We start from the raw sequence: 109,649 nt of genomic DNA, 5'->3' as shown, positions 1-109,649 counted from the left end.
CCACGATCAGCCGGCGCACATGGGTCGGGAAGAGCGTCGCGTAGACGCCCCCGATGTACGTTCCGTAGGACACGCCCAGGTAGTTGAGCTTCTTGTCGCCGAGCGCGGCCCGGATGACGTCGATGTCACGGGCGGTGTTGGGCGTCGTCATCTGCGGCAGCATCCAGCCGCTGCGCTCCTTGCAGCCCTCGGCGTACTCCCGGGCCAGCTTGCGCTGGACGCGCTTGTCCGCCTCGCTGCCCGGCACCGGGTCCAGCTTCGGGGCCTTGACGTACTCCTGCGGGTCCACGCAGGAGATCGCCGTGGAGTGGCCCACCCCGCGCGGGTCGAAGCCGACGAAGTCGTACGCCTTCGAAGGCTTCGTCCACAGCGGGTTCTTGGTGGTGACCCGGGTCGGGAAGCGAAGCCCGGAGCCGCCGGGCCCGCCCGGGTTGTAGATCAGCGAACCCTGCCGCTCGGAGGCGGACCCGGTGTTGCCGATCCGGTCCACCGCGAGCTTGATGGTGCGGCCGTTCGGCTTGGCGTAGTCGAGCGGGACGGTGACATAGCCGCACTGGATGGGCTTGGCCAGCCCCCAGTCGGCCGGGCAGTCCGCCCAGTCGATGCCCTTCTTAGCGGCCTTGGCCGCGGCCACGGCCACGCCACGCGCCTCGGCGGCCCCACCGGGCGTCCGCTCCGAGGCCCCAGCCGTGGGGGCGGCCAGCGCACCGGTTATCAGCGCCCCGGTGATCACACCACCGGCCACGCCGAAGAGTGCTGTGCGTCTCACGTAGTAATCCCCCTGCTTAGTTGCGCCGCCTGGAGCGGCGATGATCACAGAGTGTCAGGCAGGATTCTTCTGTCTTGCTTACCGCCGAGTACAGGGCAAACCGCCGTTTCTTTATCAAGACGTGAACATCAGCCCACGGCCGCGACCGCCTCATCGAGGGCGCGACGGAGGTGGAGCGCGTCCGGGGCCACGGCGGTGGCCAGGGCGGCGGGGCCGGTCAGCGGCGTGAGGACGGCGGTCCCGGTGAGGGCGCGGGGGGCGAGCGGGCCGGTGGCGCAGGACGGGTCGACGACGAGGAGCTGGCCCACCGCGCGGTGGCCGCCGAGTACCGCGCCGCCGTCCCAGCCCAGGGCGCCGGGGCCGTACGAGAGCTCCTGGTCGAGGAGGGGGCGCCCGGCGCGGTGGACGGTGAGGCGGGCCGTCAGATGGCCCGGGGATTCGCCGGTACGGCCCAGGATCTGCTCCTCGCGGAGCACCAGGCGGGCGGTGGGGGCGAGTTCGACACGGGTGGTCATGCGCAGATCGCTGCCCTGGGCGCAGATCAGGGGCTCGGGCAGCCAGTGGAGGGTCGCGCCGTCGGCGACGGTCAGCCGGATCTCGTAGTGGGCGGGCCGACCTGTCCGCCCGGGCAGGGCGATGGTGGCCGCGGCGGAACCGATGTGGAGCCGGGCGCCCGGTCCGGCCGTCACCTCCAGAGCGATCCGGTCCCCACCGAGGGGCGCGCTCATGGCCCCGACCACGGTGACGCGCGCCTCCCCGCCCACGGCCCGGGTACGGCGCAGCGCGAGCGGCCCGTCCCCCGCGAGGACGGGCAGCGCGGTACCGCCACGCCCATCCGCCTCGGCGAGGATGCGGGCGGTGGCCTGTAGGGCGGTGCTTGGGGTGGCGGGGGCGGCCGGGGTGCCGGACGCGGCCGGGGTAGCGGGGGTGCCCTTCGTGCCGAGGGTGCCCGGCGTGGGGGCGCCCGGCGTGAGGGTGCCCGGCGTACCGGACGTGCCCGGTGCACCGGGGACGCCCTTCGTACCTGAGGTGCCCGGCGTACCGGAGGCGCCCGGCGTACCGGGGGCGGCCTTCGTACCGGGGGCGGCCTTCGTACCTGAGGTGCCGCCCGGCATACCGGAAGTGCCCGAAGTGCCGGGGATGCCCTTCGTATCTGAGGTGGCCGATGTACCGGAGGCGCCCAACGTACCGGGGACAGCCTTCGTACCGAGGGCGGCCTTCGTACCTGAGGTGCCCGGGGCGCGCCCCTTGTCCGGGGTTTCCCGCGCCGAGCCGCACCCGGACGTCCGCGGCGTGGGATGCGGCCATGCCCCGCCCGATGCGGCCGGACCGCCCGCCCACGGCGGCTCCGCGCGGGCCGCCGCGTCCTGGGCGGGCGTCATGCCGCCGCCGTCCAGGCGGCCAGGCGTGCGCGGACCCAGTCGGCGATGGTGCGGACGCCGTCCTCGGCGACCAGGGAGGTGAAGGCGACGGGGAGTTCACCGCGCTGGGCCTTGGCGTCGCGGGCCATGCGCTCCAAGTCGGAGCCGACGTACGGGGCGAGGTCGGTCTTGTTGACGACGAGCAGATCGGCGGTGGTCACGCCGGGGCCGCCCTTACGGGGGATGTCGTCGCCGCCCGCGACATCGATGACGAACACCTGCGCGTCGACCAGGCCCTTGGAGAAGGTCGCGGTGAGGTTGTCGCCGCCGGACTCGACGAGGATCAGATCGAGCGGGCCCACGGTCTCCTCGAGCTCCTCGACCGCCTCCAGGTTGGCGGAGATGTCGTCGCGGATGGCGGTGTGCGGGCAGGCGCCGGTCTCCACGGCGGTGATGCGCTCGGCCGGCAGGACGGCGTTGCGGAGCAGGAACTCGGCGTCCTCGCGCGTGTAGATGTCATTGGTGACGACGGCGACGGAGAGCTGGTCGCGCAGCGCCCGGCACAGCGCCGCGACGGTCGCGGTCTTGCCCGAGCCCACCGGTCCGCCGAGGCCGATCCGCAGCGCCCGGCGGGTGCCGTCGGGGCGGTGGGGTTCGGCGGCGCCGTAGGTGTGGCGCGGGGGGTAGGTGTCCGCGTGGTCGAGATGCATGACGGCTCCGGTGTTCCAACGGGGTGCGGGGGGATACGGGTCGCTGCCTCGGTCATGAGGCGAAGAGACGTACGGACCAGGTGGCGTGCTGTTCGGCGGCGATGTCGAGCAGGGGCGCGGAGGCGGCGGGCAACGCGCCCGGGCCCTCGTCGAGGGCGCGCCGCGCCGCGTCGGCGGCCCGCGCCGCGACCTGGTCGAGCTCGGGGGCAAGGCGGGCGAGGACGGCGGTGGCGTCGAAGGGGTCCAGGCTCAGCAGCCGTACGGCGGCGGTCGCGGGCCCGCTCACCGCCTCGTACCCGGCGGCGTACGCGGCGTCCTGCGGCCCGAGTCCGGCGGCGCGCGCGACGAGTCCCAACACCACGGGCTGATGCGCCCCACGCGGCCGGGCGGCGGCCAGGGCGTCCAGCTCGGGCGACGGCCAGGTGGCGCGGGCGGCGCGCATCAACTGGCGGCCGAGTCGCCGGGCGGTGGTGCGCAGCGCGGGGACGGGGGTACGGGCGTCCGCCGCCTCGTCCAGCGCGAGCGGGTCGAGCCCGGCGGCGGCCGCGGCGGCGAGTCCGGCCGCGGTGAGCCCGGCGGTGTGCAACCGGCCCCGGCAGAACGCCTCCAGGGAGGCCGCGTCGCGGATCCGACCCGCCGCGACGGCGGCCTCGGCCCCACCGGAGTGGGCATGGCCTCCGGCCGGGAACCGACCATCGGCAAGGACAAGCAGCGCGGCGACCCCACCCCGCGCTCCGCCCCGAACCCCACCGGGCACCTCACCCCGAACCCCACCAGGGGCTTCGCCCTGAGCCCCACCACCGGCTTCACCCCGGACTCCACCGGTGGCCTCATCCCCGGCCCCGGGATCCCCTTGCGTGGCCCGTGGCCCGGACTTCGCCGCTCGCGCGGCAGGTATGCCTTCCGCCGCCTGACGGGCCTGATGCGGGCTGTCCGGGGGCGGGTTGCCGGGGGGCCAGGGGGCGACGCCCCCTGGTTGCGGGAAGGGGCGGGGTTGGGGAAAGTCCGCCGGCGGCCCACCCGTGGCCGGACCGCGGCCGTCCCGGGGCGTGGGCGGCGGGATCTCGTTCGTGGTCATGACGGGCCGGTCAGAAGAGGAAGTACCGCTGGGCCATGGGGAGTTCCGCCGCCGGGGCGGGTTCCACGGGCTCGCCGTCGATCGTCACCGTGAACGTGTCGGGGTCGACCTCGACCCGCGGCAGAGCGTCGTTCTCCCGCATGTCCGCCTTGGTGACCCCTCGGGTGGAGCGGATCGGGGCGAACCGCTTACCGAGCGCCAGCCGGTCCACCAGCCCGTCCTCCAGCGCCGTCTGGGTCACGAAGTTGACCGAGCCCGTGGCCGCCGCGCGGCCGAGCGCGCCGAACATGGGGCGCGGCAGGACCGGCTGCGGGGTCGGGATGGAGGCGTTGGCGTCGCCCATCTGCGCGTAGGCTATCTGTCCACCCTTGATCACCAGTTGCGGTTTGACGCCGAAGAACGCGGGGTCCCACAGCACGAGATCGGCCAGCTTCCCGGTCTCGATGGAGCCGATCTCCCCGTCGAGGCCCTGGGCCACCGCCGGGTTGATGGTGTATTTGGCGACATAGCGACGTGCCCGGTGGTTGTCGGCGCGGCCGTCGCCGGGGAGGGCTCCGCGCCGCCGCTTCATCACATGCGCGGTCTGCCAGGTGCGCAGCACCACCTCGCCGATCCGTCCCATGGCCTGGGAGTCGGAGGAGATGATCGAGATGGCGCCGAGGTCGTGCAGTATGTCCTCGGCGGCTATGGTGCTGGGCCGGATGCGGGACTCGGCGAAGGCGAGATCCTCGGGGACGGCCGGGTTGAGGTGGTGGCAGACCATCAGCATGTCGAGGTGTTCCTCGACGGTGTTGATGGTGTGCGGGCGGGTCGGATTGGTGGAGCTGGGCAGCACATTCGGCTGGGAGACCACGGTGATGATGTCGGGTGCGTGCCCACCGCCCGCACCCTCGGTGTGATACGCGTGGACGGAGCGCCCGGCGATGGCGGCGAGGGTGTCGCCGACGAAGCCCGCCTCGTTGAGGGTGTCGGTGTGGATGGCGAGCTGGGCGCCGCTCTCCTCGCAGACACCGAGGCAGGCGTCGATGGCGGCGGGGGTCGCCCCCCAGTCCTCATGGATCTTGAATCCGAGGGCTCCGCCGCGCAGTTGGGACCACATCGCCTCGTGCGAGACGGTGTTGCCCTTGCCGAGCAGTCCGATGTTGACCGGATATCCCTCCAACGCCTCGAACATCCGGGCGAGATGCCAGGGGCCGGGGGTGATGGTGGTCGCCTTGGTGCCCTCGGCGGGGCCGGTGCCGCCGCCGACGAGGGTGGTGATCCCGGAGCAGAGCGCCTGGTCGACGAGGGTCGGTGAGATGAAGTGGACATGGGCGTCGATGGCGCCCGCGGTGAGGATCTTGCCGTTGCCCGCGATGACCTCGGTCTCGGGCCCGATGACGAGGTCGGGGTGGACACCGTCCATGGTGTCGGGGTTCCCGGCCTTGCCGATGCCGGTGATACGGCCGTCACGCAGGCCGATATCCGCCTTGACGACGCCCCAGTGGTCGAGTACGACGGCGCCGGTGATCACGGTGTCGGGGGTGCCCTCGGCGCGGCTGGCGCGGGACTGGCCCATGGATTCGCGGATCACCTTGCCGCCGCCGAAGACCGCCTCGCCCCCGGCCCGGCCGGGTCCGCCACTGCGGTCCTCCTCGATCTCGATGAACAGGTCGGTGTCGGCGAGCCGGATACGGTCCCCGGTGGTGGGGCCGAAGAGATCGGCGTACGCCGCGCGGTTGAGCTCAGCCATCGAGCCGTCCTCCCGTCTCCCCGCGCAGCCCCGGCACGATCCGCTCCCCCGCGATCGGGATCAGGACGACCTCGACGGGGATGCCCGGTTCGAAGCGCACGGCGGTGCCCGCGGCGATATTCAGCCGCTTGCCGCGGGCGGCGGCGCGGTCGAAGTCGAGGCCGGGGTTGGCCTCGGCGAAGTGGTAGTGGGAGCCGACCTGGACGGGCCGGTCGGCGGCGTTGAGCACGGTGAGACGGGTGATGGGCCGCCACTCGTTGAGGGTCACCGGCTCATCGGCGTGGAGGATCTCTCCGGGGATCACGGATACGCCCTCCCGTCAGGCGATCGGCTGATGGACGGTGACGAGCTTGGTGCCGTCGGGGAAGGTGGCCTCGACCTGGACGTCGTGGAGCATCTCGGGGACGCCCTCCATGACCTCGTCGCGGGTGAGCACCTGGCGGCCGGAGGCCATCAGCTCGGCGACGCCGCGGCCGTCGCGGGCCCCCTCCAGGATGTGGGCGGTGATCAGCGCCGTCGCCTCGGGGTGGTTGAGGAGCACGCCCCGGGCCCGTCGCTTCTCGGCCACGTCGGCGGCCACATGAATGAGCAGACGTTCCTGCTCATGTGGGGTCAATTGCATGCTTCCCACCTCATCCCCTCATCTTCGTACCGCCCGGCGGAAACCACCCGCCCAGCACGCCCGGGGCGGCTCGCACCCGGCCTCCGCAGGCTAGTTCCGTGGCGTTTCGTCAGCGTTAACTGATCGGTCCCCATCGCCGCTGGTCAAGCCGGTCGGGCGGGCCTCGGACACACTCCGGCCCCGCACCCGATTTCCGCTCGGCGGACCCCTGTGTCCGCCTATCGCACTTGACGGCCCCGCCGCGTACCCCCGATTCTCATGACCGCACCACCATGATTCACCTGCTCCGCTCCAACCCCCCACATCACAACGGAGCCCAACTGTGAAGCGAATAGTGTCATTTCGCCGCGGAACCCTCGCGGCGGCAACCGGTGCCGCGCTCACCGCGGCCCTGCTGACCGGCGCCTCCGGCGCCGAGGCCACCATCAACAAGCAGGCCGCGGCCCCCGACGTGGACGTCGCGGCGGTCAAGGCCGATCTGGGCGAACTGCAGTCCATCGCGGACGCCAACGGCGGCAACCGCGCCCATGGCCAGCCCGGCTACCAGAAGTCCGTGGACTTCATCAAGGGCAAGCTGGACGCGGCCGGATTCACCACCTCCGTCCAGGAGTTCACCTCCGGCGGCACAAAGGGCTACAACCTCATCGCCGACTGGAAGGGCGGCTCCGAGGACAAGGTCGTGATGGCCGGATCGCATCTCGACTCGGTCGAGGCCGGCCCCGGCATCAACGACAACGGTTCCGGCTCGGCCGCGATCCTCGAGGTCGCGCTGGCCGTGGCCAAGGCCGACCTCCAGCCCACCAAGCACCTGCGGTTCGCCTGGTGGGGCGACGAGGAGGACGGCATGGTCGGCTCGACGCACTACGTCGACAGCCTGGCCGACGACGACAAGTCGAAGATCGACTCCTACCTCAACTTCGACATGCTCGGCTCCCCCAACCCGGGCTACTTCGTCTATGACGACGACCCCGAGCTGGAGAAGGTCTTCACCGACTGGTACGCCGCGAAGGACATCTCCACCGACCCGGAGACCGAGGGCGACGGCCGCTCGGACCACGCCCCGTTCAAGGACGCGGGAGTGCGGGTCGGCGGTCTGTTCACCGGCGCCGAGGCCACCATGAGCCAGGAGCAGGCCGACAAGTGGGGCGGCAAGGCGGGCGAGGCGTTCGACCCGTGCTACCACTCCGCCTGCGACAAGACGTCGAACATCGACGACAAGGCGCTGGACCTGAACACCGACGCCATCGCCAACGCGATCTGGACGCTCAGCTCCTGACGAGCGTCCCAGCACCCGACCGGCACTGAGCCGGTCCTGTCCCGTCCGTCACTCCTCGCGGCCCGGACGCCGATCCCCGGCGTCCGGGCCGTTGTGTTCCGCCGCGATGCCGAAGCGCCGCCGTTCGCCCGGAGCGGACGAGGTGGGGCGCGTCGATGACACGGTACTGATCACCTGCTCCTCCGCGCGCTCCGCCGCGTCCGCCTCGATCTCCTCCAGCCGCCGCAGGTCAGCGGCGGAGACCAGGGCGACAAGCGGCTTCCCGTGGCGCGTGACGACCACCCTCTCGCCGCCGTACACCACGCGGTTGATCAGCTCCGCGAGCTCTGCACGGGCTTGCGTCACCGGAATCTCGTAGGCCATGCTCCCATCATATCGGGATGTACATCCTGTACATTTTTTACGGAGCCAAGCCAACGACGCCCGACGACGCCGAGAGGTGACGCGATGGAACGATCGACCGCGCGCTATGTCCTGCCCGAGTTGACCGAGCGCACCAGCTCGGGGACGCACACCATGGACCCGTACTCCAAGCTGCTCTCCGAGCGCATCGTCTTCCTCGGCACCCCCATCGACGACACCGCCGCCAACGATGTGATCGCGCAGCTGATCCATCTCGAGCACGCCGCGCCCGACCAGGACATCTCGCTCTACATCAACTCGCCCGGCGGCTCGTTCGGGGCCATGACGGCGGTCTACGACACCCTGCACTTCATCTCCTGCGACATCGAGACAATCTGCCTGGGCCAGGCCGCCTCGGCGGCCGCCGTGCTGCTGGCCGCCGGCACCCCGGGCAAGCGGCTGGCCCTGCCGGGGGCGCGGATCCTCATCCACCAGGCCGCGTTCGCCGAGCCGGTCGAGGGCACCACCTCCGATCTCCAGATCCAGGCCAATGAGCTGCGGCGCACCCAGGAGACGCTCGAGCAGATGCTGGTGCGGCACACCGGCCAGAGCGCCGAGCGGATCCGGGCCGATATCGACCGCGACAAGATCTTCGACGCCCTGGGCGCGGTGGCGTACGGGCTGGTGGACAAGGTCACTCAGAGCCGTAAGCGGCCGGGCGCGCCGCTGCGGGCGAGGTGAGCGCGGTGCTGCCACCGGAGCTGCCCCCGCTGCCCGCGCTCACCCGCGCCGAGGGGAGCGTCGTGGACGGCTATCTGGACGTGGTCGATCTGCTGGGCCGGATCAATCCGGCGCGCGGCCGCGACACCTACGGCGGTCTGCGGGCCGCCCAGGCCCTGGTAGGGAAGGCCACCGCGCTGCGGGACGCGCTGGCGCTGATGCATGAGCGCGGGGAGAGCGAGCTGCACACCGCGACCCTGGCCCGGGCGCTGCGGGTGCTGGACGGGGAGCGGCGCGCGGAGCGGGTCACGCTGCCCCCGGCGCTGCGCGCCTGAGACTCGCCCGCCGGGAGCGCGGGAGTGTCGTCCGTCGGGGGCACGGAGCCGTCGCCCGAACGGCGGAGCGGGATTCCGGCGGCCCGGGCGGGGCCGGCTTGCGGCCCGGGTCCCTGCCCCCGTCCGCCCCACCGCGCCTCGGCACGGCCGTTCGCGCAGGTCACGAACGTGGGGCGGGGCGGCCGACACCACCCGAACGGCCCTGCCGTGACCACCGTCACACCGCGCCCTCTCGACTCGGAACCGGCGGCGCGGCTGCGTGACCATCCCAGGGGAGGACAGGACTCCGCCACCGCACCGGGGCGGGGTCGGCCCACGAAGGGTGGCGCGTGATGTCTGCGCACATACATATCCCCAGGATGTTCTCGCGAGCCGGCGCCGTCTCGGCCCTCACCGTCGCCGCCGTGGGGGGCACCGTGGCGACGCCGGGGTATCCACCGGAGGCCGAGGCCGCGACCGTCGCGGCCAAGGCGCTGCGGATCGCGGCGTCGAAGAAGGGCGCGCCGTACAAGTACGGCGCGCAGGGGCCGAAGCGCTTCGACTGCTCCGGGCTGACGCAGTACGCCTACAAGCGGGCCGGGAAGCGGCTGCCGCGCACCGCGGGCGCGCAGTACAACCGGACCCGCCACATCAAGGCCGGTTCCCGCAAGGGCGGGGACCTGGTGTTCTTCCACTCCGGCAGCGGGGTCTACCACGTCGGCGTGTACGCGGGCGGCGGCCGGATCTGGCACGCCCCCAAGACCGGCACGGTGGTGCGGCTGGAGCGGATCTGGACCAAGAAGGTCTGGTACGGACATGTGCGCTGACCCGCCGTAGGTGTCAGTGACCGTGGGTAGGTTGACGGGGCCGGGCCACACCGCTGTGGCCCGGCCCTGTCGACCATCGGAGGCATCGCATGGCGTATCTCAACCCGGTCCGGCACATCACCTTCGACGCCCGTGACCCCCACGCCCTCGCGCGGTTCTGGTCCCAGCTGACCGGCTACTCCCTGGAGGACTCAGAGCCGGACGACGACGAGGTGCTGATCAGCTCGGGGCAACCCGGGGTGCCGGGGCTGCTCTTCATCCGGGTCCCGGACTCCAAGACCGTCAAGAACCGCGTGCACCTCGACATCCAGCCCCCGTCGGGCACCCGGGACGCCGAGGTGGAGCGGCTGATCGGGCTCGGCGCGTCCGTAGTGGACGACCGGCGCACGGAGGACGGGCTGGGATGGGTGGTGATGTCCGACATCGAGGGCAATGAGTTCTGCGTGGAGCGCAGCGCCGTCGAGCGCGGCCTGGAGCCGGTATGAGCGAGCCCTTCCACAGCGAGCCCTTCCAGGCCGACCGGACCTACGACCAGGTGTATCTCCTCTTCGTCGACACCTCCGGGTATTCGACGATCGTCCGCTCGAACCCCAGGGACCGCGCCGCGCACGCCTTCGATCTGCTGCGCGAGCGGATGCGCGCCCGGATCGGGCAGCTCTCGGCGCAGCGGCGCTGTGCCCGCAGCGACTTATGGAGCTGGCGCGGCGACGGGGGCTTCTTCGCGGTCCACGACGACAGCGAGAGCGTGGCCCGCGATGTCGCGCTGGAGGCGGCCCGCACCTTTCTCACCCTGGATCTGCGCCATCTGCGCGACGAGTTCGCCCAGGCGGGGGTGGACGGGGAGCTGCATGTGCGGATGGCGTTGCACAAGGGGGCGATACGGCACACCGGCGAGGGCCGGACCGGCACCATCCACTCCCCCGACATCAATCTGGCCGCGCATCTGGAGAAGGCGACTCCGGCGGACTGCCTGGCGGTTTCGGAGGATGTGTACCGCACCGCGGGACCGTATGCGGAGCTGTTCGCCCATGTGGGAAGCCATGAGGGCAAGGACGTCTATCTGATGGCGGGCGACGGCGGTCCGGGCGGGGCGGCCAAGGCGTGGCTCGCGGGCCGGGGGCTTTCGGACGGCTCCCCGGTGCACGCGTATCCGGAGCGGCCGAGCCCCCAGGAGAAGGCGCGGCTGCTGGACGCGGCGGGCGAGGAGGTCCTCGACATGGGGACGGCGCTGCGCACCTCCTCCGGCCGGCTGGTCACCACCGAGCGTCCGGCCCGCTTTCGCGACGCGATCCTCGGGCTGCTGCGCCGGGGCGGCACCTACCGCTGCTATCTGCTGGACCCGTCCTCGGACGCGGCGGCCACGCTCTCCCGCCAGTACCAGGAGGACATGGCGCGGAAGATCAAGGATTCGCTGGAGCGGTTCGGCCGTTTCAAGGAGCGCTATGGAGCGGAGGCGGACGGCTTGCACGTCTATCAGACCGACGAGTTCCCCGGCTTCTCGGCGCTCACCGTCGATATGCACCGGCCGAGCGGGCTGATCCTGTACTCCTCGTACCTGATGGGCACGAGCCGGTACGGGGTGATCGAGCGCGGCGACATGCCGCACTATCTGATCGGCCCGGCGGCCGGGCGGGTCTTCACCCGGATCCGTCGGCTGGCCGAGGCGCGGGCCTCGGAGGGGCAGGTCCAGCGCGTGCTGTGAGTGGGTTCAGCGGACCGGCACGGTCCACGGCAGGGCGATCCAGACGGTCTTGCCGCCGTCGGCGGTCGGGGTGACGAACACCTCGCCGCCCGACTCCGCGGCCAGACAGCGCACGATGACCATGCCGCGCCCGCTGTCCTGCTGGGTGGCCAGCGGCAGCCATCGGGGCCATTGGGGGTGGCTGTCGGTGACCCCGATCTCCAGCCGCTGCTCGCGGTCGAGCCGTAGGTCCACGGTGAAGGTGGGCGACTGGCCCACGGTGTGCTCCACGGCGTTGGTGGCGAGCTCAGAGACGATCAGCCGCACGGTGTCGGCGGCCTCCCCTCCCTGCCCGAGCCCCCATTCGGCGAGCACGTCCGTGACATAGGCGCGTGCCGCGGGAACCGACGCCGGTGCGCTCGGCAGGGTGACGGATACTTCCTGATGGTCTGCCATGACGGCCTGTCCCTTTCCCGCCGGGGCGCCTGCGGACGCGTTGGAAGGTGGAGCTGCGAAGCCGGTGTCGTGGGCTGCCCTGACGGCTCTACGCGTCAGAGTGCCACCGATGGCCGCCGCAACGGGCGCGATCCACCGAGTTATGCATATATCTGTCGCCCAAAGCGGTGAACTCTGCTACGGAAAACCGGATTTGGAAGGCACACTGGGCCACTGGTGCGACGCGCGCTGTGGGTGACGCACCGGCAAGGGAAAAGGCGGGAGGGAGAACTCATGCGGTACGGCCCGGCGGTGCGCCGTCGCAAGCTCGGCGCGGAACTCCGCCGCCAGCGCGATCTGGCCGGACTCACCAGTGGTGAGGTCGCCCTCCGGCTGGGCTGGCATCAGTCGAAGGTGAGCCGGATCGAGACCGGCCGGAGCGGGGCCAAGCCCTCGGATGTGGCGCGGCTGCTGGAGGTCTACGAGGTCGCCGACCCGGAGCTGCGCGCCCTGCTGGAGGCGCTGTGCCGCGGGGGCGCCTCGGATCCGGAGGGGTCACGGCGCGGCTGGTGGTACGCGTACCGCGATCTACTGCCGCCCGCCTACCGGGACTTCATCAGCCTGGAGGCGGAGGCGTCGGACGCGTACACCCTGGAGACCACGGTGGTGCCGGGTCTGCTGCAGACCCCGGACTACGCCCGGGCGGTGACCCTCGCGGCGCTCCCGGATCTGCCGCGGCCCCAGGTGGACTCGCTGGTGGAGGTGCGGATCGCACGGCAGTCGGTGCTGCACGGCGAGCGGCCGCTGCGGCTGCACGCGGTGCTGGACGAGGCGGCGCTGCGGCGCGAGGTGGGCGGACCCGGAGTGATGGCGGCGCAATTGAGCCATCTGGCCAATCTTTGCGCATTGCCTCAGGTGCAACTGCAGGTGCTGCCATTCTCTATCGGAATGCCCATTGGCATGACAGGCCCTTTCATTATTTTCTCTTTTCCGCACATTAGTGACCTGGATGTAGTAGTTCTCGACCACCTGACGAGTAGCCTCTATCTGGAGCGGAAAGAAGACCTCCGGGCGTACAGCGCCGCGTTCGAAGTACTGCGGACCCGCGCCCTGACACCTGAGGAATCGTTGTCCTTCATCAACAAAATCGGGGGCGGCGCCTGAGGGGGCACCATGTCCAGTATGTCCGCCAAGTCCGTCCACTGGCTGCGCAGCAGCTACAGCGTCGGCATGAACAACTGCGTCGAGACGGCCCTGCTGGGGTCTGACCAGCTCGGCGTGCGCGATTCGAAGAACATGGCAGGCCCCGTCCTGCTGTTCACCCCGTCGACCTGGGTCTCCTTCCTCGAGGGGCTCAAGGACGACGGCCTCGGCTCCGGCACCTCCCGCTCGACCGGAACCGGAAGCTGATCCGTCAGTGAAGTATCTGTTCCACCTGTGAACCGCTGATCCGTTCACCCTCCCGTCAGCGAGCCATCAGGCGGTCGGCGCGGTCTTCACGATCACGTCGACCGCCCTCTCGACCTGCTCTTCCGTCAGATCCCCACGCGCCGTCAGCCGCAGCCGCGAGATGCCGTCGGGGACGGACGGCGGGCGGAAGCACCCCACCAGCAGCCCGGCCGCGCGGCAGTCCGCGGCCCAGCGCACCGCCTGCTCCGGCGAGGGGGCCCGCACCGACACCACCGACGCGTCCGGCCGCACCGCGGTCAGCCCGGCGGCGGTCAGCCGTCCGTACAGCCCCATGGCGACCGTACGGACGCGGGCGGCGCGCTCCGGCTCCCGGCGCAGCAGCCGCAGGCTCGCCAGGGCGGCGCCCACGGCCGCCGGGTTGAGCCCGGTGTCGAAGATGAACGTGCGTGCGGTGTTCACCAGGTGCTCGATCACCCGGGCGGGCCCCAGCACCACCCCGCCCTGGCTGCCCAGCGACTTGGAGAGGGTGGCCGTGACCACCACATCCGGCGCGCCCGCGAGCCCGGCCCCGTGCACCGCGCCGCGCCCGCCCTCGCCGAGCACCCCCAGGCCATGCGCCTCATCCACCACCAGCGCCGCGCCGTACGCACGGCAGGCCCCGGCGAGGGCGGCCAGCGGGGCGGCGTCGCCGTCGACGGAGAAGACCGAGTCGCTGACGGCGAGAGCGCGCCGGGGCGCCGAGACCGCTCCGGTCCCCTCGGCGGCCTCCTCCCGCGCGTCCTCCTCAGCCGCGCCCAGCGCCTTGCGCACGGCCTCCGGGTCGGCGTGCGGGACGACGGCGACCTCGGCGCGGGAGAGCCGGCAGCCGTCGATGAGCGAGGCGTGATTGCCCGCGTCGGAGACGATCAGGGCGTCCCGGCCGCTCAGCGCGGAGACGGCGGCCAGATTGGCGGCGTAGCCGGAGGAGAACACCAGGGCCGCCTCGAAACCGCAGAAGTCGGCGAGTTCCCGCTCCAGTGTGGTGTGCAGCTCGGTCGAGCCGGTGACCAGGCGCGATCCGGTGGACCCCGCACCCCAGCGCTCTGCCGCCGCGGCCGCGGCGGCCGTCACCTCCGGGTGGCGGGCCAGCCCCAGATAGTCGTTGCTCGCCAGATCGAGCAGCGGGGAGTCGGCGGGCCGGGGGCTGAGCCGGCGCACCAGCCCGGCCCGGTCGCGCCGCTCCCGCTGTGCGTCGATCCATGCGAACGCGTCGTCCGGGCGGTCGTGGGGCATCGGCTGCCTCGCCTTCCGTGGCCTCGTCAAGGGCACCGACTGTCGGGTCCGGATAGAACGTAGCTCCCTGCATGCCCGGTCATGGTGTGGCAATACCCACACCCCGATCCGCGCGTCTTGTACGGTCCCTCCTTGGCCGGGAGCGGTGGGGTAGGAAAGGATCGTCGCCATGGACCTGCTGAACACGCTGGTGGACAAGGGGTTGCGGCGCGAATCGCCGACCCGCGAAGAAGCGCTCGCCGTCCTGGCGACCTCCGATGACGAGGTGCTCGATGTGGTGGCCGCGGCGGGCAAGGTGCGCCGCGCCTGGTTCGGGCGGCGGGTGAAGCTCAACTATCTGGTGAACCTGAAGTCGGGGCTGTGCCCCGAGGACTGCTCCTACTGCTCGCAGCGGCTGGGCTCGAAGTCCGAGATCCTCAAGTACACCTGGCTCAAGCCGGAGCAGGCGGCCGCCGCGGCGGGCGCCGGGGTCGCGGGCGGCGCCAAGCGGGTGTGCCTGGTGGCCAGCGGACGCGGTCCCACCGACCGCGACGTGGACCGGGTCTCCCAGACCATCGCCGCCATCAAGGAGGAGCACCAGGACGTCGAGATCTGCGCCTGTCTGGGGCTGCTGTCCGACGGCCAGGCGGAGCGGCTGAAGGACGCGGGGGCGAACGCGTACAACCACAACCTCAACACCTCCGAGGCGACCTACGGCGACATCACGACCACCCACACCTACGCCGACCGGGTCTCGACCGTGCAGCAGGCCCAGGCGGCGGGGATGTCCGCCTGCTCCGGGCTGATCGCGGGCATGGGCGAGTCGGACGAGGACCTGGTGGACGTGGTCTTCTCGCTGCGCGACCTGGACCCGGACTCGGTGCCGGTCAACTTCCTCATCCCGATCGAGGGCACCCCGCTGGCCGGGGACTGGAACCTCACCCCGCAGCGCTGTCTGCGGATCCTGGCGATGGTGCGGTTCGTCTGCCCGGACGTGGAGGTGCGGCTCGCGGGCGGCCGCGAGATCCATCTGCGGACGCTGCAGCCGCTGGCCCTGAACCTGGCGAACTCGATCTTCCTCGGCGACTATCTGACCACCGAGGGCCAGGCGGGCGAGGACGATCTGGCGATGATCGCCGACGCGGGCTTCGAGGTGGAGGGCACCGATACGACGACGCTGCCCAAGCACCGCGCGGACGCGCTCGCCGCCGCCGGTTCCGGCTGCGGCGGCCACGGCGGCGAGGGCGGTGGCTGCGGCCCGTGCGGTGACGCGGCGCCCGCCGACGCCGTACCCGCCCAGGCGGCGGCCGGCGCCACGGTCTCCACCCCGGCGGCCACGGAGGGGTCCCACGCCGATCTGGTCGCGGTGCGCCGCCGCGGCGCGGGCACGGATCTGCCGCCCAATGCCTGAGCCGCTGACCCCGGCCGAGCTGCGGGCGCTGGACCGCGAGCACGTCTGGCATCCGTACGGCCCGATGCCCGGCCGCCAGGACCCCCTGGTCGTGGAGTCCGCGGCCGGGGTCCGGCTGCGGCTGGCCGAGCCGGTGGAGGGCGTCCGCGAGCTGGTGGACGGCATGTCGTCGTGGTGGTCCGCCATCCACGGCTACAACCACCCGGCGCTCAACGACGCCGCGCGGGGCCAGCTGGACCGGATGAGCCATGTGATGTTCGGCGGGCTCACCCATGAGCCCGCCGTCCGGCTGGCCACCCGTCTGGTGGAGATCACCCCGGAGCCGCTGCGCCATGTGTTCCTGGCCGACTCCGGTTCGGTGTCGGTCGAGGTCGCGGTGAAGATGTGCCTGCAGTACTGGCGCTCCCTCGGCCGCCCCGCCAAGCGGCGGCTGCTGACCTGGCGCGGCGGCTACCACGGCGACACCTGGCAGCCGATGGCGGTGTGCGACCCGGACGGCGGAATGCACCGGCTGTGGTCCGGTGTGCTGCCCGAGCAGATCTTCGCGGACGCGCCGCCGCCCGGTTTCGACGCGGACCCCGACCCGGCGTACGAGGCACACATACGTGAGCTGGTGGCCCGTCACGCCCATGAGCTGGCCGCGGTGATCGTGGAGCCGGTGGTGCAGGGCGCGGGCGGGATGCGCTTCCACTCCCCCGCGCTGCTGCGGGTGCTGCGCGAGGCGTGCGACGAGCACGATGTGCTGCTGGTGTTCGACGAGATCGCCACGGGCTTCGGCCGCTCGGGCACGCTCTTCGCGGCCGAGCACGCGGGGGTTTGCCCCGATGTGATGTGTCTGGGCAAGGCGCTGACCGGGGGTTATCTGACCCTCGCCGCCACGCTGTGCACCCCGCGGGTGGCGGACGGCATCTCGCGCGGCGAGGTGCCGGTGCTCGCGCACGGCCCGACGTTCATGGGCAATCCGCTGGCCACGGCCGTCGCCTGCGCCTCGATCGATCTGCTGCTCTCCTACGACTGGCGGCAGGAGGTCAAGCGGATCGAGACCGGGCTGCGGGACGGGCTCGCGGAGGCGGCCGAGCTGCCGGGCGTCCGGGAGGTGCGGGTGCTCGGCGCGATCGGCGTCGTCCAGCTGGACCGTCCGCTGGACGACGCGGGGATGGCGGCGGCGACGCGGGCCGCGGTACGCGAGGGCGTATGGCTGCGCCCGTTCCGCGATCTGCTGTACACCATGCCGCCGTACATCACGGGCGACCACGATCTGGCCCGGATCTGCACGGCGGTACGGACGGCCGCGGCCGCGGCCGGCTGACCCGCCTGCTCCGCTCGCGGTCGGCCTCCCACCCACAGGAAGGGACCGGCCGCACACCGGGGCAGACCGGGGCAGACCGGGGCAGACCGGGGCAGACCGGGAGCATGAACGAAAGCGAAAGGCAATGGAAACGAAGATGTCAGTACTGGTCGTCACCGGCACGGGCACCGAAATCGGAAAGACCGTCAGCACGGCGGCCGTCGCCGCCGCGGCGCTCGCACGTGGCCGCTCGGTGGCGGTGCTCAAACCCGCCCAGACCGGTCTCGCGGAGGGCGAACCGGGCGACGCCGCGGAGGCGGCCCGGCTCGCCGGTGCGGTGACCCTGCTCGAACTCGCCCGCTACCCCGAGCCGCTGGCCCCCGCCACCGCCGCCCGCCGCGCCGGACGGCCGCCGGTGCGGCCGCACGAGGTGGCGGAGGCGGCCGAGAAGCTCGCCGCCGAGCACGATCTGGTGCTGGTCGAGGGCGCGGGCGGGCTGCTCGTACGGTTCGACGAGACGGGGGCGACGCTCGCCGACGCGGCCCGGCTGCTCGGCGCGCCCGTCCTCGTCGTCGCCCACGCGGGCCTCGGCACGCTCAACGCGACCACCCTGACCACCGAGGCGCTGCGCGCCCGCGGGCTGGAGTGCCCCGGCGTCGTCATCGGCAGCTGGCCCGCCGCCGCGGATCTCGCCTCCCGCTGCAATGTGGCCGATCTGCCGGAGTCGTCCGGTGTCCCGCTGCTGGGCGCCATCCCCCAGGGCGCCCCGGCCCTTCCGCCGGCCGACTTCCGGGCCGAGGCGCCCGGTTGGCTGGCGCCCCGACTGGACGGGAGCTGGGACGCGGCGCGGCTGGCCGCGTAGCGACGCCCTCCGCGTGGGCAGAATCCAGGTACCGGTTCCATCGTCCGTACCTGGGACAAGGGGGAGCTCCCATGCCCGTATGCCGTCGCACACCCCCGCGTGACGCCGTCCACCACCCGCTCTTCGCCCGCTGCTACGCCAGAATGAGCCCGCTGGCCGACGAGCGGGCGGGGGTCGGTGCGCTGCGCGGCGAGCTGCTGGCCGGGCTGTCCGGCCGGGTCATCGAGATCGGCGCGGGCAACGGGCTGAACTTCCCCCACTACCCCGAAGCCGTCTCCGAGGTGGTCGCCATCGAACCCGAGCGCCATCTGCGGCGGCTGGCCACCCGGGCGGGGCTGCGGGCCGGAGTGCCGGTGGACGTGGTGCCGGGCGTCGCCGAGGCGCTGCCGGTCAAGAGCGAGGCGTTCGACGCGGCGGTGGCCTGTCTGGTGCTGTGCTCGGTGCGCGATGTGCGGCGCGCGCTCGCCGAGCTGCTGCGGGTGCTGCGGCCCGGCGGTGAGCTGCGCTTCCTCGAGCACGGCCGCGCCGAGGGGCGAGTCCTGGCGACGACCCAGCGGGCGCTGGACCGCACGGTATGGCCGCTGATGTTCGGCGGCTGCCATACGGCGCGTGAGGTGCGATCGGAGATCGTGGCCGCGGGCTTCGAGCCGATGGGCCATCGTCGGCTGCGCATCCCCGAGCGGGGCCCGACGCTGCCGACGTCCCCGTGCGTGCTGGGCGCCGCGCGCCGCCCGGTACCGCCTTCGCGTCCGTGACCGCGGGCGCGCCGGGTACCGCCTTCCCATCCGTAACCGGGTGCGCGCCCCGCATCGCGTTCGCGCCCCGGCGTCGCCCTCCCGTTCGTCATCGCATTCGTGTACGCCCGCGTCCACGGGTGGGCGCATCGGCGGCCGGGTCCCTACCATCGAGGGCACGACGTTCCGATACGGGGAGGCATCGTGTCCACACCGGCGGCAACGAAGACGGACGGGGTCGCGGAGGGCGGCGCCCATGCGGCGGCCCGCGCCCGGTCCCTGACCAAGGCGTACGGCAGCGGCGAGACGGCCGTGCTCGCGCTGGACGCGGTGGACGTGGAGATCGAACGGGGCAGGTTCACCGCGGTGATGGGCCCGTCCGGATCCGGCAAGTCCACCCTGATGCACTGTCTGGCGGGTCTCGACACGGTCTCGTCGGGCCAGGCATGGCTGGGCGACACCGAGATCACCGGCCTGGGCGACAAGGAGCTGACCCAGCTCCGGCGCGACCGGATCGGCTTCATGTTCCAGTCGTTCAATCTGCTGCCCACGCTCAACGCGGCCGAGAACATCACCCTGCCCATGGACATCGCGGGTCACAAGCCCGATCGGGAGTGGGTGGACCGGGTCATCGACACCCTCGGGCTGCGGGACCGGCTCCGGCACCGGCCCGCCCAGCTGTCCGGCGGACAGCAGCAGCGGGTGGCGTGCGCCCGGGCGCTCGCCTCCCGCCCCGAGCTGATCTTCGCGGACGAGCCCACCGGCAACCTGGACTCACGGTCGGGCCTGGAGGTGCTGCGCTTTCTGCGGGAGGCCGTCGACGAGCTGGGCCAGACGGTCGTCATGGTCACCCACGACCCGAGCGCCGCCGCCCACTCCGATCTGGTGCTCTTCCTCGCCGACGGCCGGATCGTGGACCGGATGGAGCGGCCCACGGCCGAGGCGGTGCTGGAGCGGATGCATATCTTCCGGGACACGTCCGGGGCCGAGCCGGAACCCGACCCGCTGAGCTGAGCCCCGGGCACCGGCCCCGGCCGGTGCCCGATCGGCCGGACCGGTGAATGAGGTCGAGTGAGGGCGAGTGGGGACGAGCAATCCCGAACGGCGCCGATCTCCGATACGTTCGCCGTATCCGCGCTCAAGGAGGGCTCATGGCAAGGCCGTTCCGCTTCGGAGTCAATCTGCTCACCCTTGAATCGGCCGAGGCATGGCGGGCGAAGTGCCGCCACGCCGAGCAACTCGGCTATGACGTGCTGCTCACCCCCGACCACCTCGGCAACCCCGCCCCGTTCCCGGCGCTGGCCACCGCCGCCGAGGCGACCGAGCGCCCACGGCTGGGCACCTTCGTGCTCAACGCCGGCTTCTGGAACCCCGCGCTGCTCGCCCGGGAGGTGGCCACCTGCGACACGCTCACCGACGGCCGGCTGGAGCTCGGCCTGGGCGCCGGCTATGTCAAGGCCGAGCACGACAGCGCCGGGCTGCCCTTCGGTGCACCACGGGAACGGGTGGACCACCTCGTACATACCGTGGCCGAGTTGGAGCGTCTGCTGACCGATTCCGAGCACCGGCCGCGGCCCGTCCAGTCCCCGCGCCCGCCACTGCTGCTCGGCGGCAACGGCGACCGGCTGCTGCGGCTGGCCGCGCGCCATGCGGACATCGCGGCCTTCACCGGGGCGGTGCAGGCACCCGGCAAGCCCCAGGGCGCCCTGGAGCTGATCAGCCCCGAGGCGCTGGAGGAGCGGGTAGGCGCCTTCCGCCGCTTCGCCGCCGAAGCGGGGCGGGCGGAGGGGGCCGATGAGCCGGGTGAGGCGATCGAGCTGAACTACCTCATCCAGATGGCCGGGCCCGGCGCCGACCGGCGCGCTAAGGTGCGCGAGCTGTCCGGATACGCACCGGGCCTCACCGAGGACCAGCTGCTGGAGCACCCGGCGCTGCTGCTGGGCGACGCCAAGGAGATGGCGGAGCAGTTGCGGGCCCACCGCAAGCGGTTCGGCTTCTCGTACTTCACCGTGCTGGAGCACAACATGGAGGCACTCGCCCCGGTGATCGAGGAGCTGCACGGAAGTTGACCGGGCGGAATTCCCGTCGACGCCGCGGCCCGCCCGATGATGGGATGCGGCCATGAACGATCTTCGGATACGGGCCGCGGCCCCCGCCGACCTCGACACCGTGCTCGCCTTCTGGAAGGAGGCGGCGGAGGGCACCAGCATCAGCGACGACCGGGACGGGGTGGCCCGGCTGCTCGACCGCGACCCGGAGTCGCTGCTGCTGGCCGAGCGGGACGGGGAACTCGCCGGAACCGTGATCGCCGGTTTCGACGGCTGGCGCTGCCATCTGTACCGGCTGGCCGTCCACCCCGGGCACCGCCGCCGGGGCGTGGCGACGGCCCTGCTGGGGGCGGCCGAGGAGCGGTTCACGGCCCTGGGCGGGCGGCGCGGGGACGCGATGGTGCTCAACGAGAACGGGCCGGCCCACCATGCGTGGAGCGCGGCGGGCTATGAGCGCCAGCCGCAGTGGAGCCGCTGGGTCAAGCCGCTGGCCTCCTGACCCGGCGCGGCCGTCCCCGGCACGGCCGCGCGGGGGCTGCGTTCCTCCGGTCCCTGGCGGATCATGTGACGGAGGTGAACCGATGACCGAAGTCCTCCTCCTGGCCGTGGCGCTTCTCCTGGCGGTGACCTGTGGCGCCTTCGTCGCGGCGGAGTTCTCGCTGACCACGGTCGAGCGCAGCGAGCTGGAACGGGCGGCCGAACGCGGGGAGCGCGGTGCGGCCGGTGCGCTGAAGGCCGTGCGCAGCCTCACCTACCAGCTCTCCGGCGCGCAGCTCGGCATCACCGTGACCAATCTGGTCGTCGGCATGCTGGCCGAGCCGTCCGTCGCGGCCCTGCTGGCCGGACCGCTCACCGCGATCGGCGTACCCCAGTCGGCCGTCCGTTCGGCCGCGCTGGTGCTCGGCACCTTTCTGTCGACCGTCGTGCTGATGGTCGTCGGCGAGCTGGTGCCCAAGAACTGGGCCATCTCCCGGCCACTGCCGGTCGCCAAGGCCGTGGCGACCCCGCAGCGCGTCTTCAGCTCCGTCTTCCGCCCGCTGATCAGCCATCTCAACAACACCGCCAACCGCACCGTGCGCCGGATGGGCCTGGAGCCCGCCGAGGAGCTGGCCTCCGCGCGCGGCCCGCAGGAGCTGATCGCCCTCGCCCGCCACTCCGCCAAGGAGGGCGCGTTGGAGGAGGACACCGCCGAGCTGTTCGTGCGCACCCTGAACCTCGCCGAGCTCACCGCGCAGAACGTGATGACCCCGAGAGTGCGGGTGGTGGCGCTGGACATACGGGCCACCGCCGAGGACGTCGCCAACGCCACCCGCGCCACCGGGCTGTCCCGCTTCCCCGTCTACCAGAGCAGCCTGGACACGGTGACCGGCCTCGTCCACATCAAGGACGTCCTGGCGGTCCCCGCCGAGGAGCGGCCCCGCCGCCCGGTCTCCGATCTGATGCGCGAGGCACTGTTCGTCCCGGAGTCGCTGACCGTGGACCGGCTGCTGGACCGGCTCTCGGCACAGCGCAGCATGGCCGTGGTCATCGACGAGTACGGCGGCACGGCCGGGGTCGTCACGCTGGAGGACATCGTCGAGGAGGTGGTCGGCGAGGTCCGCGACGAGCACGATCCGAAGGAGACCCCCCATCTGATGCCGATGGGCCGGGACGCGGAGGGCCATGCGCTGTACGACGCGGACGGCGCGGCCCGCATGGATCAGCTCAAGCGCATCGGGCTGCGGGTGCCGCCGGGCCCGTACGACACCCTGGCCGGGCTGATCGCCACCGAGCTGGGCCGGATCCCCGCCGTCGGCGACACCGTCGAGCTGGCGGGCTGGTCCGTGGAGGTGCGCAAGGTGACGAGCCACCGCGCGGCCCGGGTCCGGCTGCGGGCGCCGCTGCGCGGTGCCGGGAGCGACGGCGGCGTGCCCGGTGCCGAGGGGGCGACGGGCCGATGACCGTCCTCCAGCTCCTGATCGGCCTGCTGACGCTGGTCCTCAACGCCTTCTTCGTGGGCGCGGAGTTCGCCCTGATCTCGGTGCGCCGCAGCCAGATCGATCCGCACGCCCAGCAGGGCGACCGGCGGGCCCGGTCCGTGCTGTGGGCCCTGGAGCACCTCTCCGCGCTGCTGGCCGCGGCCCAGCTCGGGATCACGCTGTGCACGCTGGTGCTGGGCGCCGTCGCGGAACCCGCCATCGCGCATCTGCTGGAGCCGTTCTTCCATGTGGTGGGGCTGCCGCTGGGTCTGGTGCACCCGGTCTCGTTCGTGATCGCGCTGGCGGTGGCCACCTATCTGCACATGCTGTTCGGCGAGATGGTGCCCAAGAACGTGGCGCTGGCCGAGCCGGTGCGCACCGTGCTGTTGCTCGGCCCGCCCCTGGTCACCCTCGCCCGCACCCTGCGCCCGGTGATCTTCGGCGTGAACTCCTTGGCGAACGGGCTGCTGAAGCTGATGCGAGTGGAGCCCAAGGGCGAGGTCGCGGCGACCTTCTCGGACGATGAGCTGGCCCGGATGGTCTCGGACTCCAGCGAGGCCGGGCTGCTGGACGACCGCGCCACCGTGCGGCTGCGGGACGTGCTGGAGCTGGGCCGGCGACGGGTGCGGGATGTCGTGCTGCCCATGGATCAGGTGGTCAAGGCGCAGCTCGGGGTGACCCCCGAGGAGCTGGAACAACTGGCGGCGCGGACCGGCTTCTCACGGTTCCCGGTGGTCGACGACTCCGGGCGGATCCTGGGCTATCTGCATGTGAAGGACGCGCTGGACGCACGGCCCCGGGATGTACCGTTCCGCCCCGATCAGCTGCGCCCGATCCCCCGGGTGCGGTCCCATACGCCGCTGGACGACGTGCTCACCGCGATGCGCGACAGCCGTACCCACCTCGCGGCGGTCATCGCCGCGGACGGACGGCTGGAGGGGCTGGTGACCATGGAGGACGTGCTGCGCGAGCTGGTCGCCTGAATCACCTATGTGGCCGCTATGTGGCCGCGCGCCTCATTCCTCGTCGCGTCCGGTCACTCCTCGGTGCGTCTGGACTCATGGGCGATGATGCACTCCTGCCAGTGGGCCAGCGCTTCCTCCCGTCCGCCGCCGCCCTCCTCGGCCACCGCCACCAGCGCATGGGCGGCCATCGCGGCGAGCCGCACCGCGACCCGGCACGCATCGCGCATCTCGAGCGGCTCCAGGAGGGCGGCGGCGCCCTCCCCGTCGTCGGCGAGCGCGGCGGCGACGATGGCCATGGTCGTGCGGTCGCATTCGAAGGCATCCACGTCGACCAGACTGCCCCGCCACGCGGCGCGCGGAACCCCGCGCGGTCCAAGCGGGCCAACCGGAGGGCATCGGCCGGCGGCCGCGCGAGGCTCAGCGGCGGGGGCCGGGGGCGCTGCCGGGGCCGGTACCGGGCCGGGTGCCCATCGGGTCGTAGCGGAAGATCACGTACTCGACCCGGCCGATGACCTTGGTGCGGTTCGTCCGCCGGTACAGCTCCGGTGGCCGGAAGATGTTGTCGTCGTAGATGTCCGCGCCGGGCTCCACATTCCAGCTGGCGGTCGTCCCGTTCCGCGCTCCGCCCTCGAAGTAGATGTGGGTCATCGCCATGCGGCTCATCATGCTCGCGGTCGGCGGTCAACGCAGCCCGCACACCGGGATAGGATCGCCTGCGCCATGCAGACGAACATCACCTACAGCAGCTTTGTCGCGGTCGGCGACTCCTTCACCGAGGGCATGTCGGACCGGCTCCCCGACGGTACTTACCGAGGCTGGGCGGATCTGCTCGCCGGTCGGCTCGCGGCCCACAGCCCCGGCTTCCGATACGCCAACCTCGCGGTCCGCGGCAAGCTGATCGGGCAGATCGTCGAGGAGCAGACGGGACCGGCGGCGGCCATGGGCGCCGATCTGGTGACCCTGGTCGGCGGGCTGAACGATGTACTGCGGCCGAAATGCGATGTGGGCCGGGTGTGCGCCCTGCTGGAGGAGGCCGTCGAGCGGCTGGCGCCCACCTGCAAGCGGCTGGTGCTGATGCGCAGCCCGGGGCGGCGCGGGCCGGTGTTCGAGCGGTTCCAGCCACGGATGGAGCAGCTGTTCTCGGTCATCGACGAGCTGGGCGCACGGCATGACGCGACCGTCGTGGACCTGTTCGCCTCCCAGGCCGTCGGGGACCCCCGGATGTGGGACGAGGACCGGCTGCATCTGAACGCCGAGGGGCACCGGCGAGTCGCCGAGGCCATCTGGCAGGCGCTGGGCCATGAGCCGGAGGCCGACTGGAACGCGCCCCTGCCGCCCGCGGTGCCCGTCGGCTGGATAGCCCGCCGCACCTCGGACGTGCGGTTCGCCCGCCAGCACCTCGGGCCGTGGATCGGCAGGCGGCTGACCGGCCGCTCCTCGGGCGACGGTCGCGCCCCCAAGCGCACCGAGCTGCTGCCGTACGAGGGCTGATCCTCAGCTCTTCCGCAGCCCTTTCGCAGCTCATCCGTGGCTGATTCGCAGGGCCCGCGCCCGCCCGCGCCCCGGGCCCTTCGGAGGGGTCCCTCGGCCACCGATCTGGCCTGCGAGGACGGCCAGTAGACTCTGTGCACGTGACTGGTAAGCCGCGCATTCCGAACGTCCTGGCCAACCGCTACGCCTCCGCGGAGCTGGCCGTCCTGTGGTCCCCCGAGTACAAGGTGACGCTGGAGCGGCGGCTGTGGCTCGCCGTGCTGCGCGCCCAGAAGGACCTCGGAATCGAGGTGCCGGACGCCGCCCTCGCCGACTACGAGCGGGTCCTGGATTCCGTCGACCTGGCCTCGATCGCCGAGCGCGAGAAGGTCACCCGCCACGATGTGAAGGCCCGGATCGAGGAGTTCAACGCCCTCGCCGGCCATGAGCACGTCCACAAGGGCATGACTTCCCGCGATCTCACCGAGAACGTGGAGCAGCTCCAGATCCGGCTCTCCCTGGAGCTGGTACGGGACCGTACGGTCGCGGTGCTGGCCCGGCTCGGCAAGCTGGCCGCCGAGCACGCCGAGCTGGTGATGGCCGGCCGGTCGCACAATGTGGCGGCGCAGGCCACCACGCTCGGCAAGCGGTTCGCCACCGCGGCGGACGAGCTGCTGGTGGCGTACGGGCGGCTGGAGGACCTGCTGGGCCGCTATCCGCTGCGGGGCGTCAAGGGCCCGGTCGGCACCGCGCAGGACATGCTGGACCTGCTCGGTGGCGACGCGGAGAAGCTGGCCGAGCTGGAGCGCCGGGTCGCCGCCCACCTCGGCTTCGCGCAGGCGTTCACCTCCGTCGGCCAGGTCTATCCGCGCTCGCTGGACTACGACGTCGTCACCGCGCTGGTGCAGCTCGCCGCGGCCCCGTCCTCGCTGGCCAAGACCATCCGGCTGATGGCCGGACACGAGCTGGTGACCGAGGGCTTCAAGCCCGGCCAGGTCGGCTCGTCCGCGATGCCGCACAAGATGAACACCCGCTCCTGCGAGCGCGTCAACGGCCTCGCCGTGATCCTGCGCGGCTATGCCTCGATGACCGGGGAGCTGGCGGGCGACCAGTGGAACGAGGGCGATGTCTCCTGCTCGGTGGTGCGCCGGGTCGCGCTGCCGGACGCGTTCTTCGCCTTCGACGGGCTGCTGGAGACCTTCCTGACCGTGCTCGACGAATTCGGCGCCTTCCCCGCCGTCGTCGCCCGTGAGCTGGACCGCTACCTGCCCTTCCTCGCCACGACGAAGGTGCTGATGGGTGCCGTCCGGGCCGGGGTGGGCCGCGAGGTCGCCCATGAGGCCATCAAGGAGAACGCGGTGGCCGCGGCGCTGGCGATGCGCGAGCAGGGCGCCGAGCGCAATGAGCTGCTCGACTCGCTCGCCGCCGATGAGCGCATCCCGCTGGACCGGGCCGGTCTCGACGCGCTGATGGACGACAAGCTCTCCTTCACGGGCGCGGCCGCGAACCAGGTCGGCGCGGTGGTCGCCCGGATCGAGGAGATCGTCAAGGAGCGCCCGGCGGCCGCCGCCTACACTCCCGGCTCGATCCTCTGACGTCGGCGATGACCCCCGCCGAACTGGAGGCCGCCCGCGACCGCCTCGTCCCCGATGTGGTCGCGGACGGCCTGCGGGTCCTCTTCTGCGGTATCAACCCCGGGCTGATGACGGCCGCCACCGGCCACCATTTCGCCCGCCCCGGCAACCGCTTCTGGCCCACGCTGCACGCTTCGGGCTTCACCCCGCGGCAGTTGCACCCGTCCGAGCAGTCGGAGCTGGTGCACTATGGCCTGGGCATCACCAATGTGGTGGCGCGCGCCAGTGCGCGGGCCGATGAGCTGAGCGACGAGGAGTACCGGGAGGGCGGCCGGATCCTGGAGGAGAAGGTGCTCCGGCTGCGGCCACGCTGGCTGGCGGTGGCGGGGGTCACCGCCTACCGCGTCGCGTTCGGCGACAAGAAGGCCAAGATCGGCCCGCAGACGCGCACGATAGGGGACACCCGCATCTGGGCCCTGCCGAATCCCAGCGGCCTGAACGCGCACTGGACACTGGCGACGATGGCGGAGGAGTACGGCCGCCTGCGCGCCACCGCCGAGGCGGACGGCTAGAAGCGGACGGCCAGGCGGAGGCCGGGGCCGGAGGGATGGGCCGGAGGCGGGGGCGTCATATCGCCCCCTCCTCCCCTATCCCCACCAGGAGCTGGAACGGCAGCTCGCGGTCGCCCTGCCCCACGCCCAACCCGACCCAGCGGCCGTCTACGCGCCAGATGCTCAGCTCGGGCACGTAACCACACAGGGTGTCCAGCGGGGGCGGAACGGGCTCGCCCATCGCCGAGCGCTCCAGGGAGTCGGTGAGATCGAGGACATCGGGGGCACCCCACCGTAAGGTCAGCACCTGGACCAGCACACTCAGCTCGGCCTCGAACTCCTCCAGCACTTCCTCGACCCGGGTCAGATCGGCGTCCCAGAAGTCCTCGCTGACGCGGAGGTCGGCGACATGGAAGCCGGGGCCGCTCGCCACCCGCCCGTCGGCGGCCCGCTGCGCGGGGAAGTCCCGCGCGCGCAGCTGATCGATCGTGGCCACATGGTCCGCCGTACTGGTCATGGTGTCAGTAAACCCTGCGAGTCGGACATCTGGCCGCCCGTCAGATGACCATCTCGGTGGCCGGGCGGTCCGGGTGGGAGGAGGCACTCGCCGCCTCCCCGTCCAGCGGATACGATCCGGCAGATACGCACTGGGAGGGAGGCCGACGTTGGCGCGGCTCACCGGCGGGGATCCGTCTCTGCTGCGACGCATCAACTCCGCCGTGGTACTGCACGCGTTGCGCGCGGCGACCGCGTCCGGCACGGCCACCGAGGGTGGCCCGGACGACGCGGGTGGCCCGGACGACGCGGGCGGCTGTGCCGGTAGCGCGAGCCTCACCGATCTCACGCGGGTGACCGGGCTGTCCCGGCCCACCGTCGAGGGCGTGATCGACGGACTGGCCGACAGCGGTCTGGTGGTCGAGGTGCCCGCCGAGGAGGGCGGCGTCCGCCGCCAGGGCCGCCCCGCGCGCCGCTTCCGCTTCCGGGCCGAGGCCGGGCATCTGCTGGGCATAGAGATAGGGGCACACCGGGTCGCCGCGCTCCTGTCGGACCTCGACGGACACGCGCTCGGCTCGATCGTGCGCGAGGTCTCGGAGAAGGCGTCGGCGGACGAGCGGCTGGAGCGAGTACGCACCGCCGTGGCGGATCTGCTGCGGCGCGCGGGGGTGGCCCGGTTCTCGCTGCGCGCGGTCGGGGTGGGCAGCCCCGGCATCGTCGAGGCCGACGGCACCGTCCATCTGTGCACCGCGCTCCCCGGCTGGACCGGACTGCCTCTGGGCGAGCGGCTGCGGCGGTCCTTCCGCTGTCCGGTACTGGTGGAGAACGATGCGAACACGGCGGCGGTGGCCGAGCACTGGAAGGGCGCGGCGGTCGGCTCGGACGATGTGGTCTTCGTGCTGGCCGGGTTGAGCCCGGGGGCCGGGTCGTTGATCGGCGGCCGGCTCCACCGTGGCTTCGGCGGCGCCGCCGGGGAGATCGGGGCGCTGCATCTGCTGGGCCGCGAGGCCGCCCCGGAGGAGGTGCTCTCCACGACCGGGGAGCCGCTGAACCCGCTGGACGAGGCGCAGGTCGCGCATGTCTTCGCGCTGGCCCGCGACGGCGACGTACGCGCCCGCGCGGCCGTGGACCGCTTCGTCCGCAGGCTGGTGCACGACACGGCGGCCCTGGTGCTGGCGCTGGACCCCGAGGTCGTCGTGGTCGGCGGCTGGGCCGCCGGGCTGGACGGTGTGCTGGCCCCGCTGCGCGATGAGCTGTCCCGCTACTGTCTGCGGGCCCCGGAGGTCACGCTCTCGCTGCTGGGCGAGGCGGCGGTGACCACGGGGGCACTGCGGCTGGCCCTCGACCATGTGGAGCAGGAGCTTTTCGCGGTCGACAGCACGGTGACGACCCGCCGCGCGAGCCGCTGACGCGGGACGCGGGGCGGGCCGGACGTTTCGGGTTTTGCGATGCGTACGCGGCGGCGCGACGCGGGCACACGACATGCGCCGAACCCACGACACAGATCGGGCCCGGATCAGCCCGCCAGAAGCTCCTCGCCCGCCGCGTCACCGAAGGTGAGCCGGCAGGTGTCGGCCCGGTAGGTGGCCACGGCGACGGCCGCGGTGCGCCCCGCGGTCACATAGCGGGTGGTCACGAGGAGGACGGGGGCGCCGGGCAGCCGGTCGAGCTCCTTGGCGTCGTCCGCGCGGGCCGAGCCGAGCTCCACGGTCTGCTCACGGCCCTCCAGCTCCAGCCGGCGCAGCTCGCGCAGCACCGCGCGGGCGCGGGCCAGCCCGCTGGGGGTGTCGATGGCGGCGAGGCCGGGGACGGACACAGCCGGTACGTACAGCAGCTCGGCGGCGAGCGGCTGGCCGTGGGTCATCCGGGTGCGGCGCACCCGGTGGACCGGGGTGTCGGGGTCGAGCTCCAGCAGCCGGGCGACCTCGGCGGGCGGCACGACCTCGGTGCTGTCCACGGTCTGCCAGGTGTCCTCACCGGAGGTGTCGGTCCAGCCGTGGGCGTAGTCCCCGACGGCCACGCCGACGCGGGGCGGGGCGACGGTGGTGCCGACGCCGCGGCGGCGCTGCAGCCTGCCCTCCAGCTCCAGCTGCTCGAGGGCCTGTCGGAGGGTGGCGCGGGCGACGCCGAAGCGGGCTGCCAGCTCACGCTCGTTGGGCAGGATCTCGCCGACCGCGAACTCCGAGTCGAGTGCGTCGCTGAGCACGGTCTTCAGATGCCAGTACTTGGGCTCAGGCACCGATTCCAGCTGAGTGGTCCCCACGCTGTCCCCCTTGATTCCGACGGCCGGCAGTCCTGCGCGCCTTCACAGTTATGCGCGCTTCTTTATTAAAGGTTGTTGCAGTATCAATGTGACCATAAGGCGGCGTGCGAACTTGGTCAAGACCAATCCTTTGACCGGTTATCGTCGGTGACCGTCGGAACGAAATGCGTTATGGGGCGGGAGCTGAGCACGGGGATGGGCATGGACCAGGTCACGGTGGTCACCGGGGGCAGTCGCGGTATCGGAGCGGCGGTGGCGGTGCGGCTCGCCCACGCCGGGCACAGCGTCGCCATCGGCTACGAGAGCGCCCAGGACGCGGCGGAGCGGTGGGCGGCGGCGGTGCGCGCGGAGGGTGTGCGGTCGGTGGTCGTCCAGGCCGACACCAGCGACGCGGAGCAGGTCGAGGCGATGTTCGACCGGGTGCGGGAGGAGCTGGGCCCGATCACCGGTCTGGTCAACAACGCCGGGATCACCGGGCCGTTGGGCCGCTTCACCGAGACCTCACCCGAGGTGATGCGCCGCGTCGTGGACGTCAATGTGACCGGGGCCCTGCTGTGCGCCCGGCGCGCGGCGCGCGAGATGTCCACGCGCCACGGCGGACAGGGCGGCGCCATCGTCAACATCTCCTCGGGTGCGGCGACGACCGGCAGCCCCGGGGAGTATGTGCACTACGCCGCCAGCAAGGCGGCGGTCGACACGATGACCGTCGGACTGTCGAAGGAGCTGGCGGCGGAGGGGATTCGGGTCAACTCCGTCCAGCCCGGGATGACGCTGACCGACATCCACGCGCGGATGGGCGACCCCGAGCGGCCGTGGCGCAACCCCGGGCGGGTGCCGATGGGGCGCCCGGGCGAGCCGGAGGAGATCGCGGGTGCGGTGGCGTGGCTGCTGTCGCCGGAGGCGTCGTACACGACGGGCGCGGTGCTGCGGGTCGCGGGCGGGCTGTAACCGCGCCGACCGGATCGCGCACCGCTCACGGTCGGCGCCGGCGTAGGCACGGGCACAGGCACTACCCCCCGGTAACTCTTGCTGACATGCTGTCTCATACGCCGCATGCGCGCCTGCCCGAACGCCGATCGCGAGGAGCCATCCCATGCCCGCGTCCCTCTCCTTTTCCGTCGCCGCCCCCGGCGGCCCCCGCACCGCCCGGGTCGTCCACGAACGGCGCGGCGCGGGGCGGCCGTTGGTACTGCTGCACGGCATCGGCCATCACTGGCAGGCATGGGAGCCGGTGCTGGACATCCTCGCGGTCGACCGCGAGGTGATCGCCGTGGATCTGCCCGGCTTCGGGGCGTCGGACGCGCTGCCGGACGGCATCCCCTATGACCTCGACGGCGTCATACGGGTGCTCGGCGCGCTCTTCGAAACCCTTGGCGTCAAGCGCCCCGACGCGGCCGGGAACTCGCTGGGCGGGCTGTTCGCCCTGGAGCTGGGCCGACTCGGACTCGTACGGTCCGTCACCGCGCTGTCCCCGGCCCAGTTCTGGAACGAGACCGAGCGCCGCTACGCCTTCGGCGTGCTGTCCGCCATGCGGGCCGGCGCGCGGGTGCTGCCGCCGCCGCTGGTGGCCCGGCTGGCCCGCGGCGCCGCCGGACGGGCCGCGCTGACCGGCGCCATCTACGCCCGGCCCACGCGGCGTTCACCGGCCGCGGTCGTCGCCGAGACGCGGGCGATGCGTGAGGCGGTCGGCTTCGACGCCACGCTGGCCGCCGGAAACTCCGAGCTGTTCAGGCATGACATCCCCGATGTCCCGGTCACCATCGCCTGGGGCTCGCGCGACCGGGTGCTGCCGCGCCGCCAGGGCGTCCGCGCCAAGCGGGTCATCCCCGGCGCCCGGCTGGTCCGCCTCCCCGGCTGCGGCCACGTGCCCATGAACGACGACCCGGCGCTGGTCGCCCGCGTCATCCTGGACGGCAGCCGCTGACGACCGGCTTTCCGCCCGGCACCCCGGATCTCCCGCTGTTCCCGCGCGCCGCCCGGTCCGCGGCCCCGTGGGTGTTCCGTACGGGGCCGCGCACCGCGCCGCATACGGCTACTGGCCGACCAGACCAGGACGCAGGACCTTGGTGAAGAGCACCTTGCCGCCGTCCTCGCGCAGCCGGACCGTCATCTCGGCGCTGTCGCCGTCGATGTCCACCTCGCCGTAGAACTGGAAGCCCTCGGCGGGCGAGACGTTCGCCACGGTCGGCGCCTTGACGAAGGGCTGCTCGGGGCCGAACGTGCCGTCCAGCTTCACCGAGGGGAAGGCACCCGCGTTCAGCGGACCGGAGACGAACTCCCAGAACGGCGCGAAGTCCTTGAACGCCGCCCGCGAGGGGTCGTAGTGCTGCGCCGAGGTGTAGTGGACGTCCGCCGTCAGCCACACCGTGCCGGTGATCTTCCGGTGCTTGATGTGCCGGAGCAGGTCGGCCATCTGCAGCTCACGGCCGAGCGGGGCGCCCGGGTCGCCCTGCGCGACGGCCTCGAAGTCGGTGTCCCCGTCCGGGACCACCAGACCCAGTGGCATATCGCAGGCGATGACCTTCCACACCGCGCGCGACCGCGACAGCTCGCGCTTGAGCCACTCCAGCTGCTCGGCGCCGAGGATGCCCTGGGCGTCCTCCGGCTGACGGCCGGGCGAGTTGGGGTCGCGGTACGTGCGGCAGTCCAGCACGAAGACGTCCAGCAGCGGGCCGTGGTGCTGGACCCGGTAGACCCGGCCGCTCGCGTCCGGCCGCAGCGTGCTGATCGGGAAGTACTCGGCGAACGCCTGGCGCGCGCGGGCGGCCAGCACGTCGACGTTCTTCTCGGTGTAGCGGTCGTCGACCAGGATCTCGCCCGGGTACCAGTTGTTGAGCACCTCGTGGTCGTCCCACTGGGTGATGGTCGGCACCTCGGCGTGGAAGCGGCGCAGCGCGGAGTCGAGCAGGTTGTACCGGAAGTTGCCGCGGTACTCGTCGAGCGTCTCGGCGACCTTGGTCTTCTCCGGGGTGATGAGATTGCGCCAGGTGGAACCGTCGGGCAGCTTGACGGTCTCGGTCATCGGGCCGTCGGCGTAGATGTTGTCGCCGCTGCACAGGAAGAAGTCCGGCTCGCGGCGGCGCATCTCCTCGAAGATGCGGTAGCCGCCGTGGTCCGGGTTGATGCCCCAGCCCTGCCCCGCCAGATCGCCCGACCAGACGAAACGCACGTCCTTACGGCGCTCGGGAACCGTGCGGAACGTGCCGTGCACCGGCTCACTGGTGCGGCGCGGGTCCTCCGGGTCGGCCAGCAGCACCCGGTAGTGCACCTGGCTCCCGGCGGGCAGGCCGTGCAGCGCGGTGCGGCCGGTGAAGTCGGTGCCGGGGCCGACCAGCGGGCCCCGCCACCGCTTGGCCCGCGTGAAGGACTCGGTCGCGGACGTCTCCACGATCATGCGGGCCGGACGGTCGGAGCGGACCCACACCAGCCCCGAAGACGTTGTCACATCGCCCACCTGAACGCCCCACTGGGCGCTCGGCCGCCCCGACAGCGCCTGAGCGGGCGCGCCGGACGCGGCCGACGCGGCCGATGCCACGGCGGGCACCGCGAGCGCCGCCGACGCGGCCGCCGATCCCTGCAGTACCGTGCGCCGTCCGATCCCTCTGCCGGATTCCCGCCCCATGGTGCCCTCCAGTTGCTCCTAGAACTGCTGTGCTGTTGTGTTTGTTATCGGTGCAAGATGCCGCGCTTACGAACGCCCAGTGAATAACCGTGCGCCCGCACCGGGGAAGTGCCCCGCGCGGCGCCCCCGAGAAGGCACCGTAAGGACGCCACGTTCCCGCGCTGGGCACCGTAAGGGCACCGCGTTCCGGCGCCGCTCGCCGTAAGGCCGCCGCGTACCGTACGGGCATGGGATCCACCGACGCCCCCGGCCCGGCCTCCCGTCTCACCTATCCGGAGGTGGGCGCCACCCGGCGGTGGCCGCTGCCCGCCGGCTATCGCCATCTGCGGGTGCGGACCCATATCGGCCACGGGCGGGGCACGTTCGAGGCGGCCGGGCGGGCGGTCATGGACTGGCGGATGCACCGGGCGGTGGGGGTGTCGATCCGCGCCACGGATCCGGTCGCCACCCCGGGCCGGCCGGTCGTGGTGGGCCTGGGGGTCGGGCGGCTGCGGCTGCGCGCGCCGTGCGAGGTGGTGTGGACGGTCGCGGAGGAGACGCGGACCGGCTTCGCGTACGGCACGCTGCCCGGCCATCCGGAGCGCGGCGAGGAGTCGTTCCTGGTGGATCTGGAGCCGGATGGCTCGGTGGTGCTGACGGTGACGGCGTTCAGCCGCCCGGACTCCTGGTTCAGCCGGGCCGGCGGGCCGCTGGTGCCGCTCTTCCAGCGGGCGTACGCACGGCGTTGCGGCAGGGTACTGCGCAGGTGGGCGGTAGGGTGACGGAACCTCGGACTTCAACCTTTTGATTTCGGACAAAATAAGCTTCTGTTATCAGATGCGCCCTTAACCCATAGGTCACAGTCCGTTCGTGATCACGCAACACCTGTGCGCGAGGGTGTTTGCATGACATTTCGAGCGACCCCCGAGACCCCTTCCCGGCACCGCCCCCGCTGGCGGCACGAGCTGGTCGCATGGTGGTCACGGCGCCAGGACCACGCGCCGCCGGGCAGCTCACCCTCGCCCGCGGCCGACGCGCACAACGCCCACGCCGCGGGCGCCCCGGAGACCACGGCCCCCGAGGCCACCACGCTGTGGCGGATGCGCACGACCGTAAGAGACGAGCCGGGTACCCTCGCCGCGCTGTGCGCGGCGCTGGCCGGGCACCGGGTCGACATCCTGGCCCTGCAGACCCATCCGCTGACCGACGGCACGGTGGACGAGTTCCTGCTGCGCGCGCCCGAGGCCCTGCCGTCCACCGAGCTGACCGACGCCGTCGCGGCCGCGGGTGGCAGCGACACCTGGGTCGAGCGGGCCGACGCCCACGACCTGGTGGACGCGCCGACCCGGGCGCTGACCCTGGCCACCCGTACCGCCCTGGACGCCGCCGAACTCCCGCTCGCCCTGCGCCATTTGTTCGGCCGCTGCACCATCCGCTCAGTTCCCGCCAAGTCCTTCAGCGGCCGCTCCCTGGAGAGCACACCGCCCGCCGAAGGTGTCCTGGAGGAGACCGTGATGCGGCTGCGCGATCCGTCCGGCGGCGCGATCGTCATCGAGCGGCCGTATCTGCCGTTCACCCCGACCGAGTTCGCCCGGGCCCGCGCGCTGGTCGAGCTGGACGCCCGGCTCGGCCCGCGGATCCCGCACGACGGTGATGTGCTGACGCTGCCCGAGGGCAACGCCATCACCGTGCGCCGCGCCGGCACCGGCGACCTGGCCGCGGCCCGCGAGATGCACGCCCGCTGCTCCCCCGCGACGCTCGGGCTGCGCTACCACGGACCGGTCGGCGACGCCGACCGCTACCTCGCCCATCTGCTGAGTCCGCGCTTCGGCCGCACCCTGGCCGCGTACACCGCCTCCGGGCGGCTGGTCGCCCTCGGCCATCTGCTGTGGGACGGGGACGAGGCCGAGGTCGCGCTGATCGTCGAGGACGAGTGGCAGCGGCGCGGCGTCGGCGGGGAGCTGCTGCGGCGGCTGGTCGCGATGGCCGCCGAGACCGGCTACGAGAGCGTCTACGCCGTCACCCAGTCGGCCAACACCGGCATGGTGACCGCGATGCGCTCCCTCGAACTGCCGCTGGACTACCAGATCGAGCAGGGCACGCTGGTGATCAGCGCCCGCCTGGACTCGGCACCGGCACCGGCACCGGTCCCGCCGCTGCCGCACTCGCGCTGAGACCGGCCGGGACATCGCTGTAGGCCGCGCGCTCCGCCCGGTGGGCGCCGCGCCCCGCCGGGCCGCCGTCGAGCGCCTGGTCCAGATCGCGCCACACATCCTCGACGTCCTCGAGCCCGACCGACATCCGCAGCAGCCGGTCGCCGATCCCCGAGGAGTGGCGGTCCCCCTCGGCCACGATCCGGTGGCTGATGGAGGCCGGGTGCTGGATGAGGGTGTCCACGCTGCCCAGGCTGACCGCCGGGGTGATCAGCCGCACCCCGGAGATCACCGCATGCGGGTCGCCGCGGGTCTCGAAGGCGACCATCGCCCCGCCGATCCGCGGATAGTGGACGCGGGCCACCCGGGGATCGGCGGCCAGCCGCCGGGCCAGCTCGGCCGCGGTCGCCGAGGCGGCCCGCATCCGTACGGGCAGCGTGGACAGTCCGCGCAGCAGCAGATATCCGGCGAGCGGATGCAGCACCCCGCCGGTGGCGAACCGCACCTGCCGCAGCGCCCGGGCGAACTCCTCGTCGCAGGCCACCACGCCGCCCATCACATCGCCGTGTCCGCCGAGGTACTTGGTGGCGCTGTGCAGGACGGCGCTCGCGCCCCGCTCGGCCGGGCGCTGCAGCACAGGTGTGGCGAAGGTGTTGTCCGCGAGCAGCGGGACCGTGCCGCAGGAGTGGGCGACGGCCCGCAGATCGACTTCGGCGAGCGTCGGATTGGCCGGGGTCTCCACCATGACGAGGCCGGTGTCGGGGCGTATCGCCTCCGCGATCCCGGCCGGATCCACCCAGGTGACCTCGGTGCCCAGCAGCCCGGCGTCCAGCAGATGGTCGCTGCATCCGTACAGCGGGCGGACCGCGACCACATGCCGCAGCCCCTGGGCCCCGCGCGCCAGCAGACACGCGCTGAGCGCCGCCATACCGCTGGCGAACGCGACGGCGCTCTCGGTGCCCTCCAGCCGGGCCAGGGCGGTCTCGAAGCGGGCCACGGTGGGATTGTCCAGGCGGGCGTAGACGGGCGGGCCGTCCGGCCGGGCGCCGGTGGCGGCGAACGCGTCGATCCTGGCGGCCTCCTGGCGGCTGTCGTACGACGGGTAGGTCGTCGACAGGTCCAGGGGTACGGCGTGCAGTCCCATGGCCGGAAGGTCCTCGCGCCCGGCATGGACGGCCTCGGTGGCGAACGCGTGCCGTCCGGCCTCGCCGCGCGAGCCGTGGCTGCCCGGCGCGACCCCCATACCCTCCGTGCTCTCCATGCTCTCCGTGCTCTCCCTGATGTCCATGCGTGAAGGGTGAACAACCACCGGACTCTCGCGGCTGACGTCCGTGCTACGTTCGGCCGATGGCCGAAACCATCGCTCTCGATCCGGTGGACCTCCAGATTCTGCGGCTGCTGCAGAACGACGCCCGGACCACCTACCGCGATCTGGCCGCCCAGGTCGGCGTGGCGCCCTCGACCTGTCTGGACCGGGTGGCCCGGCTGCGCCGCTCCGGCGTGATTCTCGGCCATGAACTCCGCCTGGACCCCACCAAACTGGGACGCGGTCTCGAGGCCCTGCTCTCGGTCCAGCTACGGCCCCACCGCCGGGAGCTGGTCGGCCCGTTCGTGGAGCGGATCCGGGCGCTGCCCGAGTCCCGGGCGCTGTTCCATCTGGCCGGGCCGGACGACTATCTGGTGCATGTCGCGGTGGCCGACACCGCCGATCTGCAGCGGCTGGTGCTGGACGAGTTCACCTCGCGCCGGGAGGTGGCCCGGGTCGAGACCCGGCTGATCTTCCAGCAGTGGAGCTGCGGCCCGCTGCTGCCGCCCGCCCGGGACGGCTCAGCAATCTCGTAGCACACCTCTGTTCCCGCTCGTCACACTCCCGTGGTGCTGACGCCGCACCCCGGAACGTACGAGGATGGGCCGCATGTCCGATACCAAGAACGCTCCGCTGCCCCGTCAGGTCGCCGACAGCTATGTCGACGCCCTCATCGAACTCGACCCGATCACCGGCACCTACCTGGGCGTTCCCGAGAGCTCCCGGCGCCTCCCGGACTTCTCGCCCGACGGGGCCGAGGCCGTCGCCGACCTCTCCCGCACCACCCTGGCGCGGCTGGCCGAGGCCGAGGCGCGCCCCGGGGCGGACAGCGACGCCGAGCGCCGCTGCGCCCGGCTGCTGCGGGAGCGGCTGACCGCCGAGCTCGCCGTGCACGACGCCCATGAGGGGCTGCGCGCGGTCAGCAACCTGAGTTCCCCGCTGCACTCGGTGCGCGGCATCTTCACGGTGATGCCCAGCGAGACCGAGGAGGACTGGTCGGCCGTCGCGGCCCGGCTACGCGCCGTACCGGCCGCGCTGGAGGGATACCGCGCCTCGCTCGCCGAGGGGCTGCGGCGGAGTCTGCCGGCCGGTCCCCGGCAGGTGGCCACGGTCCTCGATCAGTTGACGGAGTGGATCGGCACGGACGGCGGCTGGTTCGCCGACTTCACCGCCGAGGGCCCCGACGCGCTGCGCGGTGAGCTGGACGAGGCCGCCGCCACGGCGACGGGCGCGCTGGTCGCGCTCCGCGACTGGCTGCGCGAGACATACGCCCCGGCCATCGAGGGCGCAGCCGATGTGGTGGGGCGCGAGCGCTACCGCCGCTGGGCCCGGATGTGGAACGGCACCGATCTCGACCTGGACGAGGCGTATGCGTACGGCTGGTCGGAATTCCACCGTATCCACGCCGAGATGCGCACCGAGGCCGAGAAGATCCTGCCCGGTGCCAACCCGTGGGAGGCGCTGCGCCACCTCGACACCCACGGTGCGCATATCGAGGGCGTCGAGGAGACGCGGGTGTGGCTGCAGGAGCTGATGGACGAGGCCATCGAGGAGCTGAACGGCACCCACTTCGACCTGGCCGAGCGGGTCAAGCGGGTCGAGTCGATGATCGCCCCGCCGGGCAGCGCGGCGGCGCCGTACTACACCCAGCCGTCGGTGGACTTCTCCCGCCCCGGCCGGACCTGGCTGCCCACGATGGGCGAGACCCGCTTCCCCGTCTACGACCTGGTCTCCACCTGGTACCACGAGGGCGTCCCCGGCCACCATCTGCAGCTCGCCCAGTGGGCGCACGTCTCCGACCAGCTCTCCCGCTACCAGGCCACGGTCGGCATGGTCAGCGCCAACGCCGAGGGCTGGGCGCTGTACGCGGAGCGGCTCATGGACGAGCTGGGCTTCCTGTCGGACCCGGAGCGGCGGCTGGGCTATCTGGACGCGCAGATGATGCGGGCGCTGCGGGTGATCGTCGACATCGGGATGCATCTGGAGCTGGAGATCCCCGCCGATTCGCCCTTCCACCCCGGTGAGCGGTGGACTCCGGAGCTGGCGCGCGAGTTCTTCGGGCTGCACTGCGGCCGTCCGGCGGAGTTCCTCGACAGTGAGCTGGTGCGCTATCTGGGCATGCCGGGCCAGGCAATCGGCTACAAGCTGGGCGAGCGGGCCTGGCTGACGGGGCGGGAGGCGGCCCGTAAGGCGCACGGCGACGCCTTCGACGCCAAGAAGTGGCATATGGCGGCGCTGTCGCAGGGTTCGCTGGGTCTTGACGACCTGGTGGAGGAGCTGTCGGCGCTCTGAGCTTTTACTGAGCGCCGACGGGCGGGCCGCAATCCTTACGGCGTGCGGCCCGCCCACCCGCTGGAGCGCAGGCCCGCCCTGGAGCGCAGGCCCGCGTTCCCGCTGGAGCGCAGGCCCGCCCACCCGCTAGAGCTTGGACCCGCCCACCCGCTAGAGCGCGGCGGCCGTACGGTGGCGTACGGCCGAGCCCTCGCGGCCCTTGACGACCTCCAGCTGGGCGGGGATCCGCCGGCGCAGATCGGCGACATGGCTGACGATGCCGACCGTACGGTCCCGCTCGCGCAGCGAGTCGAGCACGTCCATGACCTCGTCCAGGGTCTGCTCGTCGAGGCTGCCGAACCCCTCGTCGATGAAGAGGGTGTCCAGGCGGACCCCGCCCGCCTCGTCGGTGACCACGTCCGCCAGGCCCAGCGCGAGGGCGAGCGAGGCGGAGAAGGTCTCGCCGCCGGAGAGGGTGGCGGTGTCGCGTTCGCTGCCGGTCCAGGCGTCGATGACATGCAGTCCGAGACCGGAACGGCCGCGTCCGCCGGAGCGGGCGTCGGAGTGCACCAGGGTGTAGCGCCCGGAGGACATGTGGCGCAGCCGGGCGCTCGCCGCCGCCGCGACCTGCTCCAGCCGGGCCGCCAGCACATACGCCTCCAGCCGCATCCTGCGCTCGTTGTCCGTGGAGGTGCCCGCGGCGAGCGAGGCGAGGCGGGCGATCCGGTCGTGCTCCGCGCGCAGCGGGGCGAGCCCGCGGGCGTCGGCGACCGCTTGCGCGGAGAGCGCGTCGAGGTCCTCGCAGCGGGTGCGGGCCGCCGCGTCCGCGGCCGAGACCTCGCGCAGCGCGCGGGTGGCCGCGTCGGCCGCCGTCTGCGCCGCCGCGGGGTCGGCGGGCGGCGCCTGCGCGGCGGCGAGCACCCTGGCGTCGGACAGCTCGGCCTCGGCCGCCGCCAACTCCGTCTGCCATGCGTCGAGACGGCGGCGCGCCCCGCGCTGCCGGTCCGGGGGCAGCACGGCCTCGGCGGCCTGCTCCGGGGTCTCGAACCCGGCCCGGTACGCGGCGTCGGCGAGCCGGGCGTCCGCCTCCTTCAGCCGGCTCGCGGCCGCGTCGGCGGCCCGCGCCGCCTCGGCGGCGCGGGCCAGCAGCCCCGCCTGCCGCTCGAGCCGCGCCGCGCGCTCGGCGACGGTGGCGTCCGCACCGCGCGCCTGCTCCAGTTCCGCCAGCAGCGCGGCCCGCTCCCGGGCCAGGGTTTCGCGGCGCGAGGTGCGGGCGGCCGCCCGCCGCTCGGCCTCCTGCCGCTGCGCCGTACGCCGTGCGTGCTCGGCCTCGGCCCGGTCCAGGGCCTCGCGGGCGGCGTGCCCGTCGGACGCCGCGTCACGGGCCTCGGCGTACGTGGCCCGCAACTCGGCCAGAGTCCGGTCGAGTTCGGCCGCGTCCTCGCCCTCCGCCGTGGCCTCGGCGCCCGCGTGGGCCTCCCGCAGTGCGTTCCGCGTGCGCTCGGCCTCCTCGCGGACCTCCTCGGCGCGCTGGTAGTCCGCCAGCGCGGCCTCCTCCGCCGTACGGTCCACATGCCCGGCCCCGGGCCGCGCCGGGCCCGGGTGCTCGGTCGCCCCGCACACCGCGCAGGGCTCCCCCGCGCGCAGCCCGGCCGCCAGCTCGGCGGCGATGCCACGCAGCCGTGCCTCCTTGAGGTCGAGCCAGTTCTGGCGCGCGGCGGTGGCCCCCTCCCGCGCCCGCCACAGCTCCTCCCGCGCCTGCCGCTCCTGCCCGGCGAGCCGGTCCCGCCGCCGGGCGGCCTCGAGGCGCCGCTCGGCGGGCTCGATCCGCCCGCCGAGCTGCTCGGCCCGGTTGACGGCCTCCTGCGCGGCCTCGACCCGCCGCTGATGGGCCCGGTGGGTCTCCTCCCACCCGGCGAGCCACTCGGCGGCCTCCTCGATCGCCTCGTCGTCGGCACGGGCCTCCCGGTCGAGCGCGCCGATCTCGCCAACCACGGCCTCCGCCCGCGCCTCCCCCCGCCGCGCGGCCCCCAACGCTCCAAGCTCCTCCCGCACCCGCCGCTCAACCCGCCCCAACCACTCGGCATCGGCCTCGCCGAGCACCGCGGACGGACCCGAGACGTACGGGTCGGCTCGACGGTCCCGCTCGCCATACGGCGCGTCAGACGCACCGGTCGGGCCCGCGGCAGCCTTGCCGCGACCCGCCCGGGGCCCGATCAACCCCGCCGCGCCCGAGTGCGGCGCGCCGTGGCCGCAGGACGTGGGTCCGGATGCCCACGACGACGCACCGCACGCCTCGGTGACGGCGTCTCCGTCGCCGGTAGGCCCTGTCCGTGACACACCGCGCCCCCGCGCACCAGGCCCGCCCGAGCCCGCACCCCGCGACGGCACACCCGAAGTGGCCGCCTCGCCAGACGGCGCGGGGACCGTCCCGGGCGTGCCGGTCCCGGAACCCGCCTGCCCATCTCCGGCACGCTCATCTGCCGCCCCATTCCCGGCGGCGGTGACCCGGCCGATGACGCGGGCACCCGACGCGCCCCCACCTGCGGAGGGGACGGCCCCCGGCGCCTGCGGCGGCACGCCCGGCGCTCCCGCCACCAGGGGCAGCTCCTGATCCGGCGTGCCCGCGGCGGTGCCCTCGCCTCCTGTGCCGCTCTCCGCGGCGGCCTGCCCTGACCCACCGGGCCCATCGGTCACTGGCCCCGTCCGTGCGACGGTGTCCTGCGCCAGGCCGGGCGCGTCCAGCCCCGGCTCGCCCGTTCCGGTACGCCCGGCCCTGACCGACTGCGCATCGACGGGACCCGGCGGCTCGGAGGCTCCCGCTTCACCGGACGACATCCGGCCCTGCGCGTCGTATGCGGTGTCCTCGTCGGGAGCCGCCCCGGCCCGGGCACCTTGCGCGCCCGCGTTCGGGGCGGCCTCCTCCGGGGACGCGGCGACCTGCGCGGGCAGGGGCGCCTCGGACGTAGCGGCCGGGCCGGCATGGGTGCGTTGGTCGGGGATGTCCGGGATCGCCGCGAGGGCAGTGGCCGCCAGGCCGGGTTCGGCGGTAAGGCGGGCGCGGGCCTGGCGTTCGGTGGTTTCGGCGGTGTGGTGGTCGCGGGCGGCTGCGGTGCGCAGGTCGAGCGCGGGGACCACCGCGTCGGCCGCGCGGGCTCGTTCCAGCAGCTCGCGCAGCCGGTCGTGGTCGGGCCGCTGCCGTTCGAGGTCGTCCGCCCGGCGGCGGGCCTCGGCGTGGCGGCGCTGCAGCTCGGCCCGTTCGCGTGTCGCGTCGGCGGCCCGCTGGGCGGCGTCGTGGGCCGCCTCGGCGGCCCGTACGGCAAAGAGCGCGATGTCCCGCCGTTCGCGCGCGCCGGTGCGGGCGACAGCGGCCCACTCCAGGACCGCGTCGGCCAGCCCCGGTTCACCGGGGGTCGGCTCGGGCAGCGGATGCCCGTCGAGCTCCGTGGTGCGGCCCGCCGCCTGCGCCATCCGGTGGGCGAGCGCGAGCAGCCGCTCGTCCCCGGTCGCGACCCGCTTCTCCACCGACCGCCGCAGCTCCGCCAGCCGTTCCTCGACGGCGGCGAAGCGGCCGGTGTCGAACAACTTGCCCAGCAGCTTGCCGCGCGCCAGTTCATCCGCGCGCAGAAAGCGGGCGAAGTCGCCCTGCGGCAACAGCACCACCTGGCAGAACTGCTCCCGGCTCATGCCGAGCAGCTGCCCCATCTCCTCGCCGATCTCCTGGTGGGAGCGGCTGAGTGCCTTCCACTGCCCCGGCTCGGATGCCGAAGCGGGCGCCGCTGCCGGGGCGTACTCACGCAGCAGGGTCTGCGCCTTCTCCCGGGTCATCCCCGTGCCCCGCTTCTTGGGGCGCGGCTGCTCGGGGCGCCGGGTGATCTCCAGGCGACGCTCCCCGACGGTGAATTCGAGAACGACCTCGGTCGGGGTCAGCGGTTCGGCGTGGTCGCTGCGCAGCGAGAGCCCATTGCCCTGGCGGGCGCCGGGCACCTGGCCGTACAGCGCGTAGCAGACCGCGTCCAGGACGGACGTCTTACCGGCGCCGGTCGGCCCGTGCAGGAGGAAAAGCCCGGCGGCGGACAGCTCATCGAAGTCGATCTTCTGGGTGGCGCCGAATGGGCCGAAGGCCGTGACGGCGAGCCGGTGCAGCCTCATCGCTCCACCTCCCCCGCCGTCGCCCCGGCCCTCGCCGTCGCGGTCGCGGTCGCCGCGGCGCCGTGCTCCTCGCCGGGCACAACCCCCTCGTGCGCCTCGTTCCGTACGGCCTCCAGCGCGTCGCCGAGCAGCGCGCGCTCCGCCTCGTCCGGGCCACGGCCGCCCCGTACATGGGCCACGAAGTCCTCGGCGATCTGCCGGTCCGAGCGGCCGCGCAGCCGCTGTGCGTACGAGGCGAGCGGATCCTCGGGGGGCCGCTCGGGGTCGAAGACCAGCGTGAGGACGTGGGGGAAGCGCCGTGCCAGCCGGGCCATCGGCTCATGCGGCCGCACCGCGTCGGTCAGGGTGGCCTCGACCCACGACTCCTCGTGGCGGTCGAGGTCCGGGTCGGCCAGCAGCTCCTCGATCCGGCCGCGGATCCGGGCCAGCGGGCGCGGCACCGGGCAGTCCACCCGTTCGCACGACGGCGCCTCGCCCGGCGCCCCCAGCTCCACCACCCACATGGACTTGCGGTGCGCCGCCTCGGAGAAGGAGTACGCGAGCGGGGAGCCCGAGTAGCGGATGCGCTCGGTGATGGTCTGGCAGCCGTGGAGATGGCCGAGCGCGGCGTAGTCGACGCCGTCGAAGACCTCGGCGGGTACGGAGGCGACGCCGCCGACCGTGATGTCCCGCTCGCTGTCGCTGACCGCGCCACCGGTGACGAAGGCGTGCGCGAGGACGACGGAGCGGGTGCCGGACGGCCGGGTGGCGAGGTCGGTGCGCACCCGGTCCATGGCGGCACCCAGCACCGCCGTATGACCGGCCGCGGAGGCGCCCAACTCCTCGCGCACCAGGCCGGGTTCGAGATACGGCAGACCGTAGAAGGCCACCTCGCCGTGGTCGTCGGAGAGGACGACGGGGGTGGCGCATCCGGCGGGGTCGGTGCGCAGGTGGATCCCGGCCCGGTCGATCAGCCCGGCGCCGACGCCGAGACGGCGGGCCGAGTCATGGTTGCCGGAGATCATGACCGTGGGCACGCCGAGGCCCGCGAGCCGGTGCAGGGCGTCGTCGAAGAGCTCGACGGCGGCGAGCGGCGGCACGGCCCGGTCGTAGATGTCACCCGCGACGGCCACCGCGTCGATGTGCCGCTCGCGCACGGTGGTGACGAGGTGGTCGATGAACTCCCGCTGCGCGGCAAGGAGACTGACCCGGTGAAAGGATCGTCCGAGGTGCCAGTCGGAGGTGTGCAGCATTCTCACAAGCGGTCTCCGACCTGCACTTCTGTCCTTCCTCCACCCCAGTGGCCAGCATCACACCCGCGGCGTGCGCACGGCGCGGGCACCGACCACGTTAGCCGTGGTCGGTGCCCGGTCTCTCACGGACCTCGTATTTCCCACCCGTGTCTTCGGCCGGTGTCCCGGCCCGTGCCCCGGCGGGTCTAGCCGCGGTAGTCCCTCCACCGCGCTTCCTCGGAGTCCTGGAGCCCCTCGAACGGGCGAGTGTCCAGGTAGTACCACTCCGCGGACGGGCCCGGCTGGGAAGGGCCGTAGAACGCGTCGTACAGCGCACCCGACGACGACCGCTCGTGCGGCTGCGGCGGCGGCCACGACGGGGACACGGGCTGCCGCCGGAGCCCGGACCAGGACTCGGACCGAGACTCGGGCGAGGGCGTAGGCCGCGACTCGGGCGAGGGCGTGGACCGCGACTCGGGCGAGGAGTCAGGTGTGGACTCTGGCCGGGGCTTCCGCTTCGGCTTCTGCTTCGCCGCCGGGAGGTCGGGCAGCAGCAGTTCCACGCGTACGGTCTGCGACGCCCGCTTCTGCTCCACGAACTCCTCGATCTGGCTGCGGCACGCATGGTCCAGATGGGTCACCCCCATCAGGTCCAGCCGGATCCGTGGAGTCCCCGCCGACCCCACGGCCTCCAGTGCGTCGATGACCTTGGGCAGCCGCAGGAAGGTGGCGTTGCCGGTCATGACCAGCTTGGCGGTATCGCCCTCCACCCGGTGCTCGACGGAGGTCTGCGACATCCGCAGCGCCGCCAGGACGATCCCGGCCGCGAGCCCGACCAGCACCCCCTCCAGCAGCGCGGTGGCGACGATCACGCCCGTGGTGATGGTCATCACGACGAACTCGCCGCGGTCCTGGCGCCACATCTTCGGGAACTGCTCGGGTCCGAGCAGCTTCCAGCCGCTGTGCACCAGCACACCCGCCAGCACCGAGATCGGGATCAGGGCGAGGACGCTCGGCAGCAGCAGCGCGAAGCCGAGCAGCCACAGGCCGTGCAGGGTGCGGGAGAGCCGGGTCTTGGCCCCGGCCTGCACATTGGCCGAACTACGGGCGACGACGGCGGTCATGGGCAGCGCGCCGAGGATGCCGCAGACGGTGTTGCCCGCGCCCTGGGCGATCAGCTCGGAGTTGTAGCGGGTACGCGGACCGTCGTGCATCCGGTCCACGGCGGCGGCCGTGAACAGGCTCTCCGCCGAGGCGATGACGGTGAAGGTGAAGACGGCGGTGAGCACCGCGGGATCGGCGAGGCCCGCGAACTGCTCCGGCCCGGGGAACTGGACGGAGGCCAGCAGATCGCCGACCTGAAGGGTCTTCACCTCCACGCCGGGCAGCGCGGCGACCAGGATGCCGATGGCGACGGCGACCAGCGCGGCGGGGATCCTCCTGACCGGCCCCGGCACCTTCTTCCAGACGAAGCTGAGGACGACCGTGGCGATGCCGAGCAGCGCGGCGATCGCCGTCTGTGCGTTGGAGAAGGTGTCGAGGACGTGCGCGGGGAAGCCGAGGATGTTCTCGATGGCCGTGCCGGGGGCCGCGGCATCGGCCAGCGGATAGGACTGGCTGAACATCAGCGGCAGCCCGATTCCGGCGAGCATGCCCTGGACGACGGCGATGGAGATGGCCTGGAACATACGGCCCAGCCGGATCATCCCCAGGCCGATCTGGAGCAGCCCGGACATGAGCACGATCACACCGAGCATGGCGATGCCATGGGCCTCGACGGTCTCCGCGACGAGTGCGGTGAGCCCCGCGGCGGGGCCGCTGACCTGGAGGGTGCTGCCCCGGGTCATCCCGACCACCAGCCCGCCGACGACACCGGAGATGATGCCGAGTTCGGCCGGGGTGCCGGAGGCGACGGCGACACCGATGCACAGGGGCAGGGCCACGAGGAAGACGACCAGTGAGGCGGTGATCTCGGTGCCGAGGTCGACGCCCTGACCGGTTCCGCCTGCCTTTCTCTTTCCCCTCCCCTTGAACATGGCCTCGACCCGTGCTGTGCCACCCGCCCCGCCGTCGGCCTCATGGACGCCGGGAGCGTCGGCCTTACGGAAGCCGGGGGCGTCGGCCGTTCCCCTTACGGTTCCACCGGCGGGCGCATATGCGGGCATCGGTTGCGTCGACTGGGCGTCGCGTCCGCCTTCCGGCGGGAACACCTCGTCGATGTCGTAGGACGGCGATGGATCCGACTGAATCCGGCCACGGGCATGTCGTCCGCCCGTCATGAATGCGCCCGGATGTCACCGTCGGTATCGAGTTCCCAGAGCTCGGCGCTGTCCACTTGGTAGAACCAGCCGTGCAGACGCAGCCGCCCCGTCTCCAGTCGGCGCCGCGCCGCCGGGTATTCCTCCGGTGCGGCCAGCTGATTCCGGACATTGAGCTGCGCCAATTCCCGTAGGGACGGATCGGCGGAGGCCGTGTCGAGGGCGGACTCCAGCCCCGGCCGGGCGACCGACAGCCAGGCGCCCACACCGGGCAGCCGGGACAGATCCGCACCGGAGGCCAGCGCACCCATCGCGCCGCAGTGGGAATGGCCACAGATGACGATGTCGTGAACGCCGAGCACCTCCAGTGCGTACTCGATGGTGGCAGCCTCGCCGGAGACCGGACGCATCCCGTGCGGAGGAACGATGTTGCCCGCGTTGCGCAGCTCGAATATCTCGCCGGGCCGGGCGCCGGTGATCAGTGCGGGAATCACCCGGGAATCCGAGCAGGTAATGAAGAGCGCCTCGGGAAATTGCCCGTCGGCCAGTTTCCGGTATTCGCCGTGGTCGAAATCGGCCCGGCGCCGGAACGAGCGGGCGTGTTCGAGCAGAGCCCTCATCATGCCTCCCTGACGGGTGGTTGGACCAGATGCGAATCACCGTAGGGAGGGCTGTGCCAGGCGAAGGCTAAACGAACACTAGAGCATGACAAGTTCTTCTCCAATATTCGGACCCGCACTCGCAACATTACAAAAACCAGAAATCCATTCCGGCATTGCGGTACACAGGTCCCCATGACCGTACGAGCGCTGCTCATCGAGGATGACGAGACGATCGCCGAGCCCCTCGTCGAGGGACTGGGGCGGTATGGACTGATGGTCGGTCATGTCGGCACGGGGGCTGCCGGGCTGGAGGGGCCGTACGGGGACATCGTTCTGCTCGACCTGGGACTGCCGGACATGGACGGCATCGACGTCTGCCGCGGTATCCGGCAGGTGTCGGACGTGCCGATCATCATGCTCACCGCGCGGGGTGAGGAGGCCGACCGTGTCCTGGGGCTGGAGCTGGGCGCGGACGACTACTTGGCGAAACCGTTCAGCATGCGGGAGCTGATCGCCCGGATCCGCGCGGTGACCCGGCGCTCCCAGCGCACCGCCACGGCGACCGCCACCGACCCAGCCCTCACCGCCACCGCCCCGGCCGCTCCCACCGCACCGGCCGCCGCACCAGCCGCCACCGCACCGGCCACCGCCCAACCGCCGCCCTGGGAGCAGGAGCCGCTGGTCGTGGACCGCCGGACCCGTCAGGTGTGGGTGGGCGGCGCACCCGTCACCCTCACCCCCAAGGAGTTCGAGCTGCTGGCCCTGCTCACCGAGGATCCCGGCGCCGTGTACTCGCGACAGCAGATCCTCGACCGCGTCTGGGACCCCCACTTCCACGGGCCGACCAAGACCCTGGATGTGCATGTGGCCACGCTGCGCCGCAAGCTGGGCGATCCGGCCTGGATCCAGACCCTGCGCGGGGTCGGCTTCCGTCTCGCCGTCCACTCGGGAGCCCCGTCGGGGGTTCCGTCCGGGGTGCCGGGAGTACCGGAGGCCGCCCGGCCGTGACCCGACGTCTGCTGCTCGGATATCTGAGCCTCGCCGTTCTGATCCTGCTGAGCCTGGGGATACCGCTCGGCTACGTCTACAGCAGAGCCGAGAGAGAGCAGATCATCTCCTCGGCGGAGGACGAGGCCGAGTCGGTGTCCGCGTTCGCCTCGCTGTCGATCATGGCGGGCCAGGAGCGGCGCGAACTGCCGGACCGGGCACGGCACTGTGCCGAGCGCATCCGCGGCAGGGTGGTCATCGTCGGCGACGACGGTCGGCTCCTGGCGACCTCGCATGCGCTGTCCGCCACGGAGTCGCGAACCCTGGCGTCGCGCCCCGAGATCGCCGCCGCGCTGCGCGGCCGGGACGCGATCGACGTCCGGACCTCCACCATCGGCGGCGTCCGCTATCTCTCGGTCGCCGCCCCCGTCGTCCACGGCAACGATCTGCAGGGCGCGGTGCGCCTGACCGTGCCCACCGACGCGGTGGAGTCCCGGGTCCACCGGATCTGGCTGCTGCTGGCCGTGGGCGGGCTCGCGGTCCTTACGGCCATCGCCGCCGTGGGGTTGGTGTTCGCCCGCTGGACCAGCCGCCCCATCCTGGAGTTGGAGCGGTTCGCGCACCGTCTGGCCGACGGGCAGTTCACCACGCCCGCCCCCGTGACCTCCGGCCCGCCGGAGGTGCGCAGCCTCGCCGCAACGTTCAACCAGACCGCGGCCCGGCTGGAACATCTGCTGGCCTCCCAGCGCGCCTTCGCCGCCGAGGCGTCCCACCAGCTCAAGACGCCGCTGGCGGCGCTGCGACTGCGGCTGGACAACCTGGAGGCGGAGATGACCGGACACGCCCGGGACAGTCTCAACGCCGCGATGACCGAGACCGACCGGCTGGCCCGGATGGTCGAGGGGCTGCTGGCGATGGCGCGGATGGAGGAGAGCGCCGTCACTCCCGAACCGGTCGACCTGGACCAGGTGTGCGCCGAGCGCCTGCTCACCTGGACCCCGCTCTTCGAGCAGCACAAGGCCCAGCTCGCCCTGCTCGGTGACCAGGTCGGCCATGCCCTCGCGGTGCCCGGAGCCATGGAGCAGATCCTGGACAATCTGCTCTCCAACGCGCTGCGTGCCACGCCCCTCGGCTCCACCGTCACCATGGTGCTGCGCTGTACGGCCCCCGACCGCCGCCATCTCCCCACGCGGCCCGCCTGGATCGAGCTGCATGTCATCGACGAGGGTCCCGGCATGACCGCCGATCAGCGCCGCCGCGCCTTCGACCGCTTCTGGCGCGCGCCGGACGCCCCGAAGGGCGGCACCGGTCTGGGGCTGTCGCTGGTGCAGCGGCTCGCCCATGTGAGCGGAGGGGAGGCCACCTTGGCCCGGGCGCCCGGTGGCGGCCTCGACGCCGCGATCCGGCTGCGGCCCGCACCCCGCGCGTCCCAGGGCCGCCCGTCCAGAATCGGCCTGCCCCGGAGAGCGCGGAGCGACCGGAGCACACCGGAGGCAGCTCCGTCGTCCGCCCGCTCACCGGTCTAGGGACCAGGCGACCAACCGGGACAGGGACCAAGCGACTAACCGGCCCAGGGACCAGGCGACCAACCGGTCTGGGGACCAGGCGACCAAGCGGCCCTCAGGTGTTCTGGTACGCCTCGCCGCCGAGCTCCAGTGCGGCGGTACCGGCGGTGGCGTCCGCCAGCCAGTCGCGGAAGGCGTCCACATCGGCCTCGGGCAGGCCCAGTTCGATGGTCACGGCCTCGGCGTAGCGCACCTCCCGGACCGCCCGTCCCGTCGCCCGCAGATCGTTCTCCAGCTTTCCGGCCCGCTGGTGGTCGACGGTGACGGTCACCAGCCGGAACCGCTGCCGGGTGACGGTGCCCAGCGTGTCGAGCGCCTCGCCGACCGCGCCGCCGTAGGCCCGGATCAGACCGCCCGCGCCGAGCTTCACGCCCCCGTAGTAGCGGGTGACGACGGCCACCGCGTACCGGACCTCGCGCCGCAGCAGCATCTGCAGCATCGGCACCCCGGCCGTACCGCCCGGCTCCCCGTCGTCGCTCGCCTTCTGCACACCGCCCTCCGCGCCGATGACATAGGCGAAGCAGTTGTGGGTGGCGGTGGGGTGCTCCTTCCTGACGCGCTGGATGACGTCCTGCGCCTCCTGCTCGGTCGCGGCGGGCGCGAGCGTGCAGAGGAAGCGCGATCTGTTGATCTCGATCTCGTGCACGCCCTCGCGCGCGACCGTCCGGTACCGCTCCTGCATCGGGCCAGCTTATGTCCCGGCCCGTGTGCGCTGGTCATGCGTGTGTCCCCCTTGAGCACCCAGGCGTGGACACCGGCGAGGCCGCCCGCCCTCCCACCACCAGGCGGACGCCGCCCGGCCCCGCTGTCTCGCGGGGAGGGCGGCGCACCGCGGAAAGGGGCGGCGGGTATGCAGGTCAGCGGCCCAGGGCCTTGGCTAGCTGGTCCTTGGTCATGTTCGAGCGGCCCTCGATGCCGCGCTGCTTGGCCTCGTTGTAGAGCTGGTCGCGCGTCGGGCCCTTGGGCCCCGTCCGGCTGCCGGAGCGCTGGCCGCCACGCTGCGGTGCGGACTTCGGGTCCTGGATCGAGGTCTTACTGGCGGACTTGGACTCGCCCGCGCGGGCGCGCTCCTTGTTCACCGTACGGGCGGCCATCTCCTTCGCCCGGCCGGTGGAGGCACCGCGCTGCTCGGCGCCTTCCTTGATGTGCTCGTACTGCCGTTCACGCTTACGGCTGGATCCTGCGGGCATGGTCTCTTCCTCTCCTTCCGCCCCCTCGGTCGGTCGCGGTCGGCGGTTCAAGATTGCCGAGCGCATGAGTCGGGTTCCCCCCACTTCCGCCCCCATAACCAGCATGCGTCTCCTGGGCGTCGGCCGGATGCCGTGCCGTGTGCGCAGGTGGGGATTGGTCTTTCGGCAGTGTCCGCCGGTCCACGGTTTTCGTAAGGTCACCTCTGCGAGTCGGCTGATCACACAGGTGGGGGACATGACGGCACACAGAACCGGATTCACCGGCCGCCCGTGGGCCTCCTTGACCGGGCACCTTCCGCTCGCGGCCACCGTCGCCGCCGCCGGGTTGAGCGTGGTCAGTCTGTGGTGGGTGGTGCCCACGGCGCTGTGCGCGTTCATGGCGGGCTGGCGGCCCGGGCGGACGTGGTCCACGGCGGTGCGGCTGATCGGGGTGGTCGCGGGCGCTGTGGTGGCGGTCGCCACGGTGCCGTCCTGGATCACCTGGGCCGACCGCTTCGTGGCGGCGGTGGCCGGGGCGGTCGTACTGCCGTGGTTCGTGGGGCGGTTCTGCCGTCAGTACCGGGAGTTGGTCCGGGCGGGGTGGGAGCGGGCCGCGCGGCTGGAGCGCGAGCAGCGGCTGATCGCCGAGCAGGCCCGGCTGCGGGAACGGGCCCGTATCGCCCAGGACATGCACGATGTCCTCGGCCATGAGCTCAGCCTGATCGCCCTCTCGGCCGGGGCCCTCAAGCTGGCGCCCGGACTGGCGGACGGCCACCGGGAGGCCGCCCGGGACATCAGGGCCAGGGCGGCGGCCGCCGTGGACCGGCTCGGCGAGGTGATCGGCGTCCTGCGCCAGGAGCCGGACGGAGCACCGCCGGAGCCGGGCGGCGCCGGGGTGACGGAGCTGGTCGAGCGGGCGTCGGCGTCGGGGCTCACGGTCCGGCTGCGGATCGACGGCGAGCCCGGCGAACTGCCGTCGGACGTGGAGCGCGCCGTGCACCGTGTGGTGCAAGAGGCGCTGACCAATGTGGCCAAGCACGCGCCCGGCGCGGAGGCGGCCGTGCGGGTCCGGCATACGGCGGAGGAGACCGAGGTCCGGGTGGCGAACGGCCCCGCGCCCACCGTCGTCCCCGTCCGTTCCGGCGGCGCGGGCTTCGGTCTGATCGGCCTGGACGAGCGCGTCGGGCTGGCGGGGGGCACGTTCGGCTACGGCCCCGAGTCGGGCGGTTTCGCGGTCCGCGCCACGTTTCCCGGTACGCCCACGGCGCGGCGAGCGGTGCGGACCACGCCCCATGCCCCGGGCGGCGCGGACCGTCCGCGCGCCGGAAGGCCGACCACCCCGTCCACAGCAGAAGCAGCCCCAGCGCCACCAGCGTGCCCGCGGTGGCCACCTCCAGCAGCGATCCCGCCCACGAGGGCGCCCCGGCCACCACATCGGTCACCTCGCGGTACACCGACACCGAGGCGCCGCCCGTGACCTCCTTCCGATCCGCGTCGCCCAGCCCACCGGGCGACAGCCACATCACCGCTCCCGCCCCGGCGGCGCACAGCGCCACCGCGGCCGGCAACCGACGGCCGAAGCCGTATCGCGTCCTTGATTCCATGGCCAGTGACCGTAGAAACGGCGAAGGCCCGCCACCTCTGGCGAACGGCGAGGACGAGCACCTGACCTTCGTCGGGGTTGACACGCTGGCGGGCCCCTGGCGGGCCCCCGGGAAGCGCCACGTCGGCCCGTCATGTCACCAGGGCACGACACCCCCGTCGTCGAAGAAGCCGCCGCGCGGCCCGTCGTCCGGCAGGGTCGCGAGCTGGATCGCTATCGCGGCACCCTGCTCGGGCGTCCGCGGCGCGTTGAAGCCGGTGAAGTCGGTCGCGACATAGCCGGGGCAGGCGGCGTTCACGATGACGTTCGTGTCGGCGAGTCGGCGGGCGTACTGTGCCGTGACGCTGTTGAGCATCGACTTCGACGGTGCGTACGCGGCCATGATCGGGCCGGTCTGCAGTGTCAGCGAACCCATGTTGCTCGACATGTTGACGATGCGCGGCGCGTCCGCGCGGCGGAGCAGCGGGAGCATCGCGTTCGTCACCCGGACCACCCCGAATACGTTGGTGTCGAGGACGGTGCGGACGACGTCGAGGTCGAGCGTCGTCGGGTCTTGCGCGCCCCCATCGGCCCGGCCGGAGATGCCCGCGTTGTTGACGAGCACGTCGAGCCGGCCTGCCGTCTCCTCGATCGTCGCCGCTGCCGCCGCGACGCTGTCATCCGAGGTGACGTCGACGGCGACCCCCAACGCGTCGATGTCCGCGGCACGCAGACGCTCCACGGCCTCCTTGCGCCTGGCATCGTCGCGGGCGCCCACCGCGACCGTGAAGCCGATCGCTCCGAGACCCTGTGCGATGGCGAAGCCAATTCCCTTGTTCGCGCCGGTGACCAGCGCGATCTTCGTGTTGTTCACCCGATCCATGCTCGGCGCATCGCGCACTCGCTGTCCAAGACCGATCGGGCAGGCTGTGATACTCGCCAGGTATCAGGCGGTAGGCTCCGTTCGTGGACGATCTCGAGACCCGTCAGCTCCGCTACTTCGTCGCCGTCGCCGAGGAACTGCACTTCGGACGTGCCGCCGATCGGCTCGGGATCGCGCAACCGCCGCTCTCCCGCGCGATCCGCCAGCTGGAGCAGCGGCTCGGTGTCCGGCTCCTCGACCGGGACCGTCGCGGAGTGGCGCTCACCGACGCCGGCAGGGTGCTGCTCCGCGAGGCCAACGTGGCCCTCGACGCGGTCGCGGCCGCCGCGCGCCGGACGCGGCGTGCCGCGGATCCGAAACGTCCGCTGGTGCTCGTGACGAAGGCCGGGGCCTCCCACGAGCTGCTGCAACGGCTCCTCGGTGCGATGGCGAGCGAACCCGGTGCGGCACCGGTCGACGTCCTCCTGTGTGAGGTCGGCGAGCAGGCAGGGCTCCTGCGCGACGGGCGCGCCGACGTGGCACTGATGCACCGGCCGTTCGACGACCTCGCGGGGTTCGACACCGAGGACCTCTACACCGAAGGCCAGATCGCGCTGCTTCCCGCGGGGCATCCGCTCGCGTCACACGATCAGCTCACGCTGGCGGAGGTCCGCGATGTGCCGGATCTGCCGATCGCTCGATGGCCCCGGCTCGACGGGACCTATCCGGAAGGGCCCGGACCGGAGGTGCACACCCAGTCGCAGCTCGCTCAGCTCGTGGCGCTCGGCAGAACGCTGCTCGTCATCCCGGCCTCCAGCCGTGCCTGGCAGTGGCCCGATCACGTCGCGGTGCCCGTCGTCGACGCGCCGGACGTCACCACGGTGATCGCCTGGCCACCCAGCAGTCACTCACCGGCCGTCGCCTCGCTCGTCCGCTCGGCGGCCGGGCTCCGTAGCACCACGCTGCCCGCGTCCGCGGGCTGAGAGCCTCCTGCGCCGACCTGCCGCACGATCACCCCGGCACCGGGGAATCCCCCGCACGCGGTTTCCGTTGTGCTCCACACAGGTCGGTTCTCGCACCCGCAGGAGGCAGGTATGTACGGCGACTCGGCGACGGTCCGCGAGATCCTCACCGAGCTGGGCGACACCTGGGCCGTCGTGGGCCTGTCGACCAACCAGCGGCGTGCCGCCTACCGCGTCGCCGACGTCCTCCAGCGCTTCGGCAAGCGCATCGTGCCCGTGCACCCGAAGGCCGAGACCGTGCACGGCGAGCGAGGGTACGCCTCGCTCGCCGAGATCCCCTTCCCGATCGACGTGGTCGATGTCTTCATCAACAGCGAACTGGCGGGCCCGGTCGCCGACGAGGCCGTGGCCATCGGCGCCAAGGCCGTCTGGTTCCAGCTCGACGTCATCGACGAGGCCGCGTACGAGCGCACCCGCGCCGCCGGGCTCGCCATGGTGATGGACCGCTGCCCGGCCGTCGAGATCCCCCGGCTGGGCTGAGCGCACCGCCGTACTGTCGAAGTATGGAGTTCCGCATTACCGCGGATGAGCAGCGCGTTCTGTTCCTCATCGTGGACTATCTGGACGCCGGCCATGCTCCGACCGTCGACGAGCTGTCGCGTGCCGCTGACGGGGACGTGATGAGGGATGTCGCCACTCTCCGCTCCAAGGGCTGGATCCTCGTGCGCCACGTCGACGAACGCCCGACGGTGATTGGCCTCTCCCCCATGGCAGTGGCAGCCGTCAGGAACCTGCGCTACGGCCGACGCGAGTGAAGAAGCCCCGCCCGGCGCCACGGGGGAAGCACACGGACGGGGCCGCTGTTGGAGTGCTAGCTCCTCTTGTCCCGAGCCTGACCGTCGTCACGCTCAGGTACGAGGAACCCCTTCACCGGTCGCCCGGTGCATTCTCGGAGCCCTCGAAGCGTCATCACGACGGCGCGATACCGAGGGTCAGTCCAATCTGTTTTCATCTCGAACCTCCTTCGGCGACGCTACTGCCGTCGTAAGCCCGCTCAGAGGAGAACCGAAGAGGTTCATTACTCCGTGGGACCGGGGTCCGGCGGCATCGGCATGATCGCGCACTCCTCCGTGTGCTGGCACTTGGCTGCCACGACGACCGGGTCCGATCCGGGCGGGCCCCACAGCTCGGCGTCCACGTCGAAGCCCAGCTCTCCGATCCGGGTCTTCGTGCGCTCCAGAATCGACGCATCGTAGTTCCGCGGGTTGTACCCGGGCGTGTGATGGACGTATCCGCCCCTGCGAGCGCACAGGCTCTCCGCCATGTTCGGGTTGTTGTCCATGATGGTCTTGACCACGCCTGCCCGATCCTCGTCGGAGAGCAGAGCTGTACCGTCGCTCATGCGCGTGCCTCTTCTCTGAGAGTGGTGCGCTGCCCTCGTCCTGGTCGTCAGCCTCCAAGCACGCGACTGGGGCGAGGTTGTATATGTGCGGCCCCCGCCCCTCATCCCATCGCGCGTCGCCGGGACTCAGAGCGGGGACCACGGCCCGGAAGGAGCCGACCAAGGTACTTCCGGACCGCTTCCTGCCTGCCTGACTTTCCAGCGCCCGACAGGCAGGGGTCTTTTTGCGGGAGCCTCTAGATGTACTCCGATGACGTCCGGAGGCTCCCGCCGGCGGCGTCTGCCGCCGCTCCTCGTCCCCGTCTGTTGCCGTGCCTGGTGGGGACGAGGAAGTCATCAGGCGGGGTGGCTCGCGGCGTCCTGGGCCTGCGCCAGCCGCCGCTTTCGGTCTTCCGCGACCATGATCACGTCGGACAGAGCAAGCTGAAGCAGCTTGATCACGGCTTGCGCGTCTTCGAGCGACGTTGACGAATCCGCCAGGTACCGTGACGACGCACTGATGGCTGCGCGCCCCCGGTCCTCGAACGACACCGCAGCCGTCTCGCGAGGCGTCAGGGCCCCGATATGCGTGATCGCCTCTCGCCGGGACAGGTCGTCGTCCCTGCTGGGGTACCAGGTCACGGCGTCTTCCCCTCGTGCCGCACCAGCGTCGCGCCCGGTCCGATCTGCTCCCCGCTGGCGTGGAGCCGGCGCATAGCCGCATCCCGCGAGCTGTTCGGCGTCAGTTCGTCGCTGACGGCCACGCACACCCCACCAACGTGACTGACCGTCTGCTGCAGCGTGTTGCGAGCCGCCTCGTCGAACGCGATCCGGTCCCAGTCGGCGACCAGACAGACGACTCGCCGCCCCTGGCCCTCGTGCTCCATCGCGGCGACCATGCCCGTCCAGAACGTCCGCCGCACGTCGACAGCGTTGGTCCCGCGGTCCACCCACTGTCCCGCAACTGCCCACCTACGTTCGTGGGCGAACTGACGACAGGTGAGGATCCGATCATCCGCCGAATCCTTCTCAGTGACCTCGCGGTCGTAGATGAATACGAGGGTTGACTTCGCTGCGTCGCTGTCCATGCGCATACTGTCGCCCTCTTGACAGGACGTTTGAACCTCTTGGGACGGGACGGCTAGGACAGCTTCACGGTATGGTCCTAAGCGTCCTAAACGCCCGGGGAGGAATCTTGAACGAAGCTCTTCGAGATGCTATGGCCGACGCGGGGGTATCAGCCAACCGCCTCGCTCGTATGGTGGGAGTGTCCACCAAGACCGCAGAGCGATGGTTGAAGGATCCCAGTCGAGCCCCACACCCCGACACGAGGATCGCCGTCGCTAAGGCGTTAGGAGTAGATGACGGCATGTTGTGGCCGAGGGCAGCCAGATCGGTTGTCAAGACGGGGGCTAGCCGCGAGATCATCCAAGCCTATCCATACCGAAACGCCTGTCCCACGTCCGTGTGGGGGCAGTTGATTGACGCTGCGGCGCACTCCATCACCTTTGCCGGGTACACCAATTACTTCGTGTGGCAGGAACAATCGCGCCTCGTCGACCGGCTGGCAGCCAAGGCGGCGGCAGGCTGTTCCGTGCGCTTCCTCGTCGGCGACCCAGAGTCGGAGGTGACTCGGCGTCGGGAGGAGATCGAAGGCGTTCCACTCACCGTCAGCACGCGGATCCGGATCACGCTTGATGCGCTGTCGAAGCTGAAGCACCTTGACGGCGTCGACGCTCGGTTCAGTGACGAGCACATTGCCTTGTCGGTGTTCAGCTTCGATTCCGAAATGCTGGTGACTCCACACTTGTCGAGTCTCCTCGGCCATGAGTCGCCGATGCTGCACCTGCACCGGATGGGCGACGATGGTCTGTACGACCGGTTCGCCGGCCACGTGTCGGCACTCTGGGAGGGCGGGCGGCCCGTCTGGGAGTAGCGCCGAAACGCAAACAGCCCCCGCCGGACCGTCCCGACGGGGGCTTTTGTCGCGCCGCTCGTCGACGGCCACCGACCTTCCGGCCCCACAACGGATGCGCTTCCCGTAACGCCATATCCCACCATGTTTCCGTGCATACTTAGCCCTCTCGGGCGGCATGGGGAGCCGCTCACATAATCCTTGGGGGAGATATTCCATGCACATACCCCGGTACGCCGTCAGCGCGGCGTCCGCGGCCATCCTCGGGGCCGTTCTGATCGGCTGCACGTCGGACGACGGGAACGACTCGTCGACGCCCGCTCCATCCGCTCCCGCAACGGCCGAGAAGGCGGTCGAGGAGTCTCCGTCGGCCACGAAGTCCGCGGCCCCGGTGGTCGCCGTCGGCGAAACGGGGACGTTCGGCCTCGGCGAGACGGACGAGTACGGCGAGAACTACAAGGTGACGACCAAGATGCAAGTCACCGTCGTCAGCGCGAAGTACGTGACACCAGCGGAGGTGGACACGAGCAATAAGCCGGAGCAAGGTCAGTACGTGAAGCTGACGCTCACACTGAAGAACGTGGGAAAGGCTCCGGCCGAGATCATGACCTACGGCATGATGAAGTGGGAGGACGATCAAACGGCCGCGCAGGACGCGTCCACGCTCGAAGGCGTCGGCGACGGGCCGGACCTCGATACGACATACAAACCAGGGCAGGCGGTTACCGGATCGCTCGTCCTCGACGTCGCCCGTCGGGGCGGGCAAGTGAGCTACGTCGGCGTTGACGACCCGGACGCCGACGCGGCATTCGTGGTCAAGCTGCCGAAGTAGGAAGCCAGTTGGGCAGGGCGACTCGGCTCACAAGGGAGCCTTCCCCCTATCGCCCTGCCCAGCCGGGCGCCGCAGCGTGGGCGGGTTCAGGCGCCGGGGGCGCCAAGGCCCTCCAGGACCACCGCGCCCGGCAGGGCGGCCAGCAGTTTGCCCGGCACGATGAGCTTGCCGCGGCGGGTGCCGCTGCCGATGAGCGCGTAGGGGATGTCGGCCACGGCGGAGTCCACCAGGAGCGGCCAGGTGGCGGGCAGGCCGATCGGGGTGATGCCGCCGAACTCCATGCCGCTCTCGCCGGTCGCCGTGTCGATCGGGGCGAACGACGCCTTGCGTGCGCCGAGATGGCGGCGCACCACGCCGTTGACGTCCGCGCGGGTGTGGGCGAGGACCAGAGCGGCGGCCAGGGTGGTCTCACCGCCCCGCTTGCCCGCGACGACCACGCAGTTGGCGGACTGTTCCAGCAGCCAGGGACCGTAGTTCTCGACGAGTACGGCGGTGTCGGCCTTGTCCGGGTCCGTGTCCACGAACAACACCTGCTCCACCGGCTCCGAGCCATGCCAGTCGCGCAGCGCCGCGGCGACGGGGGCAGTCAGCAGATCCAGGCACTCGACGGCGGGACGGACCTCGTCGAAGGCATCCATCGGCGTACTCATGCCGTCAAACTAGCAGGCCGGGAGAGGGGTGCGGGGCCGGGCCCGGCGGCCTCAGCGCGCGGGCGGTACCGACACCGCCATGGTCATCTCCACCGGTGCCGTCCCCTCGTTGCGATAGGTGTGCGGGGTGTTCGCCTCGAAGGCAGCGGAGGTGCCGGCCGGGACGGTGTGCGCCTCGCCGCCGAGCACCAGGGTGAGCTCGCCCGCCGTCACATGGATCAGCTCGACCGTGCCGGACGGATGCGGATCGGAGGCGCTCTCGTCGCCGGGCATCAGCCGCCATCCCCACATCTCCAGCGGACCGCCCGCCTCGGTGCCGACGAGCAGCGCCGTGTAGCTGCCCGCTTCGGTGGACCACATCCGCACCGCCTGCTCGGGCGGGACGAAGGTCACCCGCGGCCCCTGCTCGTAGTCGAGCAGGGTGGTGATGCTCACGCCGAGCGCGTCCGCGAGCTTGACCGTGGTGCCCACGCTCGGATTCGTACGGGCCTGCTCGATCTGGATGATCATGCCCCGGCTGACCCCGGCGCGGGCCGCGAGGGTGTCGAGGGTGAAGCCGCGTTCGTTGCGCCACCGCTTGAGGTTGCGGGCGAGCGACTGCGTGAGCTGATCGAGGTCCGTCACGTTCTGGTCCGTCCATCCGTCCAAAATAGTGAATGGCGTAGTCGAGTGCAGTGAACTACTGTGGGCTGTACTCCCACGTCCACCACACTGTACGGCGAGGTTTCACCATGTCCGCGCTCTTCGCTCTTGCCACCAGCCTGCTCTGGGGGCTGGCCGACTTCGGCGGAGGGTTGCTCACCCGGCGCACACCCGCGCTCACCGTGGTCGTCGCCTCCCAGATCATCGCGGTGACCGTCCTCGGCGCCATCGTGGTGGCCACCGGCGGATGGTCCGAGGCGGGCCCGCAGCTATGGTTCGCGGCGGCGGCCGGTGTGGTCGGCCCGGCCGCGATGCTGTGCTTCTACCGGGCCCTCGCGCTCGGCCCGATGGGCGTCGTCTCCCCGCTCGGCGCGCTCGGCGGGGTCGTCGTGCCGCTCGGCGTCGCGCTGGTGCTCGGCGAGCGGCCCGGGCTGCTGCAGGTCTCGGGGGTCGTGGTGGCGGTCGCGGGCGTGGTCCTGGCGAGCGGTCCGCAGACCGGCGGTGCGCCCGTCCAGCGGCAGACGCTGCTGCTCACCCTGGTCGCCGCACTGGGCTTCGGCTCGGTGATGGCCCTGATCGCCGAGGCGTCGACCACCCTGACCGGGCTCTTCCTCGCACTGTTCGTCCAGCGGGTGTGCAATGTGGCGGTCGGCGGCACCGCGCTCCTCTTCTCCGTACGGCGCGGAAACCCCGGGCTGCCCGAGGGCGGGATGGGCGTGGTGTGGGCGTCGCTGCCCGCGCTCGCCTTCGTGGGCCTCGCCGACGTGGCCGCGAACGGCACGTACAACCTCGCCGCCCACCACGGCCCGGTCACCGTCGCCGCGGTGCTCGCCTCCCTCTACCCCGTGGTGACCGCCCTCGCGGCCCGCGCACTGCTCGGCGAACGGCTGCGCGTGGTCCAGGCCACAGGCGCCGGACTCGCCCTGGTCGGGACGCTGCTGCTGGCCACGGGCTGAGCGGAGCGCCGCGCTTCCGTCCGCCCGTACACCATCCGCCCCCGCCCTGCCATGCATAACCCGACGCGTCCCAGGAACCCCCTGCTCCATGGCGCACATGATCGAGAAGCTGTATGGGGTGCGGGCCGGAGCCCGGGGGGTCGCACAGGCCGCGGTCCGGGCGTGCCGGGGGCCGGGGCGGGAGCGGGACCTGGTCGTGCAGTCGCTGAAGGCTGCCGGGGCGGCCACGCTCGCCTGGGGCGTGTCGGGGTGGTGGCTGCGGGATCCGGTGGCGCTGATGGCGCCGTGGGTGGCGGTGGTCCTGGTCCAGGCCACCGTCTTCCGTTCGCTGTTCAAGGGGTTTCAGCAACTGGTGGCCATCGCCGTCGGCACGCTCCTGGCGGCGGGGGCCGAAGCCCTGACGGGGAACACCCTGGCCTCGGTGGCCCTGGTCCTGCCGGTCGTGATGCTGCTCAGCAACTGGCCGCGCCTCGGCGACCAGGGCATCTACGGGCCCACCACCGCGCTGTTCACCCTCACCTCGGGCCCGGTGTCCGGCCTCACGGTCTCCCACCGGCTGCTGCAGGCGCTGCTGGGCGCAGCGATCGGCATCGCGGTCAACGCACTGATCTTCCCACCGGTCCATCTGCGGGACATACGGGAGAACCTCAGCGGCCTGGCCCGTGGCGCGGAGGACGCCCTCGCGTGCATGGCCGAGCGCCTGAGCGAGGAGGACTGGTCCGAGGAGACGGCCGCCGACTGGCGACGGCTGTCGAATCGCCTCCAACAGCGGCAGGAGAGCCTGCGATCGGCCCGGCTGTGGAGCCATGAGAGCCTCCGGCTGAATCCCAGGCTGCCGTGGAAGTGGCGCGGGAAGCTGCCACCGGTCCCCGCCGAGAGCGAGGACCAGCGATGGGGGTCGATCGTCGCGCAGATCGGCGGGATCACCAACACCATGATCGATATCGCCGACGAGAACCGCGCCATCCCCTCCCCCGACCAGCAGGCGCTCAGCGACTACGGCCGCCTCCTGTGCGACCTGGCAGCCGCGTGCCGGGCGCGCGCGGATCTGATCTGTCTGCCCTCCGCCCCCGACGACGAGGAGACGCACGCCCGTCTCGACGAGGCCCTGGACTCCGTGGAACGGCGCCACGACGCCCTCCACAAGCAGCTCTGCGACGAGCGCGGCATCTCCACCGCCACCACCGCCGTCCTGGGCACCCTGCTGATCCAGGCCCAGAACATCTGGCACGACATCGCCCCGGAGACCTGGCCCCGCGCCACCGCCGGGGCATAGCACCCGGCTGTCGGGGTACACCGCTGCAGTCCCGGCAGTGGTGTCGGGGCGGAGTGTGAGGAGTGGTGCCCATGAAGCCGATCGGCCACGCACGGCCGGGATTCCCCTGCTGGGTGAGTCTCGCCGCCCCCAGCCTCCAGGCGGCGCAGGAGTTCTACACCGCGGTGCTCGGGTGGACCTGGCGCCCCACCCGGCTGGGTGAGGAGTTCCGTACCGCGCTGTTCGGCGGCGCGCCGGTGGCCGGGGTCGGAGCACTCGCGAGCAGCCTCCGGAGCGCGGCCACCTGGACGCCGTTCTTCGCCGTGGCGGACGCGGACGCCACCGCGGCACGGATCCACGAGCGGGGCGGCACCGTCGGCGTCGGCCCGCTCCCCTTCGGCCCGGGCCGCCGCGCCGCGCTGGCCGCCGACCGCGACGGCGCCGTCTTCGGCTTCTGGGCGGGGGAGGCGCTGCCCGGCTGGCCGTCGGGTCCGGACGGCGCCCCGGCCTGGCTGGAGCTGCGGACCCGTGACGCGTTCGCGGCCGCCCTCTTCTACGGCGAGGTCTTCGGCTGGGCGTCCCCGGCGGGCAACTGCTCGATCGAGTACGAGAACGACGAGGTGATCGTGCGCGAGGCGGGGCGCAAGCTGGCGGTGGTCCACGGCGGCGCCGTGGAGCAGGCCCCCGACCCGGAGGTCCGGCCGCGCTGGTACGTCCACTTCCGCGTCCCCGATGTGACGGCCGCGGTGGCGGCGGCCCGCGCCGCCGGAGGCACCGTCGCCCTCGCGCCGACCGCCTCCCCCACGGGCCGTCAGGCGATCCTGCGCGACCCGGACGGCGGGCTGTTCACCGTCACCGCCGCCTGACGGACGGCCCGCGCCGGTTCGCCCGGCTCGGCTGAGCCCGCCCCGCCCCGCCCCGGCTCGGCTCGGCTGAGCCCACGCCACCCCGCCCCGGCTCGGCGTATGGCGGAAAGACGGCGCGGACCGGTGACAAAGCCGGTCCGGCCGGGAAGCCGTGGTGGCGACGGGCGCGCGGGAACACCCTGCCGTCGGGACTGTCGTCAGGACGGAGAGCGGTGATGGCCACCACGGCGGACGAAACCCGGGCCGGTCTGCCCGCGCCGCGCACCATCCGGCTGCCGGGGATCGTGCTGGGCGTGGGGCTCGGCGGATTCCTCGACGGGATCCTGCTCCACCAGTTGCTGCAGTGGCACCACATGCTCAGCAGCACCAACCACGACCGCATCGGGGTCAGGTACTACAACCCGCACACCGTCTCCGGGCTGGAGATGAACACCGTGTGGGACGGGATCTTCCACGCCGTGTGCTGGATCGCGGTCCTGCTGGGGCTGACCCTGCTCTACGCCCGGGTCACCCACGACCGCCGCCGGGTGTGGGGCTCGCGCGTCCTGTGGGGCTGGATCCTGGTCGGCTGGGGCCTGTTCAACCTGGTCGAGGGGGTACTGGACCACCAGATCCTCGGCATCCACCATGTCCACAGCGGCCCGGAGCAGCCGTGGTGGGACGCCGGTTTCCTGATCCTGGGCGCCCTTCTGGTGGCCGGCGGCCATCTGCTGCAGCGTGGCGGCGCGACCTCCGGCCCCGAGGCGCCCCGCGCCACCGGGCACAGGTGATGGATGGCGGCGCGGCACATCCCGGCCATGGACACGGCGGGGGCGGCGTGGGCGCCGGGGGCGGCGGGGGCGGCGGCCCCCTGGACGTATGGCTGCCTGCCCTCGCCCTGCTGGTGTGCGCCGCCGCCTACGCGCTTGCGGTCCGCCGCGCCCGTCGCCGCAACCCCGCCCAGGGCTGGCCGCCCACGCGGTCGATGAGCTTCGCGGCCGGGCTCGTCCTCCTGGCCCTGGCGCTGCTGCCTCCGCTCGCGCCGTTCGCCCATCAGGACTTCCGCGGCCATATGGCCCAGCATCTGCTGCTCGGGATGTACGCACCCCTCGCGCTGGTGCTCGCGGCCCCGGTCACCCTGCTGCTGCGCGCCCTGCCCCCAGGCCGCGGCCGACGGCTGACCGCCGTGCTGCGCTCCCGCCCCGCGCGGCTGCTCGCCCACCCCGTCACCGCTCTGCTGCTGACCACCGGCGGGCTGGTGCTGCTGTACTTCACCCCCCTCTACGACACCGTCATGGGCCAACCGGGGTGGCACTGGCCGACGCACGCCCATTTCCTGCTCTCGGGTTGGCTGTTCGCGTATGTCATCGCCGGTCCCGACCCGGCGCCGACCCGGCCCGGTGTGCCGGCCCGGCTGGTGGTCCTCGGCGTCGCCATCGCGGCGCACGCCGCCATCGCGCAGTTGATGTACGGGGGCTTCTGGGTCGAGGTCCACGCCCCGATCGCCGAGGTCCAGGGCGGCGCGGAGATCATGTACTACGGCGGCGACGTCGCCGAGCTCCTGCTGGCCGCGGCCCTCGTCGCCACCTGGCGCCCGGTACGGACCCCTCGGAGTGCGTACGGGACGCGGCTACGCTCGGTGCGGCGCCCGACCGGGCGGCTCGAGGAGGGGATGCGTGATGGCGGACCGTGAGGACCAAGACGGCGTGGTGGTGTACTGGCGGCCGCTGTGCCCGTTCTGCATCCACCTGCGTACGCGGCTGCGCCTCGCCCGGCTGCGGCACACCGAGGTGAACATCTGGCGGGATCCGGAGGCGGCCGCGTTCGTCCGGTCGGTCGCGGACGGGAACGAGACCGTGCCGACCGTGACGGTGGCCGGCCGGCCCATGGTGAACCCGTCGATGGGCGAGCTGATGGAGGCGGTCAGGACCCACGCCCCGCACGTCCTGTCCAAGGACGGATGAGGGTGTCGTACCGGGCGGGCCGGGGTACCCGCCCCGCAAGCCGTCGGCGTACCCCCGGGGGAATTCGGTGGCCAGGCACTTCCCGTCCAGACCACGGGCCGGAAGAGCCGTTCGGCTGATGCGTCGGCTCCGGCCGATGCGTCAGCCGTCGATACCGCCGCTCTCGCAGATCTGCCGGGCGAGGTCGCGCAGCTTGACGTTCCGCTCCTGGGACACCCGCCGCATCAGCGCGAAGGCGTCATCCTCGGTGATCTTCAGGCGTTCGATGAGGATGCCCATCGCCTCCCCGATGGTGTGCCGGGTCTCGATCGCCCGCTGGAGCTGGTCGGCGGTGCGGGCGCTGGAGAAGGCGACCGCGGCGTGCGAGGCGAGCAGCCAGCCGGCCGTCTCGCTGGCCTTGGTGAAGGCGGCGGGGCGCGCCGAGTAGAGGTTCAGGGCGCCGAGGTCCTCCTGCTCGGTGTAGAGCAGGAATCCCATCATGCTGCCGATGCCGAGGTCGCGGGCCTGGCTGACGAAGGCCGGCCAGCGCTCCTCGGGCTGGGTGAAGTCCTTGATCCGGAACACCCGCTCACCGCCCAGCCGACGGGCGGCGTCGAAGCAGGGCCCCTCGCTGAGCCGCTCCTGCAACCGGTCGGAGCGGACCACCAGGCCGTCGGTGGGGGCGAGGGACTCCACCCGCTTGCCGTGCAGCATCAGGATGCCGGCCGCGTCGCAGCCGTCCACGATGTCCACCGCGCACTCGGAGATCCGCTCGAGAGTGGCCTCCACGGATGCCTGCGCCAGCAGGTCCCGCGCCAGGGTGGCCATGCGCTCGGCGAAGGCTTCCCAGTCCATGACCACCATCCGATCACATCGAGCTACTCGCCGCCTCTGAGCGCTTCCCGGTACTGCTTGGCCCGGTCCGCGTACACCTGGGCGTTCAGCTTGATGCCTTCCCGTTCCTCGTCGGTGAGGGGGCGCTTCACCTTCGCCGGTACCCCGGCCACCAGTGAGCCGGGCGGTATCTCCATCCCCTGCGGCACCAGGGCCTGGGCGGCGACCAGCGATCCGGCACCGACCCGGGCGCCGTTGAGGACCGTGGCCCCCATGCCGATCAGCACATCGTCCTCGACCGTGCAGCCGTGCACGACCGCGTTGTGCCCGACGGAGACCCGCTCGCCGATCGAGACCGGGAATCCGGGGTCGACGTGCACCGTGCAATTGTCCTGGATGTTGCTGTCCGCGCCGAGGACGATGGGGCCGCCGTCGCCTCGTAGCACCGCCTGGTACCAGATGCTCGATCCGGCGGCCAGCACGACCTCGCCGATCACCACCGACGTGGGGGCCACGAACGCCTCGGGGGCGATCTGTGGCTCCTTGCCGCCGATTCCGAAGATCAAGGCGTCGTGCACCGTTGCTCCCACCTGGCCGTCCCCTTCACGTTCCTCGCCCTGGCCGGTCCCGTCGCTTCGACCGGCGGGGCCGTCCTAGTCGCCGGCCGGGACCGGCTGCGGCTCGGCCGTCTCGGAGTCGGCCGCCGTGGCCGCGGCGGGCTTGGCCTTCTTGGAGCGCCACTTCATGACGAGCATCGAGCCGAGGCCGAAGAGCAGGGCCAGCACGAGGCCGAGCCAGGAGAAGCGCTTGAGCCAGTCCTCGGCGACCTTGCCCAGGGAGTAGATGACCGCGGTGGTGCCACCGGCCCAGACGATGCCGCCGAGCACATTGGCGATGAGGAACTTCCAGTACGGCATCTGCAGCACACCCGCGAGCGGACCCGCGAAGATACGCAGCAGCGCGATGAAACGGCCGACGAAGACCGCCCACATGCCCCACTTCTGGAAGGAGCGCTCTGCGGTCGCCACATGTTCGGCGCTGAAATGCTTGGGGAATTTACGGCCCAGCCAGGTGAGGAGTGGCTGTCCGCCCTTACGGCCGATGAGATAGCCGATGGAGTCGCCGATCACCGCGCCCGCGATGGCGCTGCCCCCGAGGATGTAGGGGTTGATGTGGTCCTGCGAGGCCGCCAGCAGCGTCGCGCTGACGAGGACGATCTCACCGGGAAGCGGGATTCCCAGGCTCTCCAGGCCGATGACGAGACCCACCAGCAGATACACGCTGACCGCGGGTACGGTCTCGAGCCATTCCTCGATATGCAACGCCGGTTCCTCCCCATGTGGCGATCGCTTCCCGGCGTACGCCGGACGGGAGCGCGGCGCACCCCGGGAAGACTACTCAATCGGCGCGCGGTCGCCATCATCCCCAGGTCGTGCTCCCGCTCGCGTCGGCTCCGGCGAAGGGATGACCGCTCAGGACGGCGGAGGGATGACCGCTCAGGACTGGGGAGGGATGACCGCTCAGGACTGGGGCCGCAGGGTCCATACGATGGACATCTCGCCCGTGACCGCGCCGTCCTCCCGGGTGATCGCGATGTTCACCGGGAATTCGGGGCGCTCCCCCGCGTCCAGCTCGGCGACCACCTCGGCGACGGTCCGGCCGAGGGTGGCGGTCGCGGTGACGGTCCCCTTGGCGAGCTTCTTGTAGCCGATCTCGGCGCGCACGGCCAGCGGTACGGCACGGCCGAGCTGATCGCCGAACGCCGCCAGCACGACCGCGCCGCTCGCGGACTCGGCCAGGGTGAACATGGCGCCCGCGTGGGGGCCGCCGACGTGGTTGTGGAAGTCGGACTGGTCGGGCAGGCGCAGCACCGCGCGTTCGGGCGACGCCTCGATGAACTCCAGGTTCAGGGTGCGCACCATGGGCACGGTGGCGGCCAGCATCTCACCGACGGAGGGCAGGGTTTCTGACATGCCCCGGAAGTTACCACCCAGTAGCAAGCTGGGGAAGAGGCGGTCCGCGGGGCAGGCGTAGCAGCCGTCATCGCCCCCCTCTATCGTTACTCGCCATGTGGCCAGGACAGCAGCCGCCCGGGGGCGAGCAGAACAACCCGCAAGGTCAGAACCCCTACCAGCAGCCGGGGTACCAGCAGCCGGGATACGACCAGTCCAACCCGTATCAGCAGCCGGGGTACCAGCAGCCGAATCCCTATCAGCAGCCTCCCCAGCAGCCGCCGGGACACCCCGGCCAGCCGGGGCAGCCGCAGCAGCCAGGGTACGGCCGGCAACAGCCCGGCTACGGCCAGCCGCAGCAGCCCGATTACGGCCCGCCGCAGGGTCCGCCGCAGCCGACCGGCCAGCAGTGGGGCGCTCCGTCCGGCCCGCCCGGCGCGCCGCAGCCGCCGCGCGACAACAAGAAGCGGACGACGACCATCGCCATCGTCGCGGCGATCGCGGTCGTCGCGGCCGCCGCCATCACCGGTGTGCTGGTCCTGGGCAACGACGACAGCGACGGCGGTGACGAGTCCAAGGGGAAGGACAAGACGCCCACCGCCCCCTCGTCCGCTCCGGCCTCCGACAAGCCGACCGATGACCCGGCCGGCGGCGGTGCGGACAACCCGCGCGCCGGCGGTGACGCCACCGACGTCAAGGCGGTCATACCCGGCTGGAAGCCGGTCGTCAGCCCCAAGCGGCACAACGCCTTCGACGTCCCCCCGGAGTGGACGGTCGAATCGCCGGGGCTGAGCACCGGTTTCGAGGACGACAAGGGCAAGCCGCTCGTTGTCATGTCCGCTCCGGCCAGGTACAAGAAGGACTACTGCTCGGTCAAGGACAAGGACGGCTACGTCAACAAGAGTCACGCCGCCGGAGCGGGCTCGAAGGGTGCGCAGGGCGCCAAGAACAAGGCGTCGGCCGCCGAGGTCGAGGCCGAGAACTGGGTCTTCGCCGCCTTCGACCAGGACCAGACCGGGACCCGCAAGGTCACCGAAGCCAAGAAGTTCACCAGCGCCCACGGTCTCAAGGGCTACACCGCGTCGGCCACCGTCACCGGGGTGAAGAAGACCGACAAGTGCTCCACCGACGGCAAGTCCGTGACGGTGACCTACACGGACATCAACGGTGACTTCGCGACGTGGGTCCTGTACTCCGTCAAGGGCACCAAGGAAGAGGTCCCGGACGCCACGATCAAGAAGATCATGAGTTCGCTGCGGCCGGTGAAGTCGGAGGTCTCCTGACCACCGAATGACCGCCGCCTGACCGCCCGCTGACGGCGGCCGGAATTTGGTTGGACGCCGGGACCCGCCCCCAGGGATAGTCCCGATGTGACGACTCCTCCGGCCCCGCGCCTCCGACCGCGCCGCCCCGCGTGGGCCGGCCGCAACTACACACTGCTGACCACCGCCGCCGTGGTGACGGGCCTCGGGAACGCCGGAGCCCTCATCGCGGCGGCGTTCGCGGTGCTGGAGGCCGGCGGGGACGGCGGCGACGTCGGGCTCGTGGCGGCGGCCCGCACGCTTCCCCTGGTCGTCTTCCTGCTGATCGGCGGCGCGCTGGCGGACCGGCTGCCCCGCCACCGGGTGATGGTCGCCGCCAACAGCCTCAACTGCGCCTCACAGGCGGTCTTCGCCGTGCTCGTCCTGTCCGGCGAGGCGCGGCTGTGGCAGATGGCCGTGCTCTCCGCGCTCGGCGGCACCGGGCAGGCGTTCTTCTCCCCCGCCGCCGAGGGCATGCTGCTCTCCAGCGTCACCGGCGAACAGGCCGCCCGCGCCTTCGCGCTGTTCCGGATGGGCATGAACGGTGCGCAGATCGGCGGGGCGGCGGTCGGCGGCGCGCTGATCGCGGTGGTCGGCCCCGGCTGGATGCTGGCCGTCGACGCCGCCGCGTTCGCGATCGCGGGTGCCCTGCGCGCCCTGCTCGACGTCAGCGCCGTGGCCCGGCGGAAACCCGGGGGCGGCATGTTGCGGGATCTGCGCGAAGGCTGGCACGAAGTCATCTCCCGGCCCTGGCTGTGGTCGATCGTCGTGCAGTTCTCCGTCGTCAACGCGGTGGTGGGAGCGGCCGAGTCGGTGTTCGGCCCGCTGGTCGCCGAGGACCATCTGGGCGGCGCGCGCCCCTGGGGGTTCGCGCTCGCGGCGTTCGGTGCGGGCACGGTCCTCGGCGGTCTGCTGATGATGCGCTGGCGGCCACGGCGGCTGCTGCTCGCGGGCTCCTTGAGCATCCTGCCGCTCGCCCTGCCGGCTGCCGCGCTGGCGGTCCCGGTGGCGATTCCGGCGCTGGTGGCGGTGATGTTCCTGGTCGGGGTCTCGGTCGAGGTGTTCGGGGTGTCCTGGATGACCGCGCTGCACCAGGAGATCCCCGAGGACAAGCTGTCGCGGGTCTCGGCGTACGACTGGTTCGGCTCCGTCGCCATGGTGCCGGTCGCCACGGCGCTCGCGGGCCCGGCCGAGGAGACGTTCGGCCGGTCGGCCTCGCTGTGGGGCTGTTCGGCGCTGATCCTGGCGCTGACGCTGGCGGTGCTGACGGTCCCGGACGTACGGCGGCTGCGCCGGCACGAGACCACGCCCGTCATCGAGGGCGGACCGGCCGCCGCGGACGCCACCACGGAGCCGGTCAGCCCACGCTGAACGCCCCGTCCGGCGGCTCGGGCGACGGCGTGGCATCCACGTCCCGTACCGGCGCCGCGCCGCCCATGAAGCGCTCCAGCGCCGCCCCGTACTCGACCCTGGCCGGGAAGGCGTCGGCCGCCGTGCGGCGGGCCAGCACGGCGACCGGCGGTTCGGCCTGGGAGGCCACCAGCACGGCGTTGCCGAACCGGCGGCCACGCAGCACGGACGGCTCCGCGATCAGGGCGAGATGCGCGAACGCCGTGCGGTAGGTGGCCAGTTGGGAGCGGAGGAAGGCGAACGGCGCCCCGTCGGCCAGATTCGCGACGTACCACCCGCCCGGCCGCAGCGCCCGGGCCGCGGCGCGGGCGTACTCGACGGAGGTCAGATGCGCGGGCACCCGCGAACCGCCGAAGACATCGGCCACGATGACATCGGCGGACCCCTCGGGCGCGGTCTCCAGCGCCGTCCGGGCGTCCCGCGGCCGCACCGTGATGCCCGCCCCGGGCCGCAGCGGAAGATGCTCGGCGACCAGCTCCAGCAGCCCCCGGTCGGCCTCGATCACCACCTGGTGCGAGCCGGGGCGGGTGGCGGCCAGATAGCGGGGCAGCATCAGCGCCCCGCCGCCCAGGTGCAGAACGTCGAGCGGGGCGCCGGGATCGGCGGCGGCGTCCAGGACATGGGCGATCCGCCGCGCGTACTCGAATTCGAGATGGACCGGATCGTCCAGGTCGACATACGACTGCGGGGCGCCGTCCACCGTGAGCAGCCAGGCGTGCGGGCGGTCCAGGTCCGGCATCAGCTTGGCGGTGCCGCCGTCCACGGCGCGGCTTACGGGTATCGGCTCGTTCACCGTCTCATTGTGCCGTCACGGGGCTCGCGCCTCGTGCCGCCAGGGGGCATCACGGCCTCGCTCGCCCACCTCCTGCCGGGGAGGCGGGCGAGCGGGACCGGTCTCGTTACGGCTGGTCGAGCACGGTGGTCACGGTGCCCGCGCCCACCGTGCGGCCGCCCTCGCGGATCGCGAAGCCGAGGCCCGGCTCCAGCGGTACGGCGCGGCCGAGCTCGACCGTCATGGTGACGGTGTCCCCGGGGCGCGCCACCGCGACGGGCCCGAGGTCCACGGCGCCGACCACATCGGCCGTGCGGAGGTAGAACTGCGGGCGGTAGCCGGTGGACACCGGTGTCCGCCGGCCGCCCTCGGCCGCCGACAGGACGTACACCCGCGCGGTGAAGTGCCGCCTCGGCACGAGGCTGCCGGGCGCGGCCACCACATCGCCGCGGCGCACCGTGTCCCGCGCCACCCCGCGCAGCAGCAGCGCGACATTGTCGCCCGCCTCGGCCGCCACCATGGACTTGCCGAAGGTCTCCACGCCGGTGACCACCGTGGCCACCTCGCTGCCGGGGACCTCGACACGGTCGCCGACCCGTACCGTGCCGCGCTCGATGGCGCCGGTGACGACCGTGCCGCGGCCGGTGATGGTCAGCACGTTCTCCACCGGTAGCAGGAACGGGGCCCGGGTGTGGCGCACGGGCGTCGGCACATAGATGTCCACGGCGTCCAGCAGCGCCTCGATCGCCCCGGTCCACCGCGGGTCGCCGTCCAGCGCCCGCAGCCCGGAGACCCGTACGACGGGCGTGGTGTCGCCGGGATAGCCGTGCGCGGAGAGCAGTTCGCGCACCTCGAGCTCGACCAGGTCGGTGAGCTCGGGGTCGCCCGCGTCGGCCTTGTTGAGGGCCACCACGATGTGGTCGACCCCGACCTGACGGGCCAGCAGCACATGCTCGGCGGTCTGCGGCATCACGCCGTCGAGCGCGGAGACGACGAGGATCGCCCCGTCGATCTGGGCGGCGCCGGTCACCATGTTCTTGATGAAGTCGGCGTGGCCGGGCATGTCGACATGCGCGTAGTGGCGGGTGTCGGTCTCGTACTCGACATGCGCGATGTTGATGGTGATGCCGCGCGCGGCCTCCTCCGGCGCCCGGTCGATGCGGTCCGCCGGTACGTAGGTGCCGCCGGTGCCGCGCTCGCTCAGCACCTTGGTGATGGCGGCGGTCAGCGTGGTCTTGCCGTGGTCGACATGGCCCATGGTGCCGATGTTCAGATGCGGCTTGGTGCGCACATAGGTCTGCTTGGACATGCGACGGTCTCTCCTCGTCAGCGGGGGTGGGAAGCGCGGACCCCAGAACCTCGCCGACCCTCCCCCTGGGGGATCCGTCGGAGTTGTCCGAGGAGGGTCAGCTTCGGGCGCCGTGGAGGCAGACGGCGGGAACGGCGGCGGGCGGGCCCGTGGTGAGGGCGGCGACCGCGGCCGGAGCGAGAGAGGGGACGGCAGCCTTCGGCGCGTCCGCGACCGCGGACGTCGGCGTGAGGAAGGCGAGCCGGAACATGCTGTGATCTTCGCGCACTGTACGGTCCGCGTCGAATGGTTTTCGGTGCGTGCGGGGCCGGTGGGACCGGTGGCCCGGGAGCGAACGCCCGGTGACACAGGGGTGGTTGGCCAGGCGTCCGGCCTGCTCGTTTCCGGTGTCCGGCCCGGGCCCGGAGACTGGTTTCGGGCCGCCTGCCGACTGGTTTCGGACCGTCCGCCGACTGGTTTGAGACGGTCCGCCGACCCCCTGTCGACGGTCTGCCGACAATCGGACGACAACGCGACGACATCACGGCGCCCGCCCGGCTTGGTCGGTTACGCTCCACCGATGCTCGATGTCGCCGCACCGCCCGCGAAACCGGCCACGCGCCGCGCCCGCGCCGTGCTCCTCTCGCCGTGGTCGCGGCTGGGGCTGCTCGCCGCGCTGCTCACGGGCTCCGCGATCGCGGTCTTGCTGTGGCAGCCGCAGCGGCTGCTGACCCACGGCTGGCCGGAGCTGTCGGGCGCGACGGCCGTGGTGCTGTTCACGGCCGCGTACGGGGTGGGGACCGCCGCGCTGGTGCCCCGGCCGCTGCTGAACCTGGCGGCCGGTGCGCTCTTCGGCATCCAGGCCGGGCTGGTCACGGCCGTCGGCGGCACGGTGATCGGCGCCGGGATCGCCTTCGGTCTTGGCCGGCTGCTGGGGCAGGACGCGCTGCGTCCGCTGCTGCGGGGCCGCTGGCTCACGGCGGCGGACCGGCAGCTGAGCCACCACGGGTTCCGGTCCATGCTGGCGATCCGGCTGTTCCCCGGCGTACCGTTCGCCGCCGCCAACTACTGCGCTGCCGTCTCGCGGATGGGCTGGCCGTCGTTCCTGCTGGCCACGGGGCTGGGCAGTGTGCCGAACACCGCCGCGTACGTGGTCGCGGGCAGCCGCGCCACCACCCCCACCTCGCCCGTCTTCCTCCTCGCGATGGCCTTCATCACGGTGCCCGCCGTCGCGGGGGCGCTGGTGGCCTGGCGCAAGCGTGGCCGACTGCGGCCCGCAAGCCCCGGGGAGCGCCTCGGCCAGGACGCGACCGCGGGCGAGACCCCGCCGTCGGCGTGACGGGCGGGCCCGGGGCCTGACGAGCGGGCCCGCGGCCTGACGAACAGCATCCCGCGGCGGGCGTCGCGGTCAGCCGCTGGGGTCCGTCAGCCGCCGGCCGGTCCGTGGGCGGAGGCGGAAGCAGCCGCCGCGCGGGCGGACAGCGGCTCGGCGATGTCCTCGAGCGGGCGCTGTTCCGCCGGGACGGCGAGGAAGGCGGCGACGAGCCCGGCGGCGACCATGAGCGCCGCCCCGATGGAGAAGGCCAGCGCGGTGTCGGCGAGGACTCCGCTCTGCGTCAGATCCGAGAAGATCAGCGGACCGGTGATGCCTCCGGCCGCCGTGCCGATGGCGTAGAAGAAGGCGATGGCCAGGGCGCGCGTCTCCATCGGGAAGACCTCGCTGACCGTCAGATACGCGGAGCTCGCACCGGCCGAGGCGAAGAAGAGGACCACGCACCAGCAGGCCGTCATCGTGGCCGCGCTGAGCCAGCCGTTGCCGAACATCCAGGCGGTGATGAACAGCAGCACACCGGAGAGGATGTACGTCCCCGAGATCATCACGCGGCGGCCGACCGTGTCGAAGAGCCTGCTCAGCAGGGCCGGCCCGAGGAAGTTGCCGAAGGCGATGACCGCGAAGTAGTAGCCGGTGTCGCCGCTGGGCACGTCGAAGAACCGCACCAGGATCGAGCCGAAGCCGAAGGTGATGGCGTTGTAGAGGAACGCCTGCCCGATGAAGAGGGCCAGCCCCAGGACCGCGCGCCGGGGATACGCCCGGAAGAGCGTCCGGGCGATCTCGATGAAGCCGGTGCTCCTCCGCGTCTTGATGGTGATGGCCTTGTCCGGCTCGGGCAGGCGCCGCCCGGTCTCGTCCTCGATCCGCCGTTCGGCCGCCGCGACCAGTTCCCCGGCGCCCTCCGCCCGGCCGTGGATGAACATCCAGCGCGGGCTCTCCGGGACGTTCCGGCGCACCAGCAGGATGGCCAGGCCGAGGACGACACCGAGGGCGAAGGTGAGCCGCCAGCCGACGTTGAGCGGGAAGAAGTCCGTGTTGAGCATGAGCACGGAGAGCAGCGAGCCGCCCATCGCGCCGAGCCAGAAGCTCCCGTTGATGACCAGATCGACGCGGCCCCGGTACCTGCTGGGGATCAGCTCGTCGATCGCGGAGTTGATGGCCGCGTACTCGCCGCCGATACCGAAGCCGGTGAGGAAGCGGAAGAGGAAGAACCACCAGGCGGAGAAGGCGATGGCGGTGAGCGCGGTGGCGGCCAGATAGACCCCGAGCGTGATGAGGAAGAGCTTCTTGCGGCCGTAGCGGTCGGTGAGCCAGCCGAAGACCAGCGCCCCGGTGCAGGCCCCGGCCACATAGAGGGCCGCCGCGACCCCGGTGACCTGCGCGTCGGTGATGGGCAGCCCGCTGCCGGGCTCGGAGAGGCGGCTGGCGATATTGCCGACGACGGTCACTTCGAGACCGTCCAGGATCCATACGGTGCCGAGGCCGATCACGATCATCCAGTGCCAGCGCGACCAGGGCAGCCGGTCCAGCCGTGCCGGGACCTTGGTGGTGATCGTCCCGCCGGGCCCGTCCCCTCGGCCTCCCTGTTCTCCGTCACGCCCGATCGCGGTCATACGGTTCGGCTCCTCGGCTGTCCAGGCCGTCCACGGCTGTTCGCAGCTGTCCACGGCTGTCCACGGCTGATCCGCACCAGGGCGCCCGCGGCCGGGCGACCGAGCGCCGAGTACCCAAGGTCAAAGCGATGAACCGATGGTCCGACCAGGCCCTTGATGGGCCGCGCACCCGGGGACGCTACGCTGCCCACACCCGGCAGTTGATCCTCGACCGCCGGCTTCCCACCGACCACCCCGCCTGAATCGGTCACGCCTGGCCATCTCTGGCCAGAAATCGATCAGCGCACGATCAGCCTCTGGATAGCGAAGACTCAATGTCGTGGTTTGAATCATTCATCCTCGGGCTGGTCCAGGGGTTGACTGAGTTTCTTCCGATCTCCTCCAGCGCCCATCTGCGGCTCACGGCCGCGTTCGCCGGCTGGAGCGACCCTGGGCCCGCGTTCACCGCGATCACCCAGATCGGCACGGAGCTCGCGGTGCTCATCTACTTCCGCAAGGACATCGTCAACATCGTGTCGGCCTGGTTCCGCTCGCTCTTCAGCAAGGAGTGGCGGGGCAACCACGACGCCCAGATGGGCTGGCTGGTGATCGTCGGCTCGCTGCCCATCGGTGTGCTCGGGCTCACCCTGCAGGACGCGATCGAGGGTCCGTTCCGCGATCTGCGGCTCATAGCCACGACCCTCGTGGTCATGGGCCTCGTCCTGGGCTTCGCGGACCGGCGTGCGTCGCGCGATGAGTCGGGCGGCCGGCATCGCGTCGCCAACCAGCGCAAGACGCTGAAGGAGCTGAGCATCCGGGACGGCCTCATATTCGGCGTCTGCCAGGCGATGGCGCTGGTGCCGGGCGTCTCCCGGTCCGGCGCGACGATCAGCGGCGGACTGCTCATGGGCTACACCCGCGAGGCGGCGGCCCGCTACTCCTTCCTTCTCGCGGTCCCGGCGGTGCTGGCCTCGGGTGCCTTCGAGCTGAAGGACGCGTCCGAGGGGCATACGGAGTGGGGCCCGACGATCTTCGCGACCGTCATCGCCTTCGTTGTCGGCTATGTCGTCATCGCGTGGTTCATGAAGTTCATTTCCAGCAAGAGCTTCATGCCGTTTGTGATCTACCGGATTCTGCTGGGCATCGTGCTCTTCGCACTGGTGGGCTTCGGTGTGCTGAGCGCCCACGCGGCCGAGTCGGCGGGCTGACGCCCTTCTCCGCACAGACAGGGGATGGGCCGCCGGCCGAGGAGGGAGGAGTCCGGCGGCCCCTTCGCTCAGGTCTGGCGCCCCCTGAGCGGCATGGGACGAGTCAATCGCCATGCGGGGCGCCTGGGAAGGGTGTGCGGTAGATATATGCAAGCACTCGCATCACACCGGGTGTGAACTCCTCACCCAGCGCACGCCCCTGCCCTGAGTCGGCAGGTCACGGGGACGATCACGCCGACGATTCGGCGACGATCTCCACCAGCTCACTCAACGAGTCGATCCGCCAGTCCGCCATCGCCGCGTCGGCGGTATCGGCCCACAGATACGCCCACGGCCCCCGGCGGATATGCGCGGCCCACAGCCCGGTGCCCTTCGCCGGCCGGATGTCGAAGGCCGGATAGTCACCCACGTACAGCGTGTCCCCCGGCGCGGCCCCGCCGAGCTCCAGCACCCGCCGGAAGAACTCCGGATCGGGCTTGGCGACCCCCCACTCACTGGACGTCGCCACGGCGTCGACCGGCAGCCCCAGCTCCCGCAGCAGCTCACCCGCCCGCAGCGACTGATTCCCGGCCAGGACCACCCGCAGCCCCGACTCCCGCAGCCCCGACTCCCGCAGCCCGCCGAGCGCGGACCGTACATCGGGATACACGTCGGACTCGTCCAGCCACTCCCCCCGCCCCGCCGCCTCCCGCGCCCGCCACTCCGCGTCGATGTCCACGCCCGGCCGCACCAGACGGATCGCGTCCTTGTCGTCCCGCCCCTGCGCGACGACGGCCCCCACCAGCGCGGACAGGGTGTGCCGCGGGACCCCGAGCCAGTCGGCCCAATCGCCCCAGTAGCGGTCCTCCCGGACGAGGGTCGAGCCGATGTCGAACACGACGCTCTCGATCACCGCGGCCCCTTCCTCCGGCCTCTGGCCCTCACACCTTCTCGGGCCCCTGATCCTCCCAGTCCACGTAACGGATCCGGGCCAGATCCAGCACCTCACCGACCGTGCCCCACTCGTTCTTCCCCAGCCGGGACAGCGGCCGCAGCCGGGTGATCTCCGCATGCCCGTCGACCATCACCGCGTCGTCGATCGCGGCATGCACCACCCGCCCGAAGACCACCGTCGAATTCCCGAGCCCCATCGTGCTGTGCACCACGCACTCCAACGCCACCGGCGACCCCGCCACCCGAGGCGGCTTCACCCGCGCACTCGCCTCCTGCGCCACCCCCACCGCCTCGAACTCGCTCACCCCGTGCGGAAAGTCCGTCGCGGTCGCGTTGACCTGCTCGAACAACCCCTCCGGCGCGAGGTTCACCACGAACTCCCCGGTGTCCTCGACATTCCGCAGCGAGTCCTTACGCCCCACGGAGGTGAACTGCACGATCGGCGGAGCCACGGCCGCGACGGTGAAGAACGAGTGCGGGGCGAGATTCGCGGAGCCATCCCGGCCCACCGTCGACACCCAGGCGATCGGCCGAGGCACGATCACCGAGGTCAGCAGCTTGTAGAAGGGAGTGGGGCCCACGGCCTCGGGCTCGAAGTCAATACGCATACGACCCAGTATCCGCGCAGGCGACAGCACATCCCAACGACGGATCGCGGCATCACCCAGCCCCTGACTTCCGCGGAAGGTGCCCGCTGTCGGAAGACACGAACATCGCCCAAGCCGGCAGGGCACGGGGCCGCATCGCTTACGGCTGGGTCCGCAAGGGACCGGGCAAGGGCTGAGTTTTCTCCAACTCGCGTGGATCCCAGCGCATTCATGAAGTCAGTTACGACGTCAACCATCGTGTACCGAGTAGGCCGACAGCGTGCGCTGTGGCGTACTGGTTACCCTCCCGCGAACCTCTCGCAATCTCCATGGATTAGGGCATCCAGCATGAATCCCACCATGACCGCGTTCTGGTCAGGACCCGCAACGAGGCCCGCACCATCGGGAAACATGCCCGTGAGGTCACTCCGACGATCATGAATCTCACGGAGATGGACGGTCCTGCCGGGTGAGGCAGACGAAAATGCCTACGAGGACGATGGCTGTCGTAATGGCTGGCGCGACCAGGGAGTTTGCGGGATACAGGATCCAGGCCCATGGCGCGGGGCCCCCTCCGCTTCTCCAGCCGGCCGCCGCGCGCACAAGGGGCACGATGGCGACGGAGACGGCCGCGATGCGGTGGCCGAGGAAGGGAAACAGCAGCAGCGCCAGGCCGACGTATCCGGCGATGTTGCGCCCCAGTACCAAGGCGATGCTGCCAGCCCCCAGGGCATAGCAGAGGGCTGCCATCCCCGCCCCGGTGGCGGCGACCGCCGAGCCGAGTGCGGCGTCCCACCTCCGCACGGGCCGACAGGCGACGCTTTCGACGCGTAGGTCGCCGCGTCCCATGCCGTGGAGCAGCATCACCGCCGGCAGCAGCGTGATGAGGTGGCCGACGAGGAAGTGTCCGGACTGGCCGGTCAGGACGGGCACGGGGAGTTCGGTGTTGCCCATGAGGAGTCCCACCGCATTGGTCACGACGACGGACACGGCCAGTGCGGGAACAGCGCGGGCCTTCAGCCACCAGTTCATCCGTGGCTCCCGTCGATGCCCAACTGGGGGCGTTCGTTGCATGATCGCATGGCGCGGGTGTTGCGCTCGTACCAGGCGAGCTGGGCCTGTCGGGACTCTTTGAGGACGTGCTGGGCCAGGGCCAGTTCTGGCGGTGCGACCCGGTTCGTGAGAGTGCGGGGCGCGGCGCCGGCGGTCAGGGAAAGCCACGCTCCGACGGGGCCGTAGGCGTCAGCGGCCGGGTAGGGCTCTCCGTTGTCCGCACAGGCGGGAGATTGCGGAAGCAGCCCTGCCGCCACGCCTGTGGGCACACCGGCGGCACTGATGCCGGGCCCGATGGCGAGTTTGGTCTCCTCGGAGCCTGGCCGGTCGGCCATGGTCAGGGTGGCGGGCACCGCGACACCGGCCCGGCGGAGCCTCTCGACCGCCTTTCGTGACTCGGCGCGGACCATCCCGGCTCGGTCGTCCATCTCGGGCCACAGGCAGATACGGAGCCGACCGTGATCGCACGCCAGGTCGCTCGTCGCGCGAGAGGTCACCGGGTCAGCGCCCATGCCGTGGGCGGAGGCGGCACCGCCCGCGAACCCTGCGGCGAGCAGCGCGGCCGCGGCGACGATGGCGGGGACGGCCTTCCGGTACTGGATGAGCACGGCGGCGGACAGACAGACCCCGGTACCGAATGCTCCCGCGCTCACCAGCGCCCATACGTCCAGACTCTGTTCGAGCACACAGCAGTCCTGGAGTCCTCCGCCCACGAGGTGCCGGATCCACACGATGCTCCAGGAGACCGGGTAGGCGTTGGCGACGAAGCTGGCGATCAGCGTGACCGGCACCGCGACGATCGGAGCCCACAGTCGGCCCATGACGAAGCCGACCAGAGTGTTGGCAGCGAGAAGCACCGCTTCGACCGCGAGGATGCCTGGGTTCGGCATGCCGAAGCCGACGTCGGCGGCGGCCGCGGAGACCACCAGGGCCACAGCCATGCCGACCACGCCCATCACGAACACCGGCAGCAGGAGGGGGAAGGCTATGGCCAGAGGCGATCGGACCGCGTTCTGGTCGGAGATGCGCGCGCGCCTGAGCCGGCTTCCCTCCCAGGCTCCGGCTCCGGCACACGCGGGGCCCACGAAGGACAGGGCAAGGGCCGCGGTGCCGGTGGCGGAGAGCCAGTAGTGGGGCGTAACCCACTCGGACAAGTTGTCGCTGAGAGCGATGACGATGAAGCCGGCCAGAAACGGCAGGAGGCGGGTGCCGGACGAGACGCGGACGATGGTACGGAGCAGCACGGTCAGATCTCCTCGCCTACGAGCTGGGTGTAGGCGGCTTCCGCGCGTTCGCGGGGGCCCTGGGCGCTGTCGGCCATGGCGTGGAATTCGGCGGTGGTGCCGTGGAAGCGCACCGTGCCCCGGTCCAGGACCACCACGTGCTGGTAGAGGTCGGCCAGGTCTTCGGTCTGGTGGGTGGAGACGAGGATGTGGACGTCGTCGGCGAGCTGCTTGAGTAAGGACCGGAAGACCTTGCGCTGGGTGGGGTCCAGGCCCGCGGTCGGCTCGTCCATGAGGATGAGCTCGCTGTGGTGGGTGAGGGCTCCGGCGATGCCCATCCGGCGCAGTTGGCCGCCGGAGACCTGGTGGCTGCGGCGGTCGGCGAGCTTGTCCAGGCCGACGCGGCCGAGCGTGACGGCCGATGCCTTCCAGGCATCCGTGCGGTTCATGCCCTTGAGCCAGCCGGCGTAGGCGACTTGCTCCCGCACGGTCAGCCCCGGCACGGGCGTGATGTGCTGCGGCAGCCAGGCCACTGCCTTCCGGTACGCCGTCACATCCCTGCGGGCGGTGGGGCTGCGCCCCTTCCAGGTGACAGCGCCGTCCAGGGGCTTGAGCTGGGAAGCGGCCAGCGCCATCAGCGTGGACTTCCCCGCCCCGTTCGGGCCGAGCAGCACCGTAGCCGGACTGCTGACGCGAAGGTCGAAGCCATCGAGCACGGTCGTCTTCCGGTTGTACCGGAAGGAGACACCACGGAATTCCAAGGCCATGAGCCGCACAATCCGCCGCCAGGGGGGACCCCGAGGAGGCTGTAGTGAGGAGCCGGAGGTGCCCCGGCACAGACAGAGTTCGCCTGAGCCGGGGCCCTTGTCATCGTCGGGCAGCAGGTCACGGTTCTTCCACAGCTTCAGATTTGGCCTTCTTGAACCCATCGGCCCCGTCGGTGTGACAGCCACTGAGCGTCACCGAGGTGCTGACACCGTCGGTGTTGTTGTCATTCCAGCGGGATGACTCGTTGCCGGGGTGCCAGCCGGTGAAGTACGTGGTGCGGCTGCCCTCGGCGTGGGCCGGGACCGCGCCGGCGAATCCCAGCAGTAAGGCCCCAGCGACGAGACCAACGGCTCTCTGGTGCATGTGCATTCTCATCTCCCGCGCCCTGCGCATGACATACGACGCCATGCAGGCATGACGGAGGAAGCACCTTTCGCTTTCCCCCGGTGCAGCGCTGTCGTGCTCGCGATCGCCGCACGTATCTCCACATGACCGATTCGCGGCGATGATCATGTTAGATAACGACTAAAAGCGTGCGAGTGTCGCACCATCTTTCGCATTGTTCGAATGCATTCGTAAGCGACTGCACCGCTCCCCCAGGGAGGTGGATGCCGAATCAACCCAGGTCGACACCAGATTGCACATGGGCGAGTCACAACCCAAGACCATCCAGAGGCTCGGCCGCTCTTCGCAGGGCTCACGTGGGCCCTTGCAGCAACAATGGCCGAAAACTCACAGTCATCGCATAATTACAGCCCAGAACCAGACGGCACCGCACACAAAACCATCAGCCCAGTGGCCGCCGACTACGACCCGGGCCGGACCCGGCAAGGCCCAGGCGGCTTTCCAAGTCGGGCCCGCACCAGCTCACCTACAGCTCGCCCCCGCGAGCCCTCGCCTCCGCGTCACAACCGGATGCACCCCCGGCGTCCAGCTGGAACATGACACACCCGGCAGGAAACAAAGTGGCCGATTAACCGGCGAAAATGACCGAATTTTATAGCCCGAAATTTAATGGCAAATTCAACAACTAGTTTCAGGCCACTCGGCACCAGCGGTGAAGACCATGGACTGGGCAGGTCGCGAGGCGGGCCGGTCCTGAACGCGATCGGGGTGCCCCGGCCTGGTGTCGGCCGGCCGACAAGCCGCCCGCTGCGGGGGCGAGGCGATAAGGCGTACTCTTCACGCGCGAATCGCGCCTACCTGCCCAGACGTGGCATCAGGTGCACGATTCCTGAGCCGGTCGATCAGGTCCGCAACCGCAGGCGCCGCGGCCATGGCGGTGGCCGTCCGCTCGTCTTCGACCGCGAGGACTACAAGGCCCGGCACCCGGTCGAATGCGGGATCAGCCGTCTCAAGCAGCACCGGGCCGTGGCGCCCCGGTTCGACAAACTTGCGGTTCGGTTCGAGGCGACGGTTCAGGTCGCGGCGATTCATCAGTGGCTGTGAACCCTCAGTCTGCCGTCGTGGGGATGCCCCGGCAGGAAAGGACGGGCCTGCGGTCATTACGGGGGAAGGGCGCGTTTCCTGGCATTGGCGCGGGGCGGTGTGTATGGGGTTGCACCTTCCGTAGCGGCATGTGGTCAGGTGGACTTACGTCCCGGTCCCTTGAGGAAAGGTCCCTGTTCATGCATTCGTCGTTCATGCCACCCCGCCAGGTCAAGATCGGTGACGCGGCGGCCTTCGTCGGCAGCACGCCGCGGGCGATTCGCCACTACCACGAGATCGGTCTGCTCCCCGAGCCTGAGCGGGGCGGCGATGACCGCCGCCGCTACGGGTACGAGGACATGATCCGCCTGCTGTGGATTCGCAAGATGGCCGACGCCGGGATCGCCCTGGACGACATCCGTGACGCCTTTACCACCGGCACGGCTTCCGCCGGTGCGGACAGCGGAGACGGTATCGCGGGCATCCTGGAGGGGTTGGAGGAAACCCTCGCCGAGCAGGAGGCGGAATTGCGGCGGCAGCGGACCGCCGTGCAGCGGATGCGCACCGAAGGCACCCGGATGGGCCTGCTCTCCGACTTCGTCACCGACCGCCTCAAGAACCTGCCCGAGGGCTCCCTGCGTCAGGCGGACCTGGACAGTCTGCTGGTCACTGAGCGGATCTTCGGCCCGCTCGGCGCGGCCGTCCAGGCCACCCGCTTCGTCGTTCTGGCCACGCATCCCACTCTGCGGGAGGACTCCGACCGCATCGATGACGCCGAGGAGGCACTCGATGACAGCGTCGCCGTCGATGATCCGCGGGTGGCTCAGGTGGCCGTCGAGCGGCACGCCTTCGAAAGCGCCCTGCATGCCGTCATCGAGGAGTCCGGCCTGGGTAAGGACGACGATGACCTCTTCGACGCCTGGGACACTTTGCACCCTGCTACCGCCGATGACGGCGAGGAGGAGGCCGACCTCAGCTCTGGCAGGCGGGAGGCTGACTCCATGAGCGCGTTCGAAGCCATCGGCAAGATGCCCTACGACTTCTCCCCAGCCCGCCTGCGCTGTATGGAACTGGCCGAAGAACTCTCCGTCCAAGACTCACCCGGTACCCAAAACACGGCCTAGTCCTGTTCGTGCCTGCGACCGGCGCTGACGACGGTCCTGACCCGCTGCAAAGCATCGAGATCCTTGAGCGGGTCACCGTCGACAAGGACGAGATCGGCCCGGAAACCCGGGGCGACACGTCCTGTCACCCCGCCGAGCCCAAGCGCCTCGGCGGCCCGGCGGGTCGCCATGTCGAGGACGGTGCGGTTCGGGATACCCAGGTGTGCGTAGAAGGTCAGCGCGCCGGGCATGCCGTCGAAGCCCGTGCGCTGGACCCCGGCATCGGTGCCGACGATCACGCGTGCCCCGGCCTCGGCCATCTGCCGCACCTGGTCGAACATCACGTTCGCGCGCTCCTCGCCGAAGACCTTGGGCAGCATGCGCCAATGGGGGCTCACGGTCACACTGACCGCGATATCGCGGTCGATGATGCGCTGGAGAACATCACGGCGGAGGTCGAACCCGGTCTCGGTCATCCAGGTGCAGTGTTCGAGGGTATCGACCCCGGCGTCGACGGCTTCGGTGATCGCGTCCGCTCCGTGGGCGTGCGCGGCGACCGGCAGCCCGGCGGAGTGCGCCTCATCGACCAGGGCGTGGAGTTCCTCGCTGGAGAACTGACTCTGCCAGCTTCGCGGGCCGTCCTTGGTGAGCCCTCCCCCGCTGGTCATGACCTTGATGACGGCGGCGCCGGCGGCCACATTACGCCGGACCAGGTCGCGGGCCTCGGTCTCGCCCGAGACCTCACCGCCGAGGAAGTGGCAGTGACCACCCGGCGGGGTCGCCGGAGTACCGGCCGCGAGGATGCGCGGGCCGGGCAGGCTGCCCTTCTCGATCTCTCGGGCAACGCGGAAGACGAGTCCATTGCGGTCTCCCAGGTCGCGTGCCGTCGTCACGCCGGTGTGCAGCAGCTGCTCGGCGCGCTGCCGCATCCGGCCGAGAAGCTCCTCGTCGGTGGCGCGCAGGACAGCGACAGGATCAGGGCTGCCGTCAAAGATCAGGTGCACGTGGGCGTCAACGAGGCCGGGCATGACCGTGCCGGAGAAGGAGATGTGCTCGGCATCCGATGACGCCTGTCGAATGACCTCTTCCCTGGGACCTACGGCGGTGATCGTCTCGCCATCGGTGAGGACGGCGCCGTCCTCCAGGTAGGTGTCCGTGTCCACCAGGACTCGGTCTGCGGTGATGAGCATCATCTGATTCTCCTCGGTAGTAACGCCGTTGCGTGCCCCGAGCCCGGTGTGCATCACGCGGGTCGTCGCAGGAGGGCTTCAGGATGTTGTACGAACGGCGGGGTAGGTGATGCCCACGACGAACAACAGGATCGCCACCCCCAGGCAGAGCGCGACAACGGCCATCAACTGGTGTGGCACCGCACCAGCGGGGTGGTCCAGGCCGTGCGGTCGGCCTCATGCCCCGGCCATCAGACGGCCTGGGCCGCCACGGCCGAGGACGCCAGTCGGCGCTCGGCAATCTGCTGGGCCGCCCGCAGCGGGGTGGTGCCAGTCGAGAGCGCCAGGTCAAGGATGCGGGTCACGGTGTCGCCGATGTCCTCCACCCGCTTCTGCGCGGCCTCGTGGCTGTAGCCTTCCGACTCCCGGCTCAGGGCGTAGGCGATACCCCCGGCACTGGCGACATAGTCGGGCACCCAGACAATGCCCCGCTCCGCGAGGACATCGGCCACACGCTCCTCGGTGAGCTGGTTGTTCGCCGGGCCGACGACCAGGCGCGCGGTGATCTGCCGGACGGTCACGTCATTGAGTACACCGCCGACGGCAGCCGGGACCAGCATGTCGGCCGGCGCGGACAGAGCCTGACCGGGCTCGACCCATCCGTAACCGCTCGCCAGGGCCGCCTCCTTACGGGAGGCTTCCAGGTCCGACACGACGACATGTGCGCCCTCAGCGGCCAGGCCGGCGGCAATACCGCTGCCCACCGACCCGAAGCCGCTGATCACCACGGTCCGTCCGGTGCAGGAGGCATCGCCGAATACCTGCCTCGCACCGGCGCGCAGGGCCGCCAGGACGCCGGTGGCGGTCGGGCCTCCGGAATTGCCGGTACCGCCGTGCTCCTCGGGCGCGCAGTACGCGTACGGCGAGAAACGCCGCAGGACCACCATGTCCTCGGGGCCGGTGCCGACGTCGGGGCCGGTGCGGTAGGAACCCTGGAAGGAGGCGATCAGCTCGCCCAGATCCTCCAGCGCGGCCTCACGCAACTGTGGGGTGAGTGCGGTGTCGTTGTCGAGGGCGATCACGCTCTTGCCGCCGCCGAAGTCCAGACCGGCCACCGCGGCCTTGTAGGTCATCGCCTCCGACAGGCGCAGCGCGTCGGCCAGTCCATGCTGCCAGGTGTCGTAGCGGCGCAGTCGGCAGCCGCCGACCGCCGGGCCCAGGGCCCGGGAGTGGACTGCCACGATCAGCGGCAGCCCAGAACGGCGTCCACGTCGAATGATCACGTCTTCATGTGCAAGTGCTTGGCTCATGCCCCCGAAGCTAGGCTGATGCACGGAACGGCTGACGTGACGCCGAAGCAAATTCGGTGTCGCGATCCAGGAGGCAGTCATGGATGAACTTGATTCGGCGATCGTGCACCATCTGCAGGCCGATGGTCGGCAGTCCAACCGGGCCCTCGCCGAGAAGCTCGGTATCGCCCCCTCTACCTGCCTCGAACGCACCAGGTTGCTGCACAAACGCGGCATCATCGAGGGCTACCGGGCCCAAGTCTCCCTGCGGGCACTCAACCGCGCCGTGCAAGCGATGGTCTTCACCCAGGTCCGGCCTCTGCGCCGGGATGTCGTCGCCGCCTTCGAGCGGTCGGTGACCCAGCTACCAGAGGTGGTCTCCGTCTACACGATGGCCGGCAGCGACGACTTCCTCGTCCACGTCACGGCCCCGGACATCGACCACCTGCACGCTTTCCTCCTGGACCAGTTCACCAACCGCCGGGAGATCGTCAGCTTCCGCACCTCGATCATCTACCAGCACCTCACCAACCCAGTGCTCGACCCACTACCCACGGATACAGAGCACCTGTGACGCCACGCGTTCACCGGACAGGCCGCTGTTCCGGCGCCCGCCTGCGCCTCAACACGTAGAACTTGACAGGGAATCCGCCGGATGGGTGCCCGCGAGACAGCGACCCTGTCTCCACGAGCCTTCAGCGTCGTGGTGGCCCTTTCAGTCCGCGCGCGGGCCTGCTGGTGAACAGGCCGGACTGCGCGACGTCGAGCGCCCGAAGGTGCGGCGGTAGGCGGTGGGGGTGGTGCCCAGCGCGCGCCGGAAGTGCAGCCGCAGATTGGCTGCCGTGCCCAGTCCGCAGTCCCGCGCCACCCGATCCATCGGGTGGTCCGTGGTTTCCAGCAGTTCCCGCGCCCTGCTGAGGCGGGCGTTGAGCAACCACTGCAACGGGGTCGTGCCCGTCTCCTCGGTGAACCGGCGCATGAAGGTGCGCTGCGAGAGACCCGCGTGCCGGGCGAGCACGCGCAGCGTGAGCGGCTCGCCGAGGTGGTGCAGGGCCCATCCCCGGGTACCGGACAGCGACGCCTCACCGGCCACCGCGACCGGAGCCGGCACGTACTGGGCCTGCCCACCGTCCCGGTGGGGGGCGGCCACCAGACCGCGGGCGATCTGGTTGGCCACCACCGCCCCCAGATCGCGGCGCACGAGGTGCAGGCACAGATCGATGCCGCAGCACACCCCGGCCGACGTGAGCACGTCGCCCTCGTCGACGTAGAGCACGTCGCGGTCGACCTCGACGGCCGGGAATCCCCGCTCGAACTCGTCGATGTGCTTCCAGTGGGTCGTGGCGTGCAGCCCGTCCAGCACACCCGCCGCGGCCAGTGCGAAGGCGCCCGTACAGATCGACACCACACGTGTGCCTCGGTCGCGGGCCTCGGCCAGCGTGCCGAGCACGGCGTCCGGCGGCCGGAGGATCGGTTCGAATCCCGGCACGACCACGGTGTCGGCGGTGCGCACCTGCTCCAGCTCCCCGTCGGCGACCAGGGCGAAACCCGCGCTGGTGACCACCTTCGCGTCCAGCGCGCACAGGGTCATCTCGTAAGGGGTTTCCGGCCGGGTGGTGAAGATCTGCGTCGGGATCGCCAGGTCGAGCGGGGTGACCCCGTCCAGCGCCAGGACCGCGACTCGATGCACTGTCATGGCAAGATTCTATCGAGGTAAGGAAATTTTGCCTCTCGCCAGGTCAGGGCGGTCGCGGCCAAGCTGAGGACATGACCGGACCTACCCGCGAGGCGACCGCCGACCTGATCACGCTGCCCGGCACACCGCTTGCCGACGCCGTCGTGAACTTCATCCGACCGGTGGAAACACCGTCCGTCTTCAACCACAGCCTCCGCAGCTATCTGTTCGCCCGGCTGGTGGCCGGCCGCCTCGGCCTGGCCGTCGGCCACGACTACCACGACGACCTGTTGTTCGCCGCGTGCGCGATGCACGACCTCGGCGTGGCGTCGGACGGCCCGCACAGTCAGCGGTTCGAGGTCGAAGGCGCCGACCGGGCCGCCGCGTTCCTCATCGAACGCGGAGTGCCCGCGGCCGACGCAGACCGGGTCTGGCAGGCCATCGCCCTGCACACCTCGCCGGGTATCGCGGAACGCCACGGCACGCTGTGCGTGCTCGTCCGCGAAGGCGTCGCCCTCGACTTCGGCGGCCCACTGGGTGCCAACCACGTCGACACCGTCACCGATGAGCAGGCCGATGCCGTGCACGCCGCCTATCCACGGCTGGACATGATCCGCTCACTCACCGACGCGATCGTCGCGCAGGCCGCGAAGAACCCGACGAATGCGCCCCGGTACGCGATTCCCGGCGAATTCCTCCGCGAACGCGAAACGTTCGGCCGGACCCGGCTGGAGCACGCCTGCCGTTCGTCCCGCTGGGGCAACTGACTCCGCGGACTCCACGCCTTACGTCAACAAAGAAAAGGAAGCACCGCCATGACCGTCCACACCGTCGAGGTCCCTGAGGACAACGCAGTCTTCGGGCAAACCACCAGCGCCTTCGCGGGCTTCGGCTATTCCGCCGCGGTCCGCGCGCACGACCTCCTGTTCATCGCGGGAACGATCGGTCGCCGAGCCGACGGAACCATCCCGGACACCGTCGAGGAGCAGACCGAGATCGCCATCCGGAAGATCGAAGAGATCCTTCGACTGGAGAACCTCGACCTGTCCGCCCTCGTCGACGTCACCAGCTACCACGTCGACATCCGCCAGCACCTGCCCGGCTTCATCGAGGCCAAACAGCGCCTCGTCAACGCGCCCTACCCGACCTGGACGATCATCGGGGTCAGCGGCCTCGCCAGCCCGGGACTCCTCGTCGAAATCCGCGCGACCGCCGCGTACCCCGACTCATCCCGGTAGCCGCCGCTCGTGGGCCCGCTCCCGGGCCCACGAGCCCGTCGGCGACTGACGTGAGGTCGTCATGAAGACCACTCGGCGTCCCGGCTTGCCCGGCCTCGTGTTGCTGACCTCGATGGTCGTCAGGCGACTCTTCCCGTGTGGCGCCCGGTCAGCGATCACCTAGGCTGGCGCGGTGACTGATGAGCAGGAGCGGGTGCAGCCGTCGGGAGTGTGGGCCACGGCGGTGGGGGTGGCCAGAGTGCGGGCGTTGGAGACCGAGCGGGAGAACGCGCTGTTCCGCGACCCACTGGCACAGGCCTTCGCCACCGCCGGCGGCATGTGGCCCTCCTCGCCGCCGCTGCCCGGTGACGAGGCCGCGCGACGCCGCCGGCTGGCCGTGTCGTTCTCCATCGTCATCAGGACGAAGTTCCTCGACGACCTGTTGCAGCAGGCCTCCGCGTCCGGGGTCCGGCAGGTCGTGCTGCTCGGCGCCGGCATGGACAGCCGGGCCTTCCGGATGGACTGGCCCGAGGGCACCCGGCTGTTCGAGGTCGACACCGCCGCGCCACTCGACTTCAAGGCTTCGGTGCTGCGCCAGGAGCGGGCCGTCGCACGCTGCGAGCGGATCACCGTCGCGGTGGATCTGCGTGAGGACTGGCCAGGCGCACTGGCCGCCGCAGGGCACGACCCGACGGTGCCGACCGCGTGGATCGCCGAAGGACTACTGATCTATCTGCCCGAGGACGCGGTGGAGCTACTGCTGGCCCGGATCGGCACGCAGTCGGCGGCAGGCAGTCGGATGGGGCTGACATTGGGCTCGCGCGGCGTGATCGACCGCTTCGGCGCGGACGCCGCGCCGGGATCGGCGGCGTCCATGTGGGTCTCGGAGATGCCCGACGACCCGGTGGGCTGGCTGGACGGCCACGGCTGGGAGGCCGACTGCCACACCCTGCGCGAGCGCGCTGCCGCCTACGGGCGCCCGATCAGCACCCCGCCGCAGCGCGAGGAGCGGCCCGGCGGACTGATCTCGGCGGTCCGCCGGTAGCGCGCCTCCCGGTTCCCTAGATGATCGATTCCAAGGGGGCCTGATGAGTGGGGCCAGGTTCACGCGCGGCCGGCCAGTCATGGCTCAAGCGCCAGATGTTCGGCCGCGCGGGATTCGAGCTCCTGCGCAAACGAGTCCTGTTGGCGTAACCGAGCGTCACGCGGCCACACGGAGTGGACCAGCGCCCGCAGTCACGCACGGAACCAACCTGCCGAAGTCCTTGGCGGGAAGGCATCCGACGAGGGCGGGCGGCCGGCCGCTCGTCATGCACAGCCCTGGGTAAGAGGGGGGTCCTGTGGTTCGGAGGGGGCGAGGAGGTAGGAGTGGAGCTGCCCGAGCAGTTCGGCGATGCCTTCCCGGTCGGCGCGGTAGCGGACCAGTTTGCCGCTGCGTGTCGACTGGAGCAGGCCACCGCGCCGGAGGACCGCGAGGTGCTCGGAGGTGGTCGACGGGCCGAGTCCGGCGCGCTCGGCGACCTCGCCGACGGTCAGCTCCTCGCCATCGAGGAAGTGCGCGAAGAGCCTCTGCCGGGTTCCGCTGGTCAGCGCCTTGAGGAAGACCTGGAGGTCGTCGCCGGGCACGGCGGCCCCGGGGCGTATCCCCTGTGCCGCACCGGAGCCCGCCCGCTCGGACACCTGGTCGCCGGGCGCCGGTGGGAGCTCGTCCGGGCCCCGGTACGGGCGGGGGACGCGGAGGGGGCGGTGGAGGTCGAACTCGGTCGGAGGGATGTCCAGGGCTGAGCAAGCCTCGCGGACGACGTCCCGCTCGCTGTCGTCGAAGTAACCGTCGGCGCAGCCGATGACGATGCCGATCTGGATGACGGCCCGGGCCTCGGCGGGCCTCCTCTTCGCCTTGCCGATCTCCCGCATGGCGCTCGCCATCCCGAGGGCGAAGTCCGTGGTGAGCTCGTCGAGATGGTCCTCGAAGCGGTGGTGCAGCTCGTCCGGGGGAAGTTCTGGAGCACGTCGTTGGTGGCGATGAGCTGGGCGACGCGCTGCCGCTCGGACAGATCGATCGTGCCGTCCGCCGCGGCCACCAGGGCGCACATCGCCATGCTCGCGTCCCTGAATGCCCCGCTCCGCAAGTCGTTCTTCTTCGCCGTGAGCTGAGCCTGCATCGTCTGGACCGAGTCCTTGAGGCGGTCCCACAGCGTCATCTGCATCTCCTTCTCAGTAATACCTCCATTGTGAGGAGAAAACAGAATCTACAGGTTTGTAGAGTCCCTTCGCGCACTGTCGCGGCACCCTCGCCTCCCCTGGCTTCAAATGATCGGTTGCGGCGCACCCACGCTTATCCCTCACCCCGGGTCCGGTGGGCATCGCCAAGGACTACGGCGTCAATGTTTGAGGCCCTCCAGCCGCTGACGTGATACCGCGGTGCAGTCACCGACCGCGGAACAGTCTGACGGGGCGAGCACGGTTCACGGGGCCAGTAGGGACGATGGCCCGGCTGTCGCTGCCGGATGCGGACAGCCGGACAAGCACGGTGGCGTGGGAGCCCTGCTCCATGGGACTGCCGGAACGAAGGTCGAGTAACTGGGCCGCGCCCGCGCCCACTTGCTCGCCGTCGGGTCGCTTGTGTACCGGACGCGGCTCAGAAGCCGATGTCGGCCTGTCGGTAGGTGGGCGGTCGGCGGACGCGGCCGGCCCGCTCGTAGGCGTAGGCGAGACGGAGCAGGTTCGGCTCGCTCCACGCCGTACCCATGAATGTCAGGCCGACCGGCAGTCCGAACGCGAAGCCGGCCGGGACGCTGATCGCGGGGTATCCGGCGAGTGCGGCGGGCGTCGACGCACCGCCGCCGTAGCTGTCCCCGCGGATCAGGTCGATTTTGGCCGGCGGTCCGGTGGTCGGCATCACGAGTGCGTCCAGGCGGAATCGGCGCAGCACCGCATCGATGCCTTCGGCGCGCGAGAGCCGGTGGTTGGTGGCCAGCGCCTGACGGTACTCGCGTTCGGTGAAGTCCATTTGGTGCACCGCCTCCAGCCCGTCCTGCCGCACATAGCGAAGCTCGCGGTCGGCGTGCGCACGGTTGAACGCGATCAGCTCCGCCAGGCTGCGCGGATGGTCGCCGGGGGCACCGGCCAGGTAGGCGTTCAGCGCACGCTTGATTTCATATGCCTGGACGACCATCGAACTTGGCAGGTCTTCAAGCTGCTCGGCCGTCGGGATGTCGGCCGGGTCGACCACCGTCGCCCCGGCCTCGCGCAACGTGGCGATCGCCCGCTCCGCGATCTCGTCGGCGTGGTGGCTGTAGCCGAAGTACACCGCTCGCGGTACGCCGATGCGCGCCCCACGCAGCCCGTCGGCGTCCAGGAAACGGGTGTAGTCGCGATGGAAGCGGCCGCGACTCGCCTCGGTCGCCGGATCGCGGTCGTCGGTCCCGACCAGGGCGCCGAGCAGGATCGCCGCGTCGCGGACCGTGCGCGCGATCGGGCCGACGCTGTCCTGGCTCGGCACACCGGGGATCACGCCGCCGCGCCCGACCAGTCCGACGGTCGGCTTCACTCCGACGACGCAGTTCGCCGAGGCCGGGTCGATGATCGAACCGTTGGTCTCCGTTCCGATTCCGGCCACGCACAGGCTTGCCGCGGTGGCAACCGCGGTACCGGAGCTGGACTCACTCGGTGACCGGTCCAGCTTGTACGGGTTCCGGGTCTGCCCACCGCGGGCGCTCCAGCCGGCGTGGTGGGTGAGCGACATCCCGCCGGCCCACTCGCTCAGGTTGGTCTTGCCGAGGATGACGGCACCGGCCGCGCGCAGCCTGGCGGCGACCGTGGCGTCCTTTGCCGGCCGCAGGCCCCGCAGGGCGAGTGATCCGGCCGTCGTGTGCATCCGGTCCGCGGTCTCCACCAAGTCCTTGAGCAGGATGGGCATGCCGTGCAACGGCCTGCCGAGATCACCCTCCGCGTCCACCCGCCGGGCCTCGCGCAGCGCGTCGGGATTGATCTCGATCACCGCGTGCAGGAGCGGGTCGATGCGTTCGATGCGGTCCAGGTAGTAGCGGGTGAGCCGTTCGGCGTCGAGCTGTCCGTCGTTCATCCGCCGGCGAAGCTCGGTGATGCCCAGCTCTTCCAGCCCTGTGGTCGCGGCGCCTCCTGTTGATGTGGCGCTTCCTGGGGTGGCGGCGCGGGCTTGGACGGAGGCTCCGCCAATCCATGGTGTGGCTGCTGCGGCGGTGCCGAGCGCAAGCGCTGTGCGGCGTGAGGTGTTCATCCGGTCCATTCGGTGCGACTCCTGCGGCGAGGCGTTGGATTCACAGGCACGCTAGAGGCGTAGCCGAAGATTCTCCCTCCGGCTGTCCCCCGGCTCTGCTGTGGAAGCGGCCCCCCGCCGCACCGGGGGTCAGCCGGAACGTCCAGTGCCGCGACGCCCAGCAGTCCTCGCGTCGGCCAGGACGGTTTCGCCTCTCACGGACGCCTGGGCGGCAGCAATGCGCAAGTACTCCAGCTTTTCCTCGTCCGAAGTGCCGGGCTCTGCCGTATAGGTAACGATCCTCACATCGTGGTCAGGCACCTTCATTACATCGTTGTCGAGGCTTATCTCGCCCACCAGAGGATGCCGCAGGCGTTTGTGGCCGCCCAGGCGGGAGCCGAGTGCTGGAGTGCTCCACAGGGCCCGGAACTCTTCGCTGTTACTCATGACCTCGTCAATCAGAGCTCTGAAGTCCTCATCATGAGGATATGCTCCGTGCGTTATCCGAAGGTCTACGACGAGAGCAGCTTTGAATTCCGCGGTGCTCTGCTCGACGGGAAAGTGCGGATGGTCCGTGTCCGACGGCTCGTTGAACACCGCGCGTACCAGGTTTCGTTCTTCCGACGAGCGACGGGACGGGTCACCCAGCAAGGCCGCCCACATGGATGTCCATGTCAGCAGGGTCCATGAGGCGGAGAACACTCCCACCGGAATGTTCCCCCAGCGGCTGACGAGCCGTTGTACACCAGGCGGCATCAGATGCGGGATTTTGGGGGGCGTCGGCGGAAGAAGCCCGGCCACCAGGTGCAGATGGCAGGTTTCATCCGTACTCAGTCGCAGCGCGCGGGCGAGTGAGGCCACGACATCGCGCGATGGGCGCTGAGACCGGCCCTGTTCAAGACGGAGAAGGTAATCCGTGGATATTCCCGCCAGATGGGCAAGCTCTTCGCGGCGCAAGCCGGCGGTGCGCCGCCGGCGGGTGGCCGGCAGTCCAACGTCTTCAGTCGTAATTCGGGCACGCCATGCACGCAGCGTGTTACCCAGCGAGTTCTCTGGACGACTCATGATCCCATTGTTACCGACCCTGCGGTCGGTAACATGGTACTGCCGTTCCTGGGATAAGTTGGGCGGGCGCCTTAGTCGTGGTGACCGAGATGGGCCGTCAGAAGATTCGCATCCCCGCCTGTGGTGAGCGCCCCGCTGGCGACGTAGACCGTGTCGCCGTCGACCGCCACGGATGTGGTGTTCTGCAGACCATCGCTCTCATCGAGGACGGTACGGTCGGCTTCGCCCGGAGTGATGAGAACCAGCTTGCTCGGGACGTTGAGTGCGGCCAGCAGCTGATCACCACGGCCGGTAAAGGCGAAATCATCGACGCTGTCGAGTCCGGATGCCGTGATCTGATGCGGACCAGCGGTTCCCTTGTCGGTCAGCGGTATCCGAAGGATTGTTCCTCGATCGATATTGGAGACCCACACAGCTCCGTTGTGCACCTTCACGCCGTTGGCGCCGAAGAAGTGAGTCGGGGCGAGATCCTCTCCCACGGCCCAGAGCTTGGCAGTTCCGCCGTGCGATCCGACCTGCCACACTCTGCCCTGTGTGGAGTCGGTGATGTAGAAGTTCCCCGTACGGTCGTCCCTGGCAAGTCCGTTGAGAAAGCTCGCCGCCGGCAGAGCGGCGACGCGCTCCGGTTTGCCTCCCGGACGCAGTTTCCATAGACCGGTGAGGTTTTCGTCCCCTGCCGAATACAGGAAGTAGAGGGTTCCATCTGGCGTTCGTTCGATCCCCGTCACCGCGGCGAACCCGGTGCCAGGGGTGTTCACGCCCCCATCCGCGGGGAGAGGCATGGTCGCCAATACCTCGACACGTCCGCCAAGCGTGACGTGAGCCACCTGCCGCGACAGGATGAGGCCGACATCGGCTGACCCGTTCGGCCGCACGATGACGCTCTCCGCCACCTGCCCGGCTGGACGGTCGAAGTGAGCGACGATCCGCGGGTGCGAGAGGGGCGGCGCGGCCGCCTCGGCTGTTGACGAGACCGCGGTCAGTCCGATCACGGCGCCGGCAGTGGTCACCGCCAGGCGGAAGACAAGGTGTTTCGGCATGATCGCCTCCGAAGGTGATGCGCTTCATAACAGGCGGGCCACTGCGGCAAGCAGGAGGGAAGGGGAACAACGGATGTTCCGCCAGATCTCCCGGCAACCGCGAAGTGGCCTGCGGGAAGAAGCATCAGCGCACCCGCGTGGCTCAACCAGTACCCGGCTTATCCCTGGAACCGCGGGACCATGCTGGCTGACCGGCCGGAGAACCATCGGCGCCATCCTGGACCGCGTCGGCAGCGAGGCATCGATCTCCATGGGGTTCGACCTGCTGGGCCCCGAAGGCGCACTGGCAGCCGTCGCGAGGCCGACCTCGGCAAACACAACGTCACCGAAGTCAGGCTCGACGACATCAACGAGAATCTGGAAGCCTTGGGGCGCGGTGACATCGTCGGACGCCAGGTCATCGTCTTCGAAGGAACGGCGTGACCTTGTCCGCAACGGCTCCGACGATCATGGCGCGTACGCTCGTACGCATGGTTGAGCATCGCATGGTCGAGACGAACGGGATTCGGCTGCACATCGCCGAGGAAGGCGAAGGCCCCCTGGTCGTGCTCCTGCACGGCTTCCCTGAATCATGGCACTCCTGGCACCACCAGTTCGGTCCCCTGGTCGAGGCGGGCTTCCGAGTGGTCGCCCCGGACCAGCGTGGATACGGGCGCAGCGACCATCCCGACGACGTCGACGCGTACAGCATCCTCCACCTGGTCGGCGACGTCGTCGGTCTGATCCGGGCACTGGGCGAGGACGAGGCGTACGTCGTCGGGCACGACTGGGGCGCGCCGGTCGCCTGGAACACCGCGCTGCTACGGCCGGACATGGTGCTCGGGGTGGCCGGTCTGAGCGTGCCACCACCGTTCCGCGGCGCGCAGCCTCCGCTGGTCGCCATGGAGAAAAGGTTCGGTGGCCGTTTCTACTGGAACTACTTCAACCGCCCCGGTGTCGCCGACGCCGAGTTCGCGAGGGACACCCGCACCACGTTGCGGAAAATCTTCTACTCGATTTCCGGCGACGCTCCCGACGCGGTCAACCAGCCGCTCGTCGACCCCGAGCGGGGCTGGCTCGCGACCATGACGGACCCCGACGTACTGCCGGAGTGGTTCACCGAGGACGACCTCGACACGCTCACCGAGAGCTTCTCCAAGGGCTTCACCGGAGCTCTCAACTGGTACCGCAACCTCGACCGCAACTGGGAACTGACCGCGCCCTGGCACGGCGCCGTCGTCACCCCGCCCGCCCTGTACATCTACGGCGACCGCGACCCCGTTCCCGCTTTCCCCGGCGCGCCCGAACTCATCGCGAGCCTGCCCGATCTGATGCCCAACCTGCGACGCGAGCCCCTCGAACTGGCGGGCTGCGGACACTGGACCCAGCAGGAACGCCCGGCAGAGGTGAACGCCGCGCTCATCGAATTCCTCACGGCCCGCTCCTGAGCCCGGCCCGCCGAGTCACCGAACCTGATATCCGGGCGCGCCCGGTCCTCAGGCGGGGCGCTTGGCCATGACGACCACGCTCGGCCCGGTGTGCTCAGCCGCGGGGAGCCGAAGTTCGGCGACCGGGTGCAGGCCGGCCTGCTCGATCAGGTCCACGAGTTGTTCCGGCCGCCATTTGTGTGTCGTCCAGCGAACGGGCACACCTCCGTACATCTCGGTGCGCACCACGTCCTCGTCGCCGACGTGTGTCCCGGTGATGAAGTGTCCGCCTGGCTTCAGGGCGCGCGCGAACAGGGCGAGGACCTGGGGAAGGACGTCGCGAGGAAGGGTGAACAGCGACCACCACCCGAGTACGCCGCCGAGGGACGCCTCCCCAAGGTCGAGGTCGGTGACAGAGGCGACGCTGAAGCGGCATTGCGGGTGAAGACGGCGCGCGTTTTCGATCATGCGGGGTGAGAGATCGACTCCGGACACGTCGAGTCCGCGTTCGGCGAGGTAGGCGGTCACCATCCCGGGTCCGCAGCCGACGTCGAGGACAGGCCCGAGCTCGCCCACGGTGTCGGCGAAGACATCGATTGACGCCTTGAGCCAGGGATGGCGCCGGATGTCGCCGACTCCCGTCGTCACCACCATATGGGCGTAGTTGTCGGCCACCCGGTCATAGGACTCACGGACCACGTCGAGATCGGCCGGGCGGTCTATACGGTGTGCGCGCATCGGCCAACGATAGGACGACGGTCACCTCAAGGGCGCGGGAACGCGTCGATGATCATGGCGGCGTCCTCCGTCGTGACCGCCTCCGCGATCACCTGGGCTTCTTCTCGGCCTCGCTGCTCGCGCGAGGTGTCCCAGCAGGTGCGTATCAGGTGTCCGGGCCGCCCGAGGGCGAACGTCGGCCCCGCGCTCGCGGAAGGCGCACGGGGCCGCCGGTCCGACGTCAGCCCTTGCGGGTCTTGACCTCTTCGGTCAGCTGCGGGACGACCTCGAAGAGGTCACCGACCACGCCGTAATCGACCAGATCGAAGATCGGAGCCTCCGCGTCCTTGTTGACCGCCACGATCGTCTTCGACGTCTGCATACCGGCCCGGTGCTGAATCGCACCCGAGATACCCGCCGCCACATACAACTGCGGCGAAACCGTCTTACCCGTCTGACCGACCTGATTGGTATGCGGATACCAGCCCGCGTCCACCGCCGCACGCGAAGCACCCACCGCCGCACCCAGCGAGTCGGCCAGCGCCTCCACGACGGGGAAGTTCTCCGCACCCCCCACACCACGGCCACCGGAAACCACGATCGCCGCCTCGGTCAACTCCGGACGCCCCGTCGACTCACGCGGCGTACGCGACACCACCCTCGTCCCCGTCGCCTGCTCCGAGAACGACACCGACAACGCCTCGACCACACCCGCGGCCGGAGCAGCCTCCACAGCCGCCGAATTCGGCTTCACCGTGATCACCGGCGTGCCCTTGGACACCCGGGACCTGGTCGTGAAGGCGGCGGCGAACACCGACTGCGTGGCCACCGGACCCTCCCCACCCGCCTCCACATCCACCGCATCGGTGATGATGCCCGACCCGATACGGACCGCGAGCCGCGCCGCGATCTCCTTGCCCTCCGCGGAGGACGGGAACAGCACCGCGGCCGGGGACACCGCCTCATACGCCGCCTGGAGCGCGTCCACCTTCGGCACCACAAGGTAGTCGGCGAACTCGGGCGCGTCAGCGGTCAGCACCTTCACGGCGCCATGCTCGGCAAGGGCGGACGCCGTGTTCTCCGCACCCGCACCCAGGGCGACGGCGACGGGCTCACCGACGCGGCGGGCCAAGGTCAGCAGCTCCAGAGTGGGCTTGCGGACGGCACCGTCCACGTGATCGACATAGACAAGGACTTCAGCCATGGGAATCGCTCTCCTGCGACATGCGAAATGCGAAAGAAATGGGGGCGAGGGAAGGGCTCAGATGAACTTCTGACCCGCCAGGAACTCGGCGAGCTGCTTGCCGCCCTCGCCCTCGTCCTTGACGATCGTGCCCGCGGTACGGGCCGGACGCTCCGTGGCACCGTCCACCGCGGTCCAGGCACCCTCGAGACCGACCTCGTCCGACTCGATCTCCAGGTCCTCCAGGTCCCAGGACTCCACCGGCTTCTTCTTCGCCGCCATGATGCCCTTGAACGACGGGTAACGCGCCTCACCCGACTGGTCCGTCACCGACACCACCGCCGGAAGCCGCGCCTCCAGCAACTCCGTCGCGGTGTCACCATCACGGCGCCCCTTGACCGTGCCGTCCTCGACCGACACCTCCGACAGCAACGACACCTGCGGCACACCCAGCCGCTCCGCCAGCATCGCCGGAAGCACACCCATCGTGCCGTCCGTGGACGCCATACCACAGACCACCAGGTCATAACCGGTCTTCTCAACGGCCCTGGCCAGCACCAGCGAGGTACCCAGCGCATCGGTACCGTGCAGACCGTCGTCCTCGACATGCACGGCCTTGTCCGCACCCATCGACAACGCCTTGCGCAACGCGTCCCTGGCATCCTCCGGACCGACGGTCAGCACAGTGATCTCGGCGTCGTCAGCCTCATCGGCGATCTGGAGCGCCTGCTCGACCGCATACTCGTCCAGCTCCGAGAGCAGGCCGTCCACATCGTCACGATCGACGGTCAGATCCTCGGCGAAGTGCCGATCGCCGGTGGCATCGGGCACATACTTCACACAGACAACGATCCTCAAGCTCACGCCGGCTCTCCTTACTGTTCGTGGATGTCCGCGCTGCCCCACCGGAGCACCTGAACGAGAGTATGGCACTCAGTACCCTCAGTAAAGGTACTCAGTGTCGCTTTCGCCGGGCGCTGATGCTACGTTCCCTTCATGGCGGACGTACGCGACGAAGGCGGGGCGACCGCGGCGGTGAGCGGGCCCGGGCCGTCCGGCAAAGCACCCATGCGCGAGGTGCTCATCGAGGCCGCGTTCCAGCTCTTCGTGGAGCATGGCTTCGAGCGGACCACGGTGGACGACATCGTGGCGCGGGCCGGAGTGGGGCGCCGGTCGTTCTTCCGCTACTTCCCGTCCAAGGAAGACGTCGTCTTCCCCGACCATGAGCGCTGCCTGACCGAGATGAGCGCCTTCCTCGCGACGAGCACCGACGGCGAACCGCTCGACGTGATCTGTGACGCGGCCCGCCTCGTCATGCGGATGTACACCGCGAACCCGGAGTTCTCCGTGCAGCGCTATCGGCTCACCCGCGAGGTGCCCAGCCTGCGCGGCTACGAGGTGTCCGTGATGCACCGCTACGAGCGCACCCTGGCCCACTACCTCCGGCAACGCTATGCGGGAGACCCGAACGGAGCGCTGCGGGCCGAAGTGCAGGCCGCGGCCATCGTCGCCGCGCACAACAACGGGCTGCGGACCTGGCTGCGAAGCGGCGGGCACGGCGATGGCGCGAAGGCGGTGGATCAGTCGCTGGCGTTCGTCCGGCAGACGTGGGGCAGTGCCCGCGAATCCGCGGAGAGCGGCGCCACCCCCGCGCCGGAGAGCGAGGAGGACGATGTGGTCGTCATCGTCGCGCCTCGGAAGGCTCCCCTGTGGCGCGTGGTGCAGAAGATCGAGAAGACGTTGGGGGACGGCTAGCCACCGGCGTGGCACTCAGCGCCTTGAGAGGGTACTCAGTGCCATACCGTGACCATGTCCCGGGTTCATGAGGGCGGCGCCGCCGACCCGCCCGGTGCCGCCCGCGTGTACCGATGCACCCCGTCGGCGAATGCCACCGTCGCCCGCCCCCGCAGCACCAGGACATCCAGGTGCGCGGCCGTCTCATTGATCGCGAGCATCTGGTTGAAGGCGCTCAACTCCGCGAACGGCACGGCCCGGCGCGTCCAGGCGAGCTCACGCGCCACCGCGTGGGCGTCGAGTGTGTTCTCGCCCAGCGCCGCCAGGCTTCCGGCCAGCCGTTCGTCGTGGTGGGCGAGCAGTTCGGCGACCCGGGTGTGGGTGCTCTCGGCCACCGGCCCGTGTGCGGGCAGCAGGCGGGCGTCGGCGTAGCGGGTCATCAGCCGCAGCGAGTCCAGGTAGTCGGCAAGCGGACGGCCGCCGGGCTCGGCCAGCTCGAAGCCGATGGACGGGGTGATATGCGGCAGGACGTGGTCCCCGGAGAACACCAGCCCCCGCTCTTCGTCCAGGAAGACCACATGGCCCTTGGTGTGTCCGGGGGTGGGGACGACCCGCAGCTCGCGCTCGCCGAAGCGCAGGGTTTCCGCGCCGAGCCAGCGATCGGGGGCCTCCCACACACTCGGGTCGTAGCCGCCGTGCTCCATCGCCTCGATGTGGTCGGCGAGGTCCCCGGCTCCCGCCGCGCGCAGGGTTCGCAGCGCGCCCACGGGCTGGTCGCTGCGCAGCCGGTCGAGCATCTCCAGGCCCGGCCGTTCCCCCGCGCCGAGATAGACGCGCGAGCCCAGCAGCCGACGCAGTTCCACCGCCTGTGTGTAGTGGTCGCGGTGGATGTGGGTGACCAGGATGTGGCTGATGTCGCCGGGGTCGCGGTCGATGGCGGCCAGGGCGTCCTCGAGCACCTTGCGCGCCTCGGGGATCGCCCAGCCACCGTCGATCATGACGATGCCGTCGTCGGCCAGATCCTCCAGGAGATAGACGTTGACGGCACGCAGCCCGTCGCCCGGAAGTGGCAGCGGCACGCGGTGCACCCCGGGCTGTACGGTCTGGATGCCGGCCTCCGCCCAGGGAGTCTGGTCGAACCGTGGCGTCATGATCCTCCTTCGCGGGTGTGCAGCCTGATGGCCAGGTCCCGGGCTCCGCCCCGGTCGAGCTTGCCGACCTTCGTCTGGGGCAGCTCCTCGACGTCGTAGACGTACTCGGGCCACTTGGTCTTGGACAGACCGACGCTCTCGAGATGGCCGGTCACCTCGTCCAGCTCGACGCCGCCGCCGTCCTCGGCGACGACGAGCAGCGCCACGCGTTCGCCGAGGACATCGTCGGGGACCGGCGCGACACAGGCTCTGGCCACGCGCGGATGGCTGGCGACCGCGCGCTCAATCTCGGTGATGTCGATGTTGCGGCCACCGCGGATGATGATGTCCTTCTCGCGGCCCATGATGGTGAGGGTGCCGTCCTCGTGGATCATCAGCAGGTCTCCGGTGGGCAGGTAGCCGTCCTCCGTCAGCGCCGGTGGATCGGTCCTGCCCTCGCGGGCGTACCCGAGGAAGAGGGAAGGGCCGCGGACCTGCGCCCGGCCGGTCACTCCCGGGCCGGCCGCCTGACCGTCCGCGGTGAGCGCGCGCACGTCCGTCCCCGGGAAGGGGCGGCCGTCCCTGCCGAGCCGGAGTTCCTCGGGGTCGTCGGGGCTCGGCGAGGTGTGGCCCAGGCACTCGGACATGCCGAAGACGCGGAGGATCTTGGTGCCCAGGGACCGTTCGGCCCGGGCCAGGGCTCCGCGGTCCATGGGCCCGCCGCCGACGGTGATCGACCGGACGCCCCGGAGGACGCCGGAGCCGGCCGCTTCGGTGCCCATCTGCAGCGCCATGGTCGGTACGCACATGGTCCAGCGGACACCGGCCTCGGCCATCCGCCGCAGGGCGACCGCCCGGTCCCACTTCCCGGTCAGGACGAGCGGTCCGCGCAGCACGAGGGAGAGATAGACCCCGAAGCAGTACGCGGCCGTGGACGACAGCGGCACGATCGCGGCGATGGCGTCGCCCGGCGACAGGCCGTTGACGTTGATGGTGCTCGTGGCGGCGTAGCGCAGGGCCTGCTCGGACTGGACGACGCCTTTGGGGCGCCCGGTCGATCCGGAGGTCAGGCCGATGAGGGCGCCGCCGGACCACCGCGACACCTCGCGCTTGTCGGGTGCGGACCGGCAGGTCCAGCCGTCGAGCACCGTCCGCGCCGGGTCCGGCAGCCGGGTGGGCACCGCCCACTCGTCCATCGCCGAGGGCTCGGCGACGACGGCGTCCGGGCGGATGTCCTCCCATGCGGCGGTGAACTCGGCGGGTGTGGTGTGCCGATTGACCACCGCGAGGACCCCGCCCCGCAGTCCTACGGCGAGGGTGGCGGCGACGGTGCGCCATGAGTTGTCCGCCTGGACCAGGACGGTGCCGACCGAGCCGTCGGGCTCGCCCGCGGACAGCGCTCCGGCCAGCCGTAGGGCCTCGTCGAGCAGTTGCCGGGCCGTATGGTTGCCGGTGTCGTCGATCACGGCGATGAAGTCGGCTTCTTCCGCCTTCTGCTGGAACTCCCGCACTACCTGTCGCATCCTGCCCCTCGTTGCGCTGTGCCGAACTCCGTTTGCCGAACTCTGTGGGGCTTGCCCTGCCGCTGGACCGGGCCGGGCGGCCCGGCATCCTCAGGCGGCGAACATCTCCGCCTCGTGCCCCATGACCGCGATCCGGCGGCCCTTCATGTCGCCGACCTGGGCGACGGCCTCGGCCCACTCGGGGCTCGCGAGGGCCTTCTTCAGGTCCTCCGGGGAGTCGAAGCCGAGCACGGAGATCCCGTCCCAGCCCTCGGAACGCGGCTCCAGAGCGGTGTCGATGTCGGTGTGGCGCCAGGCGCGCAGCCCGGGCAGGCGGTAGGTCAGCTCCGCGTGGTCGCCGCGCCACCAGGTGATGAACTGTTCATGCGTCCACTCCGGGGGCCGGGCTGCCAGCAGGACGAGGTTGTACATGACGGGTGCTCCGCACGGGGTTGAGGGGATGGGGGTGGTGAGCGGGTCCGACACCGGTCAGGTGAAGCGGATCTCGGATGAGCGCCCGATCAGCAGGCGCCGCAGTCGGCCTTCGCCGTTCACCTGACCGGCGGCGACGAAGCTGGCCTCGGGGACGCCCGCACGTCGTACCTCGCCCAGGAAGAGCTCCTCCTGGCCGAGCGTGGTCGCCGAGAGCAGATGGTGGGTGCGGGTGCCCTTCTCACGCTGTTCGAGGTAGCCCACCAGGGCGGCGCGGTCCCCGGCGAAGTCGGTGGCGTTGCCGTCGCCGGTGGAGAACAGGATGGACAGCGAGAAGTCGTCGCTGATCAGGTCGAGGATCCGGGACGGCTCGTCACCGTCCAGTATCTCGAACCACGCGGTGAGGAAGGGGGCCGCGGCCGGGGTGTCCGTCATGCCCGGCTCCCGTCGTCCGCCCAGTCGACCAGTTCGAACGAGGTGGTGAAGAAGGACTGGTAGCGCGACAGGAGCCCGCCGGGCGAGATCACCGCGGCGGAGAGGAAGGAGCCGGCGTACCGCCCGCCCTCCGTCACCACCCCGTACACGGTCTCGACGTCGCCGTCCCGGCTGTGGCGCAGGATCTCATGCGACCGGTCCTTGGGGTTCCGGCCGGCGATGTACGCGGCGAAGTCCTCCTTGGATGTGCCGGTGACCTCACTGCCCGGCAGGGCGATGAGGAAGCGGAAGTCGGATTCGAGCAGGTCCAGCGTCCGTTCCGGATGGTCGCTGTCCATACTGGCCATATACGTGCGCAACGTCATGACTGCGCCCTTTCGATTGGTGGCCGAGCGCTCCCGGGGACCCGGGGCCGCCGCGGCGGGCCCCAGATCAACCTGAGTTCAGTTCAATTCAGGTTGGATGCTAATCCCGGGGAAACACGGCTGACAAGAGTCCGTACGAAACGTGAAACGGCCCCCGGCGGATATCCGCCGGGGGCCGGAAGCGACAGGGGGCCGCTCAGGGGGTCACGTGGCGACCATGCGCACGCAGGCACCCTCGATCAGTTCGCTGACCTCCGACAGCGGCGTCGGCCCCGAGGGCCGGTACCACCGCCAGACGCTGACGATCAGGCCGAGCACACCCGAGCCCAGCAGTTGCGCGTCCCGGAGCGGGAAGGCGCCCATGGACATGCCTCGGACCAGCAGGTTCGTCCAGTTCCGCTCGACGAGCTGAACCAGCTTGCGGGCCTCGACGCGCTCGGCCTCCTCCCGCTTGGACTTGCGCGTGCCGGAGAGCAGATCCATGTGGTTGTGCAGGATCCGCATCTGCAGGACCTCTTGGTCCGAGACGTCGTAGGCCGCGCGGACGGCCGCCCGGAGCGCCTCGGTCGGGTCCTCGACGCCCTCGGTCGCCTCCGTGAACTTGTCGTGGGACCGCTGGAGCTCCAGCCGCATGATGGTCAGCAGGCAGTGCGTCTTGGACTCGAAGTAGTGGTACAGCGCCGTCTGCCCGATGCCGACCCGCTCCGCCACTGTGGACCACTTGGTGGCCTCGAAACCGGCCTCGCCGAAGCAGTCGACGGCGGCCGCCAGGATGGCGGCGCGCTTGGACCTCGGTCCCGCTTCCGGTTCAACGATTCTCGTCGCCATGCCTCGTCTCCTGGCTGAAGCCCACCGTGTCCGTACCCGAGAGTAGCCCCAAGCTGAACTCAGTTGCCAATCGACGTGAACAACCGCGGGTCAAAGGCGCTCCAGCACGGTCGCGTTCGCCATGCCGCCGCCCTCACACATCGTCTGCAGACCGTAGCGCCCCCCGGTCCTGTGCAGTTGGTGGACGAGCGTGGTCATCAGCCGGGCGCCGGTGGCGCCGAGCGGATGACCGAGCGCGATGGCGCCGCCGAAGGCGTTGACCCGCTCCGGGTCGGCGCCGATCTCCTTCTGCCAGGCCAGGACGACGGAGGCGAACGCCTCGTTGATCTCCACCAGATCGATGTCGCCGATCGACAGCCCGGCCCGGTCCAGGACCTTCTCGGTGGCGGGGATCGGGCCGGTCAGCATATGGATCGGATCGGAGCCGACGACGGCCATGGTGTGCACCCGCGCGAGCGGGGTCAGGCCGTGGCGGCTCACCGCCTCCTCGGAGGCGATCAGCAGGGCGGCGGCGCCGTCGGAGATCTGGCTGGAGACGGCGGCGGTCAGCCGGCCGTCCTCGGTCAGGGGCTTCAGCCCGGCCATCTTCTCCAGGGTGGTGTCGGCGCGCGGCCCCTCGTCGGCGGTGAGCCCGAAGGCCGGGGTGATCTCGTCGTCGAAGGCGCCGTCGGCCTGGGCGGCGAGGGCGCGCTGGTGGCTGGTGAGCGCGAATTCCTCCATGTCCGTCCGGGAGACGCCCCACTTCTCGGCGATCAGTTCGGCCCCGCGGAACTGGGAGACCTCCTGGTCCCCGAAGTGCTGGCGCCAGCCGTCCCCCGCGTACGGACTGCCCATACCGGCCTGTTCGCCGACGGTCATGGGGCTGGCGATGGGCACCAGGCTCATCACCTCCACCCCGCCGGCCACCACCAGATCGGCGGCCCCGGAGCCGACCGCCTGGGCGGCGAAGTGCACGGCCTGCTGGGAGGAACCGCACTGGCGGTCGATGGTGGTGCCGGGGACGTGCTGCGGCAGCCCGGCCGACAGCCATGCGGTGCGTGCGACGTTGCCGGTCTGCGCGCCGATCTGGCTGACGCACCCGAAGTACACGTCGTCGACGGCGCCCGGGTCGGCTCCGGTGCGCTCCAGCAGGGCGCGCAGCGCGTGGGCGCCGAGATCGGCGGGGTGCACGCCGCTGAGCGTGCCCTTGCGGCGGCCGACGGGGGTACGGACGGCTCCGACGATGAATGCTTCCGACACGGTGGGGCTCCAGGGGTTTCGGGGAGGTGTCAGGTGCTGGGGGCGGCGCGGGTGAAGTCGGGCGCCCGCTTGCCCAGGAAGGCGGCGACGCCCTCGCGGCCCGCGTCCGAGGTAGCGGCGGCGGCGATCGCACGGGCCTCGCGGTCCAGGTGCGCATCGAGGTCCGAGGTCAGTCCGGTGGCGACGAGACGGCGAGTGGCGCCGAAGGCGGCGGTGGGTCCGCCGCACAGCGCCTCGGCCGTACGGACGGCCTCGGCGGCCAGTTGGTCGGGGGCGACGATCCGGCTCACCAGGCCGATGGCCTCGGCTTCCGCCGCCTTGATGCGGCGGTTGGTCAGCAGCAGGTCCAGGGCCCGCTTGGGACCGACGAGCCGGGGCAGGAACCAGCTCACTCCGGCATCCGGTGAGTAGCCGATCCCGGTGTAGGCGGTGGTGAACGAGGCGTTGTCGGCGGCGAGGGTCACATCGGCGGACGCGGCCAGGCCGATGCCCGCACCGGCGACGGCGCCCTGCACGGCGGCCACCACTGGCGCGTCGCCCGCCGCGAACGTGCGCAGGGCCTCGTGGAGCGCGCCGGTCACCGCGATGAGGTGCTTCTCCAGCGCCTCACCGGAGAGCCGGGAGAACTCCCCGAGGTCGCCGCCGACGCAGAAGGACTTCCCCTCGCCGGTCAGCAGCACGGCCCGTACGGACTCGGTGGCGCACACCCGCGCCGCGTCCAGCAGTCCGCATGCCATCTCCAGGTCGATGGCGTTGCCCGCCTCGCCGCGGCGCAGGGTGACGCGGGCCAGACCGTCCTCGATCTCGATGCCGACCCTCATCGCGCGGTCCATCCGCCGTCGACGGTCAGGACCTGCCCGGTGCAGTAGGAGGAGGCGTCCGAGGCGAGGAACAGCAGCGCGCCGTCGAGTTCATGGGCGTCGCCGCCGCGCCGCAGCAGGGTGTTGCGCTCGACCCAGCGGCTGGAGCGCTCGTCGCCGAAGAGGTCCGCGGTCATCTCGGTGCGGAACCAGCCCGGGGCGAGCGCGTTGACGCGGGTCCCGCTTCGGCCCCACTGTCCGGCCAGCTCGCGGGTCAGACCGATCAGCCCGGCCTTGGACGCCGCGTAGCTCGCGCCGCCCAGGGGGGCGGCGGTGACCAGGCCGAGGATGGAGGAGACGTTGATGACGCTCCGGGGTGGGTCGCCGTCCACGGCGGGTGCCTCCGCCACCAGGCGTGCCAGGTGGAAGGGGGCGGTGAGGTTGACGCCGAGAACATCGGTGAAGGCGTCCGGGGATTCGTCCTCGGCGCGGGTTTCCCCGGACGTGGCCGCGTTGTTGACCAGGATGTCGATGCGGCCGGTGGTGGCCAGTGCCGTCCCAACCAGCTGCGCGCGGTCGGCGGCGAGCGAGACGTCGCAGGCGACAGGGTGGATGCGGGTGTCGGAGTCGGCGAGTTCCTTCAGCCTCTCGATCCGCCGGGCGGCGGCGAAGACGGTGGCCCCGGCCTGCGCGAGGACGGTGGCGAAGCGTGCGCCGAGCCCCGCGGACGCGCCGGTGACCAGGGCCGTCCTGCCCCGGAGCGAGAACAGCTCCGCGGCGGGTCGGGGCGCGCTCATCCCTCCACCCCGATCGGCAGGGCGGTCGCGCCGCCGTCGAGCACCAGGGTCTGGCCGGTCATCCAGGAGGAGGCGTCGGAGGCCAGGAACAGCGCCGCCTGGGCCACGTCCGCCACGGTGCCGAGGCGCCGCAGCGGCAGCTTGGCGGTGAGGATCGGCTCGCGGACCTCCCATACCGCCCGCGCCAGCTCGGTCTTGATCAGTCCGGGGGCGATGGCGTTGACGCGGGCGTGCGGCCCCAGTTCGTAGGCGAGCTGCCGGGTCATATGGAGCATGGCGGCCTTGGTGGCGTTGTAGTAGCCGATGTGCGGATCGACGATGAGCCCGCCGACGGAGGCGATGTTGACCACCGCTCCCCCGTGTTCGGCCATCCAGGCCCGCCAGGCGCACCGGGTCCAGGCGATCATGCCGTACTGGTTGACGCGGACGGTCTTCTCCGCGCGCGGCAGGTCCAGGTCGAGCAGATCGCCGTGGTACGGGTTGGTGGCCGCGTTGTTGACGAGGAGGTCGAGGCGGCCGAAGCGGGCCATGGTCTCCTCGACGCACCGCTCGGCCTGCTCGGGTTCGCCCGCGTTCGCCACCACCGTATGCACGTCGCCGTCGCCCTTGACGCGCAGCAACTCCTCGCGGGCCTCGGCGAGTCCGGCCGGTTTACGGGCCGCGATCACCACGTGTGCGCCGGCCGCCCGGTAGGCGGTGGCGATGCCGAGGCCGATGCCACGGGATCCGCCGGTGATGACGGCCACCTTGCCGTCGAGGCTGTTGGCGCTCACGCCGCTCCCGTCTCCGTGTCGGTCTTCTTCTTGTATTGCGCGAGTTCCTGGCGGGCCACCGTCCGCAGATGTACTTCGTCGGGGCCGTCGGCGATCTGCAGCGCCCGGGTGATGGCGTACAGCCGGGCCAGTACGGTGTCGTCGCTGACCCCCGCCGCGCCGTGTGCCTGCACCGCCCGGTCGACCACCTTGTGGGCGACCTCCAGCGCCGCGACCTTGATGGCGGCGACCTCCATACGGGCGGCGGCGTTGCCCACGGTGTCCATCAGCCAGGCCGATTTGAGGACGAGGAGACGCAACTGCTCGATCTCGATGCGGCTGCGGGCGATCCACTCCCGGACCACTCCCTGGTCGGCCAGCGGCCCGCCGAAGGCGGTGCGTTCGGTGACGCGCTCGCACATCAGCCGCAGGGCGCGCTCGGCGAACCCCACGGCGCGCATCGCGTAGTGCATCCGTCCGGGGCCGAGCCGTCCCTGGGCGAGCGCGAAGCCCTCGCCCTCCCCGCCGAGGATGTTCTCCGCCGGGACCCGGACGTTCTCGAAGAGCACATCGCCGTGTCCGAGCCGGTCGGTGTAGCCGAACAT

Annotated in this window: 116 protein-coding genes and 3 pseudogenes (2 of these 119 cut by a window edge); 55 read left to right on the top strand and 64 right to left on the bottom strand. The window is 71.3% G+C overall.

The window, feature by feature from the left end; genetic code table 11:
* From CGL27_RS41385 to CGL27_RS41355, 7 genes are all read right to left on the bottom strand, one after another.
* A protein-coding gene (locus tag CGL27_RS41385) for an alpha/beta hydrolase (RefSeq protein ID WP_119992614.1) crosses the window boundary here: on the bottom strand, positions 1–769 show its start. 875 nt of this gene lie to the left of the window's left edge; the window shows 769 of its 1,644 coding nt (coding positions 1–769); it begins with the start codon at positions 767–769; the stop codon falls past the left edge of the window.
* Positions 770–897: 128 nt separating this feature from the next.
* The gene (locus CGL27_RS41380; RefSeq protein ID WP_078647142.1) at positions 898–1,620 is read right to left on the bottom strand and encodes an urease accessory protein UreD; all 723 of its coding nucleotides are present in this window, start codon (positions 1,618–1,620) and stop codon (positions 898–900) included.
* 527 nt (positions 1,621–2,147) lie between these two features.
* Positions 2,148–2,840 carry an urease accessory protein UreG gene (gene ureG, locus CGL27_RS41375; protein ID WP_119992613.1) on the bottom strand — a complete coding sequence of 231 codons (693 nt, stop codon included), beginning with the start codon at positions 2,838–2,840 and terminating at the stop codon, positions 2,148–2,150.
* A gap of 52 nt (positions 2,841–2,892) precedes the next feature.
* On the bottom strand, positions 2,893–3,597 hold the full coding sequence (locus CGL27_RS41370; protein ID WP_119992612.1) for an urease accessory UreF family protein: 705 nt from the start codon (positions 3,595–3,597) through the stop codon (positions 2,893–2,895).
* A gap of 331 nt (positions 3,598–3,928) precedes the next feature.
* Positions 3,929–5,650, bottom strand: coding sequence for an urease subunit alpha (locus CGL27_RS41365; RefSeq protein ID WP_119992611.1), 1,722 nt, complete (start codon positions 5,648–5,650; stop codon positions 3,929–3,931).
* Positions 5,643–5,954 carry an urease subunit beta gene (locus CGL27_RS41360; protein WP_119992610.1) on the bottom strand — a complete coding sequence of 104 codons (312 nt, stop codon included), beginning with the start codon at positions 5,952–5,954 and terminating at the stop codon, positions 5,643–5,645. Before CGL27_RS41360 ends, CGL27_RS41365 begins: the two co-directional genes overlap by 8 nt.
* A gap of 15 nt (positions 5,955–5,969) precedes the next feature.
* A complete protein-coding gene (locus CGL27_RS41355) occupies positions 5,970–6,272 on the bottom strand; it encodes an urease subunit gamma (protein WP_014056709.1) in 303 nt (100 codons plus the stop codon).
* 322 nt (positions 6,273–6,594) lie between these two features.
* Between CGL27_RS41355 and CGL27_RS41350 the strand changes: the two genes are divergently transcribed.
* On the top strand, positions 6,595–7,548 hold the full coding sequence (locus CGL27_RS41350; protein ID WP_078639277.1) for a M28 family metallopeptidase: 954 nt from the start codon (positions 6,595–6,597) through the stop codon (positions 7,546–7,548).
* 48 nt (positions 7,549–7,596) lie between these two features.
* On the opposite strand, the gene CGL27_RS41345 is transcribed toward CGL27_RS41350, so the two are convergent.
* Complete coding sequence (locus CGL27_RS41345; RefSeq protein WP_078639278.1) at positions 7,597–7,911, bottom strand: type II toxin-antitoxin system Phd/YefM family antitoxin; 315 nt, start codon at positions 7,909–7,911, stop codon at positions 7,597–7,599.
* Positions 7,912–7,995: 84 nt separating this feature from the next.
* On the opposite strand from CGL27_RS41345, the gene CGL27_RS41340 reads away from it, so the two are divergent.
* From CGL27_RS41340 to CGL27_RS41320, 5 genes are all read left to right on the top strand, one after another.
* Positions 7,996–8,631, top strand: coding sequence for an ATP-dependent Clp protease proteolytic subunit (locus CGL27_RS41340; protein ID WP_119992609.1), 636 nt, complete (start codon positions 7,996–7,998; stop codon positions 8,629–8,631).
* A gap of 5 nt (positions 8,632–8,636) precedes the next feature.
* Positions 8,637–8,945, top strand: a complete 309-nt coding sequence (locus CGL27_RS41335) for a hypothetical protein (protein ID WP_014056705.1) — start codon at positions 8,637–8,639, stop codon at positions 8,943–8,945.
* 332 nt (positions 8,946–9,277) lie between these two features.
* On the top strand, positions 9,278–9,751 hold the full coding sequence (locus tag CGL27_RS41330) for a C40 family peptidase (RefSeq protein WP_119992608.1): 474 nt from the start codon (positions 9,278–9,280) through the stop codon (positions 9,749–9,751).
* Between the two features lie 89 nt (positions 9,752–9,840).
* Positions 9,841–10,236, top strand: coding sequence for a VOC family protein (locus CGL27_RS41325; RefSeq protein ID WP_119992607.1), 396 nt, complete (start codon positions 9,841–9,843; stop codon positions 10,234–10,236).
* Positions 10,233–11,453, top strand: coding sequence for a hypothetical protein (locus CGL27_RS41320; RefSeq protein ID WP_119992606.1), 1,221 nt, complete (start codon positions 10,233–10,235; stop codon positions 11,451–11,453). The genes CGL27_RS41325 and CGL27_RS41320 overlap by 4 nt, the downstream gene beginning before the upstream one ends.
* A 6-nt stretch (positions 11,454–11,459) precedes the next feature.
* On the opposite strand, the gene CGL27_RS41315 is transcribed toward CGL27_RS41320, so the two are convergent.
* On the bottom strand, positions 11,460–11,888 hold the full coding sequence (locus CGL27_RS41315; protein WP_119992605.1) for an ATP-binding protein: 429 nt from the start codon (positions 11,886–11,888) through the stop codon (positions 11,460–11,462).
* Positions 11,889–12,161: 273 nt separating this feature from the next.
* On the opposite strand from CGL27_RS41315, the gene CGL27_RS41310 reads away from it, so the two are divergent.
* Both CGL27_RS41310 and CGL27_RS41305 read left to right on the top strand, forming a co-directional pair.
* Positions 12,162–13,031: a helix-turn-helix transcriptional regulator gene (locus tag CGL27_RS41310; protein WP_078639283.1), complete on the top strand. Its 870-nt coding sequence runs from the start codon at positions 12,162–12,164 to the stop codon at positions 13,029–13,031.
* A gap of 9 nt (positions 13,032–13,040) precedes the next feature.
* Positions 13,041–13,277 carry a DUF397 domain-containing protein gene (locus CGL27_RS41305; protein ID WP_119992604.1) on the top strand — a complete coding sequence of 79 codons (237 nt, stop codon included), beginning with the start codon at positions 13,041–13,043 and terminating at the stop codon, positions 13,275–13,277.
* A 66-nt stretch (positions 13,278–13,343) separates the two neighbouring features.
* On the opposite strand, the gene CGL27_RS41300 is transcribed toward CGL27_RS41305, so the two are convergent.
* Positions 13,344–14,549, bottom strand: coding sequence for an 8-amino-7-oxononanoate synthase (locus CGL27_RS41300; RefSeq protein WP_119992603.1), 1,206 nt, complete (start codon positions 14,547–14,549; stop codon positions 13,344–13,346).
* A gap of 169 nt (positions 14,550–14,718) precedes the next feature.
* Between CGL27_RS41300 and bioB the strand changes: the two genes are divergently transcribed.
* The 9 genes from bioB (at position 14,719) to CGL27_RS41255 (ending at position 23,812) form a co-directional block, all read left to right on the top strand.
* A complete protein-coding gene (gene bioB, locus CGL27_RS41295; RefSeq protein WP_078639286.1) occupies positions 14,719–15,939 on the top strand; it encodes a biotin synthase BioB in 1,221 nt (406 codons plus the stop codon).
* Positions 15,932–17,248, top strand: coding sequence for an adenosylmethionine--8-amino-7-oxononanoate transaminase (locus CGL27_RS41290; protein WP_119992602.1), 1,317 nt, complete (start codon positions 15,932–15,934; stop codon positions 17,246–17,248). Before bioB ends, CGL27_RS41290 begins: the two co-directional genes overlap by 8 nt.
* A 136-nt stretch (positions 17,249–17,384) precedes the next feature.
* Complete coding sequence (bioD, locus tag CGL27_RS41285) at positions 17,385–18,089, top strand: dethiobiotin synthase (protein WP_240450820.1); 705 nt, start codon at positions 17,385–17,387, stop codon at positions 18,087–18,089.
* Between the two features lie 71 nt (positions 18,090–18,160).
* A complete protein-coding gene (locus CGL27_RS41280; RefSeq protein ID WP_078639288.1) occupies positions 18,161–18,844 on the top strand; it encodes a class I SAM-dependent methyltransferase in 684 nt (227 codons plus the stop codon).
* Positions 18,845–19,027: 183 nt separating this feature from the next.
* The gene (locus tag CGL27_RS41275) at positions 19,028–19,837 is read left to right on the top strand and encodes an ABC transporter ATP-binding protein (RefSeq protein WP_119992600.1); all 810 of its coding nucleotides are present in this window, start codon (positions 19,028–19,030) and stop codon (positions 19,835–19,837) included.
* Between the two features lie 137 nt (positions 19,838–19,974).
* Complete coding sequence (locus tag CGL27_RS41270) at positions 19,975–20,892, top strand: LLM class F420-dependent oxidoreductase (protein WP_119992599.1); 918 nt, start codon at positions 19,975–19,977, stop codon at positions 20,890–20,892.
* 52 nt (positions 20,893–20,944) lie between these two features.
* Positions 20,945–21,370 carry a GNAT family N-acetyltransferase gene (locus CGL27_RS41265; RefSeq protein ID WP_119992598.1) on the top strand — a complete coding sequence of 142 codons (426 nt, stop codon included), beginning with the start codon at positions 20,945–20,947 and terminating at the stop codon, positions 21,368–21,370.
* An 82-nt stretch (positions 21,371–21,452) separates the two neighbouring features.
* A complete protein-coding gene (locus CGL27_RS41260; RefSeq protein WP_119992597.1) occupies positions 21,453–22,811 on the top strand; it encodes a hemolysin family protein in 1,359 nt (452 codons plus the stop codon).
* Complete coding sequence (locus CGL27_RS41255; protein WP_119992596.1) at positions 22,808–23,812, top strand: hemolysin family protein; 1,005 nt, start codon at positions 22,808–22,810, stop codon at positions 23,810–23,812. Before CGL27_RS41260 ends, CGL27_RS41255 begins: the two co-directional genes overlap by 4 nt.
* Positions 23,813–23,865: 53 nt before the next feature.
* Here CGL27_RS41255 and CGL27_RS41250 read toward each other — a convergent pair whose 3' ends face one another.
* Positions 23,866–24,120, bottom strand: a complete 255-nt coding sequence (locus tag CGL27_RS41250) for a hypothetical protein (protein ID WP_162953185.1) — start codon at positions 24,118–24,120, stop codon at positions 23,866–23,868.
* Positions 24,121–24,211: 91 nt separating this feature from the next.
* Entirely contained in the window at positions 24,212–24,448 is a 237-nt protein-coding gene (locus CGL27_RS41245; protein WP_237298529.1) for a hypothetical protein, read from the bottom strand.
* 66 nt (positions 24,449–24,514) lie between these two features.
* On the opposite strand from CGL27_RS41245, the gene CGL27_RS41240 reads away from it, so the two are divergent.
* From CGL27_RS41240 to mug, 3 genes are all read left to right on the top strand, one after another.
* On the top strand, positions 24,515–25,285 hold the full coding sequence (locus CGL27_RS41240; RefSeq protein ID WP_119992595.1) for an SGNH/GDSL hydrolase family protein: 771 nt from the start codon (positions 24,515–24,517) through the stop codon (positions 25,283–25,285).
* A gap of 140 nt (positions 25,286–25,425) precedes the next feature.
* Positions 25,426–26,859: an adenylosuccinate lyase gene (purB, locus tag CGL27_RS41235; protein ID WP_119994802.1), complete on the top strand. Its 1,434-nt coding sequence runs from the start codon at positions 25,426–25,428 to the stop codon at positions 26,857–26,859.
* Between the two features lie 8 nt (positions 26,860–26,867).
* Positions 26,868–27,410: a G/U mismatch-specific DNA glycosylase gene (mug, locus tag CGL27_RS41230; protein ID WP_119992594.1), complete on the top strand. Its 543-nt coding sequence runs from the start codon at positions 26,868–26,870 to the stop codon at positions 27,408–27,410.
* 55 nt (positions 27,411–27,465) lie between these two features.
* Here the strand turns inward: mug and CGL27_RS41225 are convergent, their stop codons facing one another.
* Complete coding sequence (locus CGL27_RS41225; RefSeq protein ID WP_119992593.1) at positions 27,466–27,906, bottom strand: hypothetical protein; 441 nt, start codon at positions 27,904–27,906, stop codon at positions 27,466–27,468.
* 148 nt (positions 27,907–28,054) lie between these two features.
* Here CGL27_RS41225 and CGL27_RS41220 point away from each other — a divergent pair, with 148 nt between their 5' ends.
* The gene (locus tag CGL27_RS41220; protein ID WP_119992592.1) at positions 28,055–29,293 is read left to right on the top strand and encodes an ROK family protein; all 1,239 of its coding nucleotides are present in this window, start codon (positions 28,055–28,057) and stop codon (positions 29,291–29,293) included.
* Between the two features lie 107 nt (positions 29,294–29,400).
* Here the strand turns inward: CGL27_RS41220 and CGL27_RS41215 are convergent, their stop codons facing one another.
* Complete coding sequence (locus tag CGL27_RS41215) at positions 29,401–30,147, bottom strand: GntR family transcriptional regulator (RefSeq protein ID WP_078639299.1); 747 nt, start codon at positions 30,145–30,147, stop codon at positions 29,401–29,403.
* 201 nt (positions 30,148–30,348) lie between these two features.
* Between CGL27_RS41215 and CGL27_RS41210 the strand changes: the two genes are divergently transcribed.
* Together CGL27_RS41210 and CGL27_RS41205 are read left to right on the top strand one after the other, a co-directional pair.
* Complete coding sequence (locus CGL27_RS41210) at positions 30,349–31,095, top strand: SDR family oxidoreductase (protein ID WP_119994801.1); 747 nt, start codon at positions 30,349–30,351, stop codon at positions 31,093–31,095.
* Positions 31,096–31,240: 145 nt separating this feature from the next.
* Complete coding sequence (locus CGL27_RS41205; RefSeq protein ID WP_119992591.1) at positions 31,241–32,071, top strand: alpha/beta hydrolase; 831 nt, start codon at positions 31,241–31,243, stop codon at positions 32,069–32,071.
* A gap of 108 nt (positions 32,072–32,179) precedes the next feature.
* Here the strand turns inward: CGL27_RS41205 and CGL27_RS41200 are convergent, their stop codons facing one another.
* Positions 32,180–33,769: an alkaline phosphatase D family protein gene (locus CGL27_RS41200; RefSeq protein WP_119992590.1), complete on the bottom strand. Its 1,590-nt coding sequence runs from the start codon at positions 33,767–33,769 to the stop codon at positions 32,180–32,182.
* Between the two features lie 227 nt (positions 33,770–33,996).
* On the opposite strand from CGL27_RS41200, the gene CGL27_RS41195 reads away from it, so the two are divergent.
* Both CGL27_RS41195 and CGL27_RS41190 read left to right on the top strand, forming a co-directional pair.
* Entirely contained in the window at positions 33,997–34,530 is a 534-nt protein-coding gene (locus CGL27_RS41195) for a DUF1990 domain-containing protein (protein ID WP_119992589.1), read from the top strand.
* 123 nt (positions 34,531–34,653) lie between these two features.
* Positions 34,654–35,922 carry a GNAT family N-acetyltransferase gene (locus CGL27_RS41190; protein WP_119992588.1) on the top strand — a complete coding sequence of 423 codons (1,269 nt, stop codon included), beginning with the start codon at positions 34,654–34,656 and terminating at the stop codon, positions 35,920–35,922.
* Here CGL27_RS41190 and CGL27_RS41185 read toward each other — a convergent pair.
* Positions 35,858–37,144, bottom strand: coding sequence for a PLP-dependent transferase (locus CGL27_RS41185; RefSeq protein WP_119994800.1), 1,287 nt, complete (start codon positions 37,142–37,144; stop codon positions 35,858–35,860). The genes CGL27_RS41190 and CGL27_RS41185 overlap by 65 nt on opposite strands.
* A 104-nt stretch (positions 37,145–37,248) precedes the next feature.
* On the opposite strand from CGL27_RS41185, the gene CGL27_RS41180 reads away from it, so the two are divergent.
* Positions 37,249–37,743 (top strand): Lrp/AsnC family transcriptional regulator, encoded by a 495-nt coding sequence (locus CGL27_RS41180; RefSeq protein ID WP_078639306.1) that lies wholly within the window; start codon positions 37,249–37,251, stop codon positions 37,741–37,743.
* Between the two features lie 73 nt (positions 37,744–37,816).
* Positions 37,817–39,499 (top strand): DUF885 domain-containing protein, encoded by a 1,683-nt coding sequence (locus CGL27_RS41175; RefSeq protein ID WP_078639307.1) that lies wholly within the window; start codon positions 37,817–37,819, stop codon positions 39,497–39,499.
* A 150-nt stretch (positions 39,500–39,649) separates the two neighbouring features.
* Here the strand turns inward: CGL27_RS41175 and CGL27_RS41170 are convergent, their stop codons facing one another.
* The 4 genes from CGL27_RS41170 to CGL27_RS41155 form a co-directional block, all read right to left on the bottom strand.
* Complete coding sequence (locus CGL27_RS41170) at positions 39,650–43,630, bottom strand: AAA family ATPase (RefSeq protein WP_119992587.1); 3,981 nt, start codon at positions 43,628–43,630, stop codon at positions 39,650–39,652.
* Positions 43,627–44,868, bottom strand: a complete 1,242-nt coding sequence (locus tag CGL27_RS41165; protein ID WP_119992586.1) for an exonuclease SbcCD subunit D — start codon at positions 44,866–44,868, stop codon at positions 43,627–43,629. The genes CGL27_RS41170 and CGL27_RS41165 overlap by 4 nt, the downstream gene beginning before the upstream one ends.
* 179 nt (positions 44,869–45,047) lie before the next feature.
* Positions 45,048–46,877, bottom strand: a complete 1,830-nt coding sequence (locus CGL27_RS41160; protein WP_119992585.1) for a SulP family inorganic anion transporter — start codon at positions 46,875–46,877, stop codon at positions 45,048–45,050.
* Positions 46,878–47,116: 239 nt separating this feature from the next.
* Positions 47,117–47,719: a carbonic anhydrase gene (locus tag CGL27_RS41155; protein ID WP_119994799.1), complete on the bottom strand. Its 603-nt coding sequence runs from the start codon at positions 47,717–47,719 to the stop codon at positions 47,117–47,119.
* 174 nt (positions 47,720–47,893) lie between these two features.
* Here CGL27_RS41155 and CGL27_RS41150 point away from each other — a divergent pair, with 174 nt between their 5' ends.
* Both CGL27_RS41150 and CGL27_RS41145 read left to right on the top strand, forming a co-directional pair.
* Entirely contained in the window at positions 47,894–48,709 is an 816-nt protein-coding gene (locus CGL27_RS41150) for a response regulator transcription factor (protein ID WP_119992584.1), read from the top strand.
* On the top strand, positions 48,706–50,214 hold the full coding sequence (locus CGL27_RS41145; protein WP_119992583.1) for an ATP-binding protein: 1,509 nt from the start codon (positions 48,706–48,708) through the stop codon (positions 50,212–50,214). Before CGL27_RS41150 ends, CGL27_RS41145 begins: the two co-directional genes overlap by 4 nt.
* Before the next feature lie 94 nt (positions 50,215–50,308).
* Here CGL27_RS41145 and CGL27_RS41140 read toward each other — a convergent pair whose 3' ends face one another.
* Positions 50,309–50,935, bottom strand: a complete 627-nt coding sequence (locus CGL27_RS41140) for a YigZ family protein (RefSeq protein ID WP_078639314.1) — start codon at positions 50,933–50,935, stop codon at positions 50,309–50,311.
* A gap of 175 nt (positions 50,936–51,110) precedes the next feature.
* Positions 51,111–51,443, bottom strand: a complete 333-nt coding sequence (locus tag CGL27_RS41135; RefSeq protein WP_078639315.1) for a plasmid stabilization protein — start codon at positions 51,441–51,443, stop codon at positions 51,111–51,113.
* A 235-nt stretch (positions 51,444–51,678) separates the two neighbouring features.
* Between CGL27_RS41135 and CGL27_RS41130 the strand changes: the two genes are divergently transcribed.
* The gene (locus tag CGL27_RS41130) at positions 51,679–52,899 is read left to right on the top strand and encodes a histidine kinase (RefSeq protein ID WP_119992582.1); all 1,221 of its coding nucleotides are present in this window, start codon (positions 51,679–51,681) and stop codon (positions 52,897–52,899) included.
* 262 nt (positions 52,900–53,161) lie between these two features.
* Here the strand turns inward: CGL27_RS41130 and CGL27_RS41125 are convergent, their stop codons facing one another.
* On the bottom strand, positions 53,162–53,887 hold the full coding sequence (locus CGL27_RS41125) for an SDR family oxidoreductase (protein ID WP_119992581.1): 726 nt from the start codon (positions 53,885–53,887) through the stop codon (positions 53,162–53,164).
* 83 nt (positions 53,888–53,970) lie between these two features.
* Between CGL27_RS41125 and CGL27_RS41120 the strand changes: the two genes are divergently transcribed.
* The 3 genes from CGL27_RS41120 (at position 53,971) to CGL27_RS41110 (ending at position 55,643) form a co-directional block, all read left to right on the top strand.
* A complete protein-coding gene (locus CGL27_RS41120; RefSeq protein WP_119992580.1) occupies positions 53,971–54,849 on the top strand; it encodes a LysR family transcriptional regulator in 879 nt (292 codons plus the stop codon).
* A gap of 111 nt (positions 54,850–54,960) precedes the next feature.
* Positions 54,961–55,368 (top strand): CoA-binding protein, encoded by a 408-nt coding sequence (locus CGL27_RS41115; RefSeq protein WP_119992579.1) that lies wholly within the window; start codon positions 54,961–54,963, stop codon positions 55,366–55,368.
* A gap of 23 nt (positions 55,369–55,391) precedes the next feature.
* Positions 55,392–55,643 (top strand): hypothetical protein, encoded by a 252-nt coding sequence (locus CGL27_RS41110; protein ID WP_078639528.1) that lies wholly within the window; start codon positions 55,392–55,394, stop codon positions 55,641–55,643.
* Between the two features lie 263 nt (positions 55,644–55,906).
* Here CGL27_RS41110 and CGL27_RS41105 read toward each other — a convergent pair whose 3' ends face one another.
* From CGL27_RS41105 to CGL27_RS41095, 3 genes are all read right to left on the bottom strand, one after another.
* Positions 55,907–56,230, bottom strand: coding sequence for a hypothetical protein (locus tag CGL27_RS41105; RefSeq protein ID WP_119992578.1), 324 nt, complete (start codon positions 56,228–56,230; stop codon positions 55,907–55,909).
* Between the two features lie 336 nt (positions 56,231–56,566).
* Positions 56,567–56,851, bottom strand: a complete 285-nt coding sequence (locus CGL27_RS41100) for a hypothetical protein (RefSeq protein ID WP_119992577.1) — start codon at positions 56,849–56,851, stop codon at positions 56,567–56,569.
* Positions 56,848–57,297 carry a hypothetical protein gene (locus CGL27_RS41095; protein ID WP_162953184.1) on the bottom strand — a complete coding sequence of 150 codons (450 nt, stop codon included), beginning with the start codon at positions 57,295–57,297 and terminating at the stop codon, positions 56,848–56,850. Before CGL27_RS41095 ends, CGL27_RS41100 begins: the two co-directional genes overlap by 4 nt.
* Before the next feature lie 377 nt (positions 57,298–57,674).
* Between CGL27_RS41095 and CGL27_RS53675 the strand changes: the two genes are divergently transcribed.
* Both CGL27_RS53675 and CGL27_RS41085 read left to right on the top strand, forming a co-directional pair.
* Positions 57,675–58,145, top strand: coding sequence for a hypothetical protein (locus tag CGL27_RS53675; RefSeq protein ID WP_346345767.1), 471 nt, complete (start codon positions 57,675–57,677; stop codon positions 58,143–58,145).
* A gap of 196 nt (positions 58,146–58,341) precedes the next feature.
* Positions 58,342–58,956, top strand: a complete 615-nt coding sequence (locus tag CGL27_RS41085; RefSeq protein ID WP_162953183.1) for a DUF4352 domain-containing protein — start codon at positions 58,342–58,344, stop codon at positions 58,954–58,956.
* An 86-nt stretch (positions 58,957–59,042) separates the two neighbouring features.
* Here the strand turns inward: CGL27_RS41085 and CGL27_RS41080 are convergent, their stop codons facing one another.
* Together CGL27_RS41080 and CGL27_RS41075 are read right to left on the bottom strand one after the other, a co-directional pair.
* A complete protein-coding gene (locus CGL27_RS41080) occupies positions 59,043–59,606 on the bottom strand; it encodes a YbaK/EbsC family protein (RefSeq protein WP_119992573.1) in 564 nt (187 codons plus the stop codon).
* A gap of 51 nt (positions 59,607–59,657) precedes the next feature.
* A complete protein-coding gene (locus CGL27_RS41075; protein WP_119992572.1) occupies positions 59,658–60,230 on the bottom strand; it encodes an XRE family transcriptional regulator in 573 nt (190 codons plus the stop codon).
* Positions 60,231–60,337: 107 nt separating this feature from the next.
* Between CGL27_RS41075 and CGL27_RS41070 the strand changes: the two genes are divergently transcribed.
* From CGL27_RS41070 to CGL27_RS41045, 6 genes are all read left to right on the top strand, one after another.
* Entirely contained in the window at positions 60,338–61,204 is an 867-nt protein-coding gene (locus tag CGL27_RS41070) for a DMT family transporter (RefSeq protein ID WP_078647176.1), read from the top strand.
* Positions 61,205–61,292: 88 nt separating this feature from the next.
* Positions 61,293–62,480, top strand: coding sequence for an aromatic acid exporter family protein (locus tag CGL27_RS41065; RefSeq protein WP_240450818.1), 1,188 nt, complete (start codon positions 61,293–61,295; stop codon positions 62,478–62,480).
* A 71-nt stretch (positions 62,481–62,551) separates the two neighbouring features.
* Positions 62,552–63,325: a VOC family protein gene (locus CGL27_RS41060; RefSeq protein WP_205587835.1), complete on the top strand. Its 774-nt coding sequence runs from the start codon at positions 62,552–62,554 to the stop codon at positions 63,323–63,325.
* A 215-nt stretch (positions 63,326–63,540) separates the two neighbouring features.
* Positions 63,541–64,095, top strand: a complete 555-nt coding sequence (locus CGL27_RS41055) for a DUF2243 domain-containing protein (RefSeq protein ID WP_119992571.1) — start codon at positions 63,541–63,543, stop codon at positions 64,093–64,095.
* Complete coding sequence (locus CGL27_RS41050) at positions 64,095–64,997, top strand: cytochrome c oxidase assembly protein (RefSeq protein ID WP_119992570.1); 903 nt, start codon at positions 64,095–64,097, stop codon at positions 64,995–64,997. The genes CGL27_RS41055 and CGL27_RS41050 overlap by 1 nt, the downstream gene beginning before the upstream one ends.
* A complete protein-coding gene (locus tag CGL27_RS41045; RefSeq protein WP_078639539.1) occupies positions 64,984–65,268 on the top strand; it encodes a glutaredoxin domain-containing protein in 285 nt (94 codons plus the stop codon). The genes CGL27_RS41050 and CGL27_RS41045 overlap by 14 nt, the downstream gene beginning before the upstream one ends.
* A gap of 141 nt (positions 65,269–65,409) precedes the next feature.
* On the opposite strand, the gene CGL27_RS41040 is transcribed toward CGL27_RS41045, so the two are convergent.
* The 4 genes from CGL27_RS41040 to CGL27_RS41025 all read right to left on the bottom strand — a co-directional run bounded on the left by CGL27_RS41040 (position 65,410) and on the right by CGL27_RS41025 (position 68,054).
* A complete protein-coding gene (locus CGL27_RS41040; RefSeq protein WP_119994796.1) occupies positions 65,410–66,102 on the bottom strand; it encodes a GAF and ANTAR domain-containing protein in 693 nt (230 codons plus the stop codon).
* 23 nt (positions 66,103–66,125) lie between these two features.
* Complete coding sequence (locus CGL27_RS41035) at positions 66,126–66,659, bottom strand: gamma carbonic anhydrase family protein (RefSeq protein WP_078639540.1); 534 nt, start codon at positions 66,657–66,659, stop codon at positions 66,126–66,128.
* A gap of 75 nt (positions 66,660–66,734) precedes the next feature.
* Positions 66,735–67,403, bottom strand: coding sequence for a DedA family protein (locus CGL27_RS41030; RefSeq protein WP_078639541.1), 669 nt, complete (start codon positions 67,401–67,403; stop codon positions 66,735–66,737).
* Between the two features lie 198 nt (positions 67,404–67,601).
* Entirely contained in the window at positions 67,602–68,054 is a 453-nt protein-coding gene (locus CGL27_RS41025) for a DUF4442 domain-containing protein (RefSeq protein WP_119992569.1), read from the bottom strand.
* A gap of 95 nt (positions 68,055–68,149) precedes the next feature.
* Between CGL27_RS41025 and CGL27_RS41020 the strand changes: the two genes are divergently transcribed.
* A complete protein-coding gene (locus CGL27_RS41020; protein WP_119992568.1) occupies positions 68,150–69,316 on the top strand; it encodes a hypothetical protein in 1,167 nt (388 codons plus the stop codon).
* Between the two features lie 87 nt (positions 69,317–69,403).
* A complete protein-coding gene (locus CGL27_RS41015) occupies positions 69,404–70,705 on the top strand; it encodes an MFS transporter (RefSeq protein ID WP_119992567.1) in 1,302 nt (433 codons plus the stop codon).
* Here the strand turns inward: CGL27_RS41015 and CGL27_RS41010 are convergent.
* The 3 genes from CGL27_RS41010 to CGL27_RS50470 all read right to left on the bottom strand — a co-directional run bounded on the left by CGL27_RS41010 (position 70,692) and on the right by CGL27_RS50470 (position 73,075).
* On the bottom strand, positions 70,692–71,537 hold the full coding sequence (locus CGL27_RS41010; RefSeq protein WP_119992566.1) for a fused MFS/spermidine synthase: 846 nt from the start codon (positions 71,535–71,537) through the stop codon (positions 70,692–70,694). The two genes, CGL27_RS41015 and CGL27_RS41010, sit on opposite strands and share 14 nt — an antisense overlap.
* A 106-nt stretch (positions 71,538–71,643) precedes the next feature.
* Positions 71,644–72,825, bottom strand: coding sequence for an elongation factor Tu (gene tuf, locus CGL27_RS41005; RefSeq protein ID WP_119992565.1), 1,182 nt, complete (start codon positions 72,823–72,825; stop codon positions 71,644–71,646).
* A 97-nt stretch (positions 72,826–72,922) separates the two neighbouring features.
* The gene (locus CGL27_RS50470) at positions 72,923–73,075 is read right to left on the bottom strand and encodes a hypothetical protein (protein ID WP_162953182.1); all 153 of its coding nucleotides are present in this window, start codon (positions 73,073–73,075) and stop codon (positions 72,923–72,925) included.
* Between the two features lie 309 nt (positions 73,076–73,384).
* Here CGL27_RS50470 and CGL27_RS41000 point away from each other — a divergent pair, with 309 nt between their 5' ends.
* Positions 73,385–74,143, top strand: a complete 759-nt coding sequence (locus tag CGL27_RS41000; protein WP_119992564.1) for a TVP38/TMEM64 family protein — start codon at positions 73,385–73,387, stop codon at positions 74,141–74,143.
* Positions 74,144–74,229: 86 nt separating this feature from the next.
* Here CGL27_RS41000 and CGL27_RS40995 read toward each other — a convergent pair whose 3' ends face one another.
* Complete coding sequence (locus tag CGL27_RS40995) at positions 74,230–75,750, bottom strand: MFS transporter (protein ID WP_119992563.1); 1,521 nt, start codon at positions 75,748–75,750, stop codon at positions 74,230–74,232.
* Between the two features lie 314 nt (positions 75,751–76,064).
* Here CGL27_RS40995 and CGL27_RS40990 point away from each other — a divergent pair, with 314 nt between their 5' ends.
* Entirely contained in the window at positions 76,065–76,937 is an 873-nt protein-coding gene (locus CGL27_RS40990; protein ID WP_078639550.1) for an undecaprenyl-diphosphate phosphatase, read from the top strand.
* Positions 76,938–77,166: 229 nt separating this feature from the next.
* Here the strand turns inward: CGL27_RS40990 and CGL27_RS40985 are convergent, their stop codons facing one another.
* Entirely contained in the window at positions 77,167–77,829 is a 663-nt protein-coding gene (locus CGL27_RS40985; protein WP_119992562.1) for an HAD family hydrolase, read from the bottom strand.
* A 28-nt stretch (positions 77,830–77,857) separates the two neighbouring features.
* Positions 77,858–78,478: a flavin reductase family protein gene (locus CGL27_RS40980; protein WP_119992561.1), complete on the bottom strand. Its 621-nt coding sequence runs from the start codon at positions 78,476–78,478 to the stop codon at positions 77,858–77,860.
* A 356-nt stretch (positions 78,479–78,834) separates the two neighbouring features.
* Here CGL27_RS40980 and CGL27_RS40975 point away from each other — a divergent pair.
* Positions 78,835–78,915 (top strand): annotated as a pseudogene (locus tag CGL27_RS40975) (cell division protein SepF); the annotation flags it as partial.
* On the opposite strand, the gene CGL27_RS40970 reads toward CGL27_RS40975, so the two are convergent.
* The 4 genes from CGL27_RS40970 to CGL27_RS40955 form a co-directional block, all read right to left on the bottom strand.
* On the bottom strand, positions 78,902–79,489 hold the full coding sequence (locus CGL27_RS40970; protein WP_119992560.1) for a hypothetical protein: 588 nt from the start codon (positions 79,487–79,489) through the stop codon (positions 78,902–78,904). The pseudogene CGL27_RS40975 and the gene CGL27_RS40970 sit on opposite strands and share 14 nt — an antisense overlap.
* Positions 79,486–80,754, bottom strand: coding sequence for a hypothetical protein (locus CGL27_RS40965; protein ID WP_119992559.1), 1,269 nt, complete (start codon positions 80,752–80,754; stop codon positions 79,486–79,488). Before CGL27_RS40965 ends, CGL27_RS40970 begins: the two co-directional genes overlap by 4 nt.
* A 2-nt stretch (positions 80,755–80,756) precedes the next feature.
* Positions 80,757–81,500, bottom strand: a complete 744-nt coding sequence (locus CGL27_RS40960; protein WP_119992558.1) for an ATP-binding cassette domain-containing protein — start codon at positions 81,498–81,500, stop codon at positions 80,757–80,759.
* A gap of 118 nt (positions 81,501–81,618) precedes the next feature.
* The gene (locus CGL27_RS40955; RefSeq protein WP_119992557.1) at positions 81,619–81,864 is read right to left on the bottom strand and encodes a hypothetical protein; all 246 of its coding nucleotides are present in this window, start codon (positions 81,862–81,864) and stop codon (positions 81,619–81,621) included.
* A gap of 732 nt (positions 81,865–82,596) precedes the next feature.
* On the opposite strand from CGL27_RS40955, the pseudogene CGL27_RS40950 reads away from it, so the two are divergent.
* Together CGL27_RS40950 and CGL27_RS40945 are read left to right on the top strand one after the other, a co-directional pair.
* Positions 82,597–82,950: pseudogene (locus CGL27_RS40950) on the top strand (transposase); the annotation flags it as partial.
* 179 nt (positions 82,951–83,129) lie between these two features.
* Complete coding sequence (locus CGL27_RS40945) at positions 83,130–84,053, top strand: MerR family transcriptional regulator (RefSeq protein WP_119992556.1); 924 nt, start codon at positions 83,130–83,132, stop codon at positions 84,051–84,053.
* Here CGL27_RS40945 and CGL27_RS40940 read toward each other — a convergent pair.
* Positions 84,050–85,276: an amidohydrolase family protein gene (locus CGL27_RS40940; RefSeq protein WP_346345766.1), complete on the bottom strand. Its 1,227-nt coding sequence runs from the start codon at positions 85,274–85,276 to the stop codon at positions 84,050–84,052. The genes CGL27_RS40945 and CGL27_RS40940 overlap by 4 nt on opposite strands.
* 176 nt (positions 85,277–85,452) lie before the next feature.
* Positions 85,453–86,511, bottom strand: a complete 1,059-nt coding sequence (locus tag CGL27_RS40935) for a Glu/Leu/Phe/Val dehydrogenase dimerization domain-containing protein (protein WP_119992555.1) — start codon at positions 86,509–86,511, stop codon at positions 85,453–85,455.
* Positions 86,512–86,590: 79 nt separating this feature from the next.
* Between CGL27_RS40935 and CGL27_RS40930 the strand changes: the two genes are divergently transcribed.
* Positions 86,591–87,064, top strand: coding sequence for an Lrp/AsnC family transcriptional regulator (locus CGL27_RS40930; RefSeq protein ID WP_119992554.1), 474 nt, complete (start codon positions 86,591–86,593; stop codon positions 87,062–87,064).
* 141 nt (positions 87,065–87,205) lie between these two features.
* Here the strand turns inward: CGL27_RS40930 and CGL27_RS40925 are convergent, their stop codons facing one another.
* Entirely contained in the window at positions 87,206–88,186 is a 981-nt protein-coding gene (locus tag CGL27_RS40925) for a helix-turn-helix domain-containing protein (RefSeq protein WP_119992553.1), read from the bottom strand.
* A 71-nt stretch (positions 88,187–88,257) separates the two neighbouring features.
* On the opposite strand from CGL27_RS40925, the gene CGL27_RS40920 reads away from it, so the two are divergent.
* The 3 genes from CGL27_RS40920 to CGL27_RS40910 all read left to right on the top strand — a co-directional run bounded on the left by CGL27_RS40920 (position 88,258) and on the right by CGL27_RS40910 (position 90,427).
* On the top strand, positions 88,258–88,932 hold the full coding sequence (locus CGL27_RS40920) for an HD domain-containing protein (RefSeq protein ID WP_078639560.1): 675 nt from the start codon (positions 88,258–88,260) through the stop codon (positions 88,930–88,932).
* Positions 88,933–88,980: 48 nt separating this feature from the next.
* The gene (locus CGL27_RS40915; RefSeq protein WP_119992552.1) at positions 88,981–89,403 is read left to right on the top strand and encodes a RidA family protein; all 423 of its coding nucleotides are present in this window, start codon (positions 88,981–88,983) and stop codon (positions 89,401–89,403) included.
* 208 nt (positions 89,404–89,611) lie between these two features.
* Complete coding sequence (locus CGL27_RS40910) at positions 89,612–90,427, top strand: class I SAM-dependent methyltransferase (protein WP_162953363.1); 816 nt, start codon at positions 89,612–89,614, stop codon at positions 90,425–90,427.
* 263 nt (positions 90,428–90,690) lie between these two features.
* Here CGL27_RS40910 and CGL27_RS52570 read toward each other — a convergent pair whose 3' ends face one another.
* The 5 genes and pseudogenes from CGL27_RS52570 to CGL27_RS40890 form a co-directional block, all read right to left on the bottom strand.
* A complete protein-coding gene (locus CGL27_RS52570) occupies positions 90,691–91,008 on the bottom strand; it encodes a metalloregulator ArsR/SmtB family transcription factor (protein ID WP_162953362.1) in 318 nt (105 codons plus the stop codon).
* Between the two features lie 123 nt (positions 91,009–91,131).
* Positions 91,132–91,583, bottom strand: a pseudogene (locus CGL27_RS52565) (tellurite resistance TerB family protein); the annotation flags it as partial.
* Positions 91,584–92,020: 437 nt separating this feature from the next.
* Complete coding sequence (locus CGL27_RS40900; protein WP_162953361.1) at positions 92,021–93,640, bottom strand: amidase; 1,620 nt, start codon at positions 93,638–93,640, stop codon at positions 92,021–92,023.
* Positions 93,641–93,769: 129 nt separating this feature from the next.
* Positions 93,770–94,684, bottom strand: a complete 915-nt coding sequence (locus CGL27_RS40895; RefSeq protein WP_119992549.1) for a helix-turn-helix transcriptional regulator — start codon at positions 94,682–94,684, stop codon at positions 93,770–93,772.
* A gap of 71 nt (positions 94,685–94,755) precedes the next feature.
* Positions 94,756–95,724: a hypothetical protein gene (locus tag CGL27_RS40890; protein WP_119992548.1), complete on the bottom strand. Its 969-nt coding sequence runs from the start codon at positions 95,722–95,724 to the stop codon at positions 94,756–94,758.
* Between the two features lie 180 nt (positions 95,725–95,904).
* Here CGL27_RS40890 and CGL27_RS40885 point away from each other — a divergent pair, with 180 nt between their 5' ends.
* Positions 95,905–96,147, top strand: coding sequence for a hypothetical protein (locus CGL27_RS40885; RefSeq protein WP_205587834.1), 243 nt, complete (start codon positions 95,905–95,907; stop codon positions 96,145–96,147).
* Between the two features lie 47 nt (positions 96,148–96,194).
* Positions 96,195–97,151, top strand: a complete 957-nt coding sequence (locus tag CGL27_RS40880; RefSeq protein WP_119994794.1) for an alpha/beta hydrolase — start codon at positions 96,195–96,197, stop codon at positions 97,149–97,151.
* Positions 97,152–97,199: 48 nt separating this feature from the next.
* Here the strand turns inward: CGL27_RS40880 and CGL27_RS40875 are convergent, their stop codons facing one another.
* The 3 genes from CGL27_RS40875 to CGL27_RS40865 all read right to left on the bottom strand — a co-directional run bounded on the left by CGL27_RS40875 (position 97,200) and on the right by CGL27_RS40865 (position 99,894).
* On the bottom strand, positions 97,200–97,868 hold the full coding sequence (locus tag CGL27_RS40875; RefSeq protein ID WP_119992547.1) for a class I SAM-dependent methyltransferase: 669 nt from the start codon (positions 97,866–97,868) through the stop codon (positions 97,200–97,202).
* Positions 97,869–98,088: 220 nt separating this feature from the next.
* The gene (locus CGL27_RS40870; protein WP_119992546.1) at positions 98,089–99,051 is read right to left on the bottom strand and encodes an electron transfer flavoprotein subunit alpha/FixB family protein; all 963 of its coding nucleotides are present in this window, start codon (positions 99,049–99,051) and stop codon (positions 98,089–98,091) included.
* 57 nt (positions 99,052–99,108) lie between these two features.
* On the bottom strand, positions 99,109–99,894 hold the full coding sequence (locus CGL27_RS40865; RefSeq protein WP_119992545.1) for an electron transfer flavoprotein subunit beta/FixA family protein: 786 nt from the start codon (positions 99,892–99,894) through the stop codon (positions 99,109–99,111).
* A gap of 132 nt (positions 99,895–100,026) precedes the next feature.
* On the opposite strand from CGL27_RS40865, the gene CGL27_RS40860 reads away from it, so the two are divergent.
* Positions 100,027–100,785 (top strand): TetR family transcriptional regulator, encoded by a 759-nt coding sequence (locus CGL27_RS40860; RefSeq protein WP_205587833.1) that lies wholly within the window; start codon positions 100,027–100,029, stop codon positions 100,783–100,785.
* A gap of 65 nt (positions 100,786–100,850) precedes the next feature.
* Here the strand turns inward: CGL27_RS40860 and CGL27_RS40855 are convergent, their stop codons facing one another.
* The 11 genes from CGL27_RS40855 to CGL27_RS40805 all read right to left on the bottom strand — a co-directional run.
* The gene (locus CGL27_RS40855) at positions 100,851–101,915 is read right to left on the bottom strand and encodes an MBL fold metallo-hydrolase (protein ID WP_119992544.1); all 1,065 of its coding nucleotides are present in this window, start codon (positions 101,913–101,915) and stop codon (positions 100,851–100,853) included.
* Entirely contained in the window at positions 101,912–103,417 is a 1,506-nt protein-coding gene (locus tag CGL27_RS40850; protein WP_119992543.1) for a class I adenylate-forming enzyme family protein, read from the bottom strand. The genes CGL27_RS40855 and CGL27_RS40850 overlap by 4 nt, the downstream gene beginning before the upstream one ends.
* 90 nt (positions 103,418–103,507) lie before the next feature.
* Complete coding sequence (locus CGL27_RS40845; RefSeq protein WP_078639573.1) at positions 103,508–103,828, bottom strand: EthD domain-containing protein; 321 nt, start codon at positions 103,826–103,828, stop codon at positions 103,508–103,510.
* Positions 103,829–103,885: 57 nt separating this feature from the next.
* Complete coding sequence (locus CGL27_RS40840; RefSeq protein ID WP_014056523.1) at positions 103,886–104,263, bottom strand: hypothetical protein; 378 nt, start codon at positions 104,261–104,263, stop codon at positions 103,886–103,888.
* Complete coding sequence (locus CGL27_RS40835) at positions 104,260–104,628, bottom strand: nuclear transport factor 2 family protein (protein WP_119992542.1); 369 nt, start codon at positions 104,626–104,628, stop codon at positions 104,260–104,262. The genes CGL27_RS40840 and CGL27_RS40835 overlap by 4 nt, the downstream gene beginning before the upstream one ends.
* A gap of 204 nt (positions 104,629–104,832) precedes the next feature.
* Positions 104,833–105,456 (bottom strand): TetR/AcrR family transcriptional regulator, encoded by a 624-nt coding sequence (locus tag CGL27_RS40830; protein ID WP_078639575.1) that lies wholly within the window; start codon positions 105,454–105,456, stop codon positions 104,833–104,835.
* A gap of 90 nt (positions 105,457–105,546) precedes the next feature.
* The gene (locus CGL27_RS40825) at positions 105,547–106,695 is read right to left on the bottom strand and encodes an acetyl-CoA C-acetyltransferase (RefSeq protein ID WP_119992541.1); all 1,149 of its coding nucleotides are present in this window, start codon (positions 106,693–106,695) and stop codon (positions 105,547–105,549) included.
* Between the two features lie 29 nt (positions 106,696–106,724).
* Entirely contained in the window at positions 106,725–107,516 is a 792-nt protein-coding gene (locus CGL27_RS40820) for an enoyl-CoA hydratase-related protein (RefSeq protein ID WP_119992540.1), read from the bottom strand.
* Complete coding sequence (locus tag CGL27_RS40815) at positions 107,513–108,292, bottom strand: SDR family oxidoreductase (protein ID WP_119992539.1); 780 nt, start codon at positions 108,290–108,292, stop codon at positions 107,513–107,515. Before CGL27_RS40815 ends, CGL27_RS40820 begins: the two co-directional genes overlap by 4 nt.
* Positions 108,289–109,065: an SDR family oxidoreductase gene (locus CGL27_RS40810; protein ID WP_119992538.1), complete on the bottom strand. Its 777-nt coding sequence runs from the start codon at positions 109,063–109,065 to the stop codon at positions 108,289–108,291. Before CGL27_RS40810 ends, CGL27_RS40815 begins: the two co-directional genes overlap by 4 nt.
* On the bottom strand, positions 109,062–109,649 hold the final stretch of the coding sequence (locus CGL27_RS40805) for an acyl-CoA dehydrogenase family protein (RefSeq protein WP_119992537.1). 645 nt of this gene lie beyond the right edge of the window; the window shows 588 of its 1,233 coding nt (coding positions 646–1,233); its start codon lies beyond the right edge, outside the window — the gene reads right to left on this strand; its stop codon occupies positions 109,062–109,064. The genes CGL27_RS40810 and CGL27_RS40805 overlap by 4 nt, the downstream gene beginning before the upstream one ends.

It is taken from the genome of Streptomyces sp. 11-1-2, from assembly GCF_003595545.1.
GTDB lineage: Bacteria > Actinomycetota > Actinomycetes > Streptomycetales > Streptomycetaceae > Streptomyces > Streptomyces hygroscopicus_B.
Note: the sequence above shows the minus strand (reverse complement) of the source record. Positions and strands in the feature narration are given on the sequence as shown.

Coding starts and splice junctions, on each gene's coding strand:
- ureG (WP_119992613.1), bottom strand. CDS start 2,840: ATGCATCTCGACCACGCGGACACCTACCCCCCGCGCCACACCTACGGC.
- CGL27_RS41365 (WP_119992611.1), bottom strand. CDS start 5,650: ATGGCTGAGCTCAACCGCGCGGCGTACGCCGATCTCTTCGGCCCCACC.
- CGL27_RS41355 (WP_014056709.1), bottom strand. CDS start 6,272: ATGCAATTGACCCCACATGAGCAGGAACGTCTGCTCATTCATGTGGCC.
- CGL27_RS41345 (WP_078639278.1), bottom strand. CDS start 7,911: ATGGCCTACGAGATTCCGGTGACGCAAGCCCGTGCAGAGCTCGCGGAG.
- CGL27_RS41340 (WP_119992609.1), top strand. CDS start 7,996: ATGGAACGATCGACCGCGCGCTATGTCCTGCCCGAGTTGACCGAGCGC.
- CGL27_RS41330 (WP_119992608.1), top strand. CDS start 9,278: ATGTCTGCGCACATACATATCCCCAGGATGTTCTCGCGAGCCGGCGCC.
- CGL27_RS41325 (WP_119992607.1), top strand. CDS start 9,841: ATGGCGTATCTCAACCCGGTCCGGCACATCACCTTCGACGCCCGTGAC.
- CGL27_RS41320 (WP_119992606.1), top strand. CDS start 10,233: ATGAGCGAGCCCTTCCACAGCGAGCCCTTCCAGGCCGACCGGACCTAC.
- CGL27_RS41315 (WP_119992605.1), bottom strand. CDS start 11,888: ATGGCAGACCATCAGGAAGTATCCGTCACCCTGCCGAGCGCACCGGCG.
- CGL27_RS41310 (WP_078639283.1), top strand. CDS start 12,162: ATGCGGTACGGCCCGGCGGTGCGCCGTCGCAAGCTCGGCGCGGAACTC.
- CGL27_RS41305 (WP_119992604.1), top strand. CDS start 13,041: ATGTCCAGTATGTCCGCCAAGTCCGTCCACTGGCTGCGCAGCAGCTAC.
- CGL27_RS41300 (WP_119992603.1), bottom strand. CDS start 14,549: ATGCCCCACGACCGCCCGGACGACGCGTTCGCATGGATCGACGCACAG.
- bioB (WP_078639286.1), top strand. CDS start 14,719: ATGGACCTGCTGAACACGCTGGTGGACAAGGGGTTGCGGCGCGAATCG.
- CGL27_RS41290 (WP_119992602.1), top strand. CDS start 15,932: ATGCCTGAGCCGCTGACCCCGGCCGAGCTGCGGGCGCTGGACCGCGAG.
- bioD (WP_240450820.1), top strand. CDS start 17,385: ATGTCAGTACTGGTCGTCACCGGCACGGGCACCGAAATCGGAAAGACC.
- CGL27_RS41280 (WP_078639288.1), top strand. CDS start 18,161: ATGCCCGTATGCCGTCGCACACCCCCGCGTGACGCCGTCCACCACCCG.
- CGL27_RS41270 (WP_119992599.1), top strand. CDS start 19,975: ATGGCAAGGCCGTTCCGCTTCGGAGTCAATCTGCTCACCCTTGAATCG.
- CGL27_RS41265 (WP_119992598.1), top strand. CDS start 20,945: ATGAACGATCTTCGGATACGGGCCGCGGCCCCCGCCGACCTCGACACC.
- CGL27_RS41260 (WP_119992597.1), top strand. CDS start 21,453: ATGACCGAAGTCCTCCTCCTGGCCGTGGCGCTTCTCCTGGCGGTGACC.
- CGL27_RS41255 (WP_119992596.1), top strand. CDS start 22,808: ATGACCGTCCTCCAGCTCCTGATCGGCCTGCTGACGCTGGTCCTCAAC.
- CGL27_RS41245 (WP_237298529.1), bottom strand. CDS start 24,448: ATGGCGATGACCCACATCTACTTCGAGGGCGGAGCGCGGAACGGGACG.
- CGL27_RS41240 (WP_119992595.1), top strand. CDS start 24,515: ATGCAGACGAACATCACCTACAGCAGCTTTGTCGCGGTCGGCGACTCC.
- mug (WP_119992594.1), top strand. CDS start 26,868: ATGACCCCCGCCGAACTGGAGGCCGCCCGCGACCGCCTCGTCCCCGAT.
- CGL27_RS41225 (WP_119992593.1), bottom strand. CDS start 27,906: ATGACCAGTACGGCGGACCATGTGGCCACGATCGATCAGCTGCGCGCG.
- CGL27_RS41210 (WP_119994801.1), top strand. CDS start 30,349: ATGGACCAGGTCACGGTGGTCACCGGGGGCAGTCGCGGTATCGGAGCG.
- CGL27_RS41205 (WP_119992591.1), top strand. CDS start 31,241: ATGCCCGCGTCCCTCTCCTTTTCCGTCGCCGCCCCCGGCGGCCCCCGC.
- CGL27_RS41200 (WP_119992590.1), bottom strand. CDS start 33,769: ATGGGGCGGGAATCCGGCAGAGGGATCGGACGGCGCACGGTACTGCAG.
- CGL27_RS41195 (WP_119992589.1), top strand. CDS start 33,997: ATGGGATCCACCGACGCCCCCGGCCCGGCCTCCCGTCTCACCTATCCG.
- CGL27_RS41190 (WP_119992588.1), top strand. CDS start 34,654: ATGACATTTCGAGCGACCCCCGAGACCCCTTCCCGGCACCGCCCCCGC.
- CGL27_RS41185 (WP_119994800.1), bottom strand. CDS start 37,144: ATGGGGGTCGCGCCGGGCAGCCACGGCTCGCGCGGCGAGGCCGGACGG.
- CGL27_RS41180 (WP_078639306.1), top strand. CDS start 37,249: ATGGCCGAAACCATCGCTCTCGATCCGGTGGACCTCCAGATTCTGCGG.
- CGL27_RS41175 (WP_078639307.1), top strand. CDS start 37,817: ATGTCCGATACCAAGAACGCTCCGCTGCCCCGTCAGGTCGCCGACAGC.
- CGL27_RS41170 (WP_119992587.1), bottom strand. CDS start 43,630: ATGAGGCTGCACCGGCTCGCCGTCACGGCCTTCGGCCCATTCGGCGCC.
- CGL27_RS41160 (WP_119992585.1), bottom strand. CDS start 46,877: ATGTTCAAGGGGAGGGGAAAGAGAAAGGCAGGCGGAACCGGTCAGGGC.
- CGL27_RS41155 (WP_119994799.1), bottom strand. CDS start 47,719: ATGAGGGCTCTGCTCGAACACGCCCGCTCGTTCCGGCGCCGGGCCGAT.
- CGL27_RS41150 (WP_119992584.1), top strand. CDS start 47,894: ATGACCGTACGAGCGCTGCTCATCGAGGATGACGAGACGATCGCCGAG.
- CGL27_RS41140 (WP_078639314.1), bottom strand. CDS start 50,935: ATGCAGGAGCGGTACCGGACGGTCGCGCGCGAGGGCGTGCACGAGATC.
- CGL27_RS41135 (WP_078639315.1), bottom strand. CDS start 51,443: ATGCCCGCAGGATCCAGCCGTAAGCGTGAACGGCAGTACGAGCACATC.
- CGL27_RS41130 (WP_119992582.1), top strand. CDS start 51,679: ATGACGGCACACAGAACCGGATTCACCGGCCGCCCGTGGGCCTCCTTG.
- CGL27_RS41125 (WP_119992581.1), bottom strand. CDS start 53,887: ATGGATCGGGTGAACAACACGAAGATCGCGCTGGTCACCGGCGCGAAC.
- CGL27_RS41115 (WP_119992579.1), top strand. CDS start 54,961: ATGTACGGCGACTCGGCGACGGTCCGCGAGATCCTCACCGAGCTGGGC.
- CGL27_RS41110 (WP_078639528.1), top strand. CDS start 55,392: ATGGAGTTCCGCATTACCGCGGATGAGCAGCGCGTTCTGTTCCTCATC.
- CGL27_RS41105 (WP_119992578.1), bottom strand. CDS start 56,230: ATGAGCGACGGTACAGCTCTGCTCTCCGACGAGGATCGGGCAGGCGTG.
- CGL27_RS41095 (WP_162953184.1), bottom strand. CDS start 57,297: ATGGACAGCGACGCAGCGAAGTCAACCCTCGTATTCATCTACGACCGC.
- CGL27_RS41085 (WP_162953183.1), top strand. CDS start 58,342: ATGCACATACCCCGGTACGCCGTCAGCGCGGCGTCCGCGGCCATCCTC.
- CGL27_RS41080 (WP_119992573.1), bottom strand. CDS start 59,606: ATGAGTACGCCGATGGATGCCTTCGACGAGGTCCGTCCCGCCGTCGAG.
- CGL27_RS41070 (WP_078647176.1), top strand. CDS start 60,338: ATGTCCGCGCTCTTCGCTCTTGCCACCAGCCTGCTCTGGGGGCTGGCC.
- CGL27_RS41065 (WP_240450818.1), top strand. CDS start 61,293: ATGGCGCACATGATCGAGAAGCTGTATGGGGTGCGGGCCGGAGCCCGG.
- CGL27_RS41060 (WP_205587835.1), top strand. CDS start 62,552: ATGAAGCCGATCGGCCACGCACGGCCGGGATTCCCCTGCTGGGTGAGT.
- CGL27_RS41055 (WP_119992571.1), top strand. CDS start 63,541: ATGGCCACCACGGCGGACGAAACCCGGGCCGGTCTGCCCGCGCCGCGC.
- CGL27_RS41050 (WP_119992570.1), top strand. CDS start 64,095: ATGGATGGCGGCGCGGCACATCCCGGCCATGGACACGGCGGGGGCGGC.
- CGL27_RS41045 (WP_078639539.1), top strand. CDS start 64,984: ATGGCGGACCGTGAGGACCAAGACGGCGTGGTGGTGTACTGGCGGCCG.
- CGL27_RS41040 (WP_119994796.1), bottom strand. CDS start 66,102: ATGGACTGGGAAGCCTTCGCCGAGCGCATGGCCACCCTGGCGCGGGAC.
- CGL27_RS41025 (WP_119992569.1), bottom strand. CDS start 68,054: ATGTCAGAAACCCTGCCCTCCGTCGGTGAGATGCTGGCCGCCACCGTG.
- CGL27_RS41020 (WP_119992568.1), top strand. CDS start 68,150: ATGTGGCCAGGACAGCAGCCGCCCGGGGGCGAGCAGAACAACCCGCAA.
- tuf (WP_119992565.1), bottom strand. CDS start 72,825: ATGTCCAAGCAGACCTATGTGCGCACCAAGCCGCATCTGAACATCGGC.
- CGL27_RS50470 (WP_162953182.1), bottom strand. CDS start 73,075: ATGTTCCGGCTCGCCTTCCTCACGCCGACGTCCGCGGTCGCGGACGCG.
- CGL27_RS41000 (WP_119992564.1), top strand. CDS start 73,385: ATGCTCGATGTCGCCGCACCGCCCGCGAAACCGGCCACGCGCCGCGCC.
- CGL27_RS40995 (WP_119992563.1), bottom strand. CDS start 75,750: ATGACCGCGATCGGGCGTGACGGAGAACAGGGAGGCCGAGGGGACGGG.
- CGL27_RS40990 (WP_078639550.1), top strand. CDS start 76,065: ATGTCGTGGTTTGAATCATTCATCCTCGGGCTGGTCCAGGGGTTGACT.
- CGL27_RS40980 (WP_119992561.1), bottom strand. CDS start 78,478: ATGCGTATTGACTTCGAGCCCGAGGCCGTGGGCCCCACTCCCTTCTAC.
- CGL27_RS40970 (WP_119992560.1), bottom strand. CDS start 79,489: ATGAACTGGTGGCTGAAGGCCCGCGCTGTTCCCGCACTGGCCGTGTCC.
- CGL27_RS40960 (WP_119992558.1), bottom strand. CDS start 81,500: ATGGCCTTGGAATTCCGTGGTGTCTCCTTCCGGTACAACCGGAAGACG.
- CGL27_RS40955 (WP_119992557.1), bottom strand. CDS start 81,864: ATGCACCAGAGAGCCGTTGGTCTCGTCGCTGGGGCCTTACTGCTGGGA.
- CGL27_RS40945 (WP_119992556.1), top strand. CDS start 83,130: ATGCATTCGTCGTTCATGCCACCCCGCCAGGTCAAGATCGGTGACGCG.
- CGL27_RS40940 (WP_346345766.1), bottom strand. CDS start 85,276: ATGCACACCGGGCTCGGGGCACGCAACGGCGTTACTACCGAGGAGAAT.
- CGL27_RS40935 (WP_119992555.1), bottom strand. CDS start 86,511: ATGAGCCAAGCACTTGCACATGAAGACGTGATCATTCGACGTGGACGC.
- CGL27_RS40930 (WP_119992554.1), top strand. CDS start 86,591: ATGGATGAACTTGATTCGGCGATCGTGCACCATCTGCAGGCCGATGGT.
- CGL27_RS40925 (WP_119992553.1), bottom strand. CDS start 88,186: ATGACAGTGCATCGAGTCGCGGTCCTGGCGCTGGACGGGGTCACCCCG.
- CGL27_RS40920 (WP_078639560.1), top strand. CDS start 88,258: ATGACCGGACCTACCCGCGAGGCGACCGCCGACCTGATCACGCTGCCC.
- CGL27_RS40915 (WP_119992552.1), top strand. CDS start 88,981: ATGACCGTCCACACCGTCGAGGTCCCTGAGGACAACGCAGTCTTCGGG.
- CGL27_RS40900 (WP_162953361.1), bottom strand. CDS start 93,640: ATGAACACCTCACGCCGCACAGCGCTTGCGCTCGGCACCGCCGCAGCA.
- CGL27_RS40895 (WP_119992549.1), bottom strand. CDS start 94,684: ATGAGTCGTCCAGAGAACTCGCTGGGTAACACGCTGCGTGCATGGCGT.
- CGL27_RS40890 (WP_119992548.1), bottom strand. CDS start 95,724: ATGCCGAAACACCTTGTCTTCCGCCTGGCGGTGACCACTGCCGGCGCC.
- CGL27_RS40885 (WP_205587834.1), top strand. CDS start 95,905: ATGCTGGCTGACCGGCCGGAGAACCATCGGCGCCATCCTGGACCGCGT.
- CGL27_RS40880 (WP_119994794.1), top strand. CDS start 96,195: ATGGTTGAGCATCGCATGGTCGAGACGAACGGGATTCGGCTGCACATC.
- CGL27_RS40875 (WP_119992547.1), bottom strand. CDS start 97,868: ATGCGCGCACACCGTATAGACCGCCCGGCCGATCTCGACGTGGTCCGT.
- CGL27_RS40870 (WP_119992546.1), bottom strand. CDS start 99,051: ATGGCTGAAGTCCTTGTCTATGTCGATCACGTGGACGGTGCCGTCCGC.
- CGL27_RS40860 (WP_205587833.1), top strand. CDS start 100,027: ATGGCGGACGTACGCGACGAAGGCGGGGCGACCGCGGCGGTGAGCGGG.
- CGL27_RS40855 (WP_119992544.1), bottom strand. CDS start 101,915: ATGACGCCACGGTTCGACCAGACTCCCTGGGCGGAGGCCGGCATCCAG.
- CGL27_RS40850 (WP_119992543.1), bottom strand. CDS start 103,417: ATGCGACAGGTAGTGCGGGAGTTCCAGCAGAAGGCGGAAGAAGCCGAC.
- CGL27_RS40845 (WP_078639573.1), bottom strand. CDS start 103,828: ATGTACAACCTCGTCCTGCTGGCAGCCCGGCCCCCGGAGTGGACGCAT.
- CGL27_RS40840 (WP_014056523.1), bottom strand. CDS start 104,263: ATGACGGACACCCCGGCCGCGGCCCCCTTCCTCACCGCGTGGTTCGAG.
- CGL27_RS40835 (WP_119992542.1), bottom strand. CDS start 104,628: ATGACGTTGCGCACGTATATGGCCAGTATGGACAGCGACCATCCGGAA.
- CGL27_RS40830 (WP_078639575.1), bottom strand. CDS start 105,456: ATGGCGACGAGAATCGTTGAACCGGAAGCGGGACCGAGGTCCAAGCGC.
- CGL27_RS40820 (WP_119992540.1), bottom strand. CDS start 107,516: ATGAGGGTCGGCATCGAGATCGAGGACGGTCTGGCCCGCGTCACCCTG.
- CGL27_RS40815 (WP_119992539.1), bottom strand. CDS start 108,292: ATGAGCGCGCCCCGACCCGCCGCGGAGCTGTTCTCGCTCCGGGGCAGG.